Source organism: Halobellus sp. LT62 (assembly GCF_037031285.1).
GTDB lineage: Archaea > Halobacteriota > Halobacteria > Halobacteriales > Haloferacaceae > Haloquadratum > Haloquadratum salinisoli.
On the sequence record NZ_JAYEZO010000001.1, the window covers coordinates 563916 to 674823 of the forward strand.

Here is a 110908-nt window from a genome sequence, read left to right on the forward strand (position 1 = left end):
GCGGGCGTCCCTCGGGGCGCGCCGCCCGACGGGCTCGGCCATCCCGACCCGGGAGCGGACGACGACACCCGAATCGTCCCGGCCCCTCGCGACGCGCCCGATGGGATCGGGAGTCGGCTCCGTCGCCTCCGGGCTCGCGAGCGCGGCGAAGCCGACGCGTCACCGGTCACCGTAGGAGCGATCGGCCGGTGGGCAGCAACCGGACACACCGCGACGGGCAACCGCGGAGAAGAGTCCGGCCACGACACGCCGCAAGACTTCGACGCGTCACCCGACTGCGCCGCGCCGCGCGACCGCGAGACTATCGGCACCGTCCTCGTCGACTGCCCGGCGGGCGCGGGGCCGGACGCGACCGTGCCCCTGCGCGTCGCCGACGGCGTGCTCGTGGTCGCGACGCCGTGCGTCGCCGCCCTTCGCGACGCCGCGAAGACCGCGGCGATGGCGCGAGCGGTCGGAACGCCAGTCGTCGGCGGCGTGCTCACGCGAGCGCGACTCGTCCCGCCGGGCGTCGAGGAACTGCTCGGCTGTGAGGTCCTCGCGACAGTTCCGGACGCACGCGACCCGCTCGCCGATGAACGTGTCAGACGCGCGTACGACGATCTCGGCGCAGCCCTCTTCGATCGGCCGAAAGGCTAAGCCGCTCGACTCCGTACGCGTCGTCGTGGCAGGGAGACTCTCGACTGGCGTCAGCGTCCTCGATCGCCAACTCGACGGCGGGATCCCGCCGGGGAGCATCGTGCTTCTCGCCGCGGACCCCGCCAGTCAGTCTGAGTTGTTTCTCTACGAACTCACCGCGGTCCGCGCGTCGCTGTATCTCACGACGATCCGCTCGGATCAGGCGGTCCGCGACGCGATCGACCGGACGGCGGGGCACGTCGGCGAGCCGACGGTGCGCGACGTCGGCGGCAACGCGCCGCTCGACACGGCGAACCGCTTCGTCCGCGACCTCCCGGAGGGTGCGAACCTGATCATCGACGTCGTCGACGTCTTAGAGGAGACCGAGCCCGCCCGCTACAGGCAGTTCCTGAACGAACTGCAGACGCATATGGTCAACACCGGCGGACTGGCGGTGCTCCACGGGATGAAAAGCGACGGCGAGCCCCGAAACCGGGGCTACACGAAGCACATGTCCGACGCGGTGTTCGATCTCCACACGGAGATCAAGGGCTCCGACATCGAGAACCGCCTCGCGGTGCCGAAGTTCCGCGGCGCGCACCCGCCCGAAGAGACGATCAAGCTCCGACTCGGCGAGCGCGTCACGGTCGACACGAGCCGCGATATCGCGTAGTCGTCGCCCGCAGCGGTATTTCTCCTCCGTCGCTCAGACGACGAACCCGAAGTACAGAAGCGCCGCGAACGTCACCGCGACCGTCAGCAGCGACCAGTTCTGCGGCGTATCGAGCCCGCCGAGGGAGAGCCGCTTTGTGAACAACGAGAGGAAGTAGGGGCCGAGCGGCAGCAACCGCCAGACGAGAGAGACCTCTCGATCGAGGCCGTACTGCAGGAGCAGCGTGAGGCCGACCGTGCAGGCGGCGGCCACTGCGGCGACCCGCAGGTCGTCGGTCCCGGGGAGTTCGGTGTCGGGGCTGGCATTCGGATCGGGTTCGGCGTCGGTGGATCGCTCGGACATACTGATTTCTGTTCTCCGCAGTGACGGCCGTCGGCTGCCGCTCCGTGGCGAGCGGCGAAGAAGACGGAACGGTCGCCCCTCGGCGAGCCGTTCGGTGGGACAGCGACGTTACTCGTCGAGGTCGGCGTCGAGTTCGTCGGCGAGTTCGTCGGCGTCGACGTCGACGTCCTCGACGGCCTCTTCGAGGTCCGCAGCGTCGAGACCGCCGGCGTCGCCTCCCATCATTCCGCCGAGACCGCCCATCATCCCGCCCATTCCCTCGATGGTCTCCTGAACGATGACGCGATCGAGGTCGAGGCGGTCCATCACGTCTTGGGCGATCTGCTGCTTCGAGAACATCCACTGCTGGTTCATCGTCATCTGCGGGGTGGCCTCGATGTACAGCGTCTCCTTCTCGACTTCGACGGTCTCGAATTCGGGTTCCTCCTCGTCGTCTTCGTCGGCTTCGTCGGCTTCGTCGTCGTCAGCCTCGTCGTCCTCGACGAGCTGCTCCTCTTCGACGGTGTCGGTCTGGATCCAGACCTCGGGGGCCTCTTGGAGGTACATCTCCAGCATACTGCCGGCCTGCTCCTCGCGATCGTCGACGAGTTCGAGGACTTCGTACTCGTATTCGAGGTCCTCGCCGGCCAGCGGGTGGTTGAAGTCGACGCGTGCGCGACCGCTGACGATCGTCACGATCCGGCCCTGGTCGCCGTCGATCTGGACCTGTGCGCCGGGGTAGCGCTGGTCCTCTTCGATCTTGTTGGCGCTGACCGTCCGAACCTGATCGTCGTCGTACTCGCCGAAGGCCTCGTCGGCGGCGATCTCGACCGTGCCGCTGTCGCCGACCTCCGCGCCGATGAGCGCCTCGTCGACGCTCTCGAAGACGTGCCCGGCACCGACGACGATGACGCGCGGCTCGAACTCGTACTCGTCGGTGTCGATCTCGGCCTCTTCGGCCGTCTCTAGGTCGGTCGTGTCGACGACGGTGCCGTCGTCTGCGGTTCGGAGCGTGTAAGCGAGGCGGACGAAGTCGCCGTCCTGAATTCCGTCGGCGACCTCTTCCGCGTCGGCGTCTGCCTGTGATTCGGCGGCGTCCGCCTGCTGATCGTCACTCATACGCGGACAATCTCCCGTGCGACCCTTAAGAATCACGTTTCGACTCGCGGACGCGTCCGACGAGGGAGACGGGGACGACGACGGGAATGCGGTCTCTCGCCGTCGACTCGGTGCTGCGGCGAAGTTTTATCACGGACGACAGTGATGTTCACCTGTTCACATGGCACAGGCGACGCTCGTTGCGAGCTTTCTGCTCGGAATGCTCCTCGTGGGCGGTATGGTTCTGCTGCTCTCACGCGGGCGGTTCCGCTACACGCCGGGGGGCGAGACTGAGGACGGAGATCTCGTGGCTCGCCTAACCGAGATTGCACGGACGCCGCTCGCGTGGACGGTTGCGTTTCTCGCGCTGGCGCTTTTGTCAGGGCTCGCGACGGTCCTCGCAGTCGGCGGATTCGACGTCTCTCCCGGCGTGTCCGGGGGAGCCATCGCGCTGCTCGCGGGGATCGCGACCGCCGTCCTCGTGGGCTATCTCTTCTACGGAACGTTCGCGGCCGCGCGATCCCGAGGACTCCACGCTGCGCAGGCCGCCGCGTTCGGATCGTGGGCTGTCGGGTTACTCCTGCTCGTCGCCGTCGTCGCGAGCCTTCTCGGACTCGTGTGAGCGATGAGCGACGAACCGGCTGTCACCGGCCGCTCGCGGTGGGGCGCGAACCGAGGTATCCGCATCGTCGCATTCGTGCTGTTCGCGACGTTCTCGGCGGTGGTCGTGTTCGCCGACCCCGTCCTCGCGCACGCCGGGTCGTTGGGTGCCGTCTCTCGAAGCGCACCCGTACCCTCGTGGCTGGTAATCGCTTCGGGCGCGGGAGTCGTCGGCGCGTCGTTCCTGTTCACGAGCCTCCTGACGGATCGGCAGGCCATCGAGGGCTTCCCGCGTCGCGGCCGATCGCTGGCGCTGACGGCCGTCGGTTCGGGCCTCGGTCGGATCGCCCGCTGGACCGCGGTCGCGGCGGTGCCGCTCGTGGTCGCCGTGGGACTGATCGGCCCCGACGCACCCGCGGCGAACCTGCTCACGCTCGTCGTCTGGGTCGTCTGGTGGGCGGGGTACACGATGACGACGTACGCCGTCGGCGACACGTGGCCCGCGCTGAATCCGTGGCGGACCGTCGCGTCGCTGATCCCCCTCGAACGGCGGTCGCTCCCCGATTGGGTGGGCGCTTGGCCCAGCGTCGTCGCTCTCCTCGCGCTCGTCGCGATCGAAGTCCTGAGCCCGGTGGCCGCCGATCCGCGACTCCTCGCGGCCGTGGTGATCGGCTACTCTACCGTCACCGTTGCCGGCGCGGCGGCCTTCGGCGACGCGTGGTTCGATCGCATCGACCCGGTGGCACGGACGTTCGCACTCTACGGTCGCTTCGCCCCGGTCCGTCGAACGGATTCGGGGCTCGACGTCGGCCTCCCGGGCGCGGGCCTCGCGCGCGACACCACCGTCTCCGACCCCGACGACGTGGCGTTCATCGTCGGGCTGGTCTGGGTGACGACGTTCGACGGGCTCGTCTCGACGGCCGCGTGGGAGCGCGTCACGAGCGCGGTGGCGGCCCTCGGCGTCCCCGTGTGGGTGGTCACGCTCGCGGGGCTGCTCGGGGGTTTCGCCTGCTTCGTGGCCTGCTACTGGCTCGCGGCCCGCGGCGTCAGGCGAACCGCACCGACGTACGTCTCGACGCGGTACCTCGCGGGGTGGTTCGCGCCCGCGCTGGTCCCGATCGCCGCGGGCTATCACTTCGCGCACTTCGTCGGCTATCTCGTCGGCTTCGCGCCCACGATCGCGGCCGTCGTCGCCTCGCCGCTCGCACCGCCGGGGTCGCTGGTCGTCCTGTCGCCGCCGGGATGGTTCGGTGCGGTCCAAGTGATCGCGATCGTCCTCGGGCACATTCTCGCTGTCTGGGTCGCTCACGCCCGGGCGTTCGAGCTGTTCGCCGGTCGAGTCCAACCGATCAGGAGCCAGTACCCGTTCGCACTCGTCGCCGTGCTGTATACGACTGTCAGCCTCTGGATCGTCGCACAACCTATCGCGACGGGGATACGTTGAGATGCCTGAACAGTCACCCGTTCCCGAGACAACGGTGCCCGAGACAACGGTACCCGACGACGGGACGACGCCGGCCGTCTGTCCGAACTGCGGTCGATCGTTCGTCACCGACCGGCAGCGCGCGCTCCACGTCGGCGAGCGACACGACGCGACGCCCGCAGAGCGGCGCGCCTACGAGGACGCTCGCGAAGCCGAGAGCGACGAGCTGTTCCGCCTTCACCTGAAGGTCGTCTTCGCCGTCGGTCTGCTCTATGCGGCGTCCGTCGTCGCCGGCGTCGTGGCGTTCAGCCTCCCCGGGTGAGTGGGATTCCCCACATCCGAGCTGGGCGTTCAGACGCCGTGATCTCCGCTCTCGGCTGGATCCGGCATTCGAGCGACGGCGGCGGTGAGAAGCCCCACACCGGCGAGCGAGACGAACCCCCAAGCGGCGACGACGGTCGTCGACATCCCCGCGGCCTCCGCCGAGAGGAGTCCAACGAGACCCGCACCTACGAGCGCGAGCGCCGCCGCCAGCGCGAGTTGTGACGCGTCCATCGTCACGCCGTACGCCGGCAACCGTGGTAAATGTTCACATTGCGCTCTCGCGCTCACGGCTCCGGTGATCCGCCCCACCCGATCGCGACGAGGAGGACGAACACCGCGGCCGCGAGCGCCAGACTCGGGCCGAAGACGAGCGCGTCTGTCGGCCGTCCGCGAGTCACTTGGAGCAGCATCACCGCGACGCCGACGCCGACGGGGACTGAAAAGAGGAGGGCGTAACCGAGGACGGCGCGACGGGACCGCCTCCCGCCGCCAGTGTCGGCATTCTGCGGTCCGTTCGAGTCGCCGGTATCGACGCTCGCCGCTCGTCTCGGCTCGTCGGCATCGGCGTTCTCACGGGTCAATTCGTCGGCATCGACGTTCTGCGTTCGGCTCGATTCACCGGCGATCGATCGGTCGTGCTTTGCGGTTCCGTGGTCGGCGGCGTCGGTGGATGCGTCGAGGCCAGTCGCGTCGTAGCCGGTCGCTCCGAGACGGGTGGTGTCGAGCGCGCCCTCGAAGTCGGTAATCGAGTGAAGCATCGGTTTCGGGTGTCGTTGTCGGGGGTCTTTCCGGTGATGCGGCTCACAGGATGGAGTACGACGCCGCGAGCGTCAGCGCCAGCGCCGCCGCGAGTCCGATCAAGATGACGTACGTCAGCGAGCGCGGCTCGAACCGGAGGTGCTGGAAGTACGCCGCGACCAGCACCGCCTTGAACGCCGAGAGCGCGATGATGATGCCGAACGCCGTCCAGTACGCCAACTCAGCGAACTCGACGAGTACTTGGATCGTCGCCGAGACGAACAGGACCGCGAAGATCGCCGTGTACAGTTTCGTGTGTGTCATTGGTGCACCTACAGGATGTAGAACAGCGGGAAGAGGAACAGCCAGACGATGTCGACGAAGTGCCAGTAGAGCCCGAAGTACTCGACCGGCCGGTGATCCGTCAGGTACGCCCCGCCGAGCGACCGGCCGAGGAGGTACAGCGCGCCGATCAGCCCCGCGATGACGTGTGCGGCGTGCAGCCCGGTCGTCAGGAAGAACGTCGAAGTCTGGATCGTCGCGGTCGGCTCGACGCCCGTGTGGAACAGGTGCAGCCACTCGAGGGCCTTGTTGCCGAGGAAGCCGATGCCGAGCGCGATCGTCGCCGTCAGGCTGGCGACGACGCCCCACCGGTGCTCCTTCTGCGCCGCGACGAGGGCGAGGATGACCGTGAAACTGCTCGCGAGCAGGATGTACGTGTTCACGAGCCCCGGGATCGGATCCTCGGGGATCGGCTGCCAGCCGACCCAACCCGCCGCGACGCGGGTGAACACGTACGCGCCGATGAACCCGCCGAACAGCACGACGTCGGAGGCGAGAAAAACCCACATCCCGACCTTGCCGTTCTCGACCCCGGCGAACGGCCACGCCTCGCCGAAGCCGCCTTCGGGGGCCTCGAACGGTTCGATCGCCCACGCCACCAGCGAGCCGAAGACGACGAGCCCGCCGGCGAGCGCGGCGAAGAGATAGAACGATCCGGCGATCCCCTCCACGAGCGATCCCTCGCGGATCCCCGAGAGTCCGAGGAACAGCAAGAAGCCGCCGACGCCGACTGCGAACGGCCAGATACTGGCGTGGTCGCCGTGGTCGTGCTCCTCTGCGTGGACGTCGGCGTCGACCGCGACGCCACCGTCGGGCTGCGTGGAAGCGGTGGAGCCGCTGTCTGCCGCCTCTCGCGACCGGAACGAGAGGTTCCCGTCGCTGTAAGAGGGAATCCCGGGGAAGTTCTCCGTCGGCGGGGGCGACGGAATGGCCCACTCGGCGGTCCGGGAGAACTCCCACGGCGTGTTGCCGACGCGTTCGCCGTCGAAGGCGCTCTTCGTCAGGTTGTAGAACATCAAGACAAAGGACAGCCCCAAGATGAACGCCCCGAGGGTGGCGAGCCTGTGCCAGGGCGTCATCCACGGATCGTACTGGAAGACACGCCGCGGCGTCTCCCAAGCCACGAACATCGGGAAGTACAACAGGTTGAACCCGACGAAATACGCGACGAAATGCGCCTTCCCGAGGAACTCGTCGTACATCCGTCCGGTGATCTTCGGGAACCAGTAGTAGAGCCCTCCGACGAGCGCGGTCACGCCGCCGACCATCACGTAGTGGAAGTGCGCGACCACCCAGTAGGTGCCGCGGAACTCGTAATCGAGCACGATGGCACCGAGGAAGACGCCGGTGATGCCGCCGAGGATGAACAACAGTAGCCCGCCGAAGGCGAAGAGAAACGGCGTCGTGAACTTCACGCGTCCCTTGATCAGCGTGTAAATCAACGCGAACACCATCAGATCGAAGGGAAGCGATATCCCGATCGTCGTCACCATAAACAGCGTCTTGATCTCGAGGTTGATGCCGGTCAGGAACATGTGGTGCATCCAGACGACGAAGCTCTGGAGCGCGACGAGCACCATCGCGGCGATGAACCACTTCCGGCCGACGATGCGTCGACCGGTGAACGTCTGGAACACCTCGGCCATAATCCCCAGCGCCGGGAAGAAGACGATGTACACCTCCGGGTGACCGAAGAACCAGAACAGGTGTGTCCAAAGCAGCGTCCCGCCCGCGGTCTCTTGGATGAAGTAGGCGGTTCCGAGGATGCGGTCCGACGAGAGGATGAGAAGCGCCGCGAGCAGCGCGGCGAACGCGAAGAGCATCATCCACACGGTCAGGAGGATTGACCACGAGAAGATCGGGAGGCGTCGGAGCGTCAGCCCCTCCGCCCGCATTCGATGCATCGTCGTCAGGAAGTTCACCGACGAGACCGTGACCGAAACGACGAAGAGGACGAGCGCGAGGATCGCCGTGTTCGCGCCCACGTCCGGCGTGAACGTCGGGAGGTTCAACGGCGCGTACATCGTCCACCCGCCCGCGAAAGTGCCGCCTTGGAAGAACGAGGCGACGAACAGCAGTCCCGAGGCGAGATACAGCCAGAAGCTGAGCGCGTTGAGACGCGGGAACGCGAGGTCGTCAGCCCCCAACTGCAGGGGTACGACGTAGTTCGCGAAGCCGAACGCGAACGGCGAGAGGAACCAGAACACCATCACCAGCCCGTGCGCGGAGACGGCCTGATTGTAGGCCATCGCGCCGAGGACCCCCTCGCCGACGGCTCTGGGCTCCCACAACTGGATCCGCATCAGCCACGCGAGCAGGCCGCCGAGGAGCAAGAAGAACAGCGACGCGATGATGTAGAGGATGCCGACGTCCTTGTGGTTCGTCGTCGTCAGCCAGTGCCGGATGGTCGATCGAGAGGGGTGCGCCGCCGCGGTCAGCGCGTCGGAGACGGCCCCTTCGACCGGAATCTCTTCTTCCGTGACAGTGCCGCCGTCGGCCGTTCGATCACGGGTCGTCCCGCCGTCAGCCGTTCGGTTACGGGTCGACTCCTCGTCGGCCCCCTCTCGGTCTGTCGGATCTTCCTCGCTCATGAGTCAGGTGGTGTCGTGTTGGCGTACCACTCTTGATACTCGTCGGGTTCCATCACGACGACGGTCGCCGACATATACGAGTGGCCGCTCCCGCAGAGTTCGTAACACTGTGCCGTGTAGTTCCCCGTCTCGTTAGCCTGGAACCACGTGGTCGTGGTCTGGCCGGGAACGGCGTCCGTCTTGACGCGTAACTCCGAGACGCCGAAGTTGTGGAACACGTCGCGGGAGGTGACGCGGAGTTGGATCACCTCATTGCTCGGCACGCGGAGGACGTCGCTCTCGTGGCCGTTCGGATAGGTGAAGTCCCAGCCGAACTGATAGCCCTCGACCTCGACTTCCATTTCGGGCTCCGGTGGGTCCTCGACGTACAGCAGCGTGAAGTACGTCCACGTGACGAGCGAGACGACGATGACGGTGCTGAGCGCGAACGACGTGAACAGCTTTCGACCGCCGCCGCCTCCCGTGGGCAGTTCGCCGAGCACCGGCGGATCGAAGTCGCCCTCGCGGCCCGGTCCGTCGCGGTACTTGTACGCGTTGTAGACCATATACGCGACGACGACGACGCCGACGAGCGTTCCGAGGACGAGGAACACCTCGAAGATACTCTCGAAAACGTTCGTTCGCGTCCCTCGCGGGACCAGTTCCGGCTGTAGGGGAAGCTGGTTCACCGGCCCCGCCGTGTGTGCGTGTATCTCTACCACGCCTATTGAAACAATTAGGAACGATTGTTATAAATCATACGCAGGTCCGGCGCTATTCACGACGCCCGGAGAATCCGACGAGGCGACGAGGTTTTCACAGCGCCACGTTCGACCGTCTCACACCTCGTGCTGGGGTAATCCGGCGGTTCGCGTCAGCACGATACCGAGAGTCAGCCCGTAAACCCAGTGTCCCGCGAGCGAGAACGCGACGTAGGCGGCGGTGGTGAGCAGCCCGGCACCCGGCCAGAACGCCGGGAGGAACCCGAACCAGAACGCCGTGGCGAAGGTCGCACCGCGGAGGTACCGCGGCGTCTCCGGCGGGAGAAACGCCCCGACGACGAGGAACGTCAGCGGCAGCACGACGGTTCCACCGAAGCCGAAGAGCGCGATTCCGAGCGTCACGGTCGGTTCGAGGCCGAAGAACTCCGCGAACCCGGCGAACCGCGTCACCGGCTCGGTCTGGAACAGTCCCAACAGACCGGGGAGGCCGACGAGCACGGGGAGCATCGCCACCGTTCCGAGGAGGCCACCGCTCATCGCGGCGAGAACCACTCGCCCGGTGATCGGGGCGGTGACAGACTCGATCAGTTCCTCGTCGACTGCAGGCGTCGGTGTTTCGGATGTCTCGCCGCTCATTGCCCTATCTGGACTAACACAATTATTAACAATAAATTCATAGGGTCGTCGCGATCGACCGCATCGGTTTTTTCCGCCCCGGTCGATCGGGCGTCTATGTACGAAGTTGAGGTCAAAGTGCCCGCGTCGCACGATGACGTCAGGCGGCGGCTCCGGGACGCCGGCGCTGAGCGCCTCGAACGCGTCGCACAGACCGACACGTACTACGACGCCCCGCACCGGGACTTCGCCGAGACCGACGAGGCGCTTCGCCTCCGACGGGAAAGTCGCGGGACAGATTCCGCGTCTCCGGTCGGAGAGGGCGAGGACACGATCAAAGTCACCTACAAGGGGCCGTTGATCGACGACGCGTCGAAAACGCGTGAGGAACACGAGACGGTCGTCGGCGACGGCGACACCGCAGAAGCGATATTCGACGGCCTCGGGTTCGAGCCGGCGGCCGTCGTCGAGAAGGAGCGGGAGTTCTTCGATCTCGACGGGTACACCGTCACGCTCGACCGCGTGGCGGGACTCGGCGAGTTCATCGAGGTCGAAGCCGAGGCGGACGACAGCGCGGACGTCGAACGCCTGCGGGAGGGCGTCTTCGACGTCATTCGACGGCTGGGTCTCGATCCCGACGATCAGATTCGAACGTCCTATCTGGGGCTGTTGCTCGTGGACGAGGAGTGACTGGCGAGGGCGGACGAATTGATGTCTATTTGGCGAGAGCCGGCGAATTAATATCTATTAGTAATATTAGTGTGAACAATCTTTTCCGCAAGTTATAGAACCGCCCGGACAGAACGCTCCCGCAATGACCGAACGGAACATCGCTATCGAGGCTGCAGACCGGAGCGCAGTCGAGGATCAGGGGGTCGAGATCGTCGAACGGAAGGGAATCGGACATCCGGATTCGATCTGCGACGGGATCGCCGAAGCCGTCTCGCGGGCGCTCTCGCAGCTCTATCTCGACCGCGTCGGCAAGGTGCTTCACTACAACACCGACGAGACGCAGCTCGTCGCCGGCGAGTCCGCGCCGACGTACGGCGGCGGCGAGATCGTCGAGCCGATCTACGTCCTCATCGTCGGCCGCGCGACGCGGGAGTACGACGGGAAGCGACTGCCCGTCGACGCCACGGCGATCGCGGCCGCCCGCGAGTACCTCAACGAGCACATCCCGGAACTGGTAGTCGGCACCGACATCGTCGTCGACACGCGGATCGGCGAGGGCTCCGGCGACCTCCAAGACGTCTTCGGCGAGGACGACGTCGAGGTTCCGATGTCGAACGACACCTCCTACGGCGTCGGCCACGCGCCGCTGACGGAGACCGAGGAGATCGTCCTGACGGTCGAACGGCGGCTCAACGGCCCCTACGCGGCCGATAATCCGGAACTGGGCCCCGACGTGAAGGTGATGGGCAAGCGCGAGGGCGACGCGATCGACATCACCGTCGCCGCCGCGATGGTCGACGCCTACATCGACGACCTCGACGACTACGACGACGCGGTCGACCGAGTCCGCGAGTACGTGACCGACGTCGCCCGCGGCCTCACCGATCGCGACGTCCACGTCGAAGTCAACACCGCAGACGACTACGACGCGGGATCGATCTACCTGACTGTCACCGGAACCAGCGCCGAGATGGGCGACGACGGCTCCGTCGGCCGCGGCAACCGCGCCAACGGCCTCATCACGCCGAACCGCCCGATGAGTATGGAGGCGACCTCCGGGAAGAACCCGGTCAACCACATCGGCAAGATCTACAACCTCCTGTCGACCGACATCGCCGAGAGCGTCGTCGCCGACGTCGACGGCATCCGCGACCTCCAGATCCGGCTACTCTCGCAGATCGGCCGTCCGATCGACCGGCCGCACGTCGCCGACGCGAAGGTCGTCACCGAAGAGGGCGTCGCCCTCTCAGACATCGAGCCCGAGGTGCGCGCGCTGATCGATGAGCGACTGGCGAACGTCACCGACATCACCCGGCGCGTCATCGAGGGCGAGCTTTCGACGTTCTGAAGCCGCCCGCCCCGAAACGAGTGGTGTGAACGCGACGAACGCTTCGGACTCTGACGACCCCGCGGATCCGACGAACGCGGTCCTCGCGGGCCACGGCGACTTCGGCACGAAGAGCAGCGGCGTCCGCTCGAAGATGGCGGCGGGGCTCGCTCGCGACGTCGAGGCCGCGCTCGCCGCCGCCGACGTCACGGCGACCGTCGAACGACCGTGGTCGCGGCTCGTGATCCGAACCGATCGCCCGACGGCGGCCGCGCGCGTCGTCGCGACACTGCCGGGAATCGCCTTCGCTCGGCCCGTCGTCGCGGTCGATCCCCGGATGGAAGACATCTTGGAAGCGACCCGTCGACTCGCCGAGGCCAGCGCGCACGTCGGGAGCACCGCCCATACCGAAGCGGATACCTACGCAGTCGACGGGGACCGCGTCGGCCCGCGGGACGCCCACGATTTCTCGACGCCGGACCTGAACGTCGAGGGCGGACGGGTCGTCGGCGAGGTCACGGGCGCGGCCGTCGACCTCGACGACCCGGACCGGACGTACCGGATCGAGGCGCGCGAGGACGAGGCCTACGTCTCCGTGTGCCGCTTCGACGGACCGGGGGGACTCCCGGTCGGCACGCAGGGGCGGGTGGCGGTCCTCGTCAGCGGCGGCCTCGACTCGCCGGTCGCGATGTGGCGGCTCCTCTGTCGCGGCTGCGTGACGATCCCCGTCTACGTCGACCTCGGCGAGTACGGCGGCGCGGACCACCGCGCTCGCGCCCTCGAAGTGTGTCGAACGGTCGCCGAGCGCGCGCCTCGCGGGGATCTCCGTCCCCGCGTCGTCGACGGTGGGGAGTTCGTCGGGCGCGTCGTCGAGCGGACCGACAACACGCGGATGCTGTCGCTCCGGCGCGCGATGCTCGCAGCGGCCGAGGGCGTCGCCGAGGAGGTCGGCGCGCACAGCATCGCGACCGGCGAGGCGCTCGGACAGAAGTCGAGCCAGACCGGCGCGAACCTCGCGGTGACCGATGCCGCGGTCTCGCGCCCGGTCCACCGTCCGCTCCTCACTGTCGACAAGCCCGACATCGTCGCGGCCGCTCGGGAACTCGGGACGTATACGGACGCGACGCTGCCCGTCGGCTGCGACCGCGTTGCGCCGGCCCATCCGGAGACGAACGCGACGCTGGGCGACGTGCGTGCGCGAGAACCCGGTGGGCTGCTCGAACTGGCACGGGAGGCCGGGCGTGCGGCCGACGTCGCGTCCGGGGAGTGAGGGGGCGTTGGCTACGAAAGGCGAGTCGACGGGAAACGCGTCGGGGATTTCGTTCGCCGTGTGAACGCACGGCGCGAAATTGTGAGAATGTGTGCCAGTGTCGGAATATCGTTCACTATCGTTCGGTTTTATGTGTGATAATCCGGGCAAAAATGGGTTTACATACCCGGAGCACGTACGATCTGTCAATGTCTAAATCGTGCAGTCCCTCCCCCTCGACGTCGGACGCGGAGTGGACCGTGAGACAGGTCGCGCAGGTCAGTGACTGGGATTCGACTACCGACACGTGCCCGGCGTGCGGTGGTCGCGTCGACCTCTCGGAGGCGCACTATCAGGTGCAACTGGACCGCGAACGGACGCCCGCCAGCGGCGAGAAACTGACCCACGAGCGCCGCTTACTGGCGTTCTGTGACGCCGACTGCGCCGATACGTGGTTGGACAGCGACGCGAACCGCTGATTGGGACGCACCGCAACCGATTTATTGTCTCCTCGGCAACCGCCGGACAGCCCCGCGCCACCGCGCGGTCGACACACTATGATCGTTCCCCCGCCGCGCACCGCGTCCGCACCGAACCGTAACCGACGCCGCGGCCGCGCGCCGCTGTACTCGTGACCCGCGTCTGTTTCGTGGGATCGGCGGACGTGGACGTCCAGTACGAGCTGCTTTCGCGTGAAACGTCGCGTGAGGCGCTGTCGACGTACGACCGCTACGCCCCCTTCGAGAACTCGCTGGCGGTCGACACGGTGAGCCTCGGCGCGGCCGTCTCGCTGTGTAACGACTTGAACTGGTATCTCGTCCGGTTCGTCGACGCCGCCCTCGTTCGAGAGCCGAGCGTCGCGGGCGACGAGTGGTTGAGTCGATCGCTCGCGGCCGCGATCCGCGACGGCGACGTCCGACCGCAGGAGACCGGCGAGCGCCTCGCGGTCTACGGTCTCGACGACGGCCGATTGGTCGAGCCGATGTACGTCACTCGCCGCCCCGACGGGACGATCCCGACGTACGACCTCCGTCCGGTCGAGGAGACGGTCGTCGTCCGCGTGACCGCCGAGGAGTTCGACGCGGCGTAGGTCGCAGTTGCGTCCTACGAACAATTAAGACGGACGCTCACAATGACCGGAGTATGGACGACACTCCCCAGAAGATCACGACGCTCGTGGGCCGCGAGGTGTACTCGAACGAGGGCGTCTTCGTCGGCGAAGTCGCCGACCTCAGAGTGGATCTCACCGAGCGACAGGCCGTGACCGGACTCGCACTCACGCAACTCAACGACGAGCTCTTTTCGGACATCGTCGGCGGGAAGCGAGGCGTCATTCTGCCGTACCGCTGGGTCCGTTCGGTCGGCGACGTCATCCTCGTGAACGACGTCACCCTCCACGACGTTATCGAGCAGATGACCCGCCCCAACGGCGAAGACGAAGACTCCGTCTTGGCGTAGCGCGACGGGGCGCATTCGGTCGTCCGACGACCAACAGTCATTTGCGGGCCGAGCCAGTACCGGGAGGTATGTCTGAGGAACCAGATGACGTCGCCGAGAACGACGCCGACGAATCGCCGGCCGACGACGCCGAGAGCGAGGAGAAATCGTTCCGCGAGCGCGTCGAGGAGATCCGCGAGCGACGCGCCGAGGAACGAGAGGAGGGCGAACGCCCCGAACCCGAGGAGATGATGGGCGGTGGCGGCGGCCCCGGCGGAATGGGCGGCGGCGGCAATCCCTTCGCGCAGATGATGAGCGGGATGATGGGCGGAGGCGGCCCCGGCGGGATGGGCGGCGGCCCGCCCGGAATGGGCGGCGGTCCCGGCGGCCCCGGCGGCCGAGGCGGTCCCGAAGAAGAGGGTTCGGCGGGCAACGAGGAACTCGTCCGCGAGGTCCGACAGCTCCGCGACGAGGTCCGCGACGCGACCCGTCAGCTTCAGCGCATCGCGCAGGCCGTCGAAGACCTCGACGACTGAAGGCGAAATTCGCCGCTGGAATCGACCGCGCCTCGAATCCGCACCGCGATCGGGTGCTGACTACTCCGTTCCGTTTTCGTCGATGACCCGCCCGTAGAGTCCGGCGAGTTGATCGACCGCGTGCTCGACGCTCAGGTCCTCGCGGCGGTCGAGACAGGACCGCGAGAGCGAGTCGCGTTCGTCGAGGACGCGCTCGACGGCGGCCCGGCAGCCGGCGATATCTCCGTGAGCGTAGTGATAGCCGGTGACGCCGTCTTCGACCGTGTCTGAGAGCGCTCCCGCGTCGACTCCCACGACGGGCGTCCCGCACGCGTTGGCTTCGAGCGCGACGAGGCCCTGCGTCTCGACCGGGCTGGAGAAGACGAAGACATCGAGAAGCGAGTAGAAGGCGGGCAGTTCCTCGCGCGGGAGAAAGCCGAGAAAGCGCGCGTCGACGTCGAGGTCGGCGGCGAGCGATTCGAGGTCCTCGCGGGCGGGTCCGTCGCCCCCGATAACGACCGTCGCGTCCAGTCCGGCGGCCGCGCGCAGGAACTCGGGGAGGTTCTTCTCGTAGCCGTGGCGGCCGGTGTAGCCGACGAGCGGACCGTCCGGGAGGTCGTACCGCTCGCGGAACGGTTCCGGGTCGGTCGGCGCGAAGAAGTCGACGTCGACGCCGTTCGAGAGCACCACCGCGGGCGTGTCGCTGTCGACGGTGTCGCGGACGCGGTCTCTGGCGTCCTCACTGGGACAGATCACCGCGTCCGAGTGGGAGAGGAACCACCGCTCGTATCGCTTGGCCAGCCGTTCGATGCTGTGTTCGACCCGCGGGAGCGACGTGAGGTAGTCGGCGTACTCCGCGGTCGGGGTGTGATAGGAGGTAACGAGCGGGAGGTCCTTCCGGCGGGCGAGCCGGACGCCGCCGAGGCCGACCGCGAAAGGCGTGTGCGCGTGGACGATCTCGACGTTCTCGGCGGCCGCGGGGATCCGCGGCGTCCCGAGCCGGAATCCCTCGTACATCGGGAACGGGAGGCTCCTGACGGGGTACTCTTCGAGCTCCGGTTCGTACTCGTCGCACCCGGGATAGACGACGCGCATCGTCCCGCCGCGGTCGCGCCAGCGGTCGCGCCACGTCTGGATCGTGTAGGAGACGCCGTTGACCGTCGGCAGATAGGTGTCGGTGAACGCGGCGACCGAGACTGGTGCCATCGACGACGATTCACGCAGACGGGGTTAAATCGTTGCGAATCCCTCGTCGACTCCGACGCGCGGTCCCTCCGCTGCCGACTCCGACGCGCCGTCTCTCTGCCTTCGCCTCACTCACTCCTCGAACTCGACCGACCGCCCCTCGCGCTTGGCGTCCCGGACCTCCCGGTAGGTCGCGGCGAGGCGCTCGCCGACGCGGTCGAGGCTGTGCTCCATCGCGGTCTCGCGGGCGTTCTCGCCGAGTCGTTCGCAGAGCGCGTCGTCCTCAGCGAGTCGCTCGACGGCCGCGCGGAACTCCTCGTCGGTCTCGCACTTCAGACAGTCGTGGCCATCGGTGTAGAACTCCTCGAACACGGGAATATCCCGGAGCACGACGGCCTTTCCGCAGGCCATCGCTTCGAGAACGGCGATGCCTTGGTTCTCGTTTTTCGTCGGAAAGAGGTAGACGTCGCCCGCGCCGTACGCGCCGCGTATGTCGTCGATCCAGCCGGTGAACGTGACGTTCTCCGGCGGGTCCGACGTCCACTTGCGAACGGTTTTCGAGGCGTGCGGGCCGGTGTCGTACGGGCCGAACCACGCGAAGTCGTAGGACGTTTCCTCGGCGACGCGACAGAACGTCGAGAGGCCCTTCCGCTCGAAGACGTTGCCGACGAGGAAGACGACCGTCCCGGACAGGTCGTAGCGCTCGCGGTACTCCTCGCGAAGCGCTTCGAACCCGTCGAGAGCGTCGACGTCGACGCCGTTCGTCATCGGGCGGATCGGGGCGTCGACGGGGTACGATTCGAGCACGCGCTTCGTGTACTCGGAGGGACAGAGCACCAGATCCGCTTGGGAGTAGAACCACTTGAGATAGCGACCCAGCGCGGGCGCGACCGTCGTCGACCCGCGGAACGATTCGGCGAAGTCCTCGCGGGTGACGTGCGTGTGGAGGATGAGCGGGATATCGTTGCGCCGGGCGTGTCGGGCAACGGCGAGCGATCCCGGTCCCACGAGGTTGCAGTGCGCGACGTCGTACTCGCCGAAGAGGCCGTCGCCCGTCGTGGCCGCGCGGACGCCGGAGAGCGGGCTCCCGCCGCGCCACGGCGAGGTCACGACCTCGACGTTGGTCCGGGCGAGGGCGGCCCGCTGTTGGTCGGTCGCGGTCCCGATGCCGCTTCGCTCCAGTTGGGATTCGAGTTCGAGGTAGTTGAGCGCGCGCAGAGCCACAGTCGTCTCCGGTTCGCGGCGACGGATGTAGAGTGTACCGTTTCGGATCGTCCGCTTTCGCTCGGTCCGCCCGCTTCGGAACGACTTTACTCACCCGTGCCCGTGCCTCGGTATGGGCATCCCGGCAGAGCGAATCGAGCGACTGCACGATCTCGCTCGGGAGGCGACCGCCGGGGACGACGTCGACCTCGCACGCGAGTACGTCCGCCTCGCGCGCCGGATCGCAGAGCGCAACCGCGTTCGGCTGCCGCGTCGCTTCCGACGGTTCACCTGCGACGACTGCGACGCGTATCTGCGTCCGGGCTCGACCGCGCGGGTTCGCCTCCAGTCGGGACACGTCGTCGTCAGGTGTCGCTGCTGTGGCGCGACGAAGCGGTATCCGTACGCGGACTGACGGAGCGCCCCGCTGACTGATAAGGAGTATAGTAGCGTTTGCAACTGATTGCTCATCAGATCGAACGACAGCGTTCGATCGAGTGAGTGAAGACTTGCAAACGCTACTATATCAGTGAGAAGCCGGCTCAGTCGTAGAAGCGTTCGGCGGGGACCCACTCGCGCTCGAACTCGTACTCCTCGACGAGCGACTCCCAGTTGTCGGGGAAGGTGATCTTCTCCGTGACCGGGCCGCCGATCGACATCCCGACGATGGCGTTGAACCGACCGGGGCCGCCGACTGTCGCGAGTTTGACCGATTCCGGTTCGGAGTACTGCGGGACCTGCCGGCGGGGGACGTCGGTGTCTCCGTACGTCCCGGAACTCTCGAGCAGGGCTGGGTGTGAGTCGGTGCTCATATTCGAGTTCTCGACGAGGTACCCCTTGATGTCGTCCTTGCTCAGTCCCGCTTCGGCCAGTTCCTCGGCGTTGTAGGGGTTGATCGCGTGGGTGATCGTCGCGTTGAGGTTCTCGCCGGTCTTCGAGCGCATCGACTGTGGGGTGTTCCGGATCATCCCGTCGAGGATCTTCTCGGCGGTGTTCTCGCTGGGAAGCCACTGCGTCCAGCCGTTCGGTCCGGAAAGCGTGATCGTGCTCTCGCCCTCGTCGTACCCGTTCGTGACGTGGAACGGCTCCCACGGGCTGGCCTCTTCGTTCTCGCCCGCGAGCAGGTAGAACTTCGCGGGGTTTCCCATCACCCCCATATCCTTCTCGCCGGGGTAGATCTTCGCCGTGTTGCGGTAGGCGATGCCGAGCGCGCGCGAGATGGTCTGGTTGGCGTGGTAGTTCGGGCCGAGCGCCCCCGTCCCGCTCTCGATGTCGAGTTTGTTCCGAACGGGCCCGTTGACTATCCACTGGTACGCCCACGAACCCGTGCTCACCGACGACTGAATCGAGTTCGAGTCGGGATCCGCGAACGCCCGAGCACCCGCTTCGAGCACCGGCATATACGGCGGGATACAGCCCGCCATCACGGCGTTGGCCGCGAGGTCTCCGACCGTGATCGGGTTGTCCGCGTTGCCGATGCGGCCGAGGACGTGCTCGGGCGGTAGGTCGGTTCCGCGGAGCATCTCCTCGACTCGCTCCTCGGTGGGCGGGACGACGGGAAGGCCGTCTGTCAATCCCTGCTCGTAGAGTGATCGGTACGTCTCGTCGAACGAATCGTGTGCGTCGGACATAGTGAACTGTCGGTGATCGCGTGCGGGTTGTCCGCTCGGTGTATCGACCTCCGTCGCGCGCGGTCGGCAGCAACCCGCGACAGCATCGCGGGCGACTCACCCGTCCCACGGGCGAAACCGGGTCCCGGTGATGTGATGGGTCCCACGAGCGGCATATCGTAGCATTTGCAACTGATCTGTCATCCGATGGCACGCGGTCGTGCGATCGAGTGGGTGAAGACTTGCAAATGCTACTATAATCAATAATTATATATCCGTTACATAAGTGTTGATCTCTCGTCAACGGACCGATCTGTCGGAGTCGCATCTCCGTTTCTTGGAGTATTAACGTTCAAACCATCTGCCTTCCAAACGAAGTCGTATGTCGGAGCACGAGCTGCGGAAAGCAGCCCACGATCTGGACGTCACCGTCTGGGTCGGGAAGGAGGGGATAGACCCGGTCGTCGAGGAGGCGTCCGACCAATTGAAAGAGCGCGACCTGATCAAAGTCAAGTTCCTTCGCGCCGCGCGCGGCGGCACGACCGTCGAAGAACTCGCCGACGAGCTCGCTGAGCGGACCAACGCGACGGTCATCGAAACGCGGGGTAACACGGGAGTCCTGCACCGATGAGCGTAGGGGTGTCGCTGCAGGCCGGTATCGGACTGAACGACACGATCGCCCGCTTTCTGAACGGGTTCGGACTCCCGGACGCGGCCGCCAGCCTCCTCGGACAGGCGATCGCGTTCCTCATCGTGTTCGCGGTCGTGTTCGTTCTCGGTCGGAGCCTGCTGCTCCCGATCGCGACGCGGACGATGGACTCCCGCGGAATCGAGTCGCACGCGCAGAAGCCGCTCCGCCGACTCCTCGTCGTCGTCGTCGGCTTCGCCGGAGTCACGGCCGCGTTCGGCGCGGCGGGCTACCCCAACTTCCTACAGTCGCTGGCGACGATCGCCGCCGCGGCCACGCTGGCGATCGGCTTCGCTATGCAGAACGTGTTACAGAACTTCGTCGCCGGGATCTTCATTTACACCGACAAGCCGTTCAAGATCGGCGATTGGATCCAATGGGACGGCAACTCCGGGATCGTCGAAGACATCAGTTTCCGCGTCACCCGCGTCCGGACGTTCGACAACGAACTGCTGACGGTTCCGAACTCGGCGCTGACCGACGGCGTCATCAAGAACCCCGTCGCGAAGGACAAACTCCGCCTGCAGGTGCCCTTCGGAATCGGCTACGACGACGACGTCGAGCGGGCGACCGAGATCATCGTCGAGGAGGCCGAGGCCCGCGAGGACATCCTCGATGACCCCGCGCCGTCGGTGCGGCTCACCGAACTGGGCGACTCCTCGGTGACGCTCACTTCCCGCATCTGGATCGACGATCCCAACCGCTCGGACTTCGTGAAGACCCGCGGCGAGTACGTCACGACCGTCAAGCGCCGCTTCGACGAGGAGGGCATCGACATCCCGTACCCGAACCGCACGCTCGGCGGCGAACTCACCGTCGCCGGTCTCGAAGAGGTCTCGCCCGCCGACGACTGAGACCGCTGGTTCTCCGTTCGATCGCCTACGTCGGCGGCCGCGCCGGCGAAGAGATCATTTCCTAGCGTTCGCCCGTCGCCACTCACTCGATCGCACGACTGCGTGCCATCGGACGAACAATGGGTCGCAAACGCTACAGCTCGATCCGCTCGACCAGTTGATCCTCGGACCTCGTGTTGACGGCGACGATGCGAACGTGCTCTTCGAGTCCCGAATCCTCTAATTTCTCCTTGAGGAGGTTGTCGACCTGATAGACGCCCGCGGCGTTCACCATCTCGATCTCGACGAGCACCGGCTTTCCGTCTCCCGTTCGGAGCGAGACGTTCTCGATCGCCTGACTGGAGAGCGTGTTGATCCCGCGGCCGCCCTTCTCGTAGGGGATGCGCGACCGCCCGCGTTCCATATCGAGCGCGTCGGCGACGCGGATGATCCCCGCCTCGGTCGTCAGTGGATCCTCTTCGGTATGGTGACAGAGGATCGCGTGCAACACCTCGGCCTTCAGCCGCACGGTCGACTCGGTGTCGTAGAAGCCCAACTGCGGGATGAGCCGGTCGAGGAGGTCGGCCGCGAGCGGGATCGAGTAGTAGACGTGGCCGTCGCGGTGAACCACGTGCCCGATGTCGTGTAGCGTCGCGGCCAGCGCGATGATCACCGGTTCGTCGGCCTCTTCGAGGCCTTGGTCTGCCGCGCCGTTGCACGCGACGTCGCCACCTTTCAGGAGATCGTACAGGCAGAGCGCGCGGTTGCGGACGATCTCGATGTGTTTCGGCCCGTGATCGTTGTACCCCTTTCGCGCCACTGCGTTGACGTTCTGCGCCTCGAGATAAGTCGAGATTTCCGGATCCGTCGTGATCTCTTCGAGGACGGCGTTGAGTCGGTTATCGGGGAAGTTGTGCTCGGTGTCGGGGTCGTACTCGCGACCCCCGTTGCCGGTCGAGTCAGTCATCACTCCCGGTACTTCAGCGACGGCAAAGAATCTGCGGACGTGCGGTTCACACCGACGTAGCGCGCGCCGCTTCCGCTGCCGCCGCAACTTCGTCGTAGTCGGGTTCGACGCCGGGATCGTCGCTCACCCACGCGTACGTGACCTCGCCGTCGTCGTCGACGACGAACACCGCGCGCTTCGCGAGGTTGTAGACGCCGAGGTCGGCGAAATCCATCGAGACGCCGTACGCGTCGATGATCTCGCGGTTGCTGTCGCTGAGGAGGCCGAAGTTGAGATCGTTCTGCTCGCGGAACTCGTTGAGCGTGAACGGCGTGTCGATGCTGACGCCGTAGACCTCCGCGCCGACGTCCTCGAAGTTCGCCAGCCGGTCGCGAAAGGTGCACATCTCGGTCGTGCACGTGCCCGTGAAGGCGGCGGGGAAGAACGCGAGCACGACCGGCTCGTCGCCGAGGGTCTCCGAGAGCGTGAACGATTCGACGTCGCCGTTCGCGAGCGGTGCGGTAAAATCAGGAGCATCGTCGCCGACTGAGACCATATTCTGTGTTCGGGAGACCTCGCGGTTGAATCTTCCTGTCTTTGCTTGCGGTTTCTGTGACGACTGGCGGGTTTTACCGGGCTGGCCGAGCAAAAAGCCTATAATTACCACTGGGTTAGAATCTGGTAGCGATGTACGGAACTATCACCCCATTGTTCCCGGGGCTGCCGGGTGGACCGGAAGTGCTCGTCGTCCTGCTCATACTGGTGCTGCTGTTCGGCGCTAACAAGATCCCGAAACTCGCCCGCTCGACGGGGCAAGCGATGGGCGAATTCCGACGCGGCCGCGAGGAGATCGAAGAGGAACTGAAGGGGATGGACGACGACGACGAAGAGGACGAAGAAACGACGTCGACGGAATCGACCTCGACCGAGAAGTCGACCGAGACGAACTAACGCGCTTTCCACCCGGATCTTTTCGCGAAACCGAGTCTGTTTAAGCCACCGCTACGCTACTCGTCGGTGGGACGTGTGGCCTAGTGGACCAGGGCGAGGGGTTCCTAACCCCTAGATCGCGGGTTCGAATCCCGTCACGTCCGTTTTCCGCCGAGCGATAGCGAGGCGTGAAAACGACACTGCGGGATTCGAATCAGGGAGGTCGCGTGGATCACCCGACCTTTCGTCGTCGCCGGCTCTCCGACCCGATTACCCGATATTCTGGGTGAGGAGCGTCTCTCTCGTCACCTGTCCGTTGTTGATTCGCTTTTCGACGACGCGAAGTTTCATCTTGACCGTGGATTCGTCGAGGTCGAGGAGATCGGCGATGGTGTCTAACGAGCGCTCGGTGAGCTGGCGGACGGCTTTGACTTCAGCTTCCTCTTCTACGAGGGGAGTGTGGTCCGCCAGCTCGGTTGCGCGGCAGCGATTGCACACTGCTTGGTCCCAGTGATCGAACTGCCCGACGATACGTCCGTTCTCGACGTCTTCGCTCTCCCCGCAACGACTGCATTCCGTCATTGATGTATCACTGTCATACCGTCTGTTAATTGTTGGTGCCTATCGTCTATCACAGGCGAAACGGACCGAGGAATCGACCCACCTCCCGAGAGACGCACGCGATCAGTCTGGAAATGCCCCTATAGGTCCACGCGGTCGCCGATCTCGGCGATTTCCAGCGACTGCGGGTACTCGTAACTTCGCGCGTGGTGGTGCAGCACCTTCGGATCGGCGGTCATTCCCTTCCACATATCCCAGTGGCTCGGGAGGAAGCGGTCCAGTTGGAGATCCGACGCCGACTTGACCGCCTCGTTCTCCGTGGAGTACCAGCGGGTGCGAACCGGCTCTCGGGTCTGCTTGTCCGGGATGTTGCCGATCGCGCCGAAGGCGAGCACGCCGAGGTCGATGTCGTAGCGCTCACCCAGTTCGTCGAAGTCGTCGTGCGGTTTCGTGTCGCCGCCGTGGAAGAACGTCCCCGAGTCGTGCTCGAAGACGTACGAGACCGGATGCGTCGAGTCGGGATCGTGGGAGAATTCGACGTGGACGGTGAACTCGCCGACGTCGAGGGTGTCGCCCTCCGCGATTTCCGTGAACTGTGACTCCGAGAGGTCGTACTCGTCGAGCCACGCCTCGTCGTCGACGGCGACCGACAGCGAGTCGTCGGGGGCGTAGAAATCCGCGCCCGTGTTCTCTAAGATTGGTGCCTGACTCGGCCCGTGGGTGTGGTCCGTGTGCTCGTGGGTGGCGAAGACGGCGTCCATCTCCGCGACGTCCTCGGGATCGAAGGGAACGGGGATCATCCGGACCGTCCGCGGCGGATCGCCGGTACCGAGATACGGGTCGATCGCGACGGTCGTACCCTCGCTGCCTTTCAGAATGAAACCGTTGCAGCCGAGGTACCAGACGGCGACGGTGTCGGGATCCGCTGCTTCGACGGCGCGCGGGAGCCAGTCTCCCCAGTCGCTTCGAGTCATACGTGTCGCTGTGGCAGGCGTCGGGCTAAGTGTTCCGGACCGGGACGCGCGCGATCGCCGGCGATGGATCGCCACCAACGCCCCGATTCGGCCACTCCCGTAACGTGGATGTAGTCCGTGTCACGACAATACGTAACCGAATTGGCTGTCAAGTCAGATCAGAGTGTATATGTGTCCACTATTCGTTGAAGGTGCTCTAAGTACTTCAAACAATATCGACAGAAGACACTTATTACATACCGCCGACATTCCTGCTATGACAGCTACTCACAGGGAGACGGCACACTTTTCGCAGATGGACACGACGATGCGGCGACTGGGGTCGTGGACACCGCCTCGGCCGGACGAAGGTGGCTAATCGTCGCAGTTCCGTTCGATCGTCGTCGATCGATCAAACGGTTACTCCGCGCCTATAGGAGCGTTTGCAAGTATTCATTCACGCGATCGCACGCTGTCGTGCGATCTGATGAACAATCAGTCGCAACCGCTGCTATAGGTTGCCGAACGCCTCGTCGACGAGTTCGCCGGTATCCGCGATGATGTCTGCCATCTCCTCGCTGTCGGGTGCCATCCCGACGAGTCGCGCGATGCGCATAATGCTCACGTGATAGACCGTCTGGACGCCCGGCTCCTCCTGCCAGATCACGACGTTGCACGGGAACAGCCCGCCCATCTTCTTGTCGCTCGCGTCGAGGGAGCGGTCCGCCATCGTCGGGTTACACGCGCCGAGTACGTAGTACGGGTCGCGGTCGGCGTCGACCTTCTCGTTGAGCATCTCCGAGGGGGAGAACTCCGTCGCGACGCCGAAGCCCGCGTCGGTGAACGCCTCGCGCACGTGTTCGATCGCGTCCTCGTGCTCCATTCGGAGGGTCGCCCGTTCTTGCCCGATGTCGCCCGCGGCGATCGCGCTCGGATCGATAGGTAGCGTCATTGGATCGACGTACGTCGCGCGAGAATGAAAAAGTACGGACTTGTCTGTATTGTGCACACCCGAGACCGATTCACTCGATCGCGCTTGCTCTTGATCCGGTCGATCGCATACCCCCGAGCCGGGATCACAACGGAATCGGGAGCCACCGAAGCGCCGCCAGCACGTCCTCCGGTGGGATGAGGGGGTCGTGGAGGATCAGCCAGTCGAGCAGGGTCAAGCCGAGTCCGTGGGCGACGATGGAGGGCAGAAGCGACTGGCTGTGGTAGTCGACCGCACCGAAGAGGACGTCAGTGGGTCCCGAAAGGAGGAGTTCGATCGGGGGTTTCCCGACGTGATGCAGCGCGTAGACGACCGGGCTGATGAAGACGCTCTTGAACCCGAACTCGTCGCTGACGCCGACGCAGAGCAGCCCGCGGTAGTAGGTCTCGGCGGCGATGACGACGAGCAGTTGCTGGACCGTGTGCGGGAGGAACTGTCCGAGCGCGGTGGTCGTCTCCCACATCGGGTAGTACGTGCGGATGCTCGGCAGCGACGAGCCGACGAGATAGAACGGCAGCACGAAGGCCGCGAGGAGGAGCGTGTCGCGGACGGCGGTGCGGTCGACGCGAAACCCGAGCCGCCGCCCGTGCGAGAGGGCCAGACTGACCGGGATCAGGAAAAACAAGATCACGTCGCGGACGACCCGCGCCGTGAGGCTCGACGGCGGGACCGACCACGTGCTCCACAGCACCGAGAGGACCAATCCGACCAACAGCGACCGCTGGAGCCAACTCAGTTCGCCGACGGCGGTCCGGATGCGGGCGTTTACGGACACCGTCGCACGCGTCGTTACTCGGTGGCGACTGGTTCGTCGCCGACGACGTCCTTCACGAGTGAGACGAACGTCTGCCGAGAGTCGACGTACGTCTCGTCGACCTCTTCGAGCACGTCCGAGAGCGTCTGCGGCCCCGAGGGCGTTCGGATGACGCTGTCGCCTTCCTGTGCGATGATTCGGCTCATCTCGTGGGGCCACGTGAGGCGCGCGGCGACGCGCGCGAGGGGCTGACCCTCCACAGGCGTCTCCTCGCCCAACTCGACGACGGGGCCCGCTGATTCCTCCTCGTCTGCCATACGCGTCGATTTGCCATCACTGACAATAATCCCTTCGACACGCTCTGCGATTCCCGAGAGTCGGCGTTACAGGCGGTCGATTCGTCCGCCGATATCGCCGTCCACCGCCGCTTCCAGCGCCGAATCGTCGACGTCGCGCGCCGCCGATACCGACGTCGACGTTCGTCGTGCGCCCGTCTGACGCATCGTTTTGTGTGGTGACTACGAAGAGGGGCTATGCCCAGTCTCTCGGAGGTCTACAGGGGAAAGCAAACGGGGGCGAGCCTCCGCCGACTGCTCTTCGGATTGGGGCTGTTTCTCGCGGGGGGCCTCCTCGTCGTCTCGGGGATCGTCGTCGCGACCACCGATCTCCTGTACGGATCGGACGTGGCGGCGCTGACGGCCAAACGACAGCTCGGAGCCGTCCTCGCCGGCGTCGGCATCCCGTCGGTGTTCCTCGGAATCTTCGCCGTGCTCCCGTCGGGGCGGCTCACCAAGGCCGCGGCGGTCGTCGGTGCCGGGGTCGCCGTCGTCGGCGTCGCGCTGTTCACGTACGCGTACCCCTGCCACTGGTCGGGGTCGCTCTGCGCCGACAGCACCCCGGATCTGACGCTTCTGACCGTCGGTATCTACTTTCTCGGCGCGATGCTCACCTTCTGGTGTCTGTTCGTCGGCGTCGCGAACTTCAAGACGCGAAACGACCCCGGCGGCACCGCGATGGTCAGCGTGACGCGCCGGCACGAGACGACGTACGTCCCCGTCGAACGCCCCCGCAGTGGGTTCGGCGGCATCGGCTTCTTCGGCGGCACGCCCGACGGCGAGGTCGAAACCCAGACCGGCAGCGCGGGACCGGGGCCCGCTTCCGACGGCGGGAGCGACGCCGAGGTTATCTCCTCGCCGCTGGACGACTCGTCGGCGACGCCGTCGAACCCCGCCACACCGACGTCGCCCTCGCGGTCGGCCTCGTCCACCCCCTCGGAACCGGCATCGCCCTCGACACGCGCCCCCTCGCAGCCGAGCGCGGGCCCGTCCGGAAATCGAAACTTCGACGCCGCCGACAGCTACTGCGGCAACTGCGCGCACTTCGAGTACGTCCGAACCGAATCGGGGATTGAACCCTACTGCGGTGCCCACGAGGAACTGATGGACGACATGGACCCCTGCGAGGAGTGGACGCCGCGGCCGGATCGGTGAGATCGATCAACCCGCTGCGAGTTATTTTCTGACGCCCGCGAGCGTCGCTCGCACGTCGTCCCAGTGACTCCCCTTCCAGAACACCTGCCCGCAGTCGCGACACCGCCAGCAGGCCGTCTCCGCGGGATCGGGCATCCCACTCGAAAGCGACTCGTCGGCGTCGACGCGTCCGAGTTCGCCGTTGCACGCGCCGCAGCGACGCGGCGGATCCGCGAGCGACAGGTCGAAGCCCGCCTCGTAGAGCGCGTCGAGCTGTTCGACCACGTCGCGGCTCGTCAGCAACACCGCGTCGTCGACGCGCGCCGCGAGGTCGACGTCCCGCGTGACGAGCGTTCGACCCGACCGCTCGGCCCACGCGGCGATGTCGGCGTCCGACGGGCTCTCGGTCGTCGAGGCGGACTCGGAGGTGCGTTCAGTCCCGGCCCCGTCCTCCGGATCGAGCACGTACGCCGCGTCGTAGCCGCACATCCGCAGGTACGTCGCCAGTTTGCCGCACATCGCGTCGACGAGGAGTCGTTCGCTCATCGCTCTCACACCGGCTCGACGTCCGTCAGTGCAGGAACGTCTCGAGGTCGTCGACGTCCCACGCGTTCAGCACGTCGTCGCGCTCGCACCATCCTCGCCGGGCCGTGTGCACCCCATACCGGACGTAGTCGAGCGCCCCGGGCGCGTGGGCGTCGGTGTCGATCGCGATCGTCGCGCCCTGTTCGACGGCGACGCGGACGAGTTCGCCCCAGAGATCCAAGCGGGCCGGGTCCGCGTTGATCTCCAGTGCCGTCCCGGCGTCGGCCGCCGCCTCGACGAGCCGTGCGATGTCGAGGTCGAGGCCCTCGCGCTCGTTGATGAGCCGGCCGGTCGGATGGCCCAAGATGTCGACGCTCGGATGTTCGACGGCGCGGACGAGTCGCTCAGTGGCGGTCTCGCGGTCCTGCCCGAGTGCCGCGTGCGGCGAGGCGACGACGACGTCGAGGTCGGCGAGCAGGTCGTCGCCGGTCGAGAGCCCCCCCTCGGCGTCGATGTTGGTCTCGACGCCGTGGAAGAGTTTCAGGTCCGCATCCAGCGTCTCTCCGAGCGCCTCTCGGACCGAGTCGACCGCGTCCGTCTGCTCGCGAAGTTCCGCGTCCGAGAGCCCCACGCCGCCGACCATCCCGGGGCCGGTCGCGTGGTCCGTCACGGCGTAGTAGTCGTAGCCGCGCTCGGCGGCGGCCTCGACCATCTCCTCGATCGACGCGCGGCCGTCGGACCAGTCAGTGTGGGTGTGCAGGTCGCCGCGGACGTCGCTCTCCTCGAGGAGGGCTGGAAGCGTCCCCTCGTGCGCGGCGTCGATCTCGCCGGTCCCCTCGCGGATCTCCGGCGGGATGAGCGGCAGATCGAGCGCCGCGTACATCGATTCCTCGGTCTCGCCCGCGACGCGCTCGCCGATCCGCTGGTCCGCGTCGGGCTCGTCGACCTCCGAGACGTCGAAGACGCCGTACTCGTTCATCTTCAGCCCACGGCCGATCGCGAGGTTCCGGAGTTCGACGTTGTGCTCTTTGCTTCCGGTGAAGTACTGCAGCGCCGCGCCGAACTCCTCGGGGACGACCACCCGCAGATCCACGCGGATGCCGTCGACGCGGACGCCCGCCTTGTGCTCGCCCGCCTCGATGACGTCGTTCGCGGCGGGCCACTCGACGAACGCGTCGACGACCCGCGCGCCCGACTCGGCGGCGACGAGGACGTCGACGTCGCCGATCGTGTCGCGCCACCGTCGGAGCGAGCCGGCGACGTCGGCCCGTTCGACGGCGTCGACGTCGCGCAGGTACGCGAGCGCGTCCTCCCCGAGGGGCAGCGCGTCCCCGAGCCGCTCGCGCTCTCTCGCCTGCCGCGCGAACGCGATGTTCTCGCGGATGTTCTCCTCGGTCTTCGCGCCGAATCCCTTCACCTCTCGAATCTGCCCGCTCTCGGCCGCCGCTTCGAGTTCGTCGAGCGTCGTGATTTCGAGGGCATCATAGAGTGCACCGACGGTTTTGGGGCCGACGCCCTCGACGCGCGTGAGCGCCTCCATCTCGACCGGGAGCTTCTCGCGCAGCTCCGCCAGTTCTCCGATCTCGCCGGTCTCGACGTACTCGACGACCTTCGAGGAGATGGCGTCGCCGACGCCGTCGATCTCCTCGACGGCCGCTTCGCCCTCCGCGGCCAGCGCCTCGATCGCCTCGGGGTGCTCGCGGATGTTCTCGGCGGCCCGGCGGTAGACGTTCGGCTTGTACTCGACGCCGTCGGCCTCGAGGAGGTCGGCGAACAGTTCGAGCTGTCGCGCGACCTCGGCGTTTCGGCTCACCGACGCCCGCCTCCCGATCCCCCTGTTCCGCCGCGTCCGCCTCCCGACCCCCGTCCGCCGGCGGGACTGCTACTGACGTCCTCGTGGCCGAGCGCCTGCTTCAGGAAGCGCACCCAGCGCTTCTGGTCGGCGGTCGCCTGTACCGACGACTCCTCTTCGAGATCGACGGGGCGGAGCTGTTCGAGCGCGTTCAGCGCGCGGTCGATGCCGACGATGCTCTCGGCGAGGCGTTCCCCTTTCTCGTAGGAGATCTCTCCGTCCTTGATCTTCCGGAGTCGCTGGCGACGCTCCCGGCGGAGGTTCCGCTTCGCCTCGTCGACGCGGTCGCGCTCGCCCGACGGAATCGTGTCGCGGCGCTTGATCTCGAAGACGAACTCGCGGAGGTCGATCTCCTCGCCCTGCACGTCGATCGCGTCGGGGATCTCGACGCCGACGGTCGCGGCCTCGCGGTTGACGCGCTCCAACAGCTGCTTTCGCTGGAACTCCTTCACGGCTCTTACGTGCCTTTGTCGCGGCGCGTACTTCGCTCCTTCGCCGCGGGCGGTCGAGATCGACGCGTCGCAGACAGCGGCAGACGTTCGCGCGGAGACGAAAGTTCTTATGACTCACGGGGGAATACGACCGATATGGGATTGTTCGACCGGCTGCGCGGGGAAGATCACCCGCGCGTCGCTTTCATCGGTATCGACGGCGTACCCTTCAGTCTCCTCGCCGACAGCTCTGAGCTCTTTCCGAACTTCGCCGCGCTCGCCGAGGAGGGCAGCGCCGGCGCGATCGAGAGCATCGTGCCGCCGGAGTCCTCCGCCTGCTGGCCCTCGCTCACGACTGGCGTGAATCCGGGGGAAACGGGTGTTTATGGCTTTCAAGACCGCGAAAACGGCTCCTACGACACCTACGTCCCGATGGGGCGTGACGTACAGGCGACGCGCCTGTGGGACCGCGTCACCGACGACGGGCGACAGGCCAGCGTGATGAACGTCCCCGTGACGTTCCCGCCGCAGCGCAACGTCCAGCGGATGGTCTCGGGCTTCCTCTCGCCGGGCGTCAAAAAGGCCGCCCACCCCGAGGAGTTCCGCGACGAACTCGATTCGATGAACTACCGCATCGACGTCAACGCCAAACTCGGCCACGACGACGACAAGTCGGACTTCGTCGAGAACGCTCACGAGACGCTCGACCGACGGTACGAGGCCTTTACCTCGGTCCTCGATCGCGACGACTGGGACCTCTTCTTCGGCGTCTTCATGACGACCGACCGGGTGAATCACTTCCTCTTCGAGGACTACGAGCGCGACGGCGAGAACAAGGGGGCCTTCATCGAGTTCTACGAGAAGGTCGACGAGTACGTCGGGAAGATCCGCGAGGCGCTGCCGGAGGACGTGACGCTCGTCGTCGCCTCGGATCACGGGTTCACCTCGCTGGACTATGAGGTCCACTGCAACGCGTGGCTCGAAGAGGCGGGCTGGCTCTCCTACGAGGACGACGACCACGACGAACTCGGCGACATCGCCGACGACGCGCGCGCGTACTCGCTCATTCCCGGCCGGTTCTACATCAACCTCGAAGGCCGCGAGCCGCGGGGGAGCGTCCCCGAGGACGAGTACGAGGCGGTTCGATCGGAACTCAAAGCCGAACTCGAAGCGCTCGAAGGCCCCGACGGTCGAAAGGTCGCAGACCGCGTCGTCGAGAAGGAAGACGCCTTCCGCGGCGACCACGACGACATCGCCCCGGACCTCGTCGTCGTTCCGAACCACGGCTTCGATCTGAAATCCGGGTTCACGGGCCACGAGGACGTGTTCGGGAAGGGTCCCCGAAACGGGATGCACAGCTTCGACAACGCGTCGCTGTTCGTCGACGACCCCGACGTGGAAATCACCGACGCGGACCTCTACGACATCGCGCCGACGGTCCTCGATCTGATGGAAGTCGACTACGCTCGCGCTGAGTTCGACGGTGCGAGTCTGTTGCAGCAGTAAGGACGCACGGACCGCCGACGCGAACGCGGCTACAACAGGTTGTCGAGGTCGTCGTTGGCCCACATATCGCCGGGGTTATCGGGTTTCGCTTCCGCGGCGGTCTCCTCTTCCTGCGCCTCCTTCGCGCGCTGCATAAACGCCTCCAACCGCTCGGAGCGTTCGATTCCGCCGAGGAGGATCAATGTCGCGATCCGATCGCTCGACAGCGGGAAGTCGCCGCCGCGAACCTGCAGGCTCCCCGTCTCCTCTTCGACCCAGCGTCGGGCGCGCTCGACGCCCTTCCGCGGGACGGCGTCCTGTCTGCCGGCGACGACGACGAGCGCGGCGTCGGCGTCGGTCGCGTCCGGCAGGCTCGACCCCGTGAGCAGCGCGCGGCGGGTCGTGCTCATCACGGTGTTGATGTTCTCCTCGGCCTCGGGGGCCGCCTCAGCGGAGGCGTAGCCGAGCGCGGCGATCGAGCCGTTCCGGAGCGTGTTGATGATCTCCGAGGAGTCGACGACGCTCTCGGCGACGCCCTCGACGGACTCGCCGGACGCGAGCAGTAGACCGACCCGCTTTGCGATCTCGCGGTTGATCGAGTCGAACCCCTCGGTGACGCTCTCGCCGGCCGACCGGAACGCGTCGTTGTCGACGAGGAGCAGCGAATCGGACTCGCGCGCGAACGTTTTCAGCGATCGGCCGGCGTTGACTTGGTACATCGATCCCTCGTCGCGCCCCGGGAGGATACCGAGCCCGTAGACCGGGACGTCGTAGATGCGTTTGAGCTCCTTCGCGACGACGGGCGCGCCGCCGCTGCCGGTGCCGCCGCCCAGCCCGGCGACGACGAAGATCGCCTCGGCTTCGGCCGTGATCGACCCGTCGAGCGCGGAGAGCACCTCTTGGATATCTGCCTGCATCACCTCCGCACCGAGTTCGTTGTCGCCGCCGACACCTTGGCCTTTCACGCGGTCTTGGCCGACGAGGACGGTCTCGAAGGGGAGGGAGCTGAGATCTGCCTGCGCGGTGTTGACCGCGACAGCGCCGCGGACGGCACCGAACCCCATCCGCTCGTCGAAATCGACCAGTTCGCGGGCGAGTTTCCCGCCGGCTTGGCCGACACCAATCAGGACGGACTTCATACCCGTATCTCTCCGAGGTGGACCTTCAACCTTGGTGCCTGAGTTTATAAGGGAGAACGGGGCCACTCGCGATATGACGACCGCACCCGAGCGAGACGATCTGCGGGCGTGCGAATCCGACGAATTCGACGCTCACCCGACAAATGCCGGGACGATCGAGGCCGGGACCGGCGATCGGGTCCCCGACACCGACGCGGATGTCGCCTCGCTCGAACGGCGGCTGGCGTCGGTGGAGGCCGAACTCGACGCCGTCCGCGGGCTCCTCGGCGGCGTCGACGCTGTCGACGAGGCGGTCGAGCGGCGCGCGTCGATCGCGCTCGCGAAGGTCGAATCGCTGGAAGAGCGGCTGAAATCGTCGGACGGCGGGCTGGTTCGGGAGCGACTTCCCGAGACGGGCGCGCGCAAGGAGATCTCTCGGTCGAGGACAGCTCACAGCACAGCCACGGCCGACGACGGATCACAGTCGCCCGACGCAAGCGGCGAACGGGAACTCGGCGCTGGGACGGTCGAGCCTCGCCGATCCGACGATGAACGCGAGTCGTTGGCGACGCGCCTTCGCGACGCGTTCCAGTGATCCGGCTGGTCGTCGCCGCCGTGCTGACAGTGGCGACGCTCGCGGCCGCACTGCCCGCTATCGACGACGCGAGGGCGACCGGGACCGACCGGGAACTGGCGGGAACCGTCGACCGGATCGAACGCGCCGGGGCGGCACTGGCCGCGACCGAAGACGCGACGCCGAGGCGGTCACAGGCAGCAGTCCGACGTGTGGCGGTCCGGCTTCCGAAAGCGTCGCTGGCGACCGCGCGACCCGCGTTCGTCGCGATCGGGGGGAAGCCGGATGGAGCGGGGAACCGCTCGCTCGTCGCCTACGGATCGTCCTCGGGGTCGACTCGGCTTCGGGGGCTCTCGCTTCCCGTGCCGGTTCGAACGCCGAACGGTCCCGTCGTCTTCGAGGCGACCGGTCGGCACGCCGTCTCGCTCGCGCTCGTCGTCGACGGCGGCCGGCCGGTGATCGTCGTCACGCGCGGGTGAGTGGTGCGGGATCGACCGTCGATGTTCGCGCCACCCGGTCCAACGGTTTATATACGGAGACGCGGCCACCGGCGCTATGACTTCGATCCGCGACGATGAACCGGCGGCCGGTTCCGACTCGACGCTCGCTGACGTCACTACCGCCATCGACCGGTTCGCTGCGACTCTTGGCCTCGCGACTGACGGCGGCGATCGCAGTGGGCCTGCGGGGGATGCAAAGACCTCAGAAACTGCCGAAGCGTGTCGCTGTCGGCCGTCCTTCGAACATCCCTCGGGAACGGGGATCACGGACCGGCGAGCGCTCATCGTCGACGCGTCGACGTGTCCCGGCGATGGCGATCTGGCGTTGAGCCCCGGCTGTCGGGCGACCGTCGTCGCCGCGCTCGAAGAACGCGACGTCGACGTGGTCCGGACGCGCTCGGACGGCATCGAACGCACGTATGCGGACGCCGCGGTCGGACTGTTGCTCGCCGCCGGTCGATTCGCGGAACGGGCGCGCGCCCACGACGACTCACTGGCCGAGCGCGCACGCGTCGACCCGCTCGGGGCCGCCCACCGAGCGACGGGTCGCGCGGGGGCGCTCTCACGGATCGCAGCGGAGTCGGGGCTCGCGGCGGGTGTCGATCACGTTGCGGGCCGACGCGGTGGATCGGCGGTCGATCCGGAATCGAACCGCTACCGGGAGGCGCTTCGAGCGTTCGTCGGACCGACGGTCGCTCGGGCCCGCGTTTCGACGCGGCCGCCGTCCGCCGCGCTCCGCGAGTCGCGGACGCTCCCGACTGACGCTGAGGTGCGGCGGTACGACACGTGTGACGGCCCGCTGTATCACCTGACGCCGACGGCTCACGACCTCGCTGCCGACGCGACCGCGACGCTCGCTGCGGCGTATCGCGTCCTCGCGAACGGTTCCGTCGCGGGAGGTTCCCGCGCGGCCGGCAGAGCGGTCCGGCGAGTCGCCGACGCCGACGAGCCGATCGAGACGATCGCAGCGGTTCTGGATCGGTACACCCGCGGCCTCGGCGTGTTCGAGCATTTCTTCGCCGACGAGCGCGTCTCCGACGTCGTTGTCTCCGCACCCGTGACGGACGCGCCCGTTCGGGTCGTCGTCGACGGCGAGCGTCGCCCGACGAACGTCCGCCTGACGCCCGACGGAGCCGCGTCGCTCGCATCGCGCTTCCGACGCGAGAGCGGCCGCGCGTTCTCCCGGAGCGCGCCGACCCTCGACGCCTCGGTCGTCGCCGAGACGGGGCGTCGAATCCGCGTCGCGGGCGTGACCGCGCCGGCCAGCGACGGACTGGGGTTCGCGTTCCGCGCCCGCGACGACGACGCGTGGACGCTCCCGCGACTCGTCGGGGCGGGATCACTGCCCGCGGACGCCGCGGCGTTTCTCTCGCTCGCGGTCGCGGGCGGCGCGGCGACGATCGTCGCCGGAACGCGCGGAGCGGGCAAGACGACGCTTCTCGGCGCGCTCCTCTGGGAGCTTCCGGCGACGACGCGGCTCGTGAGCATCGAGGACACGCCGGAGCTTCCGATCGAAGCGCTCCGGGAGCGCGGCCGCGACGTGCAGGCGTTACACACCGACGTCGGCGCGGGAGCAGCCGGGGATTCCGGCGGGGGCAGTACCCGACGGGACGGCGGCAGCGGTCGAAGCGGCTTCTCGCCGACCGACGCGCTGCGGACGGCGCTCAGACTCGGCGACGGCGCGCTCGTCGTCGGCGAGGTCAGAGGCGGCGAGGCGCGGTCGCTGTACGAGGCGATGCGCGTCGGCGCGCACGGGCACGCCGTCCTCGGCACGATCCACGGCGACTCGGCCGCGGCGGTCCGCGAGCGCGTCGTCTCCGACCTCGGCGTGCCGCCCTCCTCGTTCGGGGCGACTGATCTAGTCGTCACCTGCGTGCGCGACGGCGACGAACGATACGTGTCCGCCGTCGAGGGGGTGCGGACGACGGGCGACGAATCGACGTTCGTCCCGCTGTTCCAGCGCCGCGACGGCTCGCTGCAGTCGACGGGGGCCGTCGAACGGGGCGACAGCGCGGTCTTCGAGCGGCTCTGCGGCGACTGCGAGTCCTACAGTGACCTCCTGTCTCGGCTCAATCGGACGGCCGAACGGTTCGACCGCCTCGCGTCGGCGTCGCTGACGACGCCCGAGGCGTGCGACCGGAGCCGTCGCGGAGGGCTGTGATGGCGGGTGCGGCCCGAGTCCGCCGAGCGATTCGCCTCCAGCGGATCGCTCGAACGCTCGCCGAGTGGTACCCGGGCGACGTCGAGCCGACCGACGACCTCCACCGCTCGCTGGCGTTCCTCGGCAGCGACCTCCGCGCCGACACCGTCGTTCGCGCCGGGTACGTCGCCGCCGTCCCCGTCGCCGTGCTCGCGCTCTGCGCGCTCGTCGCGTTGCTCCCAGTGCTCCCGGTCGCGGCGTCGGTGCCCGCGGCGGCGGGAATCGGCCTCGGAGCGACGCACGTCGTCCATCGACTGCCGGTCGCGGCGGCAACGCTCCGCCGGGCCCGCGCGCTCGGCGATGCGCCCAGTCTCGTCGCGCGCGCGGCACTCCGGCTTCGACTCGACTCGACGCCCGAGCGGGCCGCGATATTCGCCGCGCGGACGGGCACGGGACCGCTCGCTCGCAGCCTCGCGGCGCACGCCGAACGGACGCGATCGGGGCCGTCGGCCGGCCTCGACGCCTTCGCCGCGGAGTGGCGCTCGTGGTTCCCGGCGCTCGAACGGTCGATCGCGCTGCTCTCGGCCGCGGTGGAGGCACCGCCGGACGAGCGCGAACAGGCGCTCGAACGGGCCTTAGAGACGGTCCTCGACGGCGCGCGAACGGAGATGGCCGAGTTCGCCGGCGACGTCCGCGGCCCGGCCAGCGGGATCTACGCCTTCGGCGTCCTGCTCCCGCTCGCGCTGGTCGGCGTGCTGCCCGCCGCCCGCGCCGGTGGCGTGACGATTCCCGCCTCGGTCTTCGTCGTCCTCTACGACGTCCTGCTTCCGGTCGGACTCGTCGGCGCGGGCGCGTGGCTACTCCTCCGACGCCCGATCGCGATCGCGCCGCCGCGCGTGACTGCGGCGCACCCGGACGTGCCCTCGGAACCGACGCGCGGCGTCGTCGCGGGCGTTCTCGGCGTCGCATTCGGATTCGTCTGCGGCTCGGCCGTCGCTTCGTGGGCCGCGCCCGTCGCTGCCGTGGGAACCGGGGTCGGCGCGGCGCTCGTCGTTCACTACCGACCGATGGCCGCGGTCCGTCGTGACGTCAGCGCTGTCGAGGCCGGACTGGCAGACGCGACGGCGGTCGTCGGTCGGCGGGTCGGTGCCGGCGAGGCGGTCGAGACGGCGATCGAGTCGGCCGCGGGGGCGACGACCGGGCGGACGAGCGACCTCTTCGAGGCGGCTTCCGGCGTGCAACGTCGGCTGCGAGTCGGCGTCAGAGCGGCGTTTCTGGGCGAACACGGCGCGCTGCGCGATATCCCGAGCCGACGCGCGCGAGCGACGGCGTCGCTCCTCGCGGTCGCCGCGGCGGAGGGTCGGCCCGCCGGCGGAACGCTCGTCCGACTGGCCGATCACCTCACCGAGCTCCGTCGCGTCGAGGAGGAGGCGCGACGAGAGCTCGCGGCGATCACCGGAACGCTGGGTCACACCGCGGCGCTGTTCGCCCCGCTCGTCGGCGGCGCGACCGTGGCGATGGCGACGCAGATGGCGGCGTCGGAGGCGACAACGGGATCGAGCGCGTCGACAGCGGGTGCGAGTGCATCGACCGCAGGTGCATCGACGACGGGAGCGACGACATCGCTCGCCGCGACGGGTGTGCCGGGCGTCGCCACGCTCGATCCGTCGACGCTCGGTGCGGCCGTCGGCGTCTACGTGCTCGCGCTCGCGGCGGTCCTCACCGTCGTCGCGACCGGGCTCGACCGCGGCCTCGACCGCTCGCTCGTGGGGTATCGAACCGGCCTCGCGCTGCTCGCTGCGACCGCGACCTATCTCGTCGCGTATCAGGGTGCGGCGATGCTGTTCTGAGGCGGTCAGAAAACCGTTTCCGATCCCGCGAACCCAGCCGAGCGTTTATATACGGAGACGCGGCCAACGGCGCTATGTTCGACCTGACGCTGGACGCGTGGTACGGCTGGATCGGCCTGTCGCTGGCGGGAGTCGCGCTCGTGGGCGCGGCGACCGGACTCCCGACGGCTCCGCCGCCGGACGCGGGCGCGGTCGGCGCGACGGTGGACCGCGTCGCCGCCGCCGAGTACGCCGCCACCGGCGAACACCCGCTCGACGCCGACGAGATCCGACTCCGCACGCGCCGGATCGGCCTCAGGTCCGACGGCGGAACGGCGCACGCGACGCTTTCGTTCGGTCCGGTCACGCCCGTTCCGGCCGACGAGTCGCCGCTGCGCGACGTCCTCTACGGGACGCCGCCAGAGCGGGCCTTCGACTCGCCGGAGGCGTTCAGACAGGCGGTCGTCGAGGCCCGCGCCGACGCGGGCGACGCCCCGTGGCGACCCGTCGATCGCACGCTGATCGTCCGCCGACTGTCTTGGGAGGGAGTGGATGTCGTCCTCGTCGACGCGTGAGAGCGCCGCCCGCGGGCCGCGAGCGCTGTCTCCCGGCGCGTCGCGGGCGCAAACGACGCCGCTCGTCGCCCTGATCGCGCTGTTCGCGGTCTGCACCGGTCTCTCGCTGTACGCGACGACGCTGGGCGCGGTGACGCCGGACGAGACGGCCAACGCGCTCGCCGAACCGACGCTCGAACGGGTCTACGACGACGTGAGCGAGGGCGGCGTCGTCTCACCGGTCGGGCTCCCGCGCGACGGCCCGGCCACGCCCGACGGGTACCTCGTCGCCGTCGTGGTGACGACCCCGAAAGGGACGTGGACCAACGGTCGTCGACCGCCCGAAGCCGCCGGACGAGTGGCGACCGTCGGTTCTGCCGGCGTCGATTCTGCCGGCACCGATACCGACGGCGTCGATTCCGCCGAGCGACCAGTGTCCGTCGCGACGGTCGACGGCGATGTCGTCTGGGGGACGCTCCGCGTCTGGGTGTGGCGATGATCCGAGCGCTTCGCGGGGGTGCGCGGCGATGAACGCCGCCATCGATGCCGTCGTCTGTCTGTTGCTCGTTTCGGCGGCCGTCGTCGGCCTCGTCACCGTCGAGCAGTCGCCGCCGCCGCCGCCCGGCCGCGCCGACGCCGTGGCGGACACGCTCGCGACGACGACCGCGCAAGTCGACTACTCGCTCGCCCCCGGCGTGCGCGAGGTCGCCGCGAGTGAGGAGGGTCCAGACGTGTCGGACGTCCCGCTCGACTCGCCCGAACTCGATCGCACGGCGCACGGCAGCCTCGCCGAGTTGCTCGCGCGGGCGACGACGTCGACGAGCGGCGTCGATTTCGTGTCGACCGCGAGCGCGGGGAGGAACGCGACGCCGGCCCCTGCGTCGGAGATTCCGCCGCTCACCCGAACGCGGGCGACGTTCCGGCGCGGCGTCGCCGACGCGGTCCGCGCGCGGACCGGCGCGACGGTTCGGGTCGACGCCACGTGGCGACCGTACCCCGGCGCGCCCGTCGGCGGGGCGGTCGGCGTCGGGACGAAGCCGCCGCGCGACGGCGTCCACGCGGCGACACTCGTCGTCCCGACCGGCGTCGAGCCGATCCCCCGATCGGCGACGTGGGACTTCGAGTCCCTCGGAGACGCGGTCGCCGAGCGGACTGTCGCGGTGCTGGTGCCCGCCGGCCCCGCGAAGACGACGCTCCGCGGGAACGACCCGTCCGCCGCGTTGCTCCGGCACCGCTACGCGCGCCTCGAAACGGAGATAGACGGAGCGGATTCAGCGGAGAACGCGTCGCTCGCGGAACCGCTCGCGACCGAGGACACCGCGGCGGCGAACGAACGGCTCGCGGCCGCGATCGCCCCGCGGGTTACTGCGGATCTGCGCGCCCGCTACGATTCGCCGGTCGCCGCGGCCGACGCGGTGTCCGTCTCGTCGGTCCGGATCGTCGTGCGGACGTGGTCGGCCTCCGCGGAGGTCCGCTGATGCGGCTCGCCGAGGACGACCGCGGTCGCGTTCCCTTCGCGCTGCTCGGCGTGTTGCTACTCGTCGCGAGCTCGGCGTTCGCGGCGTCGCTCGCGACGCCCGGCCCCGCGCCGGTCGATCGGTCCGCGGACGTCGCAGCCGACCGCGTGGACGCGGAAGCGACTGCCGCGCTCAGGATCGCCGTGCGGAACGCGGCGCAGGCCGCAGCGCGCGAGCCGGTCACGGTCGCCGCCGACACCGACGTCGGGTCCGCACTCGACGGACCGGAGACGTTCCGGAAGTATCTCCGGCTTCGGATCTTCCTCGCCGTTCGCGACGCGATGGATCCGGTCGAACACCGCCGCGGCGGCAGCGCCGCCCGCGCGTCGTTCGGCGAGTCGGTTGAATCGGCAGACGCGGCGATCGAGCGCGTCTCGATCGCGGGCGTCGACAGCGGGACCGAGCTCCGAGTGACGGTTCGCGGACTGAAGCTGACAGTCGAGGCGGACGGCCGCGTCGTCGACACCCGTCGCGTGGATCGCACGGTCACCGCGGGCGTTCCGGTCTTGGCGCTCCACGACCGGACGGGCGAGTTTCAGGAGCGCCTCGACGCCGGCCCGCTCGAGGGACCGGGGCTCGCTCGCCGCACGACGGTCGGCGTCACCGCGATGGCACAGGCCCGCGGGCTGGGGCAGTACGGCGGCCTGCCGATCTCGAACGTCGTCGCCAACCGCCACGTCGCGCTCTCGACGAACGCCGGACTGCTCGACGCCCAGCGCGCCGCGTTCGGCCGGAGCGACCCCGACGCGGCCGCCGGCGTTCGCGCGGCGACGCTGCAGACGGGTGCGGCAGACATCTCTGAGATCTCCCCGAACTCACGCGTCGCGTCCGCGGCCACGGGCCAACTTCCCGATCCGAACGACGCCGAGCGGGTGAGCGCGCGCGACGAGTCGGGCGCACTCCCGGCCACCCGAACCGTCTCCGTCGGCGTCAACGGAACGGCCGACGAGGCGTTCTTGGAGCTGCTTCGAGGGACAAACGGCGCGTCGAGTCTCGATTCGATCCTGCGCGACGGCTACCGAGCGGGAGCCTCGGTGAGCGCCAGCACTCGGACAATCAGCAACGAGCGACGTCCGCGTCCGCGCTCGCCCGGTGAAAACTGGACGCTCGTTCGGTCGGACACGTCGAAATCTGTCGACGTCAGCGGCGACGGTAGCGCCCGATCCGGTTCGCGGATCGGCCTCGGCGAGCGTCGGCTCTACGCGGCCACCCGGCGCGTCACCGAACGCTGGCGGGTCGAGCGGACGTGGGCCAAGGTCAACGAGACGCCGCGGACGACGTCGGCGTCGTGGGAGCACGTCCACCGCGTTCGGGTGACCGGCGAAGCTCGAATCCGCGGGAGCGCGGCACCGACTCGCTCGGTCCGACCGCTGTTCGAGTCCGGCGGCGCGCTCGACGGGCCGAACCTGCGCGAGGGACGTGCGGCGACTGCCGCCCTCGTTTCGGATCTCGGCGGCCCCGACGAGATCGCCCGCAGTGCCGTCACCGGCGGCCGGACTCGCGCGTCGCGGTCACTCACCGGCGACCGTCCCGCCAACCTCGAATCGTGGGTCTACGCCGACGTGGCCGACCTCCGAGACCGGGTCCGCGATCTCTCCGTCGAGGTGGACGCCAGCGACGCCGGAACCGGGCAGTCGAACGGAGCCGCGAGGCTCGCCGCGCTCGTGCGCGACCGCCGCGCGGAACTCGTCGACGCCCCGGACGAGTACGACGGCGTCGCCGACCGGACCCGCGTGGCCGCCCGCGAAGTGTACCTCGATCAGGTACTAGCCGGACTCGACGAGCGCGCCGGCGACACCCGATCGCAGAACGCCGGAATCGCACGCGCGCTGAACGCGAAGGGGCTGGCCGCCGATCGGGTGAGCGAACTCGCCGCGCTCACCCCCGACCCGCCCGCCCCGCGAACGGACGTCGGCAGCGACGGGGGCGCTCGCGGCGAGGCGGTCCTCGTGCCCGACGGCGACCCGGCCTACCTCGCGCCGGATCCGGTCGAGGGGACGCTCGTCGACGGCGTCGCCGACGACGAGCAGTACGTCGGGCTCGCGGTCAGGAACGTCAACGTGTTCAGCGTCCCCTACGGCGACGCCGCCGACATCGTCACGCGGACGCTGTTCGGCGATCCCGGGCGCGTGTCGCTGCACACGGCCGGACAGGCGCTCCTCGCGGCGGAGGAGACCCTGCAATCGCACCCGGACCCGACGCTCCGACACCGCCGGGACGTCCTCGAATCGAAGGTCGAGGGGTCGATGACGGACGTTCGAGCGACGGCGACGCGGACGCTCGCGAGAGAGACATCGCTGACGCGCGCGGAACGAGAGCGCGTGACTCGACGCTCGTTCGCCCGCTTCGACGGCCCCGGCGAGCGTGCTGTCGCGGCCACGGACGGCTCGCTGGCCCGCGAGCTGGCGTCGGTCGCGAGCGCGACGGATACGAGCGCACGCGGTGATTCCCCCGCGATCGCCGAGGACCGCGTCCGGACCGCGCTGCGAGTCGACCTCCGGCGCGTCGCCACGTCAGAGCGGGTTCGCGTTCCCGAGTCAGCCGTCGACGACGCCGTCTCCTCGGTGCGCGCGGAGATCGAGCGAGAGGCGAACGACGCCGCCGAGCGCGCGACGGAACGGGCGATCACCCGTGCGACGAACGACACCGTCGGCGGCATTCCGGCCGGACTGCCGATTTCGCCGACGCTCAGTCCGTGGGTCGCTACGGCGAACCTCTGGATCGTCGAGTCCCGCGGCGCGTACGGCCGCTTCGCCGTCGGCGTCGACGGCGAGGAGACCACCTACGTCCGCGACGGCTCCACCGTCTCCCTCGACGTCGACGACGACGGCGGGAGGGAGACGCTGGGTCGGAGTGAACGAGTCGACTTCCGGATCAAAACGGTCGCGCTCGCCGTCGTCCCGCCCGGAAAACTCGGCGTCGGCGACACCGACGGGAATACGGACGAGCGGTCGGTCGCGTGGAGCGATCCGTCGCCCGGACCGCGATGTATCACGTCGACCGGGCAGTGCCCGCGGGAAAATTCGGAATAAGACGACGGGAGAACGAAGGAGCTGGAGCGCGGACAGAACGCGAAGACCGCGTTACCGAAGCCGTTCGTCGATCAGCGATTCGAGGTCCTCGCGGAACTCGTCGACTTCGATCTCGTCGAGGACGGGCACGAAGAAGCCCTCGACGAGCATATTGCGCGCCTTCTCGGGCTGGATCGCTCGCGAGGTCATGTAGAACAGGTCCTCTTGGTCGACCTGTCCGACCGTCGCCGAGTGCGACGCCTCGGTGTCGTGGTTGTGGATGATCAGCTTCGGAGACGCGTCGGCCTCACTCTCGTCGGAGAGCATCAGCGTGTTCTCGCGCTGGTACGAGGAGGTGTTCCACGCGTCGCGGCCGACGTCTTGGACGCCCTCGTACACCGAGCGAGCGGCGTCGTCGAGGACGCCGCGGGTGACGAGGTCGGCGGTCGTGTTCTCCGCTTGGTGCCAGACGCGGGCGTTGACGTCGAAGTGCTGCTCCTCGTGGCCGAAGAACGCGCCGACGATCTTCGTCTCCGCGGAGTCGCCGTTGAGTTCGGACTCGACGTCCGAACGGGTGAGCCGGGAGCCGAGGTTGCCCTCGATCCAGTTGACCGTGGCGTAGGTGTCGACATCGGCGCGCTTGAGCGTGTAGTTGTAGGTATCCTCGTCGAGATTCTGCAGCGAGCCGTACTGAACGTAGGAGTTCTCGCCCGCCGCAATTTCGACGAGGTTCGAGAAGTACCGCGCGTCGGCGTCGACGCCTGCGTCGGACTCGATGCTCTCGAGGATCGTCACCGACGACGACTCCTCGGTGATGACGAGCGTGTGACTGAACAGCGAGCGGGAGTTCATCTCCGCGCGGATCGTCACGTCCTCGGCGTCGACGCCCTCGGGGACGTAGACGACGGTCCCGGTCGTGAAGAGCGCGGCCGACAGCGCCGTGAGGTAGTTCTCTCGGGGCTCGATCGTCGAGCCGAACGCGGACTCGACGAGGTCCGGGTGGGAATCGAGCGCCTCGGTGAACGTGAGCACCTCGACGCCCTCGTCGGCCGTCCGCTCGGTCTCGTCGGCTTGGTCGAGCGGGTCGACGAGCGACTCGAAATCGAGCGCTTCGAGGTTCGTCCAGCGGCGGCCGGGCGTCTGGATGACGTCCGGCAGGTCGAGGGTGTCGAGCGCGGAAAGGGCGTCGAGCCGCGACTCAAGCAGCCACTCGGGCTCGTCGCGGCGCTCGGAGATCTCACGAACCGTCTCTTCGGAGAGGTTCGCGGGGAGTTGTGCGCTGCTCATGTTATCCGAGGCTGCCCTCCATTTCGAGCTCGACGAGGCGGTTCAGCTCGACCGCGTACTCGATCGGGAGCTCTTCGGTGATCGGCTCGATGAAGCCCGAGACGATCATCTGCTTTGCGTCGTCGTCGTCGAGACCGCGCGACTGGAGGTAGAAGATGTCCTCGTCGCCGATCTTTCCCACGGTCGCCTCGTGGGCGACGTCGACCTTCGACTCGTTGATCTCCATATACGGCATCGTGTCCGACGTCGACTCGTTGTCGAACATCAGCGCGTCGCACTCGACCGCAGTCGAAGAGTTCTCCGCGCCATCGGCGATGTGGACGAGCCCTCTGTAGTTGGTGCGGCCGCCGTCCTTCGAGATCGACTTCGACTCGATCGTCGACTTTGTGTTCGGCGCGTTGTGGTAGACCTTCGCGCCGGTGTCGATGTTCTGGCCCTCGCCCGCGAAGGCGATGGTGATGTGGTTGTCGGACGCGCCCGGTCCCTTGAGCACGGAGGAGGGATACAGCATCGTCGCCTTCGAGCCCATCGAGCCGGAGATCCACTCCATCCGGCCGCCGGCCTCGACGAGGGCGCGCTTCGTGTTCAGGTTGTAGGTGTTCTTCGACCAGTTCTGGACGGTCGAGTACTGGACGTGGGCGTCCTCGCCCACGAAGACTTCGACGCCGCCGGAGTGGAGGTTGAACGCGGAGTACTTCGGGGCCGAACAGCCCTCGATGTAGTGGACCTCCGAGCCCTCTTCGGCGACGATGAGCGTGTGCTCGAACTGGCCCATCCCTTCCGAGTTCATCCGGAAGTACGCCTGTACCGGCATCTCGACGGTGACGTCCTCGGGGACGTACACGAACGAGCCGCCGGACCAGACCGCGCCGTGCAGCGCGGCGAACTTGTTGTCTGACGGGGGCACGCACTTCGTCATGAAGTGCTCTTTGACGATCTCTTCGTGCTCTCGGACGGCCTCGTCCATGTTGCAGAAGATGACGCCCTTCTCCTCCCAGCGTTCCTGCATGTTCTGGTAGACGACCTCCGATTCGTACTGCGCGCCGACGCCGGAGAGCGCGTTCTTTTCGGCCTCGGGAATGCCCAGTTTGTCGAAGGTGTCTTTGATCTCGTCGGGGAGTTCCGTCCAGTCGTCGACGCCCGCGCGGACGTCGACGTCGGGGCGGATGTACGGGACGATCTCCGCGACGTCGACTTCCGAGAGGTCCGGCTGGCCGGGCCAGTCGGTCGGCATCGGCATCTCTTGGAACTGCTTGAGCGCGCGGAGCCGACGGTTCAGCATCCACTCGGGCTCGCCTTTGTCCTCGGAGATGACCCGGACGGTCTCCTCCGTCAGGCCCTTCTCGGTCTCGAACGCCGAGGACTCCTCCTTCTTGAAGTCGAAGCGGGCCTCGGTGTCCGTGTCTTTGAGGTGGTCTTGTTCGGAGCTCATGATTGTAGTTGTGTGTTCACTGTGTCTTTGTCCGTGTTAGGCTGCCTCGTAGACTTCCTCGCGAACCCAGTCGTAGCCCTTGTCTTCGAGCTGTTCGGCCAGCGACGCGTCGCCGCTCTTGACGACTCTCCCGTCCAGCATAATGTGGACGTGATCGGGCTCGACGTACTCGAGGATCCGCTGGTAGTGTGTGATCTGGAGGATGCCCGTGCCCTGCTCGTCGCGCAGCGCGTTGATCCCGTTGGAGACGTCCTGCAGGCGGTCGATGTCCAGCCCGGAGTCGATCTCGTCGAGAACCGCGATCGACGGTTCGAGGATGGCGGCCTGCAGCACTTCGTTCTGCTTTTTCTCGCCGCCGGAGAAGCCGGCGTTGAGGTAGCGCTGCATGAACTTCTCGTCCATATCGAGCAGCTCCATCTTCTCTTTGAGGAGCTTCTGGAACTCGGCGACGCCGACCTCGCCCTCGTCGGCGGGGCCTTCCATCGGCGACGTCTCGTAGCCTTCCTCGTCCTCGTCGCCATCGTCTGCGTCGGCCTCCTCGGCTTCGTCATCGTCCTCGAAGAGCTCCTCGCGCTCTTCGAGCTTGGCGTTGAGCGCCGTCCGCAGGAAGTTCGTCATCGTGACGCCCTCGATCTCGGCGGGGTACTGGAAGCCGAGGAAGATGCCGAGCGCAGCGCGCTCGTTCGGCTCCAGTTCGAGAAGGTCCCACGTCAGTTTCTCTTCGGGGACGTCGTCGTCTACTTCGTCCTCGTCGAGTCGGAGGAGGATCTGTCCGTCGGTCACCTCGTAGGCGGGGTGTCCGGCGATGATCTTCGCCGTCGTCGACTTCCCCGACCCGTTCGGCCCCATCAGGGCGTGGATTTCCCCGGAGTTGACCTCCAGGTCGACGCCGCGAAGAATCTGTTCGCCGCCTTCCTCCGCCACGCTCGCGTGGAGGTTCTTGATTTCGAGTGTAGCCATCGTTGTTTCGTTGCCTCGTAACTGTGAAATGGGCTCTAACGCCCATAATGGTTACGCATTCGCCCCTCCAATCTTCACTGTCTAGAAAATTTATTTGTGTTTCACGAAACCGAAATCGGCTACGTCGGTGTTGGTTACCGAGAGCCGTTACGCGAGACGTCGGACGAAACTACCGAGCAGCGTCAGACGAAACTACCGAGCCCGGTCTGTTCCTGACCGGATTTCACCTCGTCCCACGACATCCCCAGCGCCTCGATGATGCGCGCGATCGGCCCCTTCAGAGTCTTCTCCAACATCTTGTCCCAGTCGACCTCGAACTCCTCGGGGAGTTGGTCGTCGTACTCGATGCAGATCACGTCGGGATCGCGTTTGAACTCCCCGTAGAGCGGATCTCGCTGCGGATCGAAGCCTTCCTCCGCCTCCATCTTCCGGAACCACGAGGGGTGGACCTTCCGCAGATAGAGCCGCTTCGGCTTCGATCCGCGGCCGAAGTTCGTCCCCAGAAACTCGTTGGCGTACTTCGCGCCGCGGACCTGTGCGGTCGCGGTGTCGTAGGCGTCGAGTCGCTTGCCGATGCCGCCGGGGATGCCGATCTCTTCGACCGGGACCTCGCCGGTCTCGAAGTCCTCGATGATCCCGCGGACGTACTCGGTGATTTCTTCTGTGTCCTCGCCGTGGACGATCATCTCGATCACGCGCTTTTGAACCTCCTTGGTGATCGGGGCGATGTCCGAGCGCTTGTACTCGAAGCCGGTGATATCGATGTCGTCGACGTCCTTTCCTTCCTTCCAGATGATGTGGCCCGCGTAGCGCTTCTTCTTGCCCGCTTGGAAGAACCGTCGGTAGAGCTTCTCGAACTCGATCTGGAAGCGGTGGTACGCGGCGTCGAGTTCCTCCAAGGCGAACTCGTCGTAGGAGTCGTTGATGTGTTCTTCCAACTCGAAGGACTGCTCGATGGCTTCCCCCTTGGAGACGTCGCCGCCGAGTTCGAGCATCACACTGTCCGTATCCCCGTAGATCACTTCTTTGTCGAGTTCGTTGGCGGATTCGGCAGTGTGTTCGATTACGTCACGGCCGGTTGCAGTGACGGCAGCGCCCATCTCCTTGTCGTATAGCCGGAAGCGGTCCCAACCCAAGACTCCGTAGAGCGATTGCCCGACGAACTGGAACTTCCCGTTTCGACCCGCCAACAGCGTGTGATTGTCCGCGACCGTGACGCAGTAGGCACCCTCGTCCGCGGTGCTTCGCCCGCCGCTGCGGTGCATCCGGAACGAGTTCTTCGCGCCCTCGGTGCAGTAGATCCGCCACGATCCGCTGTTGCGGTTGTAACTCGCCGTCTCGCCGAGGTGTGCACAAAGCCGAAGCACGTCGTCGCGGAGCCGCTCGCTCGATGTCGTGTACCGCCACGAGTTAACCTGTCGATCGCCGTCGCCCGCGACGAGCGTGTCGAGGAACCGGCGCTTCTGGTCTTCGGCGGCCTCGAACACGAGGTCAGGGATCCGCTTCTCGAAGCTGTCCGCCCCGCAGAGCCGTTCGAGTAACTCCCCGAGGAGTTTCGAGGTGAACTGGTACGATCGGTCGTCGACGTAGCAGTCGAATCCCATCCGATCGAGCAGTTCACCGATACGCGTGTGATCGTCTCGTTCCGGCTCTCCGCCGTCTGCGTGCTCCACCTCTCCGCCGTCCGCAACCGCGTTCTGCGCGATCTTGACCGTCGTCGCGGATCCGCGGAACTGCTCGCCGAACTGCTTGTCTTCGGAAGTGTAGACGTTCCCTTCGGTGACGTACCACGCCAGCAGTTCGAGGAAGTCGTCGCCGTCGTAGGTCCGCGGGATCCACTTTCTCCCCGATTCGCGGTGGATGAAACTGATCTCACACACGGATTCGACGTACTCGCGGTGCTCTTCGAACTCCTCAGCGGTGAACACGTAGCCGGTCTGCCCGATATCCGCCTTCGGAACGCGTCGAGGCGTCCATCCCAACTCCGCCGTGAACGTGTGACCGTGAACGGAGGGGCGGACCCACACTTCGTACTCGTCGTCTTCGGCATCAAGCAGTTCTGTGAGGTCGATGTCGCCGATTCGATCTCCGTGATCGCCGGTCCACCCGTGCGGGAGTTCGTAGTGGGAGTACTCGTCGAGCTCGCCCGCTTCAACGAATCGGAAGTCGTCCCACGACGCCCCGTTCTTCGAGTTCTTCCGGACCAGCATTCGGTGGTTCGGCGTCACGCTGAAGTCGGCCTTGCTGGTCTGGATGTCGACGAGGTCGCCCCGGTAGTCGGGATACTCGTGCGTCTCTTCGACCGGCTTTACTTCCATCCGCATCGTCTCCGGATCGAGCGAGTAGACCTCGTCGCCGACGTCGAGGTCGCGAATGTTCCGAATGCCATCCGGTGTAAGTACGTCCGTGTCCGGCGTGAAGCAGTTCATAATAACCTTGACAGCTCCCTGCTGTCGGTCGTACTGCTCGTAGGCGGCCGAGCCCGGATCGTTCTCGTTTCTGAGCGACTTCTTCTCCTCGCGCTCTGCGAGGAGGTCGTCGATCATCTCGCGGATGACGCCGTCGGGTTCGCGGCGGAAGTGCGTCCCGTTGGGGGCGTGGAACGTCTCGCCGTCGTACGCGTCGGGATCGACTTTCGTCTCCGGCGACGCGTTGATCGTCACCATACACATCGGATAGAGTGATTTTAAGTCCAGTACGGTGACATTTTCTTTGACCCCCGTGATCGGATCGAAGACCGCGCCGCCCTCGTAGTCCTCGGCGTCGGCTTGGCCCTTCGAGGGCAGCGCGAAGCGGCCGTGGGCCTCGTGGAGGATGTAGACGTCGACGGTGTCGCCCGGGGTCGTCGCGTCCTCCAGTTTGCAGCCGACGAACGTGCGAACCTCGTCCCAGAAGGCGATGACGTCCTGTTTTCTGTCTATTTCGACGCAGAGCTCCACGTCGCGGACGTTGTATTCGAGGAGTCGCTCGGGCTCTTGCTCCCAGAGGTCGCCGATGTCGCCCGCGTAGCGCTCTTTTCCGACATCCAGTTCGAGCTCGCCGACGGCGTCGAGGCGGTACGATTCCAGTTCGGAGAACTGCGTGCGCTTGTAGGCGTACAGGAGGTCGAAGACGACTCGTCCCTTCACGTTGGGCCCGCCCCAGCCGCTGCGCCAGACCTCGTCGATCCGGGAGAAGCGGTCGGGGTCGAGGTTGCACTCGGCGGTCGGATCGATCCGCTCCATCCGGTCGAGGAGGTAGGGCATGTCGAAGTCCTCGAAGTTCCAACCGGTCAGGACGTCCGGGTCCGTCGATTCGATGTAGGAGACGAACGCGTCGAGCATCTCGTCCTCGCGTTCGAAGGTGCGGACGTCGATCTCGGTGTCCTCGCGGAGCGGTTCGTACGTCGCGAGCGACTCGGGAGATTCGACGCCAGTTCCGGCCTCAGGGGCGTCGTAGAGCCACGCGATGTACTCGTCGTCGTAGGAGTCGTGACTGGTGAGACAGACGATCGGCTCTTCGCCCTCCTCCGGAAAGCCCGAGCGGTCGTCGACCTCGATGTCGAACGTGTTCACCCGGAGGTCGGCGTCGACCTCGACGGGTTCGATCTCGTCGTGGGGGATCTGGATCGGGGGGTTCGCGCCCCCGTCTGCGTCCGCGTCCGCCGCTCCACTGTCGGCTTCGCCGACTTCGAGTCGTCGGGCAGGGACCCGAATCCCGCTTTTGATGTCCTTGTCGATCAGGAGTCGGTTCGGGAAAAGGATGTCCGCCTCGTAGTGCTCGAACTCGTCGCGGATCTGGCCGACGTCCCGCGGGGTCCGCGTACAGATCTTCGTCAGGTCGTCGCCGCGGATGCTCTCGAAGCCCTCCTCGGTGCGCGTGATGACCTCCTTATCGAGTTTCTCGTCGTCGAGCGTCTCCGTCGGTACGTAGAAGTACGGCTCGAAGCCGAGGACGCGGACGTGTTCGACCTCGTTCTCGCGGGTCCGGCCGAACACGTGGACGACGGGGTACTCGCTGTCGCCGCTCCCCTCGATCGAGTAGTTCACCTGCGTCACCATCAGCTCGACCGTTCCGTCGGCGTCGGGAAAGCGGATCTCCTCGGCGTCGACGACTTCCGAGACGTGCTGGGTGCCGTTTCCGGCGACGGCGACGGCCTCTTCGTCGGGCCGGGAGCCGTCGGCGGCGTCCCCCGCACCGCCGCCCCAGTTGTCCGTGAGCCCTGCCTGTTTCATAGGGACGCCTTCGACACTGCCGAGTAAAAACCTCGGCATTGCCTCCGGCCCTCGCTGCGTCCGCGGCGCGCCGCGACCGACGATCGCCCGCAAGACCTATAATATGGTAACACTTACCACGATTCACGATGGTCGACCCTGTAGACTCCGAGCGGACGGATCGGTCGCCAGCCGCGCCTGCGCGGGTGGACGAAGCGAACGGACTCGACGACGTCGAGTCCTACGAGGTCGACGGCGGAGTCGTCTTCTACGATCCGCAGAACCCGCTCGCGTGGGTGGAGACGTCGCGGACGGTGACGCTCACCGAGCACTGCTGAACGCGGCCCGCGCCCACAGCGCGCGGCGTACCGGCGGAGCGAATTACTTTTGCGGGAACCGACCTTCCTCTCGAGCGTGCCGAAGGAGTTCGACGAGTGGCCCGACGAACCCGACGAGCCCGACCCCGAGGGCCGGTGGGGCGATCCCGAGAGCGACCTCGCGGCGATTCCCTCTGTCGAGGTCCCCGGTGAGAGCGTCGACGACGAGGGCGCTGGCATCGAGGTCGACGGCGACCTCGCGAAGTTCTTCTGGGCGACGGTCATTTACGCCAACGTCGCGCTCGCGGGGATCAGCCTCGGTCTCCTGCTCGTCGGGTTCCGGGGGCAGTGGGGGTGGGGCGGCGGCGCGCTCGCGGTCGGCCTCTTCGCGCTCTACCGAACGTACGACCTCTATCGGACGTATCAGGAGCGGGAGTTCGGCGACGACGACCCCGCGGACGCCTGATACCGAACAAACGCCGTCGCGCCGCGCAGCGCAGCGCCGACGCGACGTAACCGATAAGCCGCTCTCGCGCCTGTCGACGACTATGCAGACCGTCCGCGACGTCAAGGGAGTCCGCTACCTGCTCGTCAAGCGCTCCGCGGAGTCGAGCCGCGTGCGCGACCCGGCAACCGGCGAAGAGCGGTATCTCCCCAACGACGAGTTGCGGTTCGAGGGGAACGACGCCGCGCCGCTGGCAGTCGCTGCCGCGGGAGTTCCCGAGGCGGTCCGACGCGTCGTCACCGCCGCGCACGACGAGCAGTCGCTGGGGTTGCTCATCGAACTCGCCGATCGAGGCCCGCTCTCGGTCGTCGAACTGCTCGACGCCTACGCGCTGTGCGAGTCGGACCTCCACGGTCGCCTGACGGAGTTCCGAGCCGCGCGGCTCATCGAGGAGACGACGGTGCACGGCGAGCGCGGCTACGACGCGACCGACGCGACGCGCAGCGCAGTCGCGTCGCTGCGCTCGGGCAGTGAAAACGACTCGATCGGAGAATAGAACAGCGCGCGGCCCGCGCGGTCAGGCGAACGCGCGGCTCGCGGTCCCCTCGTCGACGGCGTCGGCCTGAATCTTCTCCCACGCCTCGACGAAGTCCGCCATCGCGATCTCGGTTCTGTCGTCGCGGATGGCGAACATCCCCGCCTCCGTGCAGATCGCTTTGATGTCCGCACCGGAGGCGTCGTCGGCCATCTCGGCCAGTTTCTCGAAGTCGACGTCGTCGGCGACGTTCATGTCCCGCGTGTGGATCTGGAAGATGAGCGCGCGGCCCTCCTCGGTCGGCTTCGGTACCTCGATGAGGCGGTCGAAGCGGCCGGGGCGGAGGATCGCCTCGTCGAGCATATCGAAGCGGTTGGTCGCGGCGATGATGCGGATGTCGCCGCGCTCGTCGAAGCCGTCCATTTCGGACAAGAGTTGCATCATCGTCCGCTGGACCTCCGCGTCGCCGGAGGTCTTCGAGTCCGTCCGTTTCGAGGCGATCGCGTCGATCTCGTCGATGAAGAGGACGGCGGGCTCGTTCTCGCGGGCCACCTCGAAGAGGTCCCGGACCAGCTTCGCGCCCTCGCCGATGAACTTGTGGACGAGTTCGGAGCCGGCCATCTTGATGAACGTCGCGTCCGTCTGGTTCGCGACGGCCTTCGCGAGCATCGTCTTTCCGGTTCCCGGCGGGCCGTAGAGCAGCACGCCCGACGGCGGCTGGATTCCCACCTGCTCGAACATTTCGGGGCTCTCGAGCGGCATCTCGACGGTCTCGCGCACTTCCTGCATCTGCTCGTCGAGACCGCCGATGTCCGCGTAGGTGATGTCAGGGCTGTGGTCGACCTGCATCACCCGGGCGCGGACATCGGTCTCGTTGTCGAGGCGCTTGACGACCGAGAGGGAGTTGTTGACGGCGACGCGCGAGTCGGGTTCGAGCTCCTCGCGCATCTCGTCTGTGACTTCGGTGAGCGCCTCCTGATTGTTTCCGTGCTGTTTGATCACGACGCCGTCGTCGGTGAGTTCTTGGACCGTCGCGACGAACAGCGGCGACTGCTTGAGCTTCTTGTTCTCGTGCGTCAGTCGTTCGAGTTTCTGCTGGTACTTGTTGTTCTCCGCGTTCGCATCCAGAAGTTTGTCCCGCATCTCTTCGTTTTGGGACTCGAGAATGTCCAAGCGCTCTCTGAGCGCTTGGATCTTCTCCTGCTGCGACGTCGCGTCCTCGTCGTAAGGAAGCTCGACGTCGTCCACAGTGTCAGTCATCACCCTCCGTAGGTCGTGGTTTCATAAGAGACTTCGGGTGGATGAAACGCTAACAGGAGTCGTCCGATCCGACTAAGGCTCACCGACGTCCGAGCACTACTAAATTCCTTATAGTAATAAAACAATACAGTAAATATTATCAAGCTACATCCCAGAGGAAGAGACACGAATGAGCACTACCGAGGCACTCGCCCCCGAAGAGTCGTCCGCTGACCGCTGGGAACCGGTGCGCGAGATGCCGCCGAGTGCGAAGCTCGTCGCGAAGGTACTCGACTACAACGAGACGATGACGCAGAGCCAACTCGCCGAGGAGACGCTCCTGCCGCCGCGGACGGTGCGCTACGCGCTCGCCCGGCTCGAAGACGCCGGCGCGGTCGACTCGCGGTTTTCCTTCACCGACGCGCGAAAGCGGCTCTACACCCTCTCGCTGTGATTCCGTAGTTTTGCTCTGACTCGGCCGCAACGTCTCGCTCTGATTCCGTCGACGAGCCTTCTTTCGACTGTCACGCGCCCCTCTCCGAGCGTGCGTTCCGAGCGTTCATATACGAGGGCGGGACCACACTGTCCGTGGTCGAACGCACCGCCCCGATAACGGACTCGTCTCCCGAATCGGTTCGACGGTCGCTTCGCGCGCTTGCGGACGGCTCCGCGCCGTCCGAGCGGCCGTCGACCTCGCACGTGACCGACGACCGCGAACGGGTGACTGCGGTCGTCCGAGACGGGGACGAGGCTACTTCGTGCGCGAGAGCGGCGGTGGCGTTTCTGCTCGACGGCCGACTCGACGAGTTGGACGCGGCGGTCGCTGCGGCCGAACGCGAGCGCTGGGTCGAGATCGCCCGACGCGGACGTAGAGCACGTGCTACACTCCGTGCGCTCGATTTGGCTCTCCACGATATTTCGGACGCGAAGCAGGCAGCGAACGGGCAGCAAGCAGCAAACAAGCAGCAGGCACCGAACGAGCCGCACGGAGCGCGGGCCGGTCGCGACGACGACCACTTCCGCCCCGCTCGCGGAACGGTTTTAGGACGCAGCGATCAATCAGGGGACAGATGACACGGGTGATCCACACCGGCGACACCCACCTCGGGTACCAGCAGTACCACTCGTCGGCGCGACGCGAGGACTTCCTCGACGCGTTCGAGCAGGTGATCGACGACGCGGTCGAGTCCGACGTCGACGCCGTCGTCCACGCGGGCGACCTGTTCCACGACCGGCGACCGGAGCTGCGCGACCTCCTCGGGACGATCCGCGTGCTCCGGCGGCTCCGGGACGCCGACATCCCGTTTCTCGCGGTCGTCGGCAACCACGAATCAACGCGCGGGGGCCAGTGGCTCGATCTCTTCGAGAACCTCGGCCTCGGCGAACGGTTGGGCGCGGAGCCGCGAATCGTCGGCGAGACGGCCTTTTACGGCCTCGATCACGTCCCGAAATCCCGGCGGGACGACCTCGAATACGACTTCGAGCCGCACGACGCCGCCCACGCCGCGCTCGTGACTCACGGACTGTTCACGCCGTTCGCGTACGCCGACTGGGAGACCGAGACCGTCCTCGAACGCTCGAACGTCGACTTCGACGCGGTGCTCCTCGGCGACAACCACGCCCCCGGGATCGAGACCGTCGCCGACACGTGGGTCACCTACTGCGGGTCGACCGAGCGCGCCAGCGCCGCCGAGGAGGAAGCGCGCGGCTACAACCTCGTCAGGTTCGGCGCGGCGGCGGGCGACGCCGACGATGCCGAGAACTCCGACGACGTCACCGACGATGCCGCCAACGCGGACGCTGCCGACGCCGACGACACCGGTGAGCGCGAGCGCGCGGTCGACATCCGACGGCGGACGCTCGACACGCGTCCGTTCGTCTTCGAATCCGTGAAGTTGGCCGCGAGCGAGGGGACAGCGCGCGTCCACGAGCAGCTCCGCCAACACGACGTCGACGACGCGGTCGTCGTCGTCGAGATCCTCGGCGACGGCGACCCCGTAACGCCCGCCTCCGTCGAGGAGTCGCTCGCCGAGCGCGGCGCGCTCGTCGCCCGCGTCACCGACCGCCGCGAGCGGGACGTCGAGTCCTCCCTCGACGTGTCCTTCGCCGACCCCGACGACGCCGTCGAGGAGCGCGTCCGCGAGTTGGGTCTTTCATCGGCCGCCCTCGACGTCGACGAGACGATCCGCGCGAGCAAAACGGCAGACTCGAACGTGCGCGAGGTCGTCGAGAACCGCGTCTCCGACCTCATTGACGACGACCGAGGCGCGTTCGATCCCGCGCCCGAGTCGGCTGAGTCGGACGAACCGGATTCGCCCGTCGGTGGCGAGTCATCCGATGTCGACGACGTTGATAACGGAGATCACGCAGACGCCGATGGCGACGATAACGCAGACGAGGTCGACGGCGAACTCGCAGAAGCCGCGGGCGAAATCGGTGGAGAGGACTCGGAGTCGGCCGACGGAGGAGACCCAGAATCGGTGGACAGCGAGGACTCGGAGTCGGCCGACGAACAGGTTTCGCGCCCGACCGACGGACAGGTCACGATGGAGGACTTCTAGATGCGCTTCGAACGAATCCGCTTGCGGAACTTCAAACCGTACGCGGACGCGGAGCTCGACCTCCGCGACGGCGTCACCGTCATCCACGGGTTGAACGGCAGCGGCAAATCATCGCTGTTGGAGGCGTGCTTCTTCGCGCTGTACGGTGCGAACGCGCTCGATGAGACCCTTGACGACATCGTGACGACGGGCGAGGACGAGGCCGAGGTCGACCTGCAGTTCGCCCACGAGGGCGAGACGTTCAACATCCGACGGGAACTTCGGCGCTCCGGGGACCGCATCGGGACGACGATCTGCACGCTCGAAGGCCCCGACGTCGCGGTCGACGGCGCGACTGACGTCCGCGCGTTCGTCACCGACCTCCTGCGGATGGACGCCGAGGCGTTCGTCAACTGCGCGTACGTCCGCCAGGGAGAGGTGAACAAGCTCATCAACGCCACGCCGGCCCAGCGGCAGGACACCATCGACGACCTCCTTCAATTGGGGAAGTTAGAGGAGTACCGCGAACGGGCCGGGCAGGCGCGACTCGGCGTCGAAGACGTCCGATCGGAGAGGAAGGGCGCGCTCGCGAAGCTCGACTCCCAGATCGAGGCCAAGGAGGACGCCGACCTCCACGCGCGGCTGAACGAACTCGAAACGAAGTTGGCCGACGTCGATTCCGATATCGAACGCTTCGAGGAGCAAAAGGCGCGCGCGGAGGAGACGCTCGCGGAGGCCGAGGAAGTCCTCGACTCCCACGAGGAGACGAAGGCGACGCTCGACGACCTCGACGGCGACATCGCCGACCTCCGAGAGACGATCGAATCAGACGAGAAAGAGCGCGACGAGCTCCGCTCGGAGATCGTCGACCGTCGCGATCGGATCGACGAGCTCGAACGTGAGCTCGAATCCGCGGCGGAGAAGACCGATCTCGAGGGAGCAACCGGCGCTGACGACGCGGTCGACGCGGCGGCGGTCGACGCCGACGTGCTCGACGCGCGCCGCGAATCGCTGAACGAGCGGGAGGAAGCGGTCCGCGAGGAACTCACCGACGCGCGCCGACGCGAGACGATGCTGTCGAACCAAGCCGAGAAGTTGGCCGAGCGCGCCGACGAGTTGGAGACGCGCGCGGAGGAACTCCGAGAGCGCGCCTCGGAGGCGGAATCGACCGCGAACGACGCCGAGAGCCGGGCCGAAGAGCGGAGCGCGGAACTGGCGGAACTCGACGACGAGATCGACGCCCTGCGCGAGCGCTTCGACGACCCGCCGGTCGCGGTCGGCGAGGCCACGGCCCATCGCGAGTCGGTGCAGGCCTCGCTCCGAGAGACGCGCGAGTCGCTCGCGACGAAGCGCGCGGAGTTGGAGTCGGCCCGAGAGCGCCTCGAAGAAGCCGAAGCGCTCCGCGCGGCGGGGAAGTGCCCCGAGTGCGGCCAGCCGGTCGATGGATCGCCGCACGTCGACGCCATCGGCGAACACGAGGCGGAGATCGCCGACCTCGAAGCCGACATCGATGATCTCGAAGCGGAAGTGGACGAGCGTGAAGCGGCGCTGGAGACCGCGGAATCCCTCGTCGACGCCGAGTCGCGCTTGGGGAACCTCCGCGAGAAGCGCACGCTGATCGAGAGCAGCATCGAGGACGCCCGCGAGACCCTCCGAGAGCGACGCGAGGAGGCCGAATCCGCTCGCGAGGAGGCGGACGAACTCGACGCGCAGGCCGAAGAAAAGCGCGAGGCGGCGGAGACCCAGTCGGCGGCCGCCGAGGACGCCGAAGCGGACGTCCAATCCCTCGAAGGCGATCTCGACGAGATCGAAACCGAACGCGAGCGGTTGGATCGAGTCGAGGCCCTCCGCTCTGCGATCGACGAGGCGGATTCGGAGATCGATCGGCTTCGGGAGCGCCGACAGACCATCGCCGAGCAGAACGACGAGCGGCGGGAGTACCTCCAAGAGAAGCGTGAGCGACGCGAAGAACTGGCCGACGCGGTCGACGAGGAGCGCGTCGAGACGGCCAAGGCAAACAAAGCGGACGCCGAGGAGTATCTCGCGAACGTCCCCGAGAAACTCGACGAACTCCGCGGACAGCGCGACGCACTGCAGAACGACATCGGCGGCGTGAAGACGTCGCTCACAGAGCTCGAATCGCTCCGCGAGGACAGGGCGGAGATCGCCGCGAAGGTCGAGGCGCTGGACTCGGTTCACGAGGAGATATCCACGCTGGAATCGACCTACAGCGACCTCCGGGCCGAACTCCGACGACGGAACGTCGAGACGCTCGAACGGATGCTCAACGAGACGTTCGACCTCGTCTACGCCAACGACGCGTATTCGCGGATCCGCCTCGACGACGAGTACGAACTGACGGTCTTCCAGAAGGACGGAACGGCGCTCGACCCCGAACAGCTCTCCGGCGGCGAGCGCGCGCTGTTCAACCTCTCGCTGCGCTGTGCGATCTATCGGCTGCTCGCGGAGGGGATCGAGGGCTCGGCACCGATGCCACCGCTCATCCTCGACGAGCCGACCGTCTTCCTCGATTCGGGGCACGTCTCCCGGCTGGTCGACCTCGTCGAGGAGATGCGGCGGCTGGGCGTCGCGCAGATCCTGATCGTGAGCCACGACGACGACCTCGTCGCGGCCGCGGACGACCTCGTCACCGTCGAGAAGGACCCGACGAGCAACCGCTCCTCCGTCGACCGCGTCGCCGACGCGTCGCTCGCGGCGATCGAACCGAGCGCGGACGACTGATCGGTGATGGTCTCGGCGGTAGATCGGTGATCGGTTTCGGCGGTAGATCGGTGATCGGTTTCGGCGGTCGGACCGAACGCTGGCGTGTTCTCACACGATAGGGGCGAGTTCGGGGACGGTCTCCCGCGTCGACACCGTTCCCGAGGCTACAATCCACACGCGGCCCTGCTACTTGTGAGCGCCGAGCGAGATACTCTTCACGCCGTATTTCTGACACGCGTTCGCCGCTTGGTCCGAAATGAACTCGTATTGGGTGTTTTCCCGGACGTCCGTCACCTCGAACCCGGAGTCTTCGATGATGGACGTGTAGCGGTCGACCTGTTCGGCCCCACCGATGCAGGCCGCCCACAGGTCTTCGTTGTTCTTGATGCTCTCGGGCATCAGTTTCTCGCTGATGATGTCCGAGATAGCGAGCCGTCCGTCCGACGCGAGGACTCGGTTCGCCTCCGCGAACACTCGCCGTTTGTCCGGCGAGAGGTTGATGACTCCGTTCGAGATCACGACGTCGAACGCGCCGTCATCGAAGGGAATGTCCTCGATGTATCCCCGTTCGAAGGAGACGTTGTCCATCCCCGCCTCGTCGCGTAGCTGCCGTGCCTTCGCGAGCTGTTGGTCGGTCATATCCAATCCGGTCACGCTCCCCGTCTCTGCGACCTGTACCGCCGCGACGAACGCGTCCGTCCCGGAACCGCTCCCGAGGTCGAGGACGTCGTCGCCTTCTCGAAGGTCCGCGAGGTCGAAGTGATACCCCACGCCAGCGAAGGACGCTACGGCCTGTGCGGGAATCCGATCGAGATCGCTCGTCGGATAGCCGAGCCGCTTCGCCAGCCCGCGGCCCATCTCGAAGTGATACTCCTCGTCCGGCGCTTCGGCGACGTCTCGATAGACGCTCTTGACCGCCCGTTCGAGACGTTCGACGTCGAGTGACTCTGCCATTCGTATCACTTCGTTAGTCGTCGGCCCTCACTTCCGCCGGTGTATTCACCGTAAGTTGGATGTCCTGATCGAGGGAGACGAGCGTGTAGACCGGTGCGCGCCGCGCCCACTCGTCGATCTGATCTTTGTCGAGATCCGGACTCTCGATTTCGATTTCGGCCGTCAGGTTCTCGAAGACGGCGTCCGCTTCTTCGAGGTCCTTGAGGCTGAAGAGGACTCTCGGATCGAAATCCGTTCGGACCCGGGTCTGGAGGTGGTCGATGTCGACGCCGTTGGCGACGGCGTTGATGGTGATCCCAACGTTGATGCAGGAGGCGAGCGCGGAGAGCGCGGCCTCGATCGGTTCCAGCCGGTCGGTTCCGCCGACCCAGCCGCCCGCATCCAACACTTCCTTCCACGCCCCGTAGGGGATCGTGTACTCGCGGGTCTCGCGCGCGATGGTCTCGCCGCCGAGTTCGTAACTGTCCACCTTCGCGAGGCTGTGCGCGCACGTCCCTTCGTAGGTGGATCGCGCGCCGAGTCCAAGACGTACGTCGTCCGGATTTTCGGCCGCGAACTCGGCGAACCCTTCGAGTGTCTCGAGGTCCACACCTTGGTGAACCTGCTGGTCAGCCGCCATAGTTACACGACCTGCAGGTAGTCCGTCCGAAGTTCGTCGTCCGAGAAGTCCTGCCCGTGCACCTTTTTCATGTGATTCCTTGCCAGTTCGACCGCTTCGGCTTCGTTCTCCGATTGGACGATGAACCGGCAGTCGTTCGCCGCCGATTCACAGTCGAGTTTGTGTGCTCGTGCCATAGTGGTTCAGTTGCCTTTCGGCAACCGTCGATTCGCTTCCAAGCGTTACGTAGCTAACTCGTGACACACCTGCGGTTGCTGACTCCGTATCCACGCGTTGACCACCCGGCAGCGACTGACGGTTGCGCAGACGATGACCGGTCGTCATCATTTGGAAACGGAAATCGCCACCCACCGGACGGACGCGCCTCCGTACGTGGCCGGCGAACACGTCGACCGTCGCCGACGACGGAAGAGCCAGTGTGTTGCTCGTCGGACCCGATTGACTGCGTCGTCGGACGAACTGTTGTCGCTCACCGATCGCGAGCGGCGAGCACAGGCAAACAGTTCCAACAACCGGCTCACTCAGTGACCGTTTCGAGCGGGACTGTCGGCGTCTTGCGCCGGAAAAACGAGAACTTCGATTCCGCCCACTCGCGTGCTTCCGGCGAGTCGGTGTCGAGTAACACCCGGATCGTTTGCGTGTCGGGGTCGTGGCCGCACACCGCGATCCGGTGGTCGAAGATACCCACCCCATACGACGGGAGATCGTCGTGCAGTCGGATGGTGAGATTACCGCTCGCCAGCGTCTCGGAGAACAGTTCCGGATAGGTCGAACGGATGTACCTGACGACGCCCGGCGGGTCGATGACCTCGGTTTGCATACCGTCGATGACTCGCTGACAGAACTCGTCACGACACGGCTCGAGGAGGGCGAGGTCGGACCCGACGAAGCGGAACCGCTCGGTCTCTCTAATCAGCGTGAGAAACCGGTTTACCGGGGCGTACGGGTTGTCGGCTCCGGCGACCGTCACGACGGCGTCCGAGCACATCTCGAGGGTGACCCCAGTTTCTTCGCCCGGGAGCCACTGCCAGACGTCCCGGACCTTCCGCTCGATTTCGACCCGTTCGATCAGCTCCGCCATCGCGAGCGCGATGAACGAACCCAGCTGCGTCGATTCGTACTGGTACCCGTTTCTGCGGACCCAGTTGCGGTCTTCGAACTCCCGTAGCGTCCGTCGGATCGTGGACGAAGAGACACCCGTCATCTCCCAGAGTTCGGATCGGCTACGGGGACGGGCAGCTAGCGCGACGAGCGTCGGCGTGCGGTGTTCGGACCGCGCGAGGTACGCGATATCGTCGATCGGTGATCCCGTGCTCGGCCCCATGGTATTAGTACACACGGTTTCCTAATAACCGTTCTCGTCCGTGGAACGAACCCGAACCGATACGGTGGACTGGCGCGAGTAATCGGTGCTCTCAACACCGCCGCATTCGATGCTCGCGTATGGGCACGCCGCGTTCAACCCGCGAAGAGCAGGCCGCGGAGGTTCTCGACCGACTCTACGAGGAGTATCCGGATTCGACGATCTCGCTTAACTACTCGAACCGGTTGGAATTGCTCGTCGCCGTCGTCCTCTCCGCACAGTGCACCGACGAGCGGGTCAATCAGGTGACCGAGGAGCTGTTCGAGAAGTATCGGAGCGCGGCCGACTACGCCGACGCCGACGAGGCGGAACTCGCCGACGACATCTACGGGATCACGTTTCACAACAACAAGGCCGGCTATCTGAAATCGATCGGCGAGGCGTTGGTGGCCGAGCACGACGGCGAGGTCCCGGACACGATGGCCGAACTCACTGACCTGTCCGGCGTCGGTCGAAAGACCGCGAACGTCGTTCTGCAGCACGGCCACGATGTCGTGGAGGGAATCGTCGTCGACACGCACGTCCAGCGCATCTCTCGACGACTCGGTATCGCCGAGGAGGAGACGCCGACGAAGATCGAGCGCGAACTGATGGAGTTGGTTCCGGAATCCGACTGGCAGCAGTTCACGCACCTCTTCATCAGCCACGGCCGCGCGGTCTGCACCGCTCGCAACCCCGACTGCGAGGCGTGCGTCCTCGAAGACCGCTGCCCGTCGTCGAAGCTCGACGGCGGCGTCGACCTTGCGTCGGGCGAAGCGTGGAGCTAGTTCAGTGGGCGGCGTCCAGCGGCTGTAAATCAAGCGACGGCGGCTATCCGAGCACGTACCGTCCGAGATACTGCGACATCCCGAGGAGCCACGCGAGGAACCAGAAGATCACGTAGCCGAAGACGCCGACCCGGAGTCGTCCGCGCCACGCGCTCATATCCGGGTGCAGCTCGTCGAGGTCCACGTCCTGCTCTGGGTTCTCATAGAGGTCGGCGTCGCGTTTCACCTGCAGGATCCGCACGATCCCGGTCAGCGCGAGGACCAAGAGCGCGTACGCCTGCAGCCCCAAAATCGCGTGGATGACGGTCACGCCGCCGAGTTGATCAAGGAGTCGGGGGAGCATCCACGTCACGACCGGGATCGTCGTGAGAATCAACCCGGGGACGATGAACTTCAGGTGGTAGATGAGGACGCTCCAGCTGACCGTGTCGGCATCGATCATGATCCACGCGCCGTAGAGGTAGAAGGGGAGGCTGACCGTGACCATCAACGCGGCGACCGTCGCGATGGCCGACTCGGATACCATTGCCCGGGGTTGGACTCGCCGTCGTGTAAAGTGTCCGGCTTCTCGCGCTTGTGAAAGAACCGTTACCCTAAGGAGTCTGCCAGACTAACGGTCGGGTAATGACGGAGTCTTCCGAGGAGTCGGACACGGCTGAGCGTCGGTCCGACGCACGCCCGCCCGACGACCCGACGGACGCCGCAGGGTCGTCGGCGTCGACTACGGACGACGACTCACCATCGACTGCGGACGACTCATCGTCGACCGGAACGGACGAGCCGCGGTCGCCCGTCGACGACGAATCCGCGGCGGCCGAGGAACCGCCCGCCGAGCCGACAGATCTCGACGAGCTCCGTCGAGAGGTCGAGGAGACCTACGACTTCGACAACTTCGGCCCGGCGGACATGGCCGAGATGAGCCTCGAAGAGTGGGAGGCGGCGTTCGATCCCGACACGTGGATCGTCGGCGAGGAACTCTTAGATCGAGTCGAACAGGAACTGAACGCACGGGTCGCGATTCGAGAGATCTTCGCCGTCGTCGAGCGGATCCACGCGGGCGAGGACCGCGTCGTCGCCTACTCTGACGAGGGGTACGCGATCGTGCACGCAGACGGGAGCGTCGAGGGCGAGGGGACCGTCCTGCGCGACGTCAAACCGACCGTCGCGCTCTGTTCGATGGAGAGCTACGAGCTGATGGACGCCCCGGAGGACGCGTCGCTTCCGGACCCCGAGGAGGTCGTCGAGGGCAGCGGTGAGTTCGGGAACCTGATGCTGCAGATCGTCGCCGCCGCACAGATCGTCGTCGGACTCGGTCTGCTCGTCGCGTGGATCGCGCTCCCGTCGCTCTCGACGATTGTCGCCCCGATCGCCGCGATCGGGTTTCTCGTCATCGGCTTTTTCCTCTTTCTCGTCGTCGCGAACGCGCGCTTATCGGACCGGTTCCGCACCGAGGAGTTTCGGAACCGACTCCGCGCGCTTCGAGCCGTCGAAGACGAACGCCCGGAGTTCCTGCCGGAATCGGAACCCGCTGACCCCGACCGCTCCAGTGGGTTCGACCAGGGGGACGACAGCGCGGATTCTCACGACGATTCGGAATCCGCTATCGGTGCGGAAGCCGCCGACGACACGGATTCGAGAAGCGAGTCGTAACACCCGTCGTGAGGGGGGAGTCGGTGGGTTTAAGCGCGCTGCATCCTGACGTCGAAGTGTATGAAGAGGCGGGACTTTCTGCGAGCAGCGAGCGTCCCTGCTGCTGCCACGACGGCCTCTGCCACCGCCGGACTCGGTGCCGCCCAGGAGACCGAGACCGAGGGCGGAACAGCCACCGGCACGGCAACCGGAACTGGGACGGGAACGGGGACCGAAAGCGGCTCCGGCGGCGGAGCCGGGACCGAAGAGGTCCTCGTCGGCCCCGACGCGTCGCTCGTGTTCACGCCCGGAACGGACGAACCGCTACAGATCGCTCCCGGAACGACCGTCGAGTTCGTCTGGGAGTCGGACAACCACAACATCGTCGTCGACAGCCAGCCGGAGGATGCCAACTGGGAAGGCCACGAGACTCTCGAAAACACCGGGTTCACTTACGAGTACACGTTCGAGACGCTCGGCACCTACGAGTACTACTGTGAGCCTCACCGGGTGTCCGGTATGGAAGCCACCATCGAAGTCGTCGAGAACCCCAACGCCGGCGGCGGTGGCGGCGAGAAGGAACTGCACGACCTCGGCGTTCCGATTCACGCCCACTGGGTCGGCGCGGCGACGATCCTCGGGATCCTCGTGACGGTGATCTTCACGTTCTACATCCTGAAATACGGTGAGTCCCCGCACACGGGGACCGGGAGGAACTGATAATGTCGTCGAGTGGCAGTACCTACGGCGACATCCACCGGTACGAACCGGCGCGCGAGAGCACTGCCGCGGCAATCGCGATCGTTCTGCTGACGATCATCGAGGTCGTCTTCGTGTTCCTGTTCACGTACGGTCTCCTGTCCGGATGGGGACTGACAGACATCGGGAATATGTACCTCGGTGCCGTGCTCGCCGTCATTTTCATCGATCTGGCGTTCATCCTCGCGATGTACCGCAAGGAGTTCCTGCCGGACGTCGTGATCGTCAAGAAACGGCGTCGCAAGTGGGAGGATCTCTACGTGCGCGAGGAGGAGGTCGACGGAGTTCCGTTCGCTGACGGCGCGTGGGACCACGTCAAACGCGCGATCTACCCCTACTACAAGCGATAACAATGAGTCTCGAAAAGAAAGACGACTACGACCACAAGGGCTGGATGAAAGAGAAGGACCTGACTCCCGTCGAGTCAGTCTTCCTCACGTCGCTCATCTGGCTCGATAAGCGGCTCCGAATCGTCGACTACATGGAACTACTGGAGACCCTGTATTACCGGGTCAACCTCCAGATGCCGAAGAGCCACACCGAACAGTACAACCTCGACAACAAGTTCTGGTACTGGTACCCGCTGTACACGCTGGGGCTGTTCTCCACGCTCGCGTACGTCGTCGCCGCGATCAGCGGCGCGCTTCTCGGGTTCTACTACTCCCCGGCGACGACCGGCGATCCCTCGACCGCCTACAACTCCATCGCGTTCATTATGCGGGACCTGCAGTTCGGATTTATGCTGCGGTCGATTCACCGGTGGTCGGCGCAGGTGATGGTCGCGGCGGTGTTCCTGCATATGCTCCGCGTGTACTTCACCGGCGCGTACAAGGAACCGCGGGAGTTGAACTGGCTGCTCGGCATCGTCCTGATCAGCCTGACGATGGTGTTCGGGTACACCGGATACCTGCTCCCGTGGGACCAACTCGCCTATTGGGCTGGGCAGATCGGCGTCGAGATGGCGCTTTCGGTCCCGCTCGTCGGCGAGTGGGCCGCACAGTTGCTGTTCGGCGGCTTCTCGTTGAGTCAAGCAACGCTGCAACGTATGTACATCATCCACGTGTTCCTGCTCCCGTTCGTGGTGACGGCGCTCATCGCCATCCACATCGGGATCGTCTGGGTGCAGGGCATCGCGGAACCCCACTGATACAATGACCGACGAAGAATCCACCACCGACGACGTCCGTGCCGACGGCAGCGGTATCGTCGCCCCCGACGACGAAACGCCGACGTGGCGCGAGCGCAAGGAACGGACACAGGGCCTCTCACAGCTCACCTACGAGTACTTCGAGCGCGCCCGTCGAGAAGACCAAGACCTCCGACAGGAGTCCGATTACGTCGAACGCGACGTGCTCGCGTTCCCGACGTGGCCCCACGAGATCATCCGAAACTTGGCGATCGCCAGTTTCTTTGTGGGAATGCTGCTGTTCCTGTCGGCGACGCTTCCGCCGCACATCGGCGATCCGGCGAACCCCTCGAGTACCCCTGCGATCATCCTGCCCGACTGGTATCTCTACTGGTCGTTCGGCCTGCTCAAGCTCGGCCCGCTGAACCCCGAACTGTCGATTCTCGGCGGGCAGAAGCTGATGTCCGACCGGATGTACGGCGTCCTCGCGAACGTCGTCGTCGTCGGCTTCATCGCCGTCGTTCCCTTCCTCAACAAGGGAAGCGCGCGACGACCCGTCGAACAGCCGCTCTGGGCCGCCATCGGCGTCGGCGGCGTCATCTTCGCGCTCACGATCAGCGTCTACTCGGCGAAGAACCTCCTGCCGATGAACGTCAACCTCGCGTTCGACCTGACGTTCCTGCTGCCGATCGTCGGCGGGTTCATCACGTGGGCCGTGTTGAAGACGATGCGTGAGGGGTATATGTACGACCTCAACCGTCGGTACTACCGGCTGCGTCCGCCGAAATAAGGCGGCGCGCTTTGAGGGTGTACGCGCGCTTTTCGGCGGTTTGCTGTTTCGTTACCGACGTTCGGTGCAATTTCGCTTCTGCGACTCGCTGCCGACGTTCACCTTCGGTTTTCGCTGTCGATATCCGCTTCAGACGTTCGTTGCGTATCACGCTCGAAGGCCCTCGGTCCGACGACCACACACGGAAAGGGCCTTTTCCGGGCAGTGCAAAGGGCCGACAATGAGCGACGGAGATTCGTCGACGACGTCCGAGGAGTCAGCGGGCAGTCCGCGAGACGGGGGAGACGGACCCGAGGCGCGCCGCGGCCGCGACGTCGTCGTGCCGATGCGTATTTACAAGACTGTAACGGTGTTTTCGACGCTCATCGCCGTCGTGAGCGTCGTGTTCGGGTTTATGCTCCTCGACGCCGCCACGCTGAACGTCAGCTTCTTGGGAAACATCGTCCGCGGCGCGCTCGCGGCCTTCGGCCTCGCGATCGGCGGCGGACTGTTGAGCACCGTCTTCGCGGCTCTCGGGCTGGCGATCATCGCGTTCGGGGCCGGGGTGTACGTGATCGGCACGCGCTTTCGCGCCCGCGGAATGGGAAAGTCTCAAGAGGACTCCGGCGAAGATTCGAACACCAATGGCTGACGAGTTCATCAAAGGGCTGGGAATATTCACGGCTGCGGGTCTCGGGTGGATGGTACTGGCGGGTTGGTACCGGACGCCGAGTTTCGAGAGTGAACAACAGCTCGTCTCTCCGGTGGAGCTCAGCGATTCCGCGACGATGTTCGACACGCTTGGCGTGGTGCTTATGGACGCGTTCTTCTGGTTCACCATCATCGGCGCGCTGACGTTTTGGGTCGTCATCCCGGCGATCCGACAGACTCGAGAAGCGCTCGAAGAGCGCGCACAGTAGCGACGCGGCCGTTCGTCGTTGAATTCCCGCTGAACGCCCGTTGTCGGTCTGCGGTCGGTCGTCCCTCCTCCACACCTGACGCTCGCGTCTTCTCTCGCGCCGGATTGGAAAAACTCTAATGAGTCCTGTACCCAACGTCGGGTATGCAACCGCTACAGTTCCTCGTCCCACTCGATGCGTTGGACGCACTCGGGCCCGTCATCCCGTTCGTCGTCTTCGGTCTCGTCGTCCTCAACATTCTCACGAGATTCCTGCAGCACCGTCGGCACCTCACGCAGGCGGATTCGGACGACGACGACGGATCCCTCGACCGCTGGCTGCCGCACACGGCGACGAACGTGGCGCTCGTGCTCGCTTCTTTCGTCTTCCTGATCGTCGAGCCGCACGGGGGGATGGTGATGTCGATCCTCGCACTGTCGGTGTTCATCTCGGACTTCTTCGAGTACGAGTCCCGTCTCGTCGAGGCGCGCTCGAAGTCGAAGGCGCTCGAACGGCCGACCGCGGCGATCGGCGCGTCGGTCTTCGCGCTGCTGTACGCGGGCTACCAGGGCTTCTTTTACCTCATCGAACCGCTCTGGAACGCGATCGTCTGAACGGCGATCGGCGGCCCGCTACGATCGACGGCTCGCTACGGTCGGACGCTGAGGAGCGATAGCGTCCGATCGACGGTGACGTCGACGGGAACGTTCGCCGGGACCGATCGAACGATGTCGTCGTCGAGGTGCAGCGACACGTCCGCCTCGTCGCGTTCGACGGAGAGCGTAATCGGTGCTCGTAGGACCCACACGTCGGGGTTCATCGCGTAGGGCGACACCGGCACCGTCACGAGTCCCGTTTCGGGTGCGAGTGTCGGTCCGCCGCCGGCGCGGGCGTACCCGGTGCTTCCCAGCGGCGTGGCCACGACGACCCCGTCCGAGCGGACGGTCTCGTTCCAGCCGTCCGCCGTCTCGATCGCGTACTCGGAGATTTTGGCCGGAGCCGACGTCATCAGCGCCACGTCGGCGACGGCGGTTCTCACTCGCTCGCCGTCGACAGCGACGCCGAGCACCGGGTGCGGGGCGGTCTCGAATTCACCCGCGAGCAGCGCCTCGGCGATCGCGGGCAGGTCCTCGGGGCCGTTATCGTAGCGACGGACGCCGGCGCTGACGGGGACGACCGGACAGTCGAGTTCGACTCCCGAGAGCGCACCGAGCGCGTCCCCGCCGACGGCGAAGACGGCGTCGATGTCACCGAAGCCGACGTCGATATGGTCACAGTCGGCGTCGATGTCGGGCGCGGCGACGGAGTCGCTGGTGAGGCCCGCACGCCCGTCGAGCGCGGCTGCGACGGCTTCGTGTGGCGTGACCGCCTCGCCGTTCGGCCTCCCGGCGAGTGCGGTCCCGTCAGCAGTCAAGTCGTGACCGCGTACGGTGAGACAGCGCAGGCTCACGACGTCTCACCGCTCCGGCACCGCTTCGGCTCCTCGGACTCGACTGCGTGCATACGCCACGGTACACCGGTGGAGGAAAAAGACCCAGCGGTTCGGCGCAAACTTCGAGACGTCACCGTCGAATGGCGTCGCGGGCGACGTGGCCGAGTCGTTACCGCTCGATGGCGTCGCGGACGACGTCGACGAACGCTTCCGGGAACTCGACGTGCGGGAGCAGTTTCGCGTCGTCGATCACGACGAGGCGGCAGTCCGCGGCGTCGGCCAGCGTTCGCCCACGCTGCAGCGGCGTGATATCGGCCTCGCGGCCCCAGACGAGCGTTACCGTCGCATCGATCGACGAGAGCGCCGCTTCGAGGTCGACGTCGCTGTTCAGAAAGCCGCTGACGAACGACGCCGGGGCGTAGCGCGCGTTCGGCTGGTGGGCGGTCCGCCACTCGTAGTCGATCCACGACTCGCTCACCAGATCGGCGTCGTAGTAGCCGTGGTCGGCGTTGAAATACCGGATCGACGGTTTCGACGCGAGCAGATTGAAGAGGGCCTCGCCCACCAGCGGGGACCGAAGCAGCTCTCTGGCGAGGTGGTTGCGGTCGGGGCCCCCGCGTTCGGTCGGACAGACGAGCACCACCGACGAGAGGTCGAGGTGGGCGGCTGCGAGGTACGCGCCGGTCAGCGACGAGGCGACGACCGCGGGGCGATCGAACTCGGCGACGAAGTCGCGGACGAACTCCTCGTACAGGGTCGCGGAGTACCGAAGCGCCGGCCGATCCGAGGTGCCGAACCCGGGGAGATCGGGGGCGATCACGTGGTAGTCCTCGGCGAGTTCGGCGAAGACGGCGCGGAACTCGCCGCTGGACGCGGCGGCGTTGATCCCGTGGAGGAGCAGGAGATCCGGGTCCGACGGGTCTCCGGCTTCGGTGTATCGCACGTCGATTCCGTTCCACGAGAACGTCCGGTGAGTGCCGTCGAGCGCCGGTTCCAACGCGGGCGTTCGCCGTCGTAAGGCGGCGTTCGCCAGTGCGGTGGCTCCGGCACCGAGCGCGACACCGGCGGCGAGAGAGCGAAGGCGCATACCCGATGTACGGGCGCGGTCGGTTTCAGCCTGCTGGCGTCATCGGCTCGCGGTCGAAGAGACCGGCCGTCACGACGACTCGGACGACCCGTCTGTCGATCCCTCGCGTATCGATGCGAGACACTCCCGAAGCGGGTCGACGACCTCGTCGGCGACGGTGTAGGGATCGGTCTCGCGGTCGCGGACGCGGCGCGCCAGTGCCTCGACCCCGCCGCGGCGATCTATTTCGGCAGCCAGCAGTTCGTTCGCGTCGCTGCGGACCAACTGCCTGATCTCCGCTGCGATGCGGTCGATCGCTTTGCGGTCGCCCGCGCCCGTCCGACGCAGGTAGGACGCGTGCCCGTCGAGCGCGTCGAGTAGGTCTTCGAGACCCGCTCCGCTCGTTGCGACCGTCTCGACGATCGGCGGCTGCCACGGGCCGTCGTCGGTGGATCGCCCGCCGCCCGTTCGCTCCCCGTCCGTTCGCTTTTCCCCCGTTCGCTCCTCGCCCGTTCGCTTGCCGTCTGTCCGCTCCTCGCCCGTCTGCTCCCCGTCTGTCCGCTCCTCGGTCGTTCGCTTTTCCCCCGTTCGCTTGCCGTCCACCTCGCGTCGTCGGATCATCTCTCGCAGTTCCGCGACGGTCCGTTCGACGCCGTCGACGTCGGCTTTGTTGACGACGAACACGTCGCCGATTTCGAGGATCCCGGCCTTCAGCATCTGGACGTCGTCGCCGCTGCCGGGTTGGACGAGGACCGCGACGGTGTCGGCGGTGCGGACGACGTCGACCTCGCTTTGCCCCGCGCCGACCGTCTCGACGACGACGACGTCCTTGCCGAACGCGTCCAGCGCCGTGATCGCGTCCGTCGTCGCCGTCGATAAGCCGCCGAGTTGTCCCCGCGTGCTCATCGAGCGGACGAACACGTCCATGTCGCCGACGGTCGATCCCATTCGAATGCGGTCACCGAGGACCGCCCCGCCGGAGTACGGCGACGAGGGGTCGACGGCGATGACGCCGACGGTGTCGCCGCGGTCGCGGTATGCAGCGGCCAGTTTGTCAACGAGCGTCGACTTTCCGGCACCGGGGCTTCCGGTGACGCCGACGACGGTCGCCGTCCCGGCGTGTCGGTACAGGCGAGAGACGAGGTCGCGGTAGCCGGGTTCGCGGTTCTCGATGCGCGTGATCGCTCTGGCGAGCGCGCGGTGCTCGCCAGCGAGCAGCGAGTCGACGAGCCGTTCGTTCCGGGCGGCCACGTCCGACCCGACGTCGCAGTTGGGGTCAGCGGAGTCCCGGTCGGAGCCATCGGAACCTCGGTCGGGGTCAGTGGAGTCGCCGCCGGTCATCTCTCGCGGCGCGGTACGTTCTCTCGAACGAACTCGATCGTCTCCTCCATCGGGGTCCCGGGCCCGAAGACCGCGTCGACGCCCATCTCGTGGAGGCGCTCTCGGTCCTCTTCCGGGATGATTCCCCCGACGATGATGAGTGTGTCCTCGAAGGCGTCGTAGGACTTCAGCCCCTCGATGACCGCCGGAACGAGGGTGTTGTGCGCGCCGGAGAGAATCGAGAGCCCGAGGACGTCGACGTCCTCCTGTACGGCCGCCTGCACCACCTCCTCCGGAGCGCGATGTAGCCCGGAGTAGACGACCTCGAATCCTGCATCCCGGAACGCGCGTGAGATGACGTGTGCGCCTCGATCGTGACCGTCGAGTCCCACCTTTGCGATAAGACACCGGATCGGTCGGTTCCGCCAACCCTGTTCGGCGTCAGCGCTCATATCACGAGATTCGACCGCGTCCCGTTTGGTTCTACCGCCGCCGTGGTGGGGGATCCTCTGCAGCGCTTCGAGGTCGATCCGAGGTCACCCGACCATCTGCGGACTCCTCCGCCTCGTATTTACTGGAACGATTCGAGGGTTTTGGTGGTTCGTTCGTCGATGTAGAGCCCGTAGGCGCACTCGCTGGCGGTCGGCGGTGAGACGGGGACGACGGTGAGCGCGAACCGTTGTGTCTCGTCGTCCGCGCGTTCACGCTCGACGCTCCCGTTCGTCACCGTCCCCGTCTCGAACGCGCGTTCGTAGTGTTCGAGTTCGGCGTCATTCTGTACGATTTCAGCGAGCGGCTTTCCGGGCGTTATCTCTCTGATCTGGTTCGAGTAGGCCCGGTTCGCCTCTTCGACGAGTGTCTCTCCGTCCCGACGTTCGACGTACACGGCCGGTGTGGGGAGGTCGCCGAAGAAGGCGTGCAACCGATCGCGCTCTTTTCGGAGCGTCACCTCCCGTTCGATCCGTTCGAGCGCCTCTCGCGTGTAGCCCGCGAGGATCTCGACGAACTCGCGGTCCCGGTCGTCGAACGCATCGCGCTCTTCGGAGACGACTTGGATCACCCCGCGTTCGGTGATCGGCACGCTCAGCACCGCGTGCAGCTCGTCGTGCTCGGGGATCGCGTCCGGATCGGTCTGCATATCGGGGACGATCTCCGATTTCCCCCGCGCGAGCGTCCGACCGGCGATCCCCTCGGAGACCTCACAGGGGCTCGCCGGCGGATCCGGCAGCGTCGACGCCCGTGGAACGAGCAACGACCCGTCGATGAGGAGCACGACGCAGTAATCGAACGCGAGGGCGTCGATCGTCGCTTCCACCGTCCGTTCGACGACCGCGTCGACAGTCTCACAGGCAGTGATGTCTTCCGCGTAGTGGCTCAGGGCGGTCAACCGCGCGTTGGACTCCTGCAGGTCGTTCTGGACGTGGTCGTTGCGGATCTCGGTCTGTACGACTTCGAGGAGTTCCTCGACCGGATCTTCCCCGTCGACGATTTCGTCGATACGACCGATGACCGGCGGTTCGAAGACGATAACCGGAACCGTGCACTCGCTGATGAGCGTGTCGATCAGCGGTCGGTTTTCGTGGAGCACCACGACGCAATCGAGCGTCGGCCCGAGCTCTTCGACGTATTCGATGGTGGTGTCCGGACACCGGACGATCACGTCCGCGGAGAGCCGCCGCTTCAGTTCGGCGACGACGTGTGCCGGATCCCAATCGTCGGCGGAGGGTTGTTCACCCGATGTCGAGCCCTCCGCACCGTTCCGCTTCGGTCTGCCCTCGCGTTCGTATTCCCGGTTCTCGTCGCGTCCCGTCGGTTCTGCGTTCCTGTCGGAAGGCGCGCGTTGGCGGCTGCCGCGAATGAACTCTCCCTGCCGGTGTGTCGTAGCGTCGGAAACCTCCCCGTCTTCACTCCCGCCGTCGGCAGCATCGTAGTTCGTCGCCTCGTCCGGATGGTCCGAATTCGGCGGCATAACGACGAGAACGCGCCCTCCGACAGGATCTCCCGTCATAGTTCACTTACTCGCACGTCAACACATTAAGACGTTCGGTTGACTGATTTATTCACCTCGGTTTTCTCGCTGTAGTCGCCATAGGACGTAAAAACCCTATTTTCAGGGTGTTACTGACACCCGCGACAACTCGGTTGTATAACATATTTGTTGTTCCTGTCACTCGACGTGCTCGGAGAGGAACTCGACGATTTCCTCGTAGGCGTGGATCCGGTTTTCGAGCTTCGTGAAGCCGTGGCCCTCGTCGTCGAAAATGCGCTCTCGGACGGGTACGTGCTGTTTTGCGGCTTCGACGAGCTGGTGCGCCTCGGAGACGGGGACTCGGGGGTCGTTCTCGCCGTGCAGGACGAAAAGCGGCGCGCGGATCGCCTCGATGGTGTTGAGCGGCGAGATCGATTCGAGGAACTCCCTGTCGTCCTCCAACGATCCGTATTCGGCCTCGCGGAGCGACCGACGCCACTCGCCGGTGTTCTCGAGGAACGTCACGAAGTTCGCGATGCCGACGATGTCGATCCCCGCGGCCCACAGGTCGGGGTATTCGGTCATCGCCGCGAGGACCATAAAACCGCCGTAGGAGCCGCCCATCGCGACGATTCGATCGGGATCGACCGCCGGGTGGTCGTGTAGCCACTCGACGGCGGCCTCGACGTCCGCCACCGAGTCCATCCGCTTCTCGACGTCGTCGAGGTGGCCGTACGCCTTCCCGTAGCCCGCCGAGCCGCGGACGTTCGGCTCGAAGACGGCGTAACCGTTCGCGAGGAAGTACTGCGTGACCGCGCTGAACGAGGGCCGCCGCTGCGACTCCGGCCCCCCGTGGATGTCGACGATCACGGGCGTCTCCCCGTGGCCGGTGTCGGTCTCCGGCAGCGAGAAGAACGCCGGGATCTCTCGGCCGTCGAACGTCGGGTAGTGGACGAGTTCGGGGTCGACGAACGAATCGCGGGGGATTCCCGCGGTCGCCGCGCGCGTCCAACGCGTCGGCTCGCCCGTGTCGTCGATAACGTAGACGTTCGCGGGGTCGCTGCGCCGCGTCACCGTCACGGCGAAGCGCTCGCCCGCGTCGTCGAAGGCGACGCCGCCCGCGACGCCCCGCGGTATTTTCGGCGCTCCCGTCTCCTCGACCGCCGTCGGCTCCGCCAACTCGCCGACGGTCAGTTCGGTGTAGCCGTCGACGTTCGTCGAGTAGACGATCCGACCGGTCTCGTCGTCGACCGCGACGCCGTCGATCTCCCAGTCGGGGTCCTCGGCGACGAGCGAGAACGCGCCGCTGTCGGCGTCGACCGACCAGAGATCGAGCGTGTCGCTCTCGCGGTCGGAGACGAGATACACGTGCTCGCCGTCCGGCCCCCACGTCGCGCTCTGAAAGCGGGTCGTCCCCTCGTGTGGGGTCAGCTCGGTCGTCTCGCCGGTCTCGACGTCGAGGACCGAAACGTCCTGATCGAAGTTCGAGTACGCCTCGGTGAGGAGTAGCCGCGAGTCATCGGGCGACCAGCCGCCGAGGGTCAGCCAGCCGTCGCCCTCGGCGACGAGTTCGGCGTCGGTGCCGGTCGCCTCACGGCGCTGTACGTAGACGTCGAAGACGGACTCGTCGCGACGGTTGGCGGTGAACCCGATCCGCTCGCCGTCGTGGCTCCAGCCGCCCCAGCGGTGCTTCGCGTCCGGCGCTTCGGTCCAGTCGGTGATCTCGCCGGTCGGCGGGTCGTACCGGAACAGCTGTTGGCGCTCGTTGCCGCCGCGGTCCATCCCGAAGGCGAACTCCTCGCGTTCTGGCGACCACGACACGAACGTCACGCGCTCCTCGGAGAAGGTGCGCTGCTCGGGCCAGCCACCGGGTTCTGCGAGCGTCCAGACCTGCGGGACGCCCGTGGTGTCCATCAGAAAGGCGAGTTCGTCGTTCACGCCGAACGAGGCACCGTAGGCGCTCCGAACGTTGAGATAGCGCTCGATGTCGTGGGCCATACCCGTCAGTTCGCTCGATGCGGACGAAAGCGTTCGGGTGGTCCCAGCCGAGCGCAACGCGTTTAATTCCACGCGGAGCCGAGAGACACGTATGACGACAGTCGAGATCGAATACTGCGTGCCCTGCGGCTTCCTCGACCGCGCCGAGGCGATCCAACACGCGCTGCTCGAACAGTTCGGGGACCGACTGGACCGCGTCGCGCTGGTGACCGGCGACCACGGCGTGCTGACGGTCGCCGTCGACGGCGACGTGCTCTGGGACAAATCCGAAGACGACTACGACGTCGACGAGATTACCCGGCGCGTTCGCGAGGCGATTTGAGAGCGGATCGCCCGCCGCGATCTCCTCACCGGACGGTTAGTTGCGGTGGCCTCCCCCGATGACAGTCACGGTGGTCTCGCGGGACGGTCAGTCGCGGTGTCCCCACCGACGGCCGTCGTCATCGTAGCGAGCGTCGAAGATGCGATTCCACTGCTCGTCGCTCAGATCGACGTCGGCCGCGCCGAGGTTCTCGTCGAGCTGGTCGACCGTCCGCGCGCCGACGATCGGAACGACCGTCGCGTCCGGGTAGTCCATCAGCCAGCGGAGCGCGACCTGCGCGGGCGAGGCATCGACCTCGTCGGCGACCCCTCTGACGGCGTCGAGGACCTCCCAGCCGCGAGCGGAGAGGTAGTAGTCGCTGAACTGCTCGTCCATCGACCCGCGCGAGCCGTCCGGCGCGACCACCTTCGTCGGGTCGTCGGGATCGGCGCGCTCGTACTTGCCCGTGAGAAAGCCGCCGGCCAGCGGCGAGTACGGACAGACCGCGAGTTCCTGATCGCCGCAGACGTCGAGGTACTCCTTCACGTCCTCGTAGTAGCCCGCGTGAAACAGCGGTTGGGTGACCTCGAAGCGCTCCCAGCCGTTGACTTCGGACTTCCAGAGCGCCTTCGTGAGCTGCCACGCGGCCATCGTCGACGCGCCGAGGTAGTTCACTTTCCCCTCTTCGACGAGCCGGTTCAGCGTCGAGAGCGTCTCCTCGATCGGCGTCTCCTCGTCCCAGCGGTGGATGTAGTACAGATCGAGGTAGTCGGTGCCGAGTCGGTCGAGCGTCCCCTCGATCTGGTTGCGGATGTGCGTCCGTGACAGCCCCGACCCGTTCGGGTTGTCGGGGTCGAAGCCGAAGTAGACTTTCGAGGCGAGGACGACCTCCGAGCGGTCCCGATCGGCGAGCCAGTCGCCGATCCACGACTCGCTGCGCCCGCTGGGGGTGCCGTAGACGTTGGCGGTATCGATGAAGTTGCCGCCGCGCTCGACGTACGCGTCGAGCAGTTCGTGCGCCTCCTCTTTTTTCGTCTCGACGACGCCCTCGGTCTCGCGCCCGAAGCGCCACGTGCCGAAGCAGAGTTCCGATACCTTCGTGCCGGTCGACCCGAGTCGTCGGTGCTCAAGGCTCATACCGGCACCGACGCGCGACGGCGGGAAAAACGTGGGTGGTGGGCAGAACCGGGAGACCGAAGCGCTACTCGGCCGGCTCGAACCGGAAGCCGTCCCACTCTTGGCTCGCGGGCTCGCGGATACCCGCGCCCGGCTCGCGAAGCTCCTCGCAGTAGACCGGCCGGACCTCGTCGCCGATCTCGACCTCGTCGGTTGTCACCTGTCCGATCGCACGGACCGGCTCGCCGTCGACGTCGAACTCGACGATCGCGAGGGTGTTGGGTTGGCGAACGCCCGGCGGCGTCGCCGTCGACGTCGTCCACGTGATCACCTCGGCGACGTACTCGCTGAGGTCGACGGTGCCCGTCGGCTCCTTGCCGCCCGGACCGAGCGGGTGGCCCGGGTAGGTGATGCTGCCGTCGGGGTAGCGGTGCGCCTCCATCACGTGCTGGTTTGCGTTGGTATCAGAGTGAGTGTCGTCGCTCATCGTTGGCCCTCCAAAATCGCGGTCGTCACGCAGTTCCCGAACCCGCCGACGTTGCAGGCGAGTCCCGTCTCGGCGTCGACCTGTCGCGGTCCGGCCTCGCCGACGACCTGTTTGTAGATCTCGTACACCTGTGCCACGCCGGAGGCCCCGAGCGGGTGGCCCTTCGATTTGAGCCCGCCGGACGTGTTGATCGGCAAGTCGCCGTCGCGGTCGGTGACGCCGTCCTCGACCGCTTTCCAGCCCTCGCCTTTCTCGAAGAATCCGAGGTCCTCCGACTGGAGGAATTCGAGGATAGTGAACATGTCGTGGAGCTCCGCGACGTCGACGTCTTCGGGCTCGATATCGGCCATCTCGTAGGCCCGCTCCGAGGAGTTGACGACGCCGCCCATCGTCGTCGGGTCCGCGCGCTCGTGGACGACGTGGGTGTCTGTCGCGCCGCCGATGCCCGAGACGACCGCGTACTCCTCGGCATACTCGCGGGCGACGGACTCCGGGCAGAATATGAGCGCCGCCGACCCGTCGGTTATCGGGCAGAAGTCGTACAGTCGGAGGGGATCGGCGACGATCGGTGAGTCGAGCACCGTGTCGAGGTCGACCTCCTTTCGGAACTGCGCGTGGGGGTTGTCGACGCCGTTTCTGTGGTTCTTGACCGCGACTTTCCCGAGCGATTCGCGGGGGGCGTCGTACGTTTCGAGATAGGCGCGCGCGGTGAGTCCCGCGAAGGAGGGAAGCGTCACACCGTGTTTGTACTCGACCGGGTGGGTCAGCGATGCGATGATGTCAGTCGACTCCGCGGTCGATCGGTGCGTCATCTTCTCGCCGCCGACGAGAAGCGTCATCTCGGAGGCCCCGGAGGCGACCGACTGCCACGCGGCGTAGACGCCCGCGCCGCCGGAGGAGGAGGTCTGATCGATCCGGGCCGTGTAGGCCGGGACCGCCGAGAGGTCGTGGGCGAGGGCGTTCGGGACTCCGGTCTGGCCCTCGAACTCCCCGCTGGCCATATTCGAGACGTACAGGTGTTCGATCGCGTCGGGTGCGACGCCAGCGTCTTCGAGGCAGGCCTGTCCGGCCTCCGCGAGCAGCTCACAGATCCACTCCTCGCGCTGCCCGAACTGGGTCATCGACGCGCCGATGATCGCTACGCGCTCCATATTCTCAGACGTGGGGGCGGTATCTTACCGGTTTCCCTTTCGGAGAACGCGGGCGCGACCGACATTGGACACCGGCGATACCCTGCCGTCCCTCGAAGCGCGTATAGACACTATTACACTCCCACCGTGTGGAAACCCCGCTATGGACGTGGATCTCGATTCGGTCGCCCCGAAGCTCGGGGCGGTGGCGTGTCTCCTCCTCGCGGCGGCGGTGTTCGCCCCCGCGCTGGTTATCTCCGCGCCGGGGTCGGGCGTGGCGGCGTACTACGCGTCCGGGCCGTTCGGCGTCTCGATCGTCGGGGTGCTCGCGCTGTTCACCGTCATCGTTCTGCTCGCGGGCGCACAGGAGCGCTCTGATCCGGTCACGCTCTCCGGCGTCGCGCTCGTTGCAGGAGTCGCGATACTTCTCTTCTCGCTGCTGTGGGCCCTCTCGATAGACTCGACGCTGCTCTTCAGCTTCCCCGCGGAGTACGCGTGGATCGAGAATCACCGCTGGGTCGTCGTCGGGGGCGCTGTCGCCGTCGCCGTCGCGACCGGCGCGTACGCGCGTGCAGTGCTGAATTGAGCGATTCGTCGCACGCAATGAGCGACTGATCGCGTGCCGTGAGCGCGACGACCACCCAGCGGTGGTCCAGATCGCGACCCGCACGGCGTCCCCCGATCACGAGGTCACTGAGTCGAAAGCCCCTTATGTGGTCCCGGATTACCTCAAGCCGGACTAGGTCGGGCAGCTAGGCCCTGCTCTCCACCCGCATCTTTGGCCTTTAGCGGGGACCGAACCCGGGGGCGTCCGGTCAGACCGACGCGGGCCCCGGAAGCCAACGTCGAAACCTCGTCCTTCGGGGACGGCGGTTCACCGACACCGGCCGCAGGGTCGGCTCGAGGTGATTCGTCGCCGGCACCCCGCCAGGCGCGGAAGCGAGCAGCGGACCTGCGAACGTTCGTCGCTCGGAGGATCGCGGGGTGGAGGAGGCGACTGGGACTCCCCGTGCCGGAACGCCGGGCAATCTCGCTGTCCGCCATTCATACCGTATTCACGTCGCCAGCGATGCCGCTAGATCGGCTCGGTAACGTCGCCAGCGACGACGTTCGACTCGGCGGCGTACCAGCGCAGACGCGCCTCGCGTCGATGGAACGAAGAAGAGTGAAACCCGATCGGGAGGCAGCGGAACGCGCTCTCGTTAGGCGTTCGCGGCTGACTGGTCGGACTGTCCCTGTCCGGCTTGGTCGTCGGTCTCGTCGTCCGCGTCGTCCTCATCCTCGTCGAACTCGAACTCCAACTCGGTCTCGACGTCCTCGTAGGTGACCGTCACTTCGAGTTCCTCGGCGTCGTCGGGGACCGAGACGACGTACTCGCCGTTCGCGTCGGTGGTCCCGCTGGGACCGCCTTCGACTTCGACGGTCGCGTTCTCGACTGCAGATCCGTTTTTCGTCACGCGCAGCGTTGCGTTCTCGCCGGGGGCGATGTCGTCGAGGAACGTCGCGTTCAACGTCGACTCCTCGCGCTCGTCTTCGTCGTCTCCGCGGTCGTCGTCATCTTCGTCGTCGACGCGTTCGATTTCGACGTCGGTGCCGGACTCGGAGATGACCGGTTTGAGGATGTACTTCCCGCTTTGACCGGCCTTTATCGCGGTAATGTCGAAGACGAAGTCGACGGACTCGCCGTTACCGACCGTGAACTCGGAGTTCAACTGGAGTTTGCCGCTCGGCAGCTTGACGCGCTGGTCGCTGCCGTCCTTCAGCGTCCCGTCGACCTCCGAGACGTAGACGAACACCTTCTCGTAGGTGCCGTTCGGGACGTCGAGCGTCGAGAGCCGCGTGGCGTTCGCGCCCTGCAGGCGCGTCAGATCGACCGTGCGGTTGTCGACCTCGTACTCGACCCACTCGTCGTCTCCGGCGTCGTCGTCTTCATCGTCTGCACCATCCGTGTCGTCTGCGTCCGCCGAATCGTCGGCGGTTTCGCTGCCTTCGTCCGCATCGGCGGTCTCGTTCGTCTCGTCGACATCGTCGGAGTCGTCACTGTCGTCGACGTCACCGGCTGGCTTCAGCCCCACCTTGGAGATAGTGACGTTGAGGTGTTCGAAGTCACCGATCGCGTTCTGTTCGTCGCTGATGTAGAGGTTCACCGTCCCGGTCGACCCGTCCGCGGTACCGGCAGTCGACTCTTCGCCCGCGGGCGCTCCGTCCATCGCAGTGGAGGGCGATCCGCCCATCCCACCGGAACAACCGGCAAGGAGGATCAACGCCGCGACGAGCACGCTCGCGATTGCGTTTCGATTCATTGCACGCTGACCCAAGTACCACAACCTCATTTATGCGACAGTTCCTGACGCCGGATTTAGCCGAATTTGCTCGAATTACACGGGTATAACCAGTGAGGCGAACCGATCGCGGGCCTCAGCCCCACGCGCCGAGGCTCGCCTGCAGGTCCCGAGTCGTCGCCTCGGGGGTCGTCTCGTAGCCGACGAGGTCGCGCAGATCGACGGCGTAGGTGCTCCCGGCGTGATCGAGAACGAGCAGGCGGCCTTGGACGCCTCGGACCGTCCCGGTCGCGATCGTCTCCGCGACGGGGCGATCCAGCAGGTCGAGGCCGTACTCGAAGTCGAAGCGGTCGGCGTTATCGACCTCGAAGCAGTCGAGGAGATTCCCCCACGCGTCGTCGTCGACGTCGCGATGGAGCCCCGCCAGCTTCGTCGGGACGCGGATCCGATCGGGAATCTCCGCGGCGATTTCGGCCTCGCGCTCGCGGGCGATGCGGCCGTCGGGGACCGTTTGCAGGAGCGCGCCCCGATCAGCACCCTGCTCGCGGAGCCGCGTCTCCAGTCGCCACGCCTTCGTGACGCCCACTTTGAACACGTTGGGCGCGAACGCCGCGAGGTAGATCGCGTGGGGTTCGACGCAGTCCATCTCGTCTTTGAGACACGTGCCGGTGCACTTCGCGCAGACCCACGTCGAGCGGTGCTGCGGGCAGTACGGCGCACTGGGCTCCGCGCAGGCGATGTGTCCCTCCTCGGTGATCGTCCCCGCGCAGTGACGTTCGCCGAGGGTGTAGGCGAGTTCGGTTCCTGAGTCGAGTGCGACGAACTCCACGTCGCCGAGCGTCTGGGAATCCGGGCTGTCGGCTGTCGCGTCGACAGCGTCGACACCGGCGGACGCGTCGCTCACGTAGAGTCCCGGGCCGCCCGTGTCGTAGCCGACGAACTGCACGGAAGGGAGTTGTCGATCCGCGGTAAAAGCGGTGCCGTTCTGGGGTGGTGAGTCAGCGCCCGCAGATCGGTCAGGGATCCGTGGACTCGTACTCCGCCCGCAGTTCCGCGTGGAGTTCCTCGGCGGCGCGTCGGACGGCGTCGTCGCTGGAGGAGTCGGCCTCCCAACCGAGTCCGGCGAGCTTCTCGACGGAGAGGCGCATCCGCGGGACGTCGCCCTCCCAGCCGCGGTCGCCGCCGGTGTACTCGTAGTCGGGGTCGAGATCCATCACGTCGGCGACGACGTCCGCGATTCGGGTGACTGAGGTGGTCGTTCGCGTGCCGAGATTGTAGGTGTTCATCGCGCGGTCGGCGTGTTCGACGACGTGACAGATGGCGTCGACGCACTCGGTGACGTGCAGATAGGACTTCTCTTGGCGACCGTCGCCGAGGATTTCTAAGGTGTCGGGGTCGTCGAGCAGTTTCTCGATGAAGTCGGGGACGACGTTGCCGCGTTGGTTCGGGCCGACGATGTTGGCGAAGCGGAAGCACCAGACGGTGAACTCCTTCGAGTGCGCGTACGTCGAGAGCAGCCCCTCGTCGGCGAGTTTCGACGCGCCGTAGACGCTGATCGGTTCCAGCGGGGCGTAATCTTCGGGCGTCGGCCGCGGCGCTTCGCCGTACACCGTCGAGGAGGAGGTGAAGGCGATATGCGAGACGCCGACCTCGTCCATCCGTTCGAGGACGTTGTACGTCATCTCGGTGTTCTCCTCGAACAGCTTCCGGGGCGCGGCGTAGTTGGTGTCGGTGTAGGCGGCCAGATGGAAGACGAGGTCGACGTCGGCGGTGATGGCTTCGGCGACGTCGTCGGCGTCGGTCATATCCGCCTTGCAAAACTCGACATCGTCGGGGACGCGCTCGCGCGTTCCCTTCGAGAGGTCGTCGGCGACGACGACGTCGTTGTCCTCGCGGAGTCGACGCGCGAGGTGCGAGCCGACGAGACCCGCACCGCCGGTGACGACGATCCGCTTGTCGGAGAGGTGCATACCGACGATGCACTCGGCGGGGGTAAGTGCGTTCTCCTTTGTGGTAGCTTCGTTGGCTCCCCGCGACCGCAACGCACCGCGATCACCACCGAAGCGAAGCGCCTTAGCGCCCGCCGGGCTTGCAGGGGAGTATGCACGAGAAGCGAGAGGTGGCTGTCCTCCGCTACGGCCACCGCCCCGGTCGGGACGACCGGATGACGACGCACGTCGGTCTCACGGCGCGTGCGCTCGGCGCGGATCGGGTGATCTTCCCCGACAACGCCGGCCAGTCGCTGGAAACCGTCGAGGACATCACCGGTCGATTCGGCGGCCCCTTCGCGGTCGAACTGAGCGACGAATTGGACGCGACGATCCGGGACTGGTCCGGGGCTGTCGTCCACCTCACGATGTACGGCGAGCGGGTTCAGGACGTCGAGAGCGACGTCCGCGAGGCGCACCGCGAGCAGCCGCTGCTCGTCGTCGTCGGCGGCGAGAAGGTCCCGTTCGAGGTGTACGAGGAAGCCGACTGGAACGTCGGCGTCACGAACCAGCCACACTCGGAGGTTGCGGGACTCGCGGTCTTTCTCGATCACCTGTTCGAGGGTCGAGAACTCGAACGAGAGTGGGAGGACGCCGATCGGCGGGTCATCCCGCAGGCGCGGGGGAAGCGCGTCGTAAACGGCGGGACGACGTCCCGCCCCGTCGACGGCGACGACGGATCGCCGGACGCGAACTGACGAACGCTACTGTCCGATTACTGCTCGTCCGGCGCACCACCGAGCGTTTTCACTTCCGGCGGGTCCGACGCGAACGGCATCTCAGTTGCCGGGATCTCCAGTTCTATCGGCTGCTCCTCGTCGAGTAAATACAGTTCTTTGAGCGTCTCGACTGCGTCTTCGATCGCCGCTGTTGCAGCGTCCTCGTCTTCAGCGTCGAGGACGCCGATTGTTCCGTTCCCGGAGGTCAGGACCGTCGCTTCGGGATCGGAAGAGGCGTACACGACTCCGGGGAACGTCGACTCGTCGTAGACCGCTCGATCCTCTCCGTACGCGATCTCGATCGAACCGAGTGCGAAATCAGTCTGATAGTGGTGATACCCGGCGGTAGTTCCTTCCTGCAGGTCGATATCCAGCTGTTCGACACGACTTCGGAGCTCCTCGACGGATACTCTCTCTGTGGACACGGTCCGATACAATGTCTTCCATATGATAAATTTATACCGGTTAGTCGGAACTCATCCAGTCCGCCCCTTCATCCGCAACTTTAAAACGACTGAGCGGCGCAACAGTTGATAATGGCTTTTGAGGAGCTGCTGAACGACCCTGTCATCCAGAAGTACCTCCACGAGCTCGTCGGACCGACGGGGATGCCGGTGGCGGCGGCCCCTCCGGACGGCGAGGTGACCGACGAGGAACTCGCCGAGGAGCTGGGTCTGGAGCTCAACGACGTCCGGCGGGCGCTCTTTATCCTCTATGAGAACGACTTGGCCGAGTACCGCCGGGTTCGCGACGAGGATTCGGGATGGCTCACCTACCTCTGGACGTTCCACTACGAGAACATCCCGGAGAACCTCCAAGAGGAGATGCTTCGGCTGCTCGACGCGCTGGAGGAGCGACTCGAGTACGAACGGAACCACGAGTTCTACCTCTCCGAGCCCGCGGGTATCCGTTTCGAGTTCTCCGAGGCGATGGAACAGGGCTTCCAGTGCCCTGAGACCGGCGCGCCTTTGGAGCCGATGGAGAACGACGACATGGTCGAATCGATGGAGCTGCGGATCGAAGAGCTTCGCGACGAACTCAACGTCGACGTGGGCCGAGACGACTGATGGTCGTTCTCGCAACCAAGTGCTACGTCGACGGCGACGCCCGCGAGCGCGCCCTCGACAGCTTCGACTCGCTCGTCCGCAACGAGATCGGCGACCTCGACGTCGAGTGGACGATCGACGTCCGCGAGGACGACTTCGTCGACGTCGACCTCGACGGAGAAGACGCGACCATCGCCGGAAACCTCCTCGCAGAGTCGTGGGGAGAGGTCACGGCCGACCACGAGGACGGTGAGACGTACGTCGGCACCCTCGACTCGTGGGACGACGACGGCTGGGTTCTCGACGTGGGGTACGACAATTACGTTCGGATTCCGGCCGACGAACTCGGCCTCGGAACCGGGAGCCCCTCGCAGATCCGCGACCGCTTCGGCGTCGTCCAACACACGCCGTTGCGGTTCGTCGCGGGCGAGACGCCGCGGCTCGCCGACGAGACCCGAGACGAGCTGTACGACTGGACCCGAGAGGAGGGACACAGCGGCCGCGTGAACGTCAACAGCGCGACCCGCGGCGAGGTGCGTGCGACGGTCAACCGCGCCGGACACGCCGCCGACATCATCACCGTCGAGCGGCTCGGACTGCTCGAACAGAGCATCGTCTGCCCCGAAAGCACCGATCCACCGGGACTGCTCGCCAGCATCGGCTCGTATATGCGATCGGAACTGAAGTGCGTACTGACATCCTGACGGACCCGAAAACCACTCCCCCGTCATACCACTCCCGCCAAGCTAACGTATGAACCGACGACTCCTCCTCGCGGCCGGTTGTCTCGCCCTCCTCGCGGTCACGAGCGGCTGTCTCGGTATCGGAACCGGCCCCGTCGATCCCGAGCAGTTGGACAGCGAGCCAGCGGCCGCCTACGAGTGGGAGAGTAACCGGACTGCCCACATCGCGATCCAAGAGAACACACAGTTCCGCACGGTGCTCGAAACGAACAGTACGACGGTCGAACTGTACCGAGAGGACGGGTTCGGCGGGACGAATCCGCTCTCGGTCGAGGCCGTCCGATACCGCTACCCCGACGGGACGGTGCTCACGGGGACCGAAATCCGTGAGGAGGGCGGTGAGATCCGTCGGACCCGCGATGAGACCGTCGTCGAACTCCCCGACGACGCACCGGCCAGCGGCGGGTCGCTGGCCTTTACGAGCGGGGGGACGCCGAAGCGCTTCACGCTGCCGACGTACGTCGACGGCACCTACGAGGTCGTCCTGCCGCCGGATCGTCGGATCGACTTCCCGGTCTTCGGGCAGGTGTCGCCGCGGAACTACGAGGCGACGATCGACGAACAGAGCCGCGTCCACATCGTCTGGGCGGAGCCCGTGACGACCGACAGCATCTCGGTGCAGTTCTACCTCCAGCGCGACCTCTACATCTTCGGCGGGATCGCCGCGCTCGTCGTCCTCGTCGGCGTCGGCGGGCTCCTGTACTACCGGCGGCAGATCGACCGGCTGCGTCGGCAGCGTCACGAGATGGGCATCGACGTCGAGGTCGAAGACGACGACGACGGGCCACCGCCGGGGATGCGCTGAGCCCTCTACTGCGCTCTTCGCTCCGCTTCCCCTGTCGCGCCGAAATGCGCTGCGCTTTTGTCCGTTTCGCGGCTATCCCACCCTATGCGAGTCGCAATCGTCACCGTCGGCGACGAGCTCCTCTCCGGAGACACGGTGAACACGAACGCCGCGTGGTTGGCTGAGAAGCTCACCGACCGCGGCGTCAGCGTCGAGCGCGTCACGACCGTTCCGGACGCCGTCGCCGACATCGCCCGCGTCGTCAACGAGTACCGCGCAGAACACGACGCGGTCATCGTGACGGGCGGGCTCGGCCCCACCCACGACGACGTGACGATGGCTGGCGTCGCCGCCGCGGTCGGTCGCGACCTCGAACCCCACGAGGAGGCCCGCGAGTGGCTGCTCGGGGAGGGCGGCTACTCCGCCGAGGGGTTAGTCGACGGGACGACCGAGCTCCCGGCCCGGGCGCGGATGCTCCCGAACACCGAGGGCGTCGCCCCGGGAGCCGTCGTCGAGGGCATCTACGTCCTCCCGGGCGTCCCGAGCGAGATGAAAGCGATGTTCGAGCGGGTGGCCGGGGAGTTCAGTGGCACGGAGACGTTCACAGCCGTCGTCGACGTCGCCGAGCCGGAGAGCGAGTTGATCGACCGAATCCACGAGGTACGCACGCGTTTCGACGTCACGGTCGGGAGCTATCCGGGCGACTCGGTCCGGGTGAAGTTCACCGCCACCGACCGTGCGACGGCCGAGGACGCGGCCGCGTGGCTCAGATCGCGGGTCGACCTCGTCGACGACGCCTAGGAGTGCGGAAGCGATGCGCGTGGTCCGGTCGTCCGTTCACCGATAGAGGTAGTACAACCAGCCGGCGGCCATCGCGACGCTCACGAGTAGAATCACCGCGCCGGTCTCTGCGATCGGAAGCGACGCGCCCTCAGTTGCGAGTGGGATCATACTCCTCCGTTTCGACACCGAGTTCTTAAGCGTTCATACAGCCGCCAGCGGTTCGTCACACGCCGGACGCGTCGCACCGGCGGGCTTTTGCGCCCGCCGCCGTTGCGTTCGCGTATGCGAATCGGCTTCGCCGTCAACCCCATCGCGGGGATGGGCGGTCGCGTCGGTCTCAAGGGCACGGACGGGAAGGTCGAGGAGGCGCGCCGCCTCGGCGCGGAGCCGCGCGCGCCGGACCGAGCGAGGCGTGCGCTCGAACGACTCCACGAGCTCGACGATGTCGAACTGCTCACGTGGGGCGGGGCGATGGGAGCCGACATCGCCCGCCAGGTAGGCTTCGCTCCCGAGGTCCTCGGCGAGGCCGGCGACGCCGAGGACTCGACGGCCGAGGACACGGCCCGGGCCGTCAAAGCGTTCCTCGCCGCCGACGTCGACCTCGTGCTCTTCGTCGGCGGCGACGGCACCGCCGCGGACGTCGCGGAGGCAGTAGAGGGAACAGAAACACCGATTCTGGGCGTCCCGGCCGGCGTGAAGGTGTACTCGTCGGTCTTCGCCGTCTCCCCGGAGGACGCCGCGCACGTCGTCGCGACCTTCGAGCGGACCGAGCGGCGAGAGGTGCTCGATATCGACGAGGACGAATACCGCGAGGGGGAAGTCCACCCCGAGTTGCGGGCGATCGCGCACGTCCCCGTCGCCGAAGAGCTCCAGTCGTCGAAACAACTCGGCGGCGGCAACGTGGAAGCGCTCGCGGCGGGCGTCGCCGACGACATCCGCGCGAGCGACAAGACGTTCGTGTTGGGCCCCGGAAGCACCGTCGGCGCGATCAAAGCGGAACTCGGGTTTGAGGGGTCGCCGCTGGGCGTCGACGTGTGGCGCGGCGGCGAGGTGCTCGCCGTCGACGCGAGCGAATCGGAAATCCTGGACGCGCTCGACCCCGAGGGCGAGAACGTCGTCGTCGTCTCCCCGATCGGCGGGCAGGGATTCGTGTTCGGTCGCGGAAATCCCCAACTGTCACCGGACGTGATCCGCCGCTGCGACGTCGAAATCGTCGCCTCGCGCTCGAAGCTCGACGGGATCGGCGAACTCCGGGTCGATACCGACGATTCCGACCTCGACGCCGAACTCAAGGGGTGGACGAAGGTCCGGATCGGTCGCTTCGAGCGGCGGATGATGCGAATCACATAAGAGTTGGGAAGAATCATCGACCCGTTCGCCATTCGAGCAATATAATTTTAATACACACCTCAAAATTCGACTAATAGTATGAAGATCTGGAATATATAATCGACATATAGTGAGGATTAAGGTCACTCAAGGCGAGGGTATGATATGGAGACGCGTAAGGTACAGCGGTTGGGGCCGTCGACGCTGGCGATGACGTTGCCCGCGGAGTGGGCCAAGGAGCACGACGTCAACAAAGGCGATGAGGTCTCGCTGCGGATGGGCGGGAAGGGGACGTTGACGGTGCTTCCGGAGTCGGCGAGTCAGGAGGACTCTTCGGCGACGGTTCGGGCCGACAATCTGGACGCGGACTCGCTCGAACGGGCGATCGTCGCGCAGTACGTTCTCGGACGGCGGGTCATTCACATCGAAAAGAGCGAGGGTGCGCTGGACTCAGAGCACATCAACGCGGTATACAAGGCCGAAACCCAGCTGATGGGACTCGGTGTTATCGAGGAAACGCCCGACAGAATCGCCATCCGCTGTTCGGTCGATCCCGAGGACTTCACCCTCGATAACCTCCTCGAACGGCTGGAGAACACCGGCAGCACGATGCGCGGAGAGGCGGTCAAAGCACTCGCACACGGCAATACGGATCTCGCCCAGCGCGCGCTCAACCGCGAGCGGCAGGCGAACAAGATCTTCGTGCTGCTCCTGCGACTGATCTTCACCGCTTACCAGAACCCGAACCTCGCCCGCGCGGTCGGCCTCGACTCGGGCTTTCCGCTGATCGGCTACCGCTCGGTGGCGAAGAACCTCGAGCTGACCGCCGACAACGCAGAAGACATCGCCACGATCGCGATGAACGCCGAGGGCCACACCCTCGACGTCGACTCGGGGACGATGCGCCGAATCAGGGAGTTCACCGATCAGGTCGACGAACTCACGCGGACGGCGGTCCAGTCGGTCGTCGAACGCGACTACGACAAGACCGTCGAGTGTCGCACGCGCTTTAGACAGCTTCGCGACCGCGAGCAGGAGATCCTCGGCGACCTCCCGGAGATGAACAACGAAGAGCTCCTGCAGGTCCGCGAGGTGCTCGTCAGCCTCCAACAGACGGCTCAGTACGCGATGCGAAACGCGGAAATCGCGGCGAATCTGGCGCTCAACGAGGAGTCAGAGCACGTCACGATCGGGTGAGAGAACCGCGGTGTGGGGCGTTGCAGACGACGTCAGCCGAGCAGACCGCCGTCGTCGGTCGTCGTTTCATCGCCCGTTGTCGTCTCGTCTGATTGAGTCTCGGTGCCGTCTAACGGGACTTCGGTTTCGGTCGGTGTCGGCGAACTCGACGACTCGGTCTCCGTCTCGTTGTCTGAGCTACCATCCTCTGTCGAACTCTCGCTCGTGTCGCCGTCTGTCGGTTTCGTGCCGAAGATGTCGGTCTCGATCGTCTCCGTGTACGTGAGCGAATCGAGCGGGATATTCACGGTCGTATCGGAGAGTTGCAACCGCGCGTCGAAGTCGATCCGGAGGTCGGTCACTTGGTTCCGTTCGAGGTGGGTCACCCACCACTCGTCGATGTTCTCGTTGTTGATGTACACCGTCGCCTCGATGGTCTCGGTCGATTTCGGGGGGATGACGTATTCGGACTCGGTCGACCCCTCGCCCATTGCGACGTCGTTCATCGTGATGTTGTATCCGAGTTCGCTGACGCCGATCGGGTAGGACTTGGGGTTGTACATAACGAACGTGAGGTCCATCGCGGTCCGTTCGTCCGTCACTTCGCCCCACTGCGCGCTCGTCTCGTTGATGTAGAGGACGGGGTCGGACACCAGCGCTCGGTTCGCGTCGACTTCTCGTGTCTCCGTCGAGTTGAACTGCGAGAGCAGATCCGTCTCGACCTGTCGGGTGACGTTCGGCGGGTCGATCGTTCGGCCGAGTGTCCCCGAGGTAACGGCGGTGTCGACGGTGACGGTGGTCTGCTCGCCGTTCCGTATGTGCGAGACCCACCACGGCGGGATCTGCCCGTTGTCGGCCGTCGACGTGAAGTTCAGCGTCGAGTTACCCTTCTCGACCGAAACGCCCTCTTTGGTGCCGCTCGCGAGTTCCACATCGTTCATCAGGACGTCGTATTCGACGGTGAGACCGCCGAGTGAGGCACCGATCGGGTTCGGGTTCGAGACGGTCAGATCCGTTTCGATGACCGTCGACGTCTCGTTGACCGGGCCGAACGTGTTCTCGACGCCCGCGACGGACGGAGCGCCGATAACGCCGGCCGCGAACGCGCCGCCGCCGAGGAGGCCGACGACGACGAGGGCGGCAATAACAGTGCGAACTCGACCGCCGAGCGACAGTATCGACCACATCTTGTACGCCCAAGATCACGGCAGACACATAGCTCTCACGACTGAGAACGCCTCGTGTTAGTCGAGTAAGAAGAACACGTGCGGATGCCCCAAACTGCACCTCAATCGACCGCGTCGAGTCGTATGAACTAAGGCAGAACCGAGATATCACCAGACATGGATACTGCAGCCGCTAGCTCGGACACGGGAATCGGCCTGACCGTGCTCTTTGCGATCGTCGCGCTCTTCGGTGTCGTCGGAATGTTCGTCGCGGGACTCACCGGTGATCAGTTCGTCGCCGCCCTCGGCTTCGCAGCCGCCGTCATCGCCGCCTCGCTGGCCGTGTCGGCGACGCACCTGTTCGGGTAACGCTAAGCGGATCGGACGAGACACTTAAGACCGAACCGGCCGTAATCGAAGATAATGAGCGAGTTCACCGAGGAGGAACAGCGAATCGTCGCGTACCTCCGCGAGAGCGTCTCCGCCGGCGAGCGGTACTTCAGGGCGAAGAACATCGCCGACGCGATCGGGCTGACCGCCAAACAGGTCGGTGTGCGGCTCCCGCGACTCGCAGAGAAGTCCGAGGACGTCGAGATCGAAAAGTGGGGCCGCGCGCGGTCGACGACCTGGCGCGTCACCCGAAGCTAAGTCCCCGGACACCCTCGAACAGTGCGATTCAGGAGCTTTTTTGTCTCGCCCACCTACCTGCGCGTATGACGGTACGCGTCCGGCGGGTCTTCGAGTTCGACGCCCCGCCCGAAGCCGTGTGGGATTTCATCGCCGACCCGGCGAAACGCGCGGAGTCGATCAGCGTCGTCGATCACCACGAAGTCGACGAGGAGTCCGGCGAGGCCACGTGGTACGTTCGACTGCCTATCCCGTTCGTGAAATCGACCGCGCGCGTTGCGACCGAGGACATCGCTCGCGACGCCCCCAACTACGTCAAATTCGTCGGTAAATCCTCGGTGCTTCGCGTCACCGGCGAGCACACGATCGAATCGACGGAGAACGGGACGCGGTTGATCAACGAGTTCGTCGTCGACGGGCGAGTCCCGGGCGTCGAACGGTTTTTCGAGCGTAACCTTGACGCGGAGTTGGAGAACCTCGAACGCGCGCTTCGGCGCGCTGTCGAAGGCGAGTAACTCGCTCGGAGGGAGAAATATCCGATCGACACCGGACACCCGGACTGCCCCGGCCGTACGATAACATCGATAGTAGCGTTTGCAAGTCTTCACGCTCCCGATCGCACGACAGCGTGCGATCGGGTGAGCAATCAGTTGCAAACGCTACTATATCCCGGTGGGTTTATTGGTCCTCCACTTTTACCCCCAGTTGCCGACAAACGACGCTTTTCTCGTCGCAGTCGGCACAGGCCCGCCGCACACCGCCGCAGTGTTTCGGGGTCCGCTGCGGCCTCCCGCGACCAGCGCTCCCGCCTCCCGGAGTGGGAACGGCTGGCCGCACTACTCCGCCTCCGCCTTCCGTCGTCGTCCAGTACCAACGCGACCGTTCGTACACGACACGCTCAGCGTCGATACACGATACGTTCAGCGCCGACGAAATACGGAAACGCTACGGCGACGACGCGTGCTTCTCGATCTCGCCTTTGAGCAGGGCGGCGTCGAAGTCGTGGTCGGGGCGGATGTTGACGAAGTCCAGAAACCGCGTCGCCGTGAGCAGTTCGTCGGGATCGTACGCCGTCAGCGCGGCCTCGACGGTTCGCTTCGCGCCGATCAGTGGTTCGAGCGCGCCGAGCGCGCAGGCGACGTCGTATGCCTTGGCGTCCGACGCCCCCTCTTCGCGAACGTTCGTCGCGTCGATGAAGTAGATCTCGTCGTCGAGGATGAGCACGTTCTCCGCGCGGAGGTCACCGTGCAGGAGGTCGTGCTCGTGCATCGCCCTAAGCGCCTCGAAGAGCCGCGGTGCGAGGTCGACTTCGGTCTCCTCGTCGAGTTCGTCCAGCGTCCGAAAGTCGGGGAGGTACTCCAAGACAACGACGCCGAGCCCGTCGACCTCGAACGTCTCGATCGGTTCGGGCGCGTTGAGACCGACCTCCCGCATCCGTTGGGTCGCTTCGAGTTCGTGACGCGCCATCTCGATCGGCGTCTCGAAGTGCTCGAAAAACCCCTCGGTGCCCGAGGAGAACGCGCCAAGATTCCGCCCGGTCGTGAACAGGCCGTGAACGATCGAGTTCTGCCGCGAGATGACCTTCACGAACCACCGGTCGTCGACGACCATCGGCGTCGAGAGCCAGTTGTCGGCGTCGAGAAACCGCACGCGAACCTCCGCTCTGTCGTACCGATCGCAGAGGTCGCGGGCGACGGCCTCCAGTCGCGACCACTCGACGCGGCCGCGCAGGAGACGGCGGAGTTCCATACCACACGTGACGGACTCGGGGCGTATATATAGTAGCGTTTGGAGTACCGCCGCCTTCGCGGTGGGGCTACCTCTCTCAGTGGGGTCCACTCTCTCAATGAGGCCAACCTTCCCAGTGGTGTCGGGCCGTCGAAACGATGCCGATCGGTCCGACTGCGTCAGTTCCCCTTTTCGCCGTTGACGCCGCGAACCGTCAACACCGGGACCGACGACCGGCGAACGGTTCGTTCGGTCACGCTACCGAGTAGGTACCGTTCGAGCCCGGTCCGCCCGTGCGTGCCCATCACGATCAGGTCGCAGTCGCTGTCCTCGGCGTACTCGACAACGACGTCGTCGGGGATGCCGGCTTCGACGGCGGTTACGACCCGTACGCCCGCCTCCTCGGCCCGTTCGGCCACCGCTTCGACGACCGATTCCGCGCGCTCGCGGAGCGTCTTCTCGATCTGGTTGGGACTGATCGCCGGCGCGCTGTGACTCACGTCTCGCGAGTCGATGACCGAGAGGACACGCAGTTCGGCGTCGTACTGCGCCGCGATATCGAGCGCGTGGTCGATCGCGTGGTCCGCACACTCGCTGCCGTCCGTCGGAACGAGAACTCTGTCGTACATACTCCCACTTTCGCAGAGCGACAAGTAGGCGTTTGGGATGATCTCCGCTCTGCGGGAATCAAACGGAGTTACGGCGCGGGAATCGGACGCAAATCGAGCGTCACCGACGGTCGGTCACGTCATCGAGGCCAATCGCGCGATGTAGACGAGACTCAGGTGATGGTCGTCGACGTCGTACTCACGCGTCGAGGAGACCTCGCCCGAGAAGCCGACGAGGTAATCTTGGAGTTCGGCTTCGACGTCCTCGGTGAGCCACTCGACGGTGTGGTAGTATCGGAGCGCGTCCATCGTGCGCTTGTACCCGCCGTTCAGCACGAGGAACTCCAGCCAGTCGAAGACGAGTCGTTCGGCGGCGTACGCGTCGGGGAGCGACGACAGGTACGGCTTCGCGAGCCTGTCGGCGGCGGCGGTCTCGTGCACGAGAAGCTGTTCGAGCTGGTTCTCTCTGAGCAGTTCGCTCGCGCGGCCGCGCGGTCGCTCGCGAATCTCGGTGTCGAACTGGAAGCGGCCGACGTCTTCGGGAGCGTCGCGACCGGCATTCACGTCCCGGTCGCGTGGTGCAGGCCGGCGAGGCGAGTCCCGTGTCGATTCTATGCGATCCAATCGCGCTCGTTCCAGTGCGGTGTGATCCAGTCTCTCTCGATCCGACGCGGTGCGGGACTGTCGGGAGCGAACCGCTCCCGCGCTGTCGAGCGACTCGCGCATCCGTCCTGAATCGGGTCCGGGGCCGGAGTTGCCGTTGCGCTGTCTGTTCCCCTCGTCGAACCCGAGGTCACGAGCCATCCGGTCGGCCTTCACGACCTCGTCGTGCGCGCGTGCGTGGTCCGAATCGCCCCGCCGTGGTCGACTCACGTCGGCCCGATCACCGGGACGGACCGACACCTCGTCGTCGGGGGCGTTCTGTCGCGGTTCGACGGTGTCCCGGGCCGACTCGGTGCGACCGTTTCGTCGCCGGTCGGCATCGCCGCCGTGCGCCCCCCTCTCGTAGCGACCGTTCCGACGCCGCTGTCCGTTCCGTTCGACGGCGTCACGACCGGACGCTTCCGTGTCGTGTCTGGGCGTTTTCGTATCGTATCTAGACGCTTCCATATCCTGTCTAGACGCTTCCGAATCGGATCCCCGGTCGGGTCCGCGGTCGCGTCGCCCGTGGCGGTTGCCGTCCCGGCGATCGGGCCGCTCCCGAGGGTGTTGATCGTGTCGATGTCCGTCCCGACGTCGGCTGCGTTCTTGGCGTGCGGACGGTGCTTCGTCGTCCGCCCCGTCGTCCGCGTCGTCCCGCTCGCCCGTGTGCCCGCCCCGTCGTTCGTCTGCGATACGTCTGCGCTCTCGGAGGTCGTAATCGTCGGGGTCGATTGTCATAGCCTGTCTCCCGTTGTCGCTGCGGTCGAACCGTCGCAGCGTCGTCGTACGTCGGCAGTCAAACGGTGCGCGCATAAACGTGCCCCCGCGATTATCAGATCAGATATCGTAACAGTCGAAATACAAATTGACGCGCGGAGGTGGTCGCCTTAGAGTACCTGCGTCTCGCCGTGGGCCCGCCGAATAGAGAGTTCGGCGCTCGCGGCGTCGAACGAGAGCGAGCGGCCGTGCTCGCCGCCGACGTCGCTGGCAACGAGCGGGATGTCGTGGCGGTCGAGCGTCTTTCGGGCGGCGGCGACGTTACGTTCGCCCACGGCACCGGCGCGGGAGGTGAACTCGAACATCGCACTGCCGCCCGCCAGTCGGGCTTCGATCCGCGGGCGAGCAGCTCCCAACTCGATCATCTCCGCTACGAGCGCCGGGATCGCCGTGTCGACGTACTTCGCCCCACTCGGCCGCGTGTCACCGTCGGTCCCTCCTTTGTCGGCCCCGTCGACGTTGGTTTTTCCTTCGTTGCTCTCGCCGTCGCCGCGAGACGACGACCGCTCCGCTCCCGCCGCGGGTAACATCGCGTGCGCGAGTCCGGCCACGCCGGCGTCGACGTCCGCGAGCGCGATCCCGACGCAGGATCCGAGTCCGCTCGTCACGAGCGTCGATCCGGCCTCAGCGACCGCGTAGTCGGCGACGCCGACCTTGACGCGCGCCGCGGAAGCGCGGGCGTCCGATCGATCGGTGGTGTACACTTTCATAGCGTGAGTCGGGGTCTCCGAACGGCGATCGTGATCGTCTGCGGGCGGTTTCTAACCACGGATCGAGCGGCTCCGCATCGCGGGTCAGTTCGCCTCCGATGCGAGTTGGTCGAAGGCTGCCCGGAGCTCTCGTTCGTCCGGGAGCGCGTAGATGTCGCAGGTGAACGTCTCGTCGGGCGTGGCGATCGCCGAATCGATGAGGAACGCGTAGTCCTGCGTCCGCGCGAGTTCGGTCACCAGCGGATCGACGATCGCCGACGCGATGTCGTCGACGTACGTCGGCGGCGAGATCTCGATCGTCGTCTCTAAGGCGTTCGCCCAGCCGTCGAGGAACCCGGAGGTGACGATGTTGCCGATCTCCTGTATCGCGCTCTGTCGCATCGCGGCGTCCGCGTCCATTCCCGGCATCAGCGCGTCGGCGACGCTCTCTGCGGACTCACGATCGAAGAGGATCGCGATGTATCCCGACGGCGTCCCGCTGAATTCCAAGACGACGCCGCGTCTGGCCTCGTCGCTCAACTCCATCGGCACGCCCTCGACGGGGACGAAACTCAGCCGACTCACGTCGACGTTCGTCTCGATCCCGGTCATCGCCGTCAGATCCTCGGAGGCTTGGCCGGCTCCCTCCGAGATCATCTGCGAGAACGACGTGAACGTCTCGACGGGAATCGCGTCGTCGTCGTTCCCGGCGGCGTCGACGATCGTCTCGACGGACTCGCGCGTCGGCAGCATATAGATGTAGAATCCGGCCTCCTCGTCGACGGTTTCGAGGTGGTTTCGAAACGCGAGAACGTGGTCGGCGTCGATAATCGGTGCCGAGGCCTCTCCAGCGCCGGTTGCTAGCTCGTCCGCCATCGATCCGTTCGTTGCCACACCGTCGGCCCCCGATCCGTTCGTCATCGATCCGTTCGTTGCCACCTCGTCCGTTACCGATCCGTTCGTCGAACCGTTCACCGTCGAGGAGTCCGTCGCCGCGCCGTTCGTCGCCGAAGCGCTCGCCGCGAACGTCGACTCCTCGACGACGTCCTGCAGCGATCGGCCGGCGTCCAACTCGACGTACGTCGGCGTCGTGATGTCGATACCCTCGCCGAGGAAGTCCGCCCAGCCGTCGATAAAGCCGCCGAGCATAATGTTCCCCAGCTCTTTCAGGCCGCTCGTCGCGAGCTCGCTGTCGGGGTCGTCCGCCGCGCCGGGAACGAGCGCGTCGACGAGCGTGACGGCGCGGTCGCGGTCGAACGCGAGGACGGTTCGTCCCTCGATGGCCCCCGAAAAGCCGATGTGGACGGTGACGAGGTCGCGCTCGCGGAACTCACGCTCGACGTCTGCACGGGTCGCCATCTCGACTTTGGTGACGGCGACGCGGGCGTCGAACCCGGTGAGCGTCGTGAGCGATCCCGCGGCCTGTTCGGCTCCGGAGTGAGCCAGTCGACTGAACGTCCGAAGCGACTGGACGTCGAGGTTCATGCCTCGACGCCCACCACGTCGTCGATGGCTTGGAGGACGTTCGGCTTCTGAAACGGCTTCGTGATGTACCCGTCCGCCCCCGCCTCCACGGCCTCGCGCATCTTCTCTTCTTGACCCACGGACGTACACATAATGACGGATGACGTCGGATCCTGCGATTTGATCTCGGCGGTCGCTTCGATGCCGTTGCGGATCGGCATCACGACGTCCATCGTGACGACGTCGGGATCGAGTTCGCGGTACAGTTCCACCGCCTCGACGCCGTTTTCGGCCTCGCCGACGACCTCGTGGTCCTCCTCGAGTAACTGCTTCAGGAGGTTCCGCATAAACGCCGAATCGTCTACCACCAGTACGGTGCGTGCCATACGCGTTCTTCCGAGAAACGCTCTATAAACGCATCGCTCCCATTATCACAGATGATACGGAATATCAGCCGCGAGAGAGCGCCGCACACGCGACTAGTCCTCGGCCGGAATCCGAAACGCGTGGTCCTGCAGCGCGTCGACGAGGTCCGAAATCGAGTCGTCGAGCGACAGGCCGTGCTGCCGGAGAACGGCTGCGAGCGTGTTTGTCGGGTAGGTAACCGACGTCTCCGAGGCGAGAAGCAGTATTCCGATCGCTTCGCTCGGCGAGGCCTCCGTGTCGATCTGCTCGACGTACCACGTCACGAGATCTCCGAACGATGTCGCGACGTCGTCGGATACTCCCTCGTGTTGCTTGATCTCCCCGTCGAACGCCGCGGTGAGCGCGAACCCGTAGTCGCTGTCGCGTTCGGAAAGATAGCGGCTCATCTGCTGGCGTGCGAGCGTCCCTCTGTCGTCGACGGTCTCGTCGTCGGCATTTTCGTCCACTGACGGCGACTCGTCGTTATCGGTCGCGACAACGTACCGTCCGTCGGAGAGCTCTGCGACCCGCTCGGAGGCGGTGTAGTCGAGATCGTCGGGCCTGACGACGCCTTCTTCCTCGCGTGCGGACGCGGGAACGTCGTCCGGTAGATCCGACGGAGCCATACCCCACGGTGCCATCGGCGCGATAATAAGCCCATCGCAGGACGAACGTCTCTCGAACGACTGCCGGACGAGGCCGACGCTCTCAGATGGATATCAGTATCAATACCGAAACCGATCGGACCGTCACATTCATGTGATTTGGGTTAGAAGGTAGCGCCGTCTATGGAGTCTGACAGGACGCTCGCGGCGCTCGGGAACGAGTACAACCCCGATATCTTACGCGCTGCCGACGAAGCCCACTCGGCACAGGAGTTCAGTGAAATGCTCGATATTCCGATTGCGACGTGTTACCGTCGCATCGAAGAGCTCACGGGTGCCGGATTACTCGAACTACACGACCGCGTCCTTTCGGACGAACACCGCCGAACGAACGTCTACCGTCGCGATATCGACGAGATCGTCATCAATTTCGAGGGCCAAGATCTCAACGTGCAAGTGACCGACCGTCCCGAAGTGAAGAACAAACTCGACGACGTCTGGCGGAAAATTTCTCAAGAGTAGCGGACCCCGCTGATTCGTGGCCGACCGAGACAGACAGGCAGCCTCCACTGCGAGCGCACGCGCGTTCGCGAGTCTTCGCGGTGCGCTCGTACGATCTGACGCGGAATCAGTCGGAAACGCACCGCAATTCTCGAAGCCCTGTTCCGCTTGTTCCAGTTCTGAACAAGAGATCCCGGATAAGACCTCGGTGAGACGGGACCTATCTCCGAAATTTACCGAATATCAGTGGTGATATTCAGGCACATAGCATTATGTGCAGTCCGCTGATCGGTTCGCGTGACGGTCCACCCGCCATCGCGGAGGGAAGGGACCAGACTGGAGACACACAATATGTTCGAAGACAACGACGCCGACCGTGGTCAGGTCGGTATCGGAACGCTCATCGTGTTCATCGCGATGGTCCTCGTCGCTGCGATCGCGGCCGGGGTCCTGGTGAACACGGCAGGCTTCCTCCAAGCGACCGCGGAGGACGCCGGCCAAGAGAGCGTCGACAAGGTGACGAATCGACTCGATGTCGTGAGTTCTCACGGCCTCATTAACGAATCAGGCGGCGATCTCTACGTCGACAGCCTCAACCTCACGGTTCGGCTCGCGGCGGGATCGGGTGCGGTCAACATCGAGGACACCACGATAAAGTACGTGAGTAGCTCGAAGGCGGAGAACCTCATCTACAAAGAGACAGGTGACGGAACGTTAGGTCCCGTTCACAAGTACAATTCCTCAGATAATTACGAGGGTCTCAACTCCACGGAGTTCACTGCCTACTCGCTGAACGACAACGACGACGAGTCGTTCCCGGTGCTGAACGGGCAGGCCGACCGCTACGAGATCGTGATCAACGCGTCGCTCGTCGAGGAGAACGGCGCAGGTCTCTCTACTGGAGACTCGATCGAACTCGACATCACCAGTCGGTCCGGCGGCTCCACGCAGGTCATCTACACGATGCCCCAGCAACTCGCCGGACAGGACGACAACGATCCGGTGGCACTCTGAGGTAACACAATGAAACAACTATTCAACGAAGACGAACGCGGTCAGGTCGGTATCGGTACGCTCATCGTGTTCATCGCGATGGTTCTCGTCGCTGCGATCGCGGCGGGAGTGCTCGTGAACACGGCAGGCTTCTTGCAGGCGACTGCCGAAGACGCCGGTCAAGAGAGCGTCGACAAGGTCACGAACCGCGTCGAAGTGATCAACCAGCACGGCACCGTCGGGCTGAACGATACGATCTCCAATATGACACTGACGGTCCGGCTCGCTGCTGGATCCGGTGCAGTGGATATGGATACCACTTCGATCAAGTATCTCAGCGACAACGAAGTCCAGACGCTGACGAACAGTTCGGACGGTATGGTGGATCCCGCGGGGAACGCCACGCAGTTCAACCTCACGGAGGTCACCGATGACGACGGATCCTTCGGCGTCCTCAACAGCGGGAACGACCGCTACGAGGTGACGATCAACGCGTCCGATATCGAGGGCGGATACGATTACAACGGCTTGAATACGGGCGATAAGATCCAACTGGACATCACGAGCCAGACCGGCGGCACGACGCAGGTCATCCTGACGATGCCCCAGCAACTCGCCGGGAAGAATACCGGCGAACCGGTCAAGCTCTGAACTCCGGTCTCACCTCGCACTGACGACGAGCACAACTTTTCATTTCTCTCACGCCGTGAGCGGCTCGCTTGTCGGGTGCGTGACGTACTGACGGTGATAATTCCGTATCGGCAGGGGCAAAAGACGTACTGTGCTAAGGATTCTGCGTACTGCCGACCGATCTCTGATTCCCTCAACCGTCGACCTCATCTTTCGAGCAGTCGATATTTCTGTGCTGGATTGTTTGGTGCGCCAGTACTGGTGGAAGTGTATAATATAAAATTCTTTATATAACCTGCCGAGACTCGTCTACGGATACTATCACCGCTGATATCTGGGGCCATACCATTATGTACGGACCATTGCTCAGTCGAGTTAACGGTCTGCTCTCTAGCGGAATGGGGAGTCGGACTGGAGACACACAACAACAATGTTCGAAGACAACGACGCCGACCGTGGTCAGGTCGGTATCGGAACGCTCATCGTGTTCATCGCGATGGTCCTCGTCGCTGCGATCGCGGCCGGGGTCCTGGTGAACACGGCAGGCTTCCTCCAAGCGACCGCGGAGGACGCCGGCCAAGAGAGCGTCGACAAGGTGACGAATCGACTCGACGTGGTCAGTGCGCACGGCCTCGTCAACGAAACGAGTGACGACAGCCTCGCCGTCGACAGTCTTAACCTCACGGTTCGGCTCGCGGCCGGCTCTGGTGCAGTCAACCTCGAGGACACCACGATAAAGTACGTGAGTAGCACGAAGGCGAAGAACCTCGTCTACAAGAACTCCTCAAGCAGCGATGGAAGCACCTTACTCAACGTCTCACAGTATGAAGACGGCTACGAGAGCGGCCTCAACGGAACGGAGTTCACGGCGTATGCAGTCGATGATAACGACGACGCGTCGTTCCCGGTGCTGAACGGGCAGGCCGACCGCTACGAGATCGTGATCAACGCGTCGCTCGTCGAGGAGAACGGCGCGGGGCTTTCGACCGGTGACTCGATCGAACTCGACATCACCAGTCGCTCCGGCGGATCGACGCAGGCCATATTCACGATGCCCCAGCAACTCGCCGGACAGGACGACAACGATCCGGTGCCACTCTAAGTAATCTCAATGTTTGATATATTCGACGAAGACGAACGCGGTCAGGTCGGTATCGGCACGCTCATCGTATTCATCGCGATGGTTCTCGTCGCTGCGATCGCGGCGGGGGTTCTCGTGAACACTGCTGGCTTCTTGCAGGCGACCGCGGAGGACGCCGGCCAAGAGAGCGTCGACAAGGTCACGAACCGCGTCGACGTGATCAACCAGCACGGTACCGTTGGCAGCAATGACGACATCGCCAACATCACGATGACCGTCCGACTCGCCGCCGGATCGGGAGCGGTGGATATGGATACTACCTCAATCAAGTACCTCAGTGATAGCCAAGTGACGACGCTGACGAACAGTACTGACGATATGGACTACGCCGCAGGGAACGAAAGCCAGTTCAACCTCACGAAGGTCACAGACAACGACGACTCCTTCGGCGTTCTCAACAGCCGCGACGATCGCTACGAGGTGACGATCAATGCATCAGCGATCGAGAGCGGCGGTGCGGGCGAGGGACTCGGTACGGGCGAGCAGATTCAACTGGACATCACGAGCCAGACCGGCGGCACGACGCAGGTCATCCTGACGATGCCCCAGCAACTCGCCGGGAAAGACACCGGCGAACCGGTTCAGCTCTGAGCCCTGATCTCAGCCTCGAACCGCAACTAAACCTCGTTTTCTGTTCTTTCGATCCTCGTGAGCGATAGCTCGGTCGGCGGAGGGATCGTCGATCGGACCGAGAGAAACAAACAGTTGGACCTGACTACTCGAGTCCGCCCTCGTCTTCGGCGAACCACGGTGCGGACTCGCCGACCATCGAGAACCCGGCCGCCTGTTCGTACACCTTGATTCCGCCCTCCTCGATTTCCAGCGGGAACATCGAGTTCTTGATGGGCTGCTTTCGCATCTTCGCGACCCAGATGTACCGGTTAGACGTGGACCCGGCGGGTGACTGGATAAGATAGATGTTCCCGTCGGTGAGGAAGTTTTCGAGGCCGATCTCGGTCTCGGGGAACACCGCGGACTGCTCCATCGTCAGAATCGAGGTGAGGCCGCTGTCCTTCAGGATGTCGATGAACTTCAGGAGATACTGCCGCTGCTCTTTCTCCTCTTCGAAAAAGAGCTGAAACATCGTCAAGGAGTCGAGAACGAGCCGATCGTACTGGGTGTCTTGGAGGTCTTCGAGGATCGTATCGAGCGTCGAGGAGAAGTCGCCGCTGCGGAGCAGCGTGCGCTTGTCGTACACTTTGATCCGCCCGTCGTCGACGAAGTCGTCCCACTTGTCGAAGCCGATGGACTCGGCCGCCTCGCTGATATCGTCTTTCGTCTCCTCGAAGGTGAGATAGATCCCGCCCTCGTCGAACTGTTCGACGCCGTTATAGAGGTACTGTAGTCCGAGAATACTCTTCCCGGTTCCGGGGTTACCGCTGACGAGCACGGCGGCGTTCTCGACGATACCACCGTTGAGGATCGAGTCGAGCCCTTCGACACCGGTCTTGACGAATTCTGGCATAGGTGTGATCACTTCCAGGGAGTGTTACGAGCGGGTCGGTCCCGCACGCGGATAATTCTTCTCACCACCGTCGCTGTTCCCGAGCGGACAGTCGAGAGGCTCTCAGTCGCGGTCCGAGGCAAATCTGCGGCCGACCCGGTTCTATCACGAGCGATAATTTGGTGGGAACCTTCTTGTATCGATGCTGGCACACATAATCTAATGATACCTGTTCCACCGAGACCGGACGACCGGACCGGTCGGACCACGCGATCGGGACGACCCACGGGATTCCGTGGCCCCAATCGACGACCGAACAGGACGAACGAGCGTCCGAGTCGGAGCAGGAGGAGACACAGATGGGCGTGATGGACTGGATGGACGGCGATTCGAGTGAGGAGTCCGACACCGTCGCCACCGATGGGCTCGGATTCGACGACGACCTCGACGGCGAGATGGGTGGATTCGACGACGAAATGAGCGAGATGGACGGTCTCGACGGCGAGATGGGCGAATTCGACGACGGCGGCGATTTCGGCGGTGGAGACGTCGATTCCGATACCATCGCCGATATGGAGGATCGCCTCTCCGAGCTCGAAAACGAGGTGAGTTCGATCTCCTCGGGGATGAACACCGTCCGCGAGGAGAACAAACAGATCGGCGAAACCGTCGAGGAACTCGACGAGACCATCCGGAAACTCCTCGACATCTACGAGATGGTGACCCGCGGCATCAACCCGTTCGTCGACGACGCCCGAGAGATGGGCGGACTGGAAGGTGACGGCGCGTTCGGCCTCTTCGAGATGGAAGAAGAGACCGAAGACGACCTCGATTCGGACGTCGCGAGCGCCGACGCCGAATCGTTCTTCGACGAGGACTTCGGCGATCTCGACGCCGAAGCGGACGAGGCAGAGCTCGCCGCGGAAGACGAACTCTCCGAGGAGGAACGCGAAGATCCCGGTGCAGCACTCGAAGAAGAGTCGAGTGCGGACGACGACGCGATGAGCGGCTCCAGCTTCGACGACCTGAAGGCCGAGTACGAGGAGAACGAAGACTGGGACGACGTCGACGGCGAGGAGGAGAGCGGAGAAGTCGACGCGGCAGACGGAGCGGATGGGACGGAAGCCGACGAGTCCGACGCCGACGAGGACGCGGTGGGGGCCGAAGACGAATCCGAACGCCGCGACGCGCTCGAAGCGGCCGAAGAGGCGGTGACAGTCGACCCCGACGAGACGCTGTTCGAGGCCGACGGCGTGGAGACCGACAACGAGGCCGTAGACAACGGGGCGGACGCGTCGTCGACGAACGGAACGCTGCCGGCCGAGGCGACGTCGACGTCCGCTGCCGAACAGCAGTCCGGAAATGGCGATGCGAGCGACGCGTACCTGACGGCGTTGCCAGCGCGGTACACAGCCGAATCCGTCGCCCTGCAGTGGACGCGGTTCCTCGTCGAAACCGGCGGTGCGATCGGCGCTGCCCGAGCGCTTCGACAGTACCGTTCGCAGGGATGGATCACCCGTTCGGTCGAGCGGACGATGAGCGAACACGTCCGCAACGCGGCCACCGCGAGCACGACCGAACGGCCACAGGACCTCCGCGTCGAGCACCACAGAGAGAGTCTGACCTACATCAGCCGACTCGCCGGTGATGTCGACGAGTCTCGGCTCCTCGAAGAACTGTCCGCGCTCGGGGGTGGCGTCAGTGGGATTCGGCGTTAGCGGGTCGACGGCGATCATCTTCCTCGGCGTCTTGATCGCGTCGGGGACGCTCTATACGGCGGCCGCCGGGAGCGCAGAGCAGATCACCGAGGCACGGGAAGAAAAGGGCGAGGACCTCTTAGATCAGCGGAACACCGATCTGGAAATCGATCGCGTGTTCTATAACGATTCCACCTTGGAGATCAACGTGACGAATACGGGGACGACGACGCTTTCCGTCGAGGGAGTGAGTCTCTTGCTCGACAACGAGCACGTTCTTCCGGACTCGACCGAGGTGGAGGACGACCTCTCGACAGACGTCTGGGGTGCCGATCAGAAACTGGTCATCCGCATCAACGACGTGTCTCAGCCCGACCGCGTCACCGTCGTCGCCGAGAACGGGGTCGCCGCGAGCAACTCGACGGTCGAGGTGAGCTAGATGGCCGACGTGTCCGTTCCGAGCCTGATCCTGTTCATCGCGAGCATCGTCATCGCCGCGGGCGTCGCGGGCGTCCTCATCGACACCGTAACGGGTATCAGCGGCTCTCTCGACGACCGCGGCGCGGACGTCTCAGAGAACATCCGGACCGACATCGAGATCATCAGCAGCCCCGAGCCGGGCGTCTACAACGAGACGAACGACGAGCTCACGCTGTACGTGAAAAACACCGGGAGACGGACCTTACCGGCGACCGGCGAGACGTTCGACGTGATCGTCGACGCGCAGTACCGCGCGAACGTCTCCGTGTCCGTCGCGGGCGATGCCGACGCCGACGAGTGGGCTCCGCACGACGTCGTCGAGGTGACGATCGGCGATCTAGTCTTAGACGAGGGCGACCACCGCGCCACGCTGGTCGTCGACGGCGACGAGGAGGTGTTCCGATTCAACCGATGAGCTCGAATCACTTCCCGATCGGAATGAAAGACCACGACCGGCTCGAAAAGGAACTCGGCGGCGGGATCCCGAAGGGGTCGATCGTGCTCATCGAGGGCGACTACGGGGCCGGAAAGAGCGTGCTTTCTCAGCGGTTCACCTACGGCTTCACGCAGGAAAACGTCGTCACGACGCTCGTCTCGACAGAACTCGGCGTCCGCGGGTTCTTAGACCAGATGCACTCGCTGAACTACGACGTGGTCAAGCCCCTGCTCGACGAGGAGATCCTTTTCATCCCCGCCGAGATCGACGCCTCCGGCGCGCTCACCGGCGGCGGCGACGACGAGCGGAAACAGCTGCTGCGCCTGATGATGGACGCGGAGACGATGTGGGATGGCGACGTCATCATCATCGACACCTTCGATGCGATCCTCCGGAACGACCCGATGTTCGAGGCGCTCGTCAGGCAGAACGAGGAGCGACAGGCCGCCTTAGAGATCATCTCCTTCTTCCGCGAGCTGACGACGAAGGGGAAGACGATCGTGCTCACCGTCGACCCCTCGACGGTCGACGAGGAGGCGATCGGGCCGTTCCGATCGATCGCCGACGTCTATCTCAAACTCGAGATGGTCGAAGTCGGCAACGACGTTCGACGGAACATCTTCGTGAAACGCTTCGCTGGAATGGGCGAGCAGGTCGGCGACCGCGTCGGTTTCTCTGTTCGCTCGGGGATCGGCATCGTCATCGAATCGAGGAGTGTCGCATAATGGCCACCGAACACGGCTCCGCGAAGATCGACGACGAACTCCGACAGCACGCGGGTCGGTGGGGCCATCTCCGCGAACACCTCAAGCGCTTCCGGCAGATCACCGGCGAGTTCCCGATGTTCGTCGACGGCCCCGACGGGTACGAGTCGCGGCGACCGAACATCATCTACCACCTCGGCGGCCCGATCTACTGCCAGGTGTACGGGAACTTCGGCGAGACGACGAAGTACTACACGATCGAGCCGGAGCTGAACGCCCCCGAGCACGAGGTCTTCGATCAGGTGAAGGACAAACTCCTCGAACGGTCGGTGACGAAGCCCGCACCCGCCGGCGAGACCGAGTACGAAGATCGGATCCAAGAGCTGCTCGAAGAGATCGTCGTCCTCGAAAACGAACGGAACGGCCGCCTCGCGGAGTTGGTACAGCGGCTCGAACTCGGGCCCCTCGAAGTCACAGAGGAAACCTACGAGAAGGTTCGGTACCGACTCGTCCGAGATATCGTCGGTCTCGGGCCGCTCGAGCCGATTATGCGCGATCCGGCGAACGAGGACATTCACGTGATCGGGCCGCGACAGGTCGACGTCGACCACGGCGAGTTCGGTCTCCTCGAGACGACCGTCGAGTTCGACAACTCCGAGCAGTACGACAACTGGCTCCGGAATATGGGCGAGCGAATCGGCGACCCGGTCTCCGACGCCCATCCGATCGTCGACTCGACGCTTCCGGACGGCTCGCGTATCAACATCATCTACTCCGACGACGTGTCGCTGAAGGGCTCGTCGCTCACGATTCGTCAGGGCGATGACGTCCCGCTGTCGGTGTTTCAGATCGCGAAGTGGGGCACGCTCTCGCCGGAGTTGTGCGCGTATCTCTGGATCGCCTTGGAGAACGAGCGAACCGTGTTCGTCGTCGGCGAGACGGCGTCCGGGAAGACGACGACGCTCAACGCGATCACGTCGTTCATCCCGCGGGACTCGAAGATCTACACGGCGGAGGACACCGCCGAGGTGCTTCCCCCGCACAACACGTGGCAGCAACTGCTGACGCGGGAGGGCCGCGGCACGGACTCCGAAGTCGATATGTTCGACCTCGTCGCCGCGGCGCTGCGCTCTCGCCCCGACTACATCATCGTGGGCGAGGTCCGTGGCGAAGAGGGTCGGATGGCGTTTCAGGCGGCACAGACCGGTCACCCGGTGATGCTGACGTTCCACGCGAGCGACATCGTCTCGATGATCCAGCGGTTCACCGGCGACCCGATCAACGTCCCCGAGACGTTCATGTCGAACGCCGACATCGCGCTGTTCCAGAACCGCGTCAAGCGTGGCAACGACACCTTGCGGCGCGTGACCTCCGTACAGGAGATCGAAGGCTACTCCAAGGAGATGGGCGGGGTCGTCACCCGCGAGGCGTTCTACTGGGATCCCGTCGAGGACCAGATCGTCTTCCAAGGCCGCAACAACTCCTACATTATGGAGGAGAAGATCGCGACGCTGCTCGGCTACGACGACACGCGGAAGATCTACGACGACATCGAGTTCCGCGCGAAGCTCATCCGCCGCGCGCTCCAAGAGAACATTCTCGGCTACCACGAGGTCAACGAGTTCATCGAGGACTTCCAGCGCGACGGCACCGAAGGGATCCCATTCGACATCACGAGGCTCGAGTGATGATGGCGAGGAATCGACCGACCGACGACGCCGGGTCGACGGTCGAATTGCGCGACCCACACTCCGGGTCCGACCGCGGGAGTGAGAAACGGTGAGCGAGACGAGAACGGACGTCGACGCCGGCTTGGGCGCACAGCGCCAGCAGCTCCGCGAATTCGCGTCGTCTGTCCTCGACGCGTACGAGCAGATGCCGATGGATAACCGGAAGTACGCGCTCACGGTTCTCGTACCGACGGTCGTCCTGTTCGTCCTCAGCATCGTCGGCGCGATCGCACTCCCGCTTCCGGTGCTGGTTCGGATTCCGATCTTCTTGCTCGGCGCGCTGATGCTCCTCGCCGGGGTGTTGTACCCTCGCCTGCTCGTCGAAGAGCAGCGCCGGGGGCTGGAGAACCAACTGCACCTCGTGATCACGCACCTCACCGTGTTGTCGACGACGAACATCGACCGCGTCGCGGTGTTCAGACAGCTCGGTCGCGAGGAGGAGTACGGCGAACTCGCCGTCGAGATGCGCCGGATCACCGAACTGGTCGACACGTGGAACCAGTCGCTCGACGACGCGCTCCAGCGTCGGGCGCGGGCCGTTCCCTCGCGGGAACTGGGCGACTTCCTCGATCGACTCGCGTACTCGTTGAACGCCGGACAGGCGCTCGACGACTTCCTGCTCGGCGAGCAGCGGACGATGATCGAGAAGTACGTGACCGTCTACGAGGGCGCGCTCGGAAACCTCGAAGTGATGAAGGACCTGTACCTCTCGATGATCCTGTCGATGACGTTCGCGATCATCAACGCGATCGTGCTGCCGATCCTGACGGGCACGGACGCGACGATGACGATCGCTGCGGTCATCGTGCTGTTCGTCTTCGTGCAGTTGGGCTTTTATTACGTCATCAAGACGATGTCGCCGTACGACCCGCTTTGGTACCAACAGCCGGAGTACCGGACGAAGATCGACCGCCAGATCGACATCGCGCTCTACGGGGCGGTGGCGCTGAGCCTCGTCTTCGTCGGGATCCTCGGGCTCGGACTGATGGGTTGGACGGAGATCGGACAGACCGTCCAGCGAGTGATGCTCGACGCGCCGGTCCCGCTTCTCATCGCGACGCCGTTGACGCCGCTCGCGGTTCCCGGCTTGGTCGCCCGTCACCACGAGAACCACATCAAAGAGCGCGACGAGGAGTACCCCGGATTCATCCGCGCGCTCGGGGCCTCCGAGAGCGCCAAGCAATCGACCACCCGCGCGGTGCTCGAAACCCTCAGAGAAAAGGACTTCGGCGTCCTCTCCCGGGAGATCGATCGACTCTACGTCCGGTTGAATATGCGCGTCGGTCCCGACCGCTCGTGGTTCTTCTTCACGGCTGAGACGAGTTCGTATCTCATCCAGAAGTTCTCGGAGATGTATCTCGTGGGGCGACAGATGGGCGGGACGCCGAAACAACTCGGCGAGCTCATCTCGGACAATATGAACGAGGTTCTGAAGCTCCGGCGACAGCGACAACAGGCGACGGTCACGCTCATCGGCGTCCTGTACGGCATCACCGCGTCGGCGTCGTTCGCCTTCTTCATCGGCCTCGAAGTCGTCGAGATCCTCGCGACCTTCTCGTCGAGTATGAACCTCGCGCAGTTCGAGTTCGGCCAACTGATCTACGCCGGCGTCTACGACATCCCGCTCATCGAGTATCTCCTCTCGCTCGTCATCCTGTTCAACGCCGTGCTCTCGGCGTTGATGATCCGGATGGTCGACGGCGGCCACAAGGCAAACGCCTATCTCCACTTCGTCGTCTTGGTCTGGATCGGCTGCGGAAGCGCCGTCGTGACGTCATCGCTGGCGGGGGGGCTGATCAGCGTATGACGGCCACAGACTCCGATAGCGACGGTTCGAGTCAGGAAGACGACGCCGCACAGCGTTCACAGCTGCTCGAAAAATTCCAAAAGCGCGCCGCCAACGGAGACCTGACGCCCGAGGCGGGAGGCTCGAACGACACGCCGGCGGAGTCGACGTCGACGGGGAAGCAACGCGATGGCTCGGGCGAATCGATCGTCGTCGACTTCGTCGCCAACTTCGTCGCCGGCGGCGACGCCACGTTCGATCCCGTCAAAGGCCGAGTGCTGATGAGCGGACGCCGGCTCGTTCTCGCGACCTCGAAGACGAAGACGACGATTCCGATCGCATCGGTCTTCGACATCGCCGTCGGACAGGTCCCACAAGAGGTCGAGGAGTTCTTCGATTACACGGTGATGGTCGGCTACGTCGAGGGGAAGTACCGTCGGACGACTGTTATCGGCGGAGACAGAGAGACGATCGAGAAGTTCTCGCTGCTTCTGTTCCGCGCGACGCTCAACGGATCGACGGCGCTCGTCACGCATCCCGCCAAGGTCGGCGGTCGCGTGATGGACACGGAGGCACAGAAGACGGGGCTCCACCTCGATTACGAATCGGTCACGTTCCCCGACGGCGACGTCGACACGGGTTCGGAGGAGCCGTTCTCGATCGATCTCGCGTCGGTGATCTTCTTCGAGGTAATCGAGCGGACCGACAGCGACGGCGACGCCAAGTTAGTGCTGTCGGTCCAACACGTCGAGAACGGACAGACCGTCACCTCCGAGATCTCGATGACCTCTCGAAGAAAAATGAACATCCTCGGGCGCTATCTGCGGTTGATCTATCACTGGATCAAAAGCGACGTCCGCGACGTCGACGTCGACGAGTCCGAACTGGAGGTGCTCGTCGGGCTGTACTCCACGCCAGAGGACATCGACCTCGCCTCGCTGCTCGACATCGGAGCCGGCGAACTCGAAGCCCGGTTGGCCTCGCTGTACGAGGACGACCTGATCACCGCCGAGGAGCCGCCGATCGATCTCACTCCGCAGGGGAGATTCATCGTCAACGACGAATTCGAGGACGTGAACGTCTGAGGACGGTCCCCGAGTGCGGTCTCGTCCGAGACGGTTCTGCCCGTTATCGCATCTCGTCGAGCGGGACGAAGACGGCGGCGTCCGCAGAGAGCCACGCGTCGACGTGTTCACAACAGCTCTCGCGGCGGGGATAAATCGTGCATCGGTCCGGTCGCTTCTCGTAGCGGACCACGACGCTGCGTAGCTCGAAGGGGCTGTTCGCAACGTCGTCGTCGCTACGTTCGGCACGTGGTACCGAAACGCGGTTCTCGGGATCGCCGGGCGAATCGGACATCTCAGTCCACACGCTCTCTTTGCCACGGACGTACTAAACCACTACTGTTGACAGGCAAGTTCCGCCGCCGAGGACGGAGTAAAGTGTGCCCGGACGCCAACGAACGCGAAGAGATGGTAGATCCGACTTCCGATCTCGGAGAAGACGTCGACGAAGACAACGCGCCGTCG

At 65.6% G+C, this 110908-nt stretch carries 122 protein-coding genes, 1 tRNA gene and 1 other RNA gene (2 of these 124 only partly in view); 69 read left to right on the plus strand and 55 right to left on the minus strand.

Features of this window, described 5'->3' with window-relative positions; all coding sequences use genetic code 11:
• On the plus strand, nt 1-636 hold the 3' portion of the coding sequence (locus U5919_RS02795) for a nucleotide-binding protein (RefSeq protein ID WP_336021993.1). 129 nt of this gene lie to the left of the window's left edge; only the last 636 of its 765 coding nucleotides appear in the window; its start codon lies beyond the left edge, outside the window; it ends in the stop codon at nt 634-636.
• Between the two features lie 25 nt (nt 637-661).
• Nucleotides 662-1288, plus strand: a complete 627-nt coding sequence (locus tag U5919_RS02800) for an RAD55 family ATPase (protein WP_336021994.1) — start codon at nt 662-664, stop codon at nt 1286-1288.
• Nucleotides 1289-1321: 33 nt separating this feature from the next.
• Here the strand turns inward: U5919_RS02800 and U5919_RS02805 are convergent, their stop codons facing one another.
• Entirely contained in the window at nt 1322-1630 is a 309-nt protein-coding gene (locus U5919_RS02805; RefSeq protein ID WP_336021995.1) for a DUF8049 family protein, read from the minus strand.
• 108 nt (nt 1631-1738) lie between these two features.
• A complete protein-coding gene (locus U5919_RS02810; RefSeq protein WP_336021996.1) occupies nt 1739-2728 on the minus strand; it encodes an FKBP-type peptidyl-prolyl cis-trans isomerase in 990 nt (329 codons plus the stop codon).
• Nucleotides 2729-2888: 160 nt separating this feature from the next.
• Between U5919_RS02810 and U5919_RS02815 the strand changes: the two genes are divergently transcribed.
• Genes U5919_RS02815 through U5919_RS02825 form a run of 3 tightly spaced genes read left to right on the plus strand, consistent with a single transcriptional unit; the run spans nt 2889 to nt 5052 of the window.
• Nucleotides 2889-3329, plus strand: coding sequence for a hypothetical protein (locus tag U5919_RS02815; protein ID WP_336021997.1), 441 nt, complete (start codon nt 2889-2891; stop codon nt 3327-3329).
• A gap of 3 nt (nt 3330-3332) precedes the next feature.
• Nucleotides 3333-4751 (plus strand): hypothetical protein, encoded by a 1419-nt coding sequence (locus U5919_RS02820; protein ID WP_336021998.1) that lies wholly within the window; start codon nt 3333-3335, stop codon nt 4749-4751.
• A 1-nt stretch (nt 4752) separates the two neighbouring features.
• A complete protein-coding gene (locus U5919_RS02825; protein ID WP_336021999.1) occupies nt 4753-5052 on the plus strand; it encodes a DUF7410 domain-containing protein in 300 nt (99 codons plus the stop codon).
• Nucleotides 5053-5081: 29 nt separating this feature from the next.
• On the opposite strand, the gene U5919_RS02830 is transcribed toward U5919_RS02825, so the two are convergent.
• The 6 genes from U5919_RS02830 to U5919_RS02855 form a co-directional block, all read right to left on the minus strand.
• Nucleotides 5082-5285, minus strand: a complete 204-nt coding sequence (locus U5919_RS02830) for a hypothetical protein (RefSeq protein ID WP_336022000.1) — start codon at nt 5283-5285, stop codon at nt 5082-5084.
• Between the two features lie 53 nt (nt 5286-5338).
• Complete coding sequence (locus U5919_RS15850) at nt 5339-5812, minus strand: hypothetical protein (protein ID WP_425604190.1); 474 nt, start codon at nt 5810-5812, stop codon at nt 5339-5341.
• Between the two features lie 43 nt (nt 5813-5855).
• A complete protein-coding gene (locus U5919_RS02840) occupies nt 5856-6116 on the minus strand; it encodes a cytochrome C oxidase subunit IV family protein (RefSeq protein ID WP_336022001.1) in 261 nt (86 codons plus the stop codon).
• A gap of 8 nt (nt 6117-6124) precedes the next feature.
• Nucleotides 6125-8725 carry a cbb3-type cytochrome c oxidase subunit I gene (locus U5919_RS02845; RefSeq protein ID WP_336022002.1) on the minus strand — a complete coding sequence of 867 codons (2601 nt, stop codon included), beginning with the start codon at nt 8723-8725 and terminating at the stop codon, nt 6125-6127.
• On the minus strand, nt 8722-9426 hold the full coding sequence (gene coxB / locus U5919_RS02850; protein WP_336022003.1) for a cytochrome c oxidase subunit II: 705 nt from the start codon (nt 9424-9426) through the stop codon (nt 8722-8724). The genes U5919_RS02845 and coxB overlap by 4 nt, the downstream gene beginning before the upstream one ends.
• A gap of 117 nt (nt 9427-9543) precedes the next feature.
• Nucleotides 9544-10062 (minus strand): DUF6789 family protein, encoded by a 519-nt coding sequence (locus tag U5919_RS02855; protein ID WP_336022004.1) that lies wholly within the window; start codon nt 10060-10062, stop codon nt 9544-9546.
• Between the two features lie 96 nt (nt 10063-10158).
• Here U5919_RS02855 and cyaB point away from each other — a divergent pair, with 96 nt between their 5' ends.
• From cyaB to U5919_RS02890, 7 genes are all read left to right on the plus strand, one after another.
• Entirely contained in the window at nt 10159-10731 is a 573-nt protein-coding gene (gene cyaB / locus U5919_RS02860) for a class IV adenylate cyclase (RefSeq protein ID WP_336022005.1), read from the plus strand.
• A 124-nt stretch (nt 10732-10855) separates the two neighbouring features.
• Complete coding sequence (locus U5919_RS02865; protein WP_336022006.1) at nt 10856-12061, plus strand: methionine adenosyltransferase; 1206 nt, start codon at nt 10856-10858, stop codon at nt 12059-12061.
• A gap of 25 nt (nt 12062-12086) precedes the next feature.
• Nucleotides 12087-13310, plus strand: coding sequence for a tRNA sulfurtransferase (locus U5919_RS02870; protein ID WP_336022007.1), 1224 nt, complete (start codon nt 12087-12089; stop codon nt 13308-13310).
• A gap of 188 nt (nt 13311-13498) precedes the next feature.
• The gene (locus U5919_RS02875; RefSeq protein WP_336022008.1) at nt 13499-13768 is read left to right on the plus strand and encodes a hypothetical protein; all 270 of its coding nucleotides are present in this window, start codon (nt 13499-13501) and stop codon (nt 13766-13768) included.
• Nucleotides 13769-13920: 152 nt separating this feature from the next.
• Nucleotides 13921-14379 carry a DUF5804 family protein gene (locus tag U5919_RS02880; RefSeq protein WP_336022009.1) on the plus strand — a complete coding sequence of 153 codons (459 nt, stop codon included), beginning with the start codon at nt 13921-13923 and terminating at the stop codon, nt 14377-14379.
• 53 nt (nt 14380-14432) lie between these two features.
• On the plus strand, nt 14433-14747 hold the full coding sequence (locus U5919_RS02885; RefSeq protein ID WP_336022010.1) for a PRC-barrel domain-containing protein: 315 nt from the start codon (nt 14433-14435) through the stop codon (nt 14745-14747).
• Nucleotides 14748-14815: 68 nt separating this feature from the next.
• Entirely contained in the window at nt 14816-15262 is a 447-nt protein-coding gene (locus tag U5919_RS02890) for a hypothetical protein (protein WP_336022011.1), read from the plus strand.
• Between the two features lie 60 nt (nt 15263-15322).
• Here the strand turns inward: U5919_RS02890 and U5919_RS02895 are convergent, their stop codons facing one another.
• Together U5919_RS02895 and U5919_RS02900 are read right to left on the minus strand one after the other, a co-directional pair.
• Nucleotides 15323-16447 (minus strand): glycosyltransferase, encoded by a 1125-nt coding sequence (locus U5919_RS02895; protein WP_336022012.1) that lies wholly within the window; start codon nt 16445-16447, stop codon nt 15323-15325.
• 111 nt (nt 16448-16558) lie between these two features.
• Nucleotides 16559-17644: a glycosyltransferase family 4 protein gene (locus tag U5919_RS02900; protein WP_336023854.1), complete on the minus strand. Its 1086-nt coding sequence runs from the start codon at nt 17642-17644 to the stop codon at nt 16559-16561.
• A 118-nt stretch (nt 17645-17762) separates the two neighbouring features.
• Here U5919_RS02900 and U5919_RS02905 point away from each other — a divergent pair, with 118 nt between their 5' ends.
• Nucleotides 17763-18044, plus strand: coding sequence for a ribonuclease P protein component 4 (locus tag U5919_RS02905; RefSeq protein ID WP_336022013.1), 282 nt, complete (start codon nt 17763-17765; stop codon nt 18042-18044).
• A 127-nt stretch (nt 18045-18171) separates the two neighbouring features.
• On the opposite strand, the gene U5919_RS02910 is transcribed toward U5919_RS02905, so the two are convergent.
• Nucleotides 18172-19260 carry a hypothetical protein gene (locus U5919_RS02910; RefSeq protein ID WP_336022014.1) on the minus strand — a complete coding sequence of 363 codons (1089 nt, stop codon included), beginning with the start codon at nt 19258-19260 and terminating at the stop codon, nt 18172-18174.
• A 361-nt stretch (nt 19261-19621) separates the two neighbouring features.
• On the opposite strand from U5919_RS02910, the gene U5919_RS02915 reads away from it, so the two are divergent.
• Both U5919_RS02915 and U5919_RS02920 read left to right on the plus strand, forming a co-directional pair.
• Complete coding sequence (locus tag U5919_RS02915) at nt 19622-19870, plus strand: YhbY family RNA-binding protein (RefSeq protein ID WP_336022016.1); 249 nt, start codon at nt 19622-19624, stop codon at nt 19868-19870.
• On the plus strand, nt 19867-20781 hold the full coding sequence (locus U5919_RS02920; RefSeq protein ID WP_336022017.1) for a mechanosensitive ion channel family protein: 915 nt from the start codon (nt 19867-19869) through the stop codon (nt 20779-20781). The genes U5919_RS02915 and U5919_RS02920 overlap by 4 nt, the downstream gene beginning before the upstream one ends.
• A 133-nt stretch (nt 20782-20914) precedes the next feature.
• Here U5919_RS02920 and U5919_RS02925 read toward each other — a convergent pair whose 3' ends face one another.
• Both U5919_RS02925 and U5919_RS02930 read right to left on the minus strand, forming a co-directional pair.
• A complete protein-coding gene (locus U5919_RS02925) occupies nt 20915-21727 on the minus strand; it encodes an HD domain-containing protein (protein ID WP_336022019.1) in 813 nt (270 codons plus the stop codon).
• Between the two features lie 46 nt (nt 21728-21773).
• Entirely contained in the window at nt 21774-22262 is a 489-nt protein-coding gene (locus tag U5919_RS02930) for a peroxiredoxin (protein ID WP_336022021.1), read from the minus strand.
• A gap of 131 nt (nt 22263-22393) precedes the next feature.
• On the opposite strand from U5919_RS02930, the gene tatA reads away from it, so the two are divergent.
• Nucleotides 22394-22657 (plus strand): twin-arginine translocase TatA/TatE family subunit, encoded by a 264-nt coding sequence (tatA, locus tag U5919_RS02935; RefSeq protein WP_336022022.1) that lies wholly within the window; start codon nt 22394-22396, stop codon nt 22655-22657.
• 69 nt (nt 22658-22726) lie between these two features.
• A tRNA-Arg gene (locus tag U5919_RS02940) sits at nt 22727-22800 on the plus strand.
• A 106-nt stretch (nt 22801-22906) separates the two neighbouring features.
• Here the strand turns inward: U5919_RS02940 and U5919_RS02945 are convergent.
• The 5 genes from U5919_RS02945 to U5919_RS02965 all read right to left on the minus strand — a co-directional run bounded on the left by U5919_RS02945 (nt 22907) and on the right by U5919_RS02965 (nt 26212).
• The gene (locus U5919_RS02945) at nt 22907-23218 is read right to left on the minus strand and encodes a hypothetical protein (RefSeq protein WP_336022023.1); all 312 of its coding nucleotides are present in this window, start codon (nt 23216-23218) and stop codon (nt 22907-22909) included.
• A gap of 119 nt (nt 23219-23337) precedes the next feature.
• The gene (locus tag U5919_RS02950; RefSeq protein WP_336022024.1) at nt 23338-24171 is read right to left on the minus strand and encodes an MBL fold metallo-hydrolase; all 834 of its coding nucleotides are present in this window, start codon (nt 24169-24171) and stop codon (nt 23338-23340) included.
• A 490-nt stretch (nt 24172-24661) separates the two neighbouring features.
• A complete protein-coding gene (locus tag U5919_RS02955; RefSeq protein WP_336022025.1) occupies nt 24662-25102 on the minus strand; it encodes a DUF302 domain-containing protein in 441 nt (146 codons plus the stop codon).
• Between the two features lie 124 nt (nt 25103-25226).
• Complete coding sequence (locus U5919_RS02960; RefSeq protein WP_425604191.1) at nt 25227-25916, minus strand: CPBP family glutamic-type intramembrane protease; 690 nt, start codon at nt 25914-25916, stop codon at nt 25227-25229.
• Between the two features lie 14 nt (nt 25917-25930).
• Nucleotides 25931-26212 carry a DUF5789 family protein gene (locus U5919_RS02965; protein WP_336022026.1) on the minus strand — a complete coding sequence of 94 codons (282 nt, stop codon included), beginning with the start codon at nt 26210-26212 and terminating at the stop codon, nt 25931-25933.
• A 216-nt stretch (nt 26213-26428) separates the two neighbouring features.
• Here U5919_RS02965 and U5919_RS02970 point away from each other — a divergent pair, with 216 nt between their 5' ends.
• Nucleotides 26429-27385, plus strand: coding sequence for a cell division protein CdpA domain-containing protein (locus U5919_RS02970; protein ID WP_336022027.1), 957 nt, complete (start codon nt 26429-26431; stop codon nt 27383-27385).
• Nucleotides 27386-27406: 21 nt separating this feature from the next.
• Here U5919_RS02970 and U5919_RS02975 read toward each other — a convergent pair whose 3' ends face one another.
• The 3 genes from U5919_RS02975 to U5919_RS02985 are packed head-to-tail and all read right to left on the minus strand — an operon-like array spanning nt 27407 to nt 30193.
• Nucleotides 27407-27910, minus strand: a complete 504-nt coding sequence (locus U5919_RS02975) for a Mut7-C RNAse domain-containing protein (RefSeq protein ID WP_336022028.1) — start codon at nt 27908-27910, stop codon at nt 27407-27409.
• A gap of 25 nt (nt 27911-27935) precedes the next feature.
• Complete coding sequence (gene polX / locus U5919_RS02980; RefSeq protein ID WP_336022029.1) at nt 27936-29702, minus strand: DNA polymerase/3'-5' exonuclease PolX; 1767 nt, start codon at nt 29700-29702, stop codon at nt 27936-27938.
• Nucleotides 29699-30193: a DUF5788 family protein gene (locus U5919_RS02985; RefSeq protein ID WP_336022030.1), complete on the minus strand. Its 495-nt coding sequence runs from the start codon at nt 30191-30193 to the stop codon at nt 29699-29701. The genes polX and U5919_RS02985 overlap by 4 nt, the downstream gene beginning before the upstream one ends.
• Nucleotides 30194-30328: 135 nt before the next feature.
• Between U5919_RS02985 and U5919_RS02990 the strand changes: the two genes are divergently transcribed.
• Nucleotides 30329-31678 (plus strand): alkaline phosphatase family protein, encoded by a 1350-nt coding sequence (locus tag U5919_RS02990; RefSeq protein ID WP_336022031.1) that lies wholly within the window; start codon nt 30329-30331, stop codon nt 31676-31678.
• Nucleotides 31679-31707: 29 nt separating this feature from the next.
• Here U5919_RS02990 and U5919_RS02995 read toward each other — a convergent pair whose 3' ends face one another.
• Nucleotides 31708-32796, minus strand: coding sequence for a tubulin/FtsZ family protein (locus U5919_RS02995; protein WP_336022032.1), 1089 nt, complete (start codon nt 32794-32796; stop codon nt 31708-31710).
• A gap of 73 nt (nt 32797-32869) precedes the next feature.
• Here U5919_RS02995 and U5919_RS03000 point away from each other — a divergent pair, with 73 nt between their 5' ends.
• From U5919_RS03000 to U5919_RS03035, 8 genes are all read left to right on the plus strand, one after another.
• Nucleotides 32870-33370 carry a DUF7310 family coiled-coil domain-containing protein gene (locus U5919_RS03000; protein WP_336022033.1) on the plus strand — a complete coding sequence of 167 codons (501 nt, stop codon included), beginning with the start codon at nt 32870-32872 and terminating at the stop codon, nt 33368-33370.
• Nucleotides 33367-33828 carry a DUF7311 family protein gene (locus tag U5919_RS03005; RefSeq protein WP_336022034.1) on the plus strand — a complete coding sequence of 154 codons (462 nt, stop codon included), beginning with the start codon at nt 33367-33369 and terminating at the stop codon, nt 33826-33828. Before U5919_RS03000 ends, U5919_RS03005 begins: the two co-directional genes overlap by 4 nt.
• A gap of 76 nt (nt 33829-33904) precedes the next feature.
• Nucleotides 33905-36010 (plus strand): ATPase, T2SS/T4P/T4SS family, encoded by a 2106-nt coding sequence (locus U5919_RS03010; protein ID WP_336022035.1) that lies wholly within the window; start codon nt 33905-33907, stop codon nt 36008-36010.
• Nucleotides 36010-37839 carry a type II secretion system protein gene (locus U5919_RS03015; RefSeq protein ID WP_336022036.1) on the plus strand — a complete coding sequence of 610 codons (1830 nt, stop codon included), beginning with the start codon at nt 36010-36012 and terminating at the stop codon, nt 37837-37839. The genes U5919_RS03010 and U5919_RS03015 overlap by 1 nt, the downstream gene beginning before the upstream one ends.
• Before the next feature lie 74 nt (nt 37840-37913).
• Nucleotides 37914-38393: a DUF7283 family protein gene (locus U5919_RS03020; RefSeq protein WP_336022037.1), complete on the plus strand. Its 480-nt coding sequence runs from the start codon at nt 37914-37916 to the stop codon at nt 38391-38393.
• Nucleotides 38371-38871, plus strand: coding sequence for a DUF7285 family protein (locus tag U5919_RS03025; protein WP_336022038.1), 501 nt, complete (start codon nt 38371-38373; stop codon nt 38869-38871). Before U5919_RS03020 ends, U5919_RS03025 begins: the two co-directional genes overlap by 23 nt.
• 28 nt (nt 38872-38899) lie before the next feature.
• Nucleotides 38900-39850 carry a DUF7284 family protein gene (locus tag U5919_RS03030; protein WP_336022039.1) on the plus strand — a complete coding sequence of 317 codons (951 nt, stop codon included), beginning with the start codon at nt 38900-38902 and terminating at the stop codon, nt 39848-39850.
• Nucleotides 39850-42921, plus strand: a complete 3072-nt coding sequence (locus U5919_RS03035) for a DUF7286 family protein (protein WP_336022040.1) — start codon at nt 39850-39852, stop codon at nt 42919-42921. The genes U5919_RS03030 and U5919_RS03035 overlap by 1 nt, the downstream gene beginning before the upstream one ends.
• Nucleotides 42922-42972: 51 nt before the next feature.
• Here U5919_RS03035 and sufD read toward each other — a convergent pair whose 3' ends face one another.
• The 4 genes from sufD to U5919_RS03055 all read right to left on the minus strand — a co-directional run bounded on the left by sufD (nt 42973) and on the right by U5919_RS03055 (nt 50793).
• Nucleotides 42973-44187: a Fe-S cluster assembly protein SufD gene (gene sufD, locus U5919_RS03040; protein ID WP_336022041.1), complete on the minus strand. Its 1215-nt coding sequence runs from the start codon at nt 44185-44187 to the stop codon at nt 42973-42975.
• Between the two features lies 1 nt (nt 44188).
• Nucleotides 44189-45619 (minus strand): Fe-S cluster assembly protein SufB, encoded by a 1431-nt coding sequence (sufB, locus tag U5919_RS03045; protein WP_336022042.1) that lies wholly within the window; start codon nt 45617-45619, stop codon nt 44189-44191.
• A gap of 36 nt (nt 45620-45655) precedes the next feature.
• Nucleotides 45656-46579 (minus strand): ABC transporter ATP-binding protein, encoded by a 924-nt coding sequence (locus U5919_RS03050; RefSeq protein WP_336022043.1) that lies wholly within the window; start codon nt 46577-46579, stop codon nt 45656-45658.
• 182 nt (nt 46580-46761) lie between these two features.
• Entirely contained in the window at nt 46762-50793 is a 4032-nt protein-coding gene (locus U5919_RS03055) for a DNA polymerase domain-containing protein (RefSeq protein WP_336022044.1), read from the minus strand.
• A 128-nt stretch (nt 50794-50921) separates the two neighbouring features.
• Here U5919_RS03055 and U5919_RS03060 point away from each other — a divergent pair, with 128 nt between their 5' ends.
• The 3 genes from U5919_RS03060 to U5919_RS03070 all read left to right on the plus strand — a co-directional run bounded on the left by U5919_RS03060 (nt 50922) and on the right by U5919_RS03070 (nt 52090).
• Nucleotides 50922-51110: a DUF7331 family protein gene (locus tag U5919_RS03060; RefSeq protein WP_336022045.1), complete on the plus strand. Its 189-nt coding sequence runs from the start codon at nt 50922-50924 to the stop codon at nt 51108-51110.
• Between the two features lie 76 nt (nt 51111-51186).
• On the plus strand, nt 51187-51555 hold the full coding sequence (locus U5919_RS03065; RefSeq protein WP_336022047.1) for a DUF7322 domain-containing protein: 369 nt from the start codon (nt 51187-51189) through the stop codon (nt 51553-51555).
• Nucleotides 51556-51637: 82 nt separating this feature from the next.
• The gene (locus U5919_RS03070; RefSeq protein ID WP_336022048.1) at nt 51638-52090 is read left to right on the plus strand and encodes a DUF7346 family protein; all 453 of its coding nucleotides are present in this window, start codon (nt 51638-51640) and stop codon (nt 52088-52090) included.
• 21 nt (nt 52091-52111) lie between these two features.
• Here the strand turns inward: U5919_RS03070 and pan1 are convergent, their stop codons facing one another.
• Nucleotides 52112-53329 carry a proteasome-activating nucleotidase Pan1 gene (gene pan1, locus U5919_RS03075; RefSeq protein ID WP_336022049.1) on the minus strand — a complete coding sequence of 406 codons (1218 nt, stop codon included), beginning with the start codon at nt 53327-53329 and terminating at the stop codon, nt 52112-52114.
• A gap of 169 nt (nt 53330-53498) precedes the next feature.
• Between pan1 and U5919_RS03080 the strand changes: the two genes are divergently transcribed.
• The 4 genes from U5919_RS03080 (at nt 53499) to rad50 (ending at nt 58590) form a co-directional block, all read left to right on the plus strand.
• Nucleotides 53499-53762, plus strand: coding sequence for a MarR family transcriptional regulator (locus U5919_RS03080; protein WP_336022050.1), 264 nt, complete (start codon nt 53499-53501; stop codon nt 53760-53762).
• A 134-nt stretch (nt 53763-53896) separates the two neighbouring features.
• Nucleotides 53897-54382 carry a DUF7966 family protein gene (locus U5919_RS03085; RefSeq protein WP_336022051.1) on the plus strand — a complete coding sequence of 162 codons (486 nt, stop codon included), beginning with the start codon at nt 53897-53899 and terminating at the stop codon, nt 54380-54382.
• Complete coding sequence (gene mre11, locus U5919_RS03090; protein ID WP_336022052.1) at nt 54379-55869, plus strand: DNA double-strand break repair protein Mre11; 1491 nt, start codon at nt 54379-54381, stop codon at nt 55867-55869. Before U5919_RS03085 ends, mre11 begins: the two co-directional genes overlap by 4 nt.
• Entirely contained in the window at nt 55870-58590 is a 2721-nt protein-coding gene (rad50, locus tag U5919_RS03095; RefSeq protein ID WP_336022053.1) for a DNA double-strand break repair ATPase Rad50, read from the plus strand.
• 168 nt (nt 58591-58758) lie between these two features.
• On the opposite strand, the gene U5919_RS03100 is transcribed toward rad50, so the two are convergent.
• From U5919_RS03100 to U5919_RS03115, 4 genes are all read right to left on the minus strand, one after another.
• Entirely contained in the window at nt 58759-59526 is a 768-nt protein-coding gene (locus tag U5919_RS03100) for a methyltransferase domain-containing protein (RefSeq protein WP_336022055.1), read from the minus strand.
• Nucleotides 59527-59539: 13 nt separating this feature from the next.
• Complete coding sequence (locus tag U5919_RS03105; RefSeq protein ID WP_336022057.1) at nt 59540-60145, minus strand: OsmC family protein; 606 nt, start codon at nt 60143-60145, stop codon at nt 59540-59542.
• 2 nt (nt 60146-60147) lie between these two features.
• Nucleotides 60148-60321, minus strand: coding sequence for a DUF1059 domain-containing protein (locus tag U5919_RS03110; protein WP_336022059.1), 174 nt, complete (start codon nt 60319-60321; stop codon nt 60148-60150).
• Between the two features lie 341 nt (nt 60322-60662).
• Entirely contained in the window at nt 60663-61469 is an 807-nt protein-coding gene (locus U5919_RS03115; RefSeq protein ID WP_336022060.1) for a helix-turn-helix transcriptional regulator, read from the minus strand.
• A 119-nt stretch (nt 61470-61588) separates the two neighbouring features.
• Here U5919_RS03115 and nth point away from each other — a divergent pair, with 119 nt between their 5' ends.
• Nucleotides 61589-62275, plus strand: coding sequence for an endonuclease III (gene nth / locus U5919_RS03120; RefSeq protein WP_336022061.1), 687 nt, complete (start codon nt 61589-61591; stop codon nt 62273-62275).
• Between the two features lie 43 nt (nt 62276-62318).
• On the opposite strand, the gene U5919_RS03125 is transcribed toward nth, so the two are convergent.
• Nucleotides 62319-62801: a DUF7321 family protein gene (locus U5919_RS03125; RefSeq protein ID WP_336022062.1), complete on the minus strand. Its 483-nt coding sequence runs from the start codon at nt 62799-62801 to the stop codon at nt 62319-62321.
• Between the two features lie 98 nt (nt 62802-62899).
• Here U5919_RS03125 and U5919_RS03130 point away from each other — a divergent pair, with 98 nt between their 5' ends.
• The 8 genes from U5919_RS03130 to U5919_RS03165 all read left to right on the plus strand — a co-directional run bounded on the left by U5919_RS03130 (nt 62900) and on the right by U5919_RS03165 (nt 68071).
• Nucleotides 62900-63925, plus strand: coding sequence for a DUF7319 domain-containing protein (locus tag U5919_RS03130; RefSeq protein ID WP_336022063.1), 1026 nt, complete (start codon nt 62900-62902; stop codon nt 63923-63925).
• A 60-nt stretch (nt 63926-63985) separates the two neighbouring features.
• A complete protein-coding gene (locus U5919_RS03135; protein ID WP_336022064.1) occupies nt 63986-64624 on the plus strand; it encodes a plastocyanin/azurin family copper-binding protein in 639 nt (212 codons plus the stop codon).
• A gap of 2 nt (nt 64625-64626) precedes the next feature.
• Complete coding sequence (locus U5919_RS03140; protein WP_336022065.1) at nt 64627-65013, plus strand: DUF7318 family protein; 387 nt, start codon at nt 64627-64629, stop codon at nt 65011-65013.
• A gap of 2 nt (nt 65014-65015) precedes the next feature.
• Nucleotides 65016-65810, plus strand: coding sequence for a cytochrome b (locus U5919_RS03145; protein WP_336022066.1), 795 nt, complete (start codon nt 65016-65018; stop codon nt 65808-65810).
• A gap of 4 nt (nt 65811-65814) precedes the next feature.
• Entirely contained in the window at nt 65815-66579 is a 765-nt protein-coding gene (locus U5919_RS03150) for a cytochrome b family protein (protein ID WP_336022067.1), read from the plus strand.
• Between the two features lie 220 nt (nt 66580-66799).
• Entirely contained in the window at nt 66800-67210 is a 411-nt protein-coding gene (locus U5919_RS03155; protein WP_336022068.1) for a DUF7315 family membrane protein, read from the plus strand.
• Nucleotides 67203-67478, plus strand: a complete 276-nt coding sequence (locus U5919_RS03160) for a DUF7314 family protein (protein WP_336022070.1) — start codon at nt 67203-67205, stop codon at nt 67476-67478. The genes U5919_RS03155 and U5919_RS03160 overlap by 8 nt, the downstream gene beginning before the upstream one ends.
• A 143-nt stretch (nt 67479-67621) precedes the next feature.
• On the plus strand, nt 67622-68071 hold the full coding sequence (locus U5919_RS03165) for a DUF7313 family protein (protein ID WP_336022072.1): 450 nt from the start codon (nt 67622-67624) through the stop codon (nt 68069-68071).
• A gap of 35 nt (nt 68072-68106) precedes the next feature.
• Here the strand turns inward: U5919_RS03165 and U5919_RS03170 are convergent, their stop codons facing one another.
• From U5919_RS03170 to U5919_RS03195, 6 genes are all read right to left on the minus strand, one after another.
• The gene (locus U5919_RS03170) at nt 68107-68871 is read right to left on the minus strand and encodes an NAD(+)/NADH kinase (RefSeq protein ID WP_336022073.1); all 765 of its coding nucleotides are present in this window, start codon (nt 68869-68871) and stop codon (nt 68107-68109) included.
• Between the two features lie 187 nt (nt 68872-69058).
• On the minus strand, nt 69059-69976 hold the full coding sequence (locus U5919_RS03175; RefSeq protein WP_336022074.1) for an alpha/beta fold hydrolase: 918 nt from the start codon (nt 69974-69976) through the stop codon (nt 69059-69061).
• A 69-nt stretch (nt 69977-70045) separates the two neighbouring features.
• On the minus strand, nt 70046-71296 hold the full coding sequence (meaB, locus tag U5919_RS03180) for a methylmalonyl Co-A mutase-associated GTPase MeaB (protein WP_336022075.1): 1251 nt from the start codon (nt 71294-71296) through the stop codon (nt 70046-70048).
• Nucleotides 71293-71727, minus strand: a complete 435-nt coding sequence (locus U5919_RS03185; protein WP_336022076.1) for a cobalamin B12-binding domain-containing protein — start codon at nt 71725-71727, stop codon at nt 71293-71295. Before U5919_RS03185 ends, meaB begins: the two co-directional genes overlap by 4 nt.
• A gap of 119 nt (nt 71728-71846) precedes the next feature.
• Nucleotides 71847-73283 carry a GAF domain-containing protein gene (locus U5919_RS03190; RefSeq protein ID WP_336022077.1) on the minus strand — a complete coding sequence of 479 codons (1437 nt, stop codon included), beginning with the start codon at nt 73281-73283 and terminating at the stop codon, nt 71847-71849.
• A gap of 159 nt (nt 73284-73442) precedes the next feature.
• Nucleotides 73443-75242, minus strand: coding sequence for a S9 family peptidase (locus tag U5919_RS03195; protein ID WP_336022078.1), 1800 nt, complete (start codon nt 75240-75242; stop codon nt 73443-73445).
• A 91-nt stretch (nt 75243-75333) separates the two neighbouring features.
• Here U5919_RS03195 and U5919_RS03200 point away from each other — a divergent pair, with 91 nt between their 5' ends.
• Nucleotides 75334-75564 (plus strand): SelT/SelW/SelH family protein, encoded by a 231-nt coding sequence (locus U5919_RS03200; RefSeq protein WP_336022080.1) that lies wholly within the window; start codon nt 75334-75336, stop codon nt 75562-75564.
• 87 nt (nt 75565-75651) lie between these two features.
• Here the strand turns inward: U5919_RS03200 and U5919_RS03205 are convergent, their stop codons facing one another.
• The 3 genes from U5919_RS03205 to U5919_RS03215 all read right to left on the minus strand — a co-directional run bounded on the left by U5919_RS03205 (nt 75652) and on the right by U5919_RS03215 (nt 78297).
• Nucleotides 75652-76680: an aldo/keto reductase gene (locus tag U5919_RS03205; RefSeq protein WP_336022082.1), complete on the minus strand. Its 1029-nt coding sequence runs from the start codon at nt 76678-76680 to the stop codon at nt 75652-75654.
• Nucleotides 76681-76744: 64 nt separating this feature from the next.
• On the minus strand, nt 76745-77146 hold the full coding sequence (locus U5919_RS03210) for an OB-fold domain-containing protein (protein WP_336022083.1): 402 nt from the start codon (nt 77144-77146) through the stop codon (nt 76745-76747).
• Nucleotides 77143-78297, minus strand: a complete 1155-nt coding sequence (locus U5919_RS03215; RefSeq protein WP_336022084.1) for a thiolase family protein — start codon at nt 78295-78297, stop codon at nt 77143-77145. The genes U5919_RS03210 and U5919_RS03215 overlap by 4 nt, the downstream gene beginning before the upstream one ends.
• A 142-nt stretch (nt 78298-78439) precedes the next feature.
• On the opposite strand from U5919_RS03215, the gene U5919_RS03220 reads away from it, so the two are divergent.
• Complete coding sequence (locus U5919_RS03220; protein ID WP_425604192.1) at nt 78440-78862, plus strand: DUF7548 family protein; 423 nt, start codon at nt 78440-78442, stop codon at nt 78860-78862.
• 146 nt (nt 78863-79008) lie between these two features.
• Nucleotides 79009-79319: signal recognition particle sRNA (ffs, locus tag U5919_RS03225), an RNA gene on the plus strand.
• Between the two features lie 159 nt (nt 79320-79478).
• Here ffs and U5919_RS03230 read toward each other — a convergent pair.
• The 3 genes from U5919_RS03230 to U5919_RS03240 form a co-directional block, all read right to left on the minus strand.
• On the minus strand, nt 79479-80579 hold the full coding sequence (locus U5919_RS03230) for a DUF4382 domain-containing protein (protein ID WP_336022085.1): 1101 nt from the start codon (nt 80577-80579) through the stop codon (nt 79479-79481).
• 115 nt (nt 80580-80694) lie between these two features.
• Entirely contained in the window at nt 80695-81504 is an 810-nt protein-coding gene (locus tag U5919_RS03235; RefSeq protein WP_336022086.1) for a DUF2797 domain-containing protein, read from the minus strand.
• Between the two features lie 70 nt (nt 81505-81574).
• Complete coding sequence (locus tag U5919_RS03240) at nt 81575-82528, minus strand: NAD-dependent epimerase/dehydratase family protein (RefSeq protein WP_336022087.1); 954 nt, start codon at nt 82526-82528, stop codon at nt 81575-81577.
• A gap of 131 nt (nt 82529-82659) precedes the next feature.
• Here U5919_RS03240 and U5919_RS03245 point away from each other — a divergent pair, with 131 nt between their 5' ends.
• The gene (locus tag U5919_RS03245) at nt 82660-83244 is read left to right on the plus strand and encodes a tRNA (cytidine(56)-2'-O)-methyltransferase (RefSeq protein WP_336022088.1); all 585 of its coding nucleotides are present in this window, start codon (nt 82660-82662) and stop codon (nt 83242-83244) included.
• Nucleotides 83245-83261: 17 nt separating this feature from the next.
• Here U5919_RS03245 and U5919_RS03250 read toward each other — a convergent pair whose 3' ends face one another.
• Nucleotides 83262-83690: a hypothetical protein gene (locus U5919_RS03250; RefSeq protein WP_336022089.1), complete on the minus strand. Its 429-nt coding sequence runs from the start codon at nt 83688-83690 to the stop codon at nt 83262-83264.
• 111 nt (nt 83691-83801) lie between these two features.
• On the opposite strand from U5919_RS03250, the gene U5919_RS03255 reads away from it, so the two are divergent.
• The 6 genes from U5919_RS03255 to U5919_RS03280 all read left to right on the plus strand — a co-directional run bounded on the left by U5919_RS03255 (nt 83802) and on the right by U5919_RS03280 (nt 89147).
• A complete protein-coding gene (locus U5919_RS03255) occupies nt 83802-84332 on the plus strand; it encodes a transcription factor (RefSeq protein ID WP_336022090.1) in 531 nt (176 codons plus the stop codon).
• Nucleotides 84332-85015, plus strand: coding sequence for a DUF2110 family protein (locus U5919_RS03260; protein ID WP_336022091.1), 684 nt, complete (start codon nt 84332-84334; stop codon nt 85013-85015). Before U5919_RS03255 ends, U5919_RS03260 begins: the two co-directional genes overlap by 1 nt.
• A gap of 49 nt (nt 85016-85064) precedes the next feature.
• Entirely contained in the window at nt 85065-85859 is a 795-nt protein-coding gene (locus U5919_RS03265) for a DUF5803 family protein (RefSeq protein ID WP_336022092.1), read from the plus strand.
• 84 nt (nt 85860-85943) lie between these two features.
• Nucleotides 85944-86639: a competence/damage-inducible protein A gene (locus U5919_RS03270; RefSeq protein WP_336022093.1), complete on the plus strand. Its 696-nt coding sequence runs from the start codon at nt 85944-85946 to the stop codon at nt 86637-86639.
• 264 nt (nt 86640-86903) lie between these two features.
• A complete protein-coding gene (locus U5919_RS03275) occupies nt 86904-87971 on the plus strand; it encodes an ATP-NAD kinase family protein (RefSeq protein WP_336022094.1) in 1068 nt (355 codons plus the stop codon).
• Nucleotides 87972-88115: 144 nt separating this feature from the next.
• Complete coding sequence (locus tag U5919_RS03280) at nt 88116-89147, plus strand: PhoU domain-containing protein (protein ID WP_336022095.1); 1032 nt, start codon at nt 88116-88118, stop codon at nt 89145-89147.
• A gap of 32 nt (nt 89148-89179) precedes the next feature.
• Here U5919_RS03280 and U5919_RS03285 read toward each other — a convergent pair whose 3' ends face one another.
• Nucleotides 89180-90313, minus strand: coding sequence for an LEA/WHy family protein (locus tag U5919_RS03285; protein ID WP_336022096.1), 1134 nt, complete (start codon nt 90311-90313; stop codon nt 89180-89182).
• A gap of 156 nt (nt 90314-90469) precedes the next feature.
• On the opposite strand from U5919_RS03285, the gene U5919_RS03290 reads away from it, so the two are divergent.
• From U5919_RS03290 to U5919_RS03300, 3 genes are all read left to right on the plus strand, one after another.
• Nucleotides 90470-90661 (plus strand): DUF7525 family protein, encoded by a 192-nt coding sequence (locus U5919_RS03290; RefSeq protein ID WP_336022097.1) that lies wholly within the window; start codon nt 90470-90472, stop codon nt 90659-90661.
• Between the two features lie 54 nt (nt 90662-90715).
• Nucleotides 90716-90940: a DUF7123 family protein gene (locus U5919_RS03295; protein WP_049987014.1), complete on the plus strand. Its 225-nt coding sequence runs from the start codon at nt 90716-90718 to the stop codon at nt 90938-90940.
• 65 nt (nt 90941-91005) lie between these two features.
• Entirely contained in the window at nt 91006-91434 is a 429-nt protein-coding gene (locus tag U5919_RS03300) for an SRPBCC family protein (protein ID WP_336022098.1), read from the plus strand.
• Nucleotides 91435-91864: 430 nt separating this feature from the next.
• Here U5919_RS03300 and U5919_RS03305 read toward each other — a convergent pair whose 3' ends face one another.
• The 7 genes from U5919_RS03305 to U5919_RS03335 all read right to left on the minus strand — a co-directional run bounded on the left by U5919_RS03305 (nt 91865) and on the right by U5919_RS03335 (nt 97858).
• Complete coding sequence (locus U5919_RS03305) at nt 91865-92668, minus strand: RIO1 family regulatory kinase/ATPase domain-containing protein (RefSeq protein ID WP_336022099.1); 804 nt, start codon at nt 92666-92668, stop codon at nt 91865-91867.
• 158 nt (nt 92669-92826) lie between these two features.
• On the minus strand, nt 92827-93276 hold the full coding sequence (locus tag U5919_RS03310) for a universal stress protein (RefSeq protein WP_336022100.1): 450 nt from the start codon (nt 93274-93276) through the stop codon (nt 92827-92829).
• A gap of 114 nt (nt 93277-93390) precedes the next feature.
• Nucleotides 93391-94635: a FlaD/FlaE family flagellar protein gene (locus U5919_RS15855; RefSeq protein WP_425604193.1), complete on the minus strand. Its 1245-nt coding sequence runs from the start codon at nt 94633-94635 to the stop codon at nt 93391-93393.
• Between the two features lie 149 nt (nt 94636-94784).
• Nucleotides 94785-95384: a chemotaxis protein CheD gene (locus U5919_RS03320; RefSeq protein WP_336022101.1), complete on the minus strand. Its 600-nt coding sequence runs from the start codon at nt 95382-95384 to the stop codon at nt 94785-94787.
• Nucleotides 95385-95468: 84 nt separating this feature from the next.
• Complete coding sequence (locus U5919_RS03325) at nt 95469-96848, minus strand: chemotaxis protein CheC (protein ID WP_336022102.1); 1380 nt, start codon at nt 96846-96848, stop codon at nt 95469-95471.
• Entirely contained in the window at nt 96845-97213 is a 369-nt protein-coding gene (cheY, locus tag U5919_RS03330) for a chemotaxis protein CheY (protein ID WP_336022103.1), read from the minus strand. The genes U5919_RS03325 and cheY overlap by 4 nt, the downstream gene beginning before the upstream one ends.
• Before the next feature lie 93 nt (nt 97214-97306).
• The gene (locus tag U5919_RS03335) at nt 97307-97858 is read right to left on the minus strand and encodes a DUF7500 family protein (protein WP_336022104.1); all 552 of its coding nucleotides are present in this window, start codon (nt 97856-97858) and stop codon (nt 97307-97309) included.
• Nucleotides 97859-98020: 162 nt separating this feature from the next.
• Here U5919_RS03335 and U5919_RS03340 point away from each other — a divergent pair, with 162 nt between their 5' ends.
• The 5 genes from U5919_RS03340 to U5919_RS03360 all read left to right on the plus strand — a co-directional run bounded on the left by U5919_RS03340 (nt 98021) and on the right by U5919_RS03360 (nt 101693).
• Nucleotides 98021-98359, plus strand: a complete 339-nt coding sequence (locus tag U5919_RS03340) for an ArsR/SmtB family transcription factor (RefSeq protein WP_336022105.1) — start codon at nt 98021-98023, stop codon at nt 98357-98359.
• Nucleotides 98360-98689: 330 nt separating this feature from the next.
• On the plus strand, nt 98690-99352 hold the full coding sequence (locus U5919_RS03345) for an archaellin/type IV pilin N-terminal domain-containing protein (protein WP_336022106.1): 663 nt from the start codon (nt 98690-98692) through the stop codon (nt 99350-99352).
• Between the two features lie 9 nt (nt 99353-99361).
• On the plus strand, nt 99362-99982 hold the full coding sequence (locus U5919_RS03350) for an archaellin/type IV pilin N-terminal domain-containing protein (RefSeq protein WP_336022107.1): 621 nt from the start codon (nt 99362-99364) through the stop codon (nt 99980-99982).
• A gap of 409 nt (nt 99983-100391) precedes the next feature.
• The gene (locus U5919_RS03355) at nt 100392-101063 is read left to right on the plus strand and encodes an archaellin/type IV pilin N-terminal domain-containing protein (RefSeq protein ID WP_336022108.1); all 672 of its coding nucleotides are present in this window, start codon (nt 100392-100394) and stop codon (nt 101061-101063) included.
• Nucleotides 101064-101072: 9 nt separating this feature from the next.
• Nucleotides 101073-101693 (plus strand): archaellin/type IV pilin N-terminal domain-containing protein, encoded by a 621-nt coding sequence (locus U5919_RS03360; RefSeq protein ID WP_336022109.1) that lies wholly within the window; start codon nt 101073-101075, stop codon nt 101691-101693.
• Between the two features lie 124 nt (nt 101694-101817).
• On the opposite strand, the gene U5919_RS03365 is transcribed toward U5919_RS03360, so the two are convergent.
• Entirely contained in the window at nt 101818-102567 is a 750-nt protein-coding gene (locus tag U5919_RS03365; RefSeq protein ID WP_336022110.1) for an RAD55 family ATPase, read from the minus strand.
• Nucleotides 102568-102905: 338 nt separating this feature from the next.
• On the opposite strand from U5919_RS03365, the gene U5919_RS03370 reads away from it, so the two are divergent.
• The 7 genes from U5919_RS03370 to U5919_RS03400 all read left to right on the plus strand — a co-directional run bounded on the left by U5919_RS03370 (nt 102906) and on the right by U5919_RS03400 (nt 110464).
• Nucleotides 102906-104264 (plus strand): flagella accessory protein C, encoded by a 1359-nt coding sequence (locus tag U5919_RS03370; protein ID WP_336022111.1) that lies wholly within the window; start codon nt 102906-102908, stop codon nt 104262-104264.
• Nucleotides 104248-104682, plus strand: a complete 435-nt coding sequence (arlF, locus tag U5919_RS03375; protein WP_336022112.1) for an archaellum stator protein ArlF — start codon at nt 104248-104250, stop codon at nt 104680-104682. The genes U5919_RS03370 and arlF overlap by 17 nt, the downstream gene beginning before the upstream one ends.
• Nucleotides 104683-105138 carry an archaellum stator protein ArlG gene (gene arlG / locus U5919_RS03380; protein WP_336022113.1) on the plus strand — a complete coding sequence of 152 codons (456 nt, stop codon included), beginning with the start codon at nt 104683-104685 and terminating at the stop codon, nt 105136-105138. It begins immediately after the preceding gene.
• Nucleotides 105135-105884, plus strand: a complete 750-nt coding sequence (gene arlH / locus U5919_RS03385; RefSeq protein WP_336022114.1) for an archaellum protein ArlH — start codon at nt 105135-105137, stop codon at nt 105882-105884. Before arlG ends, arlH begins: the two co-directional genes overlap by 4 nt.
• Nucleotides 105884-107551, plus strand: a complete 1668-nt coding sequence (locus U5919_RS03390) for a type II/IV secretion system ATPase subunit (protein ID WP_336022115.1) — start codon at nt 105884-105886, stop codon at nt 107549-107551. The genes arlH and U5919_RS03390 overlap by 1 nt, the downstream gene beginning before the upstream one ends.
• Before the next feature lie 187 nt (nt 107552-107738).
• The gene (gene flaJ, locus U5919_RS03395; RefSeq protein WP_336023858.1) at nt 107739-109400 is read left to right on the plus strand and encodes an archaellar assembly protein FlaJ; all 1662 of its coding nucleotides are present in this window, start codon (nt 107739-107741) and stop codon (nt 109398-109400) included.
• Nucleotides 109397-110464 carry a CheF family chemotaxis protein gene (locus U5919_RS03400; RefSeq protein ID WP_336022116.1) on the plus strand — a complete coding sequence of 356 codons (1068 nt, stop codon included), beginning with the start codon at nt 109397-109399 and terminating at the stop codon, nt 110462-110464. The genes flaJ and U5919_RS03400 overlap by 4 nt, the downstream gene beginning before the upstream one ends.
• A 43-nt stretch (nt 110465-110507) precedes the next feature.
• Here U5919_RS03400 and U5919_RS03405 read toward each other — a convergent pair whose 3' ends face one another.
• The gene (locus U5919_RS03405; protein WP_336022117.1) at nt 110508-110738 is read right to left on the minus strand and encodes a DUF7511 domain-containing protein; all 231 of its coding nucleotides are present in this window, start codon (nt 110736-110738) and stop codon (nt 110508-110510) included.
• A 113-nt stretch (nt 110739-110851) separates the two neighbouring features.
• Here U5919_RS03405 and U5919_RS03410 point away from each other — a divergent pair, with 113 nt between their 5' ends.
• Nucleotides 110852-110908, plus strand: the start of a protein-coding gene (locus tag U5919_RS03410) for a DUF7576 family protein (protein ID WP_336022118.1). 132 nt of this gene lie beyond the right edge of the window; 57 of the gene's 189 nt are visible here — the first part of the coding sequence; its start codon is at nt 110852-110854; its stop codon lies off the right edge, out of view.

Coding starts and splice junctions, on each gene's coding strand:
- U5919_RS02810 (WP_336021996.1), bottom strand. CDS start 2,728: ATGAGTGACGATCAGCAGGCGGACGCCGCCGAATCACAGGCAGACGCC.
- U5919_RS03135 (WP_336022064.1), top strand. CDS start 63,986: ATGAAGAGGCGGGACTTTCTGCGAGCAGCGAGCGTCCCTGCTGCTGCC.
- U5919_RS03055 (WP_336022044.1), bottom strand. CDS start 50,793: ATGAAACAGGCAGGGCTCACGGACAACTGGGGCGGCGGTGCGGGGGAC.
- U5919_RS02885 (WP_336022010.1), top strand. CDS start 14,433: ATGGACGACACTCCCCAGAAGATCACGACGCTCGTGGGCCGCGAGGTG.
- U5919_RS15855 (WP_425604193.1), bottom strand. CDS start 94,635: ATGACAATCGACCCCGACGATTACGACCTCCGAGAGCGCAGACGTATC.
- U5919_RS03190 (WP_336022077.1), bottom strand. CDS start 73,283: ATGACGGGAGATCCTGTCGGAGGGCGCGTTCTCGTCGTTATGCCGCCG.
- U5919_RS03325 (WP_336022102.1), bottom strand. CDS start 96,848: ATGAACCTCGACGTCCAGTCGCTTCGGACGTTCAGTCGACTGGCTCAC.
- U5919_RS02990 (WP_336022031.1), top strand. CDS start 30,329: ATGGGATTGTTCGACCGGCTGCGCGGGGAAGATCACCCGCGCGTCGCT.
- arlG (WP_336022113.1), top strand. CDS start 104,683: ATGGCCGACGTGTCCGTTCCGAGCCTGATCCTGTTCATCGCGAGCATC.
- U5919_RS03240 (WP_336022087.1), bottom strand. CDS start 82,528: ATGCACCTCTCCGACAAGCGGATCGTCGTCACCGGCGGTGCGGGTCTC.
- U5919_RS03010 (WP_336022035.1), top strand. CDS start 33,905: ATGACTTCGATCCGCGACGATGAACCGGCGGCCGGTTCCGACTCGACG.
- U5919_RS03165 (WP_336022072.1), top strand. CDS start 67,622: ATGCAACCGCTACAGTTCCTCGTCCCACTCGATGCGTTGGACGCACTC.
- U5919_RS02905 (WP_336022013.1), top strand. CDS start 17,763: ATGGGCATCCCGGCAGAGCGAATCGAGCGACTGCACGATCTCGCTCGG.
- tatA (WP_336022022.1), top strand. CDS start 22,394: ATGTACGGAACTATCACCCCATTGTTCCCGGGGCTGCCGGGTGGACCG.
- U5919_RS03270 (WP_336022093.1), top strand. CDS start 85,944: ATGCGAGTCGCAATCGTCACCGTCGGCGACGAGCTCCTCTCCGGAGAC.
- U5919_RS03390 (WP_336022115.1), top strand. CDS start 105,884: ATGGCCACCGAACACGGCTCCGCGAAGATCGACGACGAACTCCGACAG.
- U5919_RS03140 (WP_336022065.1), top strand. CDS start 64,627: ATGTCGTCGAGTGGCAGTACCTACGGCGACATCCACCGGTACGAACCG.
- U5919_RS03215 (WP_336022084.1), bottom strand. CDS start 78,297: ATGGAGCGCGTAGCGATCATCGGCGCGTCGATGACCCAGTTCGGGCAG.
- sufD (WP_336022041.1), bottom strand. CDS start 44,187: ATGAGCAGCGCACAACTCCCCGCGAACCTCTCCGAAGAGACGGTTCGT.
- U5919_RS03335 (WP_336022104.1), bottom strand. CDS start 97,858: ATGGCTCCGTCGGATCTACCGGACGACGTTCCCGCGTCCGCACGCGAG.
- U5919_RS03355 (WP_336022108.1), top strand. CDS start 100,392: ATGTTCGAAGACAACGACGCCGACCGTGGTCAGGTCGGTATCGGAACG.
- U5919_RS03205 (WP_336022082.1), bottom strand. CDS start 76,680: ATGAGCCTTGAGCACCGACGACTCGGGTCGACCGGCACGAAGGTATCG.
- cheY (WP_336022103.1), bottom strand. CDS start 97,213: ATGGCACGCACCGTACTGGTGGTAGACGATTCGGCGTTTATGCGGAAC.
- U5919_RS02840 (WP_336022001.1), bottom strand. CDS start 6,116: ATGACACACACGAAACTGTACACGGCGATCTTCGCGGTCCTGTTCGTC.
- U5919_RS02815 (WP_336021997.1), top strand. CDS start 2,889: ATGGCACAGGCGACGCTCGTTGCGAGCTTTCTGCTCGGAATGCTCCTC.
- pan1 (WP_336022049.1), bottom strand. CDS start 53,329: ATGACTGACACTGTGGACGACGTCGAGCTTCCTTACGACGAGGACGCG.
- U5919_RS03060 (WP_336022045.1), top strand. CDS start 50,922: ATGGTCGACCCTGTAGACTCCGAGCGGACGGATCGGTCGCCAGCCGCG.
- U5919_RS03255 (WP_336022090.1), top strand. CDS start 83,802: ATGGCTTTTGAGGAGCTGCTGAACGACCCTGTCATCCAGAAGTACCTC.
- U5919_RS03130 (WP_336022063.1), top strand. CDS start 62,900: ATGACGGAGTCTTCCGAGGAGTCGGACACGGCTGAGCGTCGGTCCGAC.
- U5919_RS03280 (WP_336022095.1), top strand. CDS start 88,116: ATGGAGACGCGTAAGGTACAGCGGTTGGGGCCGTCGACGCTGGCGATG.
- U5919_RS03345 (WP_336022106.1), top strand. CDS start 98,690: ATGTTCGAAGACAACGACGCCGACCGTGGTCAGGTCGGTATCGGAACG.
- U5919_RS03200 (WP_336022080.1), top strand. CDS start 75,334: ATGACGACAGTCGAGATCGAATACTGCGTGCCCTGCGGCTTCCTCGAC.
- U5919_RS02890 (WP_336022011.1), top strand. CDS start 14,816: ATGTCTGAGGAACCAGATGACGTCGCCGAGAACGACGCCGACGAATCG.
- U5919_RS02970 (WP_336022027.1), top strand. CDS start 26,429: ATGCCCAGTCTCTCGGAGGTCTACAGGGGAAAGCAAACGGGGGCGAGC.
- U5919_RS03340 (WP_336022105.1), top strand. CDS start 98,021: ATGGAGTCTGACAGGACGCTCGCGGCGCTCGGGAACGAGTACAACCCC.
- sufB (WP_336022042.1), bottom strand. CDS start 45,619: ATGAGCTCCGAACAAGACCACCTCAAAGACACGGACACCGAGGCCCGC.
- U5919_RS03160 (WP_336022070.1), top strand. CDS start 67,203: ATGGCTGACGAGTTCATCAAAGGGCTGGGAATATTCACGGCTGCGGGT.
- U5919_RS03290 (WP_336022097.1), top strand. CDS start 90,470: ATGGATACTGCAGCCGCTAGCTCGGACACGGGAATCGGCCTGACCGTG.
- U5919_RS02820 (WP_336021998.1), top strand. CDS start 3,333: ATGAGCGACGAACCGGCTGTCACCGGCCGCTCGCGGTGGGGCGCGAAC.
- U5919_RS03175 (WP_336022074.1), bottom strand. CDS start 69,976: ATGCGCCTTCGCTCTCTCGCCGCCGGTGTCGCGCTCGGTGCCGGAGCC.
- arlH (WP_336022114.1), top strand. CDS start 105,135: ATGAGCTCGAATCACTTCCCGATCGGAATGAAAGACCACGACCGGCTC.
- U5919_RS03400 (WP_336022116.1), top strand. CDS start 109,397: ATGACGGCCACAGACTCCGATAGCGACGGTTCGAGTCAGGAAGACGAC.
- U5919_RS02875 (WP_336022008.1), top strand. CDS start 13,499: ATGTCTAAATCGTGCAGTCCCTCCCCCTCGACGTCGGACGCGGAGTGG.
- U5919_RS03220 (WP_425604192.1), top strand. CDS start 78,440: ATGGACGTGGATCTCGATTCGGTCGCCCCGAAGCTCGGGGCGGTGGCG.
- U5919_RS03265 (WP_336022092.1), top strand. CDS start 85,065: ATGAACCGACGACTCCTCCTCGCGGCCGGTTGTCTCGCCCTCCTCGCG.
- U5919_RS03350 (WP_336022107.1), top strand. CDS start 99,362: ATGAAACAACTATTCAACGAAGACGAACGCGGTCAGGTCGGTATCGGT.
- U5919_RS03145 (WP_336022066.1), top strand. CDS start 65,016: ATGAGTCTCGAAAAGAAAGACGACTACGACCACAAGGGCTGGATGAAA.
- U5919_RS02895 (WP_336022012.1), bottom strand. CDS start 16,447: ATGGCACCAGTCTCGGTCGCCGCGTTCACCGACACCTATCTGCCGACG.
- U5919_RS03230 (WP_336022085.1), bottom strand. CDS start 80,579: ATGAATCGAAACGCAATCGCGAGCGTGCTCGTCGCGGCGTTGATCCTC.
- U5919_RS03305 (WP_336022099.1), bottom strand. CDS start 92,668: ATGGAACTCCGCCGTCTCCTGCGCGGCCGCGTCGAGTGGTCGCGACTG.
- U5919_RS03115 (WP_336022060.1), bottom strand. CDS start 61,469: ATGGGGCCGAGCACGGGATCACCGATCGACGATATCGCGTACCTCGCG.
- U5919_RS03050 (WP_336022043.1), bottom strand. CDS start 46,579: ATGGCTACACTCGAAATCAAGAACCTCCACGCGAGCGTGGCGGAGGAA.
- U5919_RS03310 (WP_336022100.1), bottom strand. CDS start 93,276: ATGTACGACAGAGTTCTCGTTCCGACGGACGGCAGCGAGTGTGCGGAC.
- U5919_RS02995 (WP_336022032.1), bottom strand. CDS start 32,796: ATGAAGTCCGTCCTGATTGGTGTCGGCCAAGCCGGCGGGAAACTCGCC.
- U5919_RS03030 (WP_336022039.1), top strand. CDS start 38,900: ATGAACGCCGCCATCGATGCCGTCGTCTGTCTGTTGCTCGTTTCGGCG.
- U5919_RS02865 (WP_336022006.1), top strand. CDS start 10,856: ATGACCGAACGGAACATCGCTATCGAGGCTGCAGACCGGAGCGCAGTC.
- U5919_RS02945 (WP_336022023.1), bottom strand. CDS start 23,218: ATGACGGAATGCAGTCGTTGCGGGGAGAGCGAAGACGTCGAGAACGGA.
- U5919_RS03300 (WP_336022098.1), top strand. CDS start 91,006: ATGACGGTACGCGTCCGGCGGGTCTTCGAGTTCGACGCCCCGCCCGAA.
- mre11 (WP_336022052.1), top strand. CDS start 54,379: ATGACACGGGTGATCCACACCGGCGACACCCACCTCGGGTACCAGCAG.
- U5919_RS03260 (WP_336022091.1), top strand. CDS start 84,332: ATGGTCGTTCTCGCAACCAAGTGCTACGTCGACGGCGACGCCCGCGAG.
- U5919_RS03150 (WP_336022067.1), top strand. CDS start 65,815: ATGACCGACGAAGAATCCACCACCGACGACGTCCGTGCCGACGGCAGC.
- U5919_RS15850 (WP_425604190.1), bottom strand. CDS start 5,812: ATGCTTCACTCGATTACCGACTTCGAGGGCGCGCTCGACACCACCCGT.
- U5919_RS03320 (WP_336022101.1), bottom strand. CDS start 95,384: ATGAAAGTGTACACCACCGATCGATCGGACGCCCGCGCTTCCGCGGCG.
- U5919_RS03370 (WP_336022111.1), top strand. CDS start 102,906: ATGGGCGTGATGGACTGGATGGACGGCGATTCGAGTGAGGAGTCCGAC.
- U5919_RS02950 (WP_336022024.1), bottom strand. CDS start 24,171: ATGACTCGAAGCGACTGGGGAGACTGGCTCCCGCGCGCCGTCGAAGCA.
- U5919_RS03185 (WP_336022076.1), bottom strand. CDS start 71,727: ATGAGCGCTGACGCCGAACAGGGTTGGCGGAACCGACCGATCCGGTGT.
- U5919_RS03210 (WP_336022083.1), bottom strand. CDS start 77,146: ATGAGCGACGACACTCACTCTGATACCAACGCAAACCAGCACGTGATG.
- U5919_RS03105 (WP_336022057.1), bottom strand. CDS start 60,145: ATGGCGGCTGACCAGCAGGTTCACCAAGGTGTGGACCTCGAGACACTC.
- U5919_RS03195 (WP_336022078.1), bottom strand. CDS start 75,242: ATGGCCCACGACATCGAGCGCTATCTCAACGTTCGGAGCGCCTACGGT.
- U5919_RS02825 (WP_336021999.1), top strand. CDS start 4,753: ATGCCTGAACAGTCACCCGTTCCCGAGACAACGGTGCCCGAGACAACG.
- rad50 (WP_336022053.1), top strand. CDS start 55,870: ATGCGCTTCGAACGAATCCGCTTGCGGAACTTCAAACCGTACGCGGAC.
- U5919_RS03080 (WP_336022050.1), top strand. CDS start 53,499: ATGAGCACTACCGAGGCACTCGCCCCCGAAGAGTCGTCCGCTGACCGC.
- U5919_RS03285 (WP_336022096.1), bottom strand. CDS start 90,313: ATGTGGTCGATACTGTCGCTCGGCGGTCGAGTTCGCACTGTTATTGCC.
- U5919_RS02930 (WP_336022021.1), bottom strand. CDS start 22,262: ATGGTCTCAGTCGGCGACGATGCTCCTGATTTTACCGCACCGCTCGCG.
- U5919_RS02975 (WP_336022028.1), bottom strand. CDS start 27,910: ATGAGCGAACGACTCCTCGTCGACGCGATGTGCGGCAAACTGGCGACG.
- U5919_RS03100 (WP_336022055.1), bottom strand. CDS start 59,526: ATGGCAGAGTCACTCGACGTCGAACGTCTCGAACGGGCGGTCAAGAGC.
- U5919_RS03155 (WP_336022068.1), top strand. CDS start 66,800: ATGAGCGACGGAGATTCGTCGACGACGTCCGAGGAGTCAGCGGGCAGT.
- U5919_RS02830 (WP_336022000.1), bottom strand. CDS start 5,285: ATGGACGCGTCACAACTCGCGCTGGCGGCGGCGCTCGCGCTCGTAGGT.
- U5919_RS02845 (WP_336022002.1), bottom strand. CDS start 8,725: ATGAGCGAGGAAGATCCGACAGACCGAGAGGGGGCCGACGAGGAGTCG.
- U5919_RS03275 (WP_336022094.1), top strand. CDS start 86,904: ATGCGAATCGGCTTCGCCGTCAACCCCATCGCGGGGATGGGCGGTCGC.
- U5919_RS02910 (WP_336022014.1), bottom strand. CDS start 19,260: ATGTCCGACGCACACGATTCGTTCGACGAGACGTACCGATCACTCTAC.
- U5919_RS03245 (WP_336022088.1), top strand. CDS start 82,660: ATGCACGAGAAGCGAGAGGTGGCTGTCCTCCGCTACGGCCACCGCCCC.
- cyaB (WP_336022005.1), top strand. CDS start 10,159: ATGTACGAAGTTGAGGTCAAAGTGCCCGCGTCGCACGATGACGTCAGG.
- U5919_RS02855 (WP_336022004.1), bottom strand. CDS start 10,062: ATGAGCGGCGAGACATCCGAAACACCGACGCCTGCAGTCGACGAGGAA.
- U5919_RS03025 (WP_336022038.1), top strand. CDS start 38,371: ATGTCGTCCTCGTCGACGCGTGAGAGCGCCGCCCGCGGGCCGCGAGCG.
- U5919_RS02955 (WP_336022025.1), bottom strand. CDS start 25,102: ATGACGCTACCTATCGATCCGAGCGCGATCGCCGCGGGCGACATCGGG.
- U5919_RS03125 (WP_336022062.1), bottom strand. CDS start 62,801: ATGGTATCCGAGTCGGCCATCGCGACGGTCGCCGCGTTGATGGTCACG.
- U5919_RS03405 (WP_336022117.1), bottom strand. CDS start 110,738: ATGTCCGATTCGCCCGGCGATCCCGAGAACCGCGTTTCGGTACCACGT.
- U5919_RS02805 (WP_336021995.1), bottom strand. CDS start 1,630: ATGTCCGAGCGATCCACCGACGCCGAACCCGATCCGAATGCCAGCCCC.
- U5919_RS03360 (WP_336022109.1), top strand. CDS start 101,073: ATGTTTGATATATTCGACGAAGACGAACGCGGTCAGGTCGGTATCGGC.
- nth (WP_336022061.1), top strand. CDS start 61,589: ATGGGCACGCCGCGTTCAACCCGCGAAGAGCAGGCCGCGGAGGTTCTC.
- U5919_RS02965 (WP_336022026.1), bottom strand. CDS start 26,212: ATGGCAGACGAGGAGGAATCAGCGGGCCCCGTCGTCGAGTTGGGCGAG.
- meaB (WP_336022075.1), bottom strand. CDS start 71,296: ATGACCGGCGGCGACTCCACTGACCCCGACCGAGGTTCCGATGGCTCC.
- flaJ (WP_336023858.1), top strand. CDS start 107,739: ATGCCGATGGATAACCGGAAGTACGCGCTCACGGTTCTCGTACCGACG.
- U5919_RS03020 (WP_336022037.1), top strand. CDS start 37,914: ATGTTCGACCTGACGCTGGACGCGTGGTACGGCTGGATCGGCCTGTCG.
- U5919_RS03015 (WP_336022036.1), top strand. CDS start 36,010: ATGGCGGGTGCGGCCCGAGTCCGCCGAGCGATTCGCCTCCAGCGGATC.
- U5919_RS03295 (WP_049987014.1), top strand. CDS start 90,716: ATGAGCGAGTTCACCGAGGAGGAACAGCGAATCGTCGCGTACCTCCGC.
- U5919_RS02925 (WP_336022019.1), bottom strand. CDS start 21,727: ATGACTGACTCGACCGGCAACGGGGGTCGCGAGTACGACCCCGACACC.
- U5919_RS02915 (WP_336022016.1), top strand. CDS start 19,622: ATGTCGGAGCACGAGCTGCGGAAAGCAGCCCACGATCTGGACGTCACC.
- U5919_RS03035 (WP_336022040.1), top strand. CDS start 39,850: ATGCGGCTCGCCGAGGACGACCGCGGTCGCGTTCCCTTCGCGCTGCTC.
- U5919_RS03000 (WP_336022033.1), top strand. CDS start 32,870: ATGACGACCGCACCCGAGCGAGACGATCTGCGGGCGTGCGAATCCGAC.
- U5919_RS03070 (WP_336022048.1), top strand. CDS start 51,638: ATGCAGACCGTCCGCGACGTCAAGGGAGTCCGCTACCTGCTCGTCAAG.
- U5919_RS03365 (WP_336022110.1), bottom strand. CDS start 102,567: ATGCCAGAATTCGTCAAGACCGGTGTCGAAGGGCTCGACTCGATCCTC.
- U5919_RS02920 (WP_336022017.1), top strand. CDS start 19,867: ATGAGCGTAGGGGTGTCGCTGCAGGCCGGTATCGGACTGAACGACACG.
- U5919_RS03110 (WP_336022059.1), bottom strand. CDS start 60,321: ATGGCACGAGCACACAAACTCGACTGTGAATCGGCGGCGAACGACTGC.